A 115,343-nucleotide genomic window follows, 5' to 3' on the forward strand; every position below is an offset into this window, starting at 1 on the left:
AAAAACTGTGTCTCTAGTTACTTTTTCACCTTTAGAGTAAGTAAAATCATCGAACACTTTTCCCTGATTGATCAACACAAAAATACCATTTCCTTTACCCTCTTTTTTTATTGACTTAACCGCCTCAGCCATAAAAGACGCATTATCATTGGCAGGCGCAATTGGGTCTTTAAACCAACCTTGTTTGGTTGATAGCACATTAAGTAAAACCCAAATGCACATTGCGCCTAGGACGAACAATACCCATTTAATAAAACTCATCATTAGCTTTCCTTTCTCTATTATTCGGTTAAAAACACCGATAATCATTTTTACCTGGGAATAACAATAAACTTCAACTGGATACTTTAGTGGAGAAAGTTCATCAACTGCTCGTAAGCATCGTGAACGACATGTTACTTTTGGTTTATTAACGTAGAATAGAATGAAGTAATAAAGATAAAAACAAGGTCGAGGCATGAGGCAATATAAGCTATTAATTTATTTTTTATATGCAGGGCTATTTTTTTGTTTAGCATCTTCTGTCTGGTCAAAAGACGATAAGTCGGTTTTATTAAATCCCGAAGATTCTGAACAGACTCTTGCGGAACCTAATAATGTATTTACTAAAATTCAAATAAGATCTATTAAAAATAATGAGTCTGCTACAAGTATTCAATGCCACGCTACTGAAGTAGATAATCGCGACTGGCAAGATATTACATTCAATGAATTGCCTCAAAATCAGTTTTTTTGTCTTCGAGCTAAAATCAGTATTCATCGGGAAACACTAACAAGCTCACCCTCGCTTTTAGTAGGCATGTTGGGGTCGGCAAGGTTTCATTGGGATGGGCAATCACTGTACGAAAACGGTTCTGTTGCCAGAGCATTTAAAGATGAAGTGCCAGGAACCGTTAAAACGTTAGTTCGATTGCCCGATGCGTTGTTAACCGATGGTCAACATTTGTTAAGTGCAACCATATCGACTTTTAATGTCGGTAAGCAGCTCGATTCTATCGGCTATGTACTGGCCATAGTGAATGAACAAAAGTTACATACTACTGTGTTGTTTGTGAGCATGTTAAGTGCCTTTTTCATTGGTAGCTTAGTCATTTTATTTATCATCTTTCAACTAGTAAATTGGTTGTATCAAGCAGACAAGTCCTATCAAATGTTCAGTACTCTATGTTTATCAGCAGCGCTGCTGTTAAGCATAGAGCAAGCAAAGTTCTGGTTAGACTATTCCTACGATTGGCACACCTTGAGATTATCCGCAATCCTAATACTTACATTTATAACAAGCTTGCTGCTCCCTCTATTTTATGTGACCTACTTTCGACTTGAACATATTAAAATATGGGTACTTGTCATTTTAACCAGCTTAATCATGATTTCTTTATTAGATCTTAGTTATGATTTCACCAGTGTTTCTCTTTTTTTTGTCGCTTTATGTTGGTCTCTTATCGTAAACATCTTGCAAATACGAAAGAGTGGACAAGGTAACGTTGTATCATTACTTATTCTGGTTGGTATCGGCTTCATTATTTTTTACCCCGAATATTTTGTAGAGTTTGGTTTTGCCGTGTTTTTTATCGCTATTGTACTCACAATGTTGGTGGCACTAATCAAAGAGATGAGAAAGCATAAAGAACACTCACTAAAAGCAGAGCGCATCAAAATTGAGCTGCTTAGGCGTAATATGCAGCCACATTTCTTGATGAATTGTTTAACACAATTAATGGAGCTCATCGAAACTAAACCTCAAGAAGCTCTTATTTTGATCTCCGCTTTAAGTCAGGAGTTTCGCCAGCTTACTCAGCATAGTAAACAAGATTATGTGTCACTATCTGAAGAGATAGCTTTGTGTAAAAATCATATTCAGATAATGTCGCTCCGCTATCAGAAAAATTACCAATTAGCTTTGGTTGGCGATATAGATGGGATCTGGGTACCATCGGCTATATTGCATAGCTTGGTAGAAAATTGTTTTACTCACAACAAAATATCCAGCGATAGAACCTTTGAACTTAAGGTATCTCAAGTGGGTAAACGAGTCGATTTGACCTTAACAACACCAATTGAAAACAAAACTCACCATCAAGGAACCGGCAATGGAAGAGATTTCATTCACGCTAAATTAGCTGAGCTGAACCAAATGGATGCAGAGTTTGTTAGCTTTGAATTGGACAGTAATTGGATATCACAAATCAGCTACTTAAATTGTAACCCAATAGAAAATTGATAACGGGAAACGTATGGTAATTGTCATTGTTGAAGATGAACCATTGATACAGCAACGGATTCTGCGTCTAACATCTGAGATTTTAGTGGAACAAAACCCTAAGATTATTTGCTTTGATGATATTGACGATGCAGAGTCGTTTCTTAGTGAAAACTCAATTGATGTATTGCTGCTTGATTTGAACTTGATGGGCCGTGATGGCTTTGCTCTATTAAAGAACAAACTTGCAGCGGCATTTCATACCATTATTATTTCGGCTTATGCTGATAAAGCTATTGAAGCTTTTGAGTATGGCGTATTGGATTTTATCGCCAAACCCTTCTCCAAGGAGCGACTTATTCAAGCCTTTGAACGGTTATTACAAAACCGAAGAAGCGAATACCAAAGTTGTAAATATTTAAGTGTCAAAAAAGCCGGAGAGATACAGCTAATATCATTGGAAAACATAGATTATATCCAAGCTGATGGTCACTACACATGGCTTAACCTCAACTCACCAATTGATGGCTCGAAAAAAATTCTCCATAGCAAAAATATTGAGAAAATTAATCAACTACTTCCCGAAAGCTTCATTCGAGTTCACCGCTCATACCTCGTAAATATGCGAAAGGTAAAGAGTCTTAAATTACAAGAGGGGAGTAAATACACATTACTATTAAATTGCGGAGATGAAGTCCCCGTAGGTAGAACTAAGTATGAGCAAGTAAAGAAACTTATCGCTACATAGCTCATATTCACTAGTTATCCTAACTATGCAGTACGCGATAAATCTTTTGCTCCCGCCTCAGAACCTGTCAGCCTGTGCAAGGAGTGTTCAACAACATAATAAAATTATTCATATAACTAGTATAAAATCATCCACATAACCAGAAAATTTGTAACCACGCAACCAGTCTTTTAAAATCAAAGCAAGAAAAGGGGCGCGCTACCGCATCCCTAACCACGTTCAAAATTACCAATAGGACTGACAATTAACTGCTCTGAGGCCAGATATATTGAACAAATGCTTTATCAACAGGCATTTCAGATAAATGATTGATATAGTTGCTCATCACTTTCTGTGAAAGCCCTAAGATTCTCTCAAGTAATTGTGCCTTTTTATAACCTTGTTCAAAGAATGCATCGAGTTTTTCTTTATTAGGCATACCTCTAGTTCGAAGTATATCAAGTGTTAGCTCATGCAATACTTGAAGCCTTGCGCTTGGTAACGCTGACGAGTTTCTTAAGGCCTCTGTTATTTCAGGGGCTACCTTCATCATGTGAGCAATACCAGTATGCGCAGGAACACAGTAGTGACAAGCATGTTCAACGTTAATTGTTTGCCAAACAACCGTTAACTCCTCTGTGTTTAAACTACTAGTCTTAAATTTTTCATGCAGATATTTATATGACGCTAAGACATTTGGCGATTCAGCCATTACAGCATGCAAATTAGGGATCAACCCGAATTTTTTCAAAGAGTCGCTCAGCATGGCTTTACTTGCTTGCGGTGCACTGCTTGTGTTGTGTAATTTAAACACCATTTTTGCTCTCCTAAAACTAATATAATTTGATTGCAAAAAGCGATTAACCAATTAGTTGAAATTGTGAGTCCATCCCTTGATCTCTAACTTTACCGAGTGCTTGATAATCTTCAGAATGATACCAAGAGGACGCGTCGTCACGATTTTGAAAGCCTATTACTACTTGTGTTTCGTATTTGAAGTCTCCGTGAAGTTTTTCAACAAGACCTTTGCCGATGATTTCACCACCAAATTTTGTCAGTGTAGCCGGCACTAAGGCCGCATATTGCTTTAAACTTTCTGTGTTTTTTGTTGTAAAACCTACGATGATTAGTGCAGACATAATATTTGATCCTGTTTAGTTAACGTTTTTAAAAACTTGAAACAATTCTAAATTGGAAACAATCTCTATACAATATCAACATTATTTACTTACAGTTAAGATAAAGTGAACAATCTAAAACAAATATCAAAGTTAATGGCCTTCACCCTTGTTGCTGAAAAGGGCTCATTCACTAAAGCTGGAGAATATCTAGGTATTTCTAAATCCGCTGTGAGTCAGCAAGTAAAAAGTTTGGAAGATGAACTGGGAGTGAGGGTTTTAAATCGCAATACAAGGGGGGTTTCACCAACTGCGTTGGGGATAAAATTGATTAATCGATGCAACTTGCTTCAGGATCAAGTCGATCTGATTTTTTCAGAGATCAGTAACGCAGAAGATAATCCAAGTGGGCGTTTTTCGGTTACTTTTCCACATTCGCTTGAGTCGATGGTTGTACTGCCAGCTATCGAGCAATTATGTGCTGAATTTCCTTTATTGGAGCCAGAACTTATTGCAACGGATGAAAGTTTAGATTTAATTGAAGATAAATTAGATATTGCTATACATGCAGGTGAGTTATCCGATAGTACTTACAGAGCATTACCCGTGGGTACAATAAAAGAAATATTCTGTGCCACTCCGTTTTTTCTGAACCGAGAGTATGCGTTAAATAAAGCCAATGAAATAACAAAATATAGATGGATCGCCACAAGCTGGCAAAAGCCAAAAATGCAAGTTCTAGACCTTACAAGTAATGAAATAAAAACGATTAAATTAAATCAATATGCAAGAGTAAACACCTTACCTAACGCAATAAATATGGCATTGAGGCATATGGGCATCATTTTAATACCTGACGTCACCGCTTTTTCTTTTATAAAATCAGGAGAGCTTATCCATATAAATAATACGTTAACTGGACCACTTTGGCCGCTATATACTATTCATGCGTATCGAAAAGATAAACCCATTCACTTTACTCGCTTTCACCAGCTTATTTGTAGACAATTTGAACAATCAAAGTTGACCATCAAATCATGAACCAATACAGCCTGCAATTAGCCGAGCTATCATTAACCCATGCGTGCTGGGGCTCCAAATTATGAGAGGATTCCTCGGAGCAGCCGGCGGCGGGCAGAAGCAAATACCTCCAACTACCCGATTCTGGACAATTTATCACTATTTAATAGCATGATTTATCCATGGACCAACAAAACTGGCAGCATTCAAGATTATTGAAAAATGATTTTCTTTATCAACTATTTCAATTTCCTTGCTAGCTTCTTTGCCACTGTATTTTTGTGCGAACATAGTGACTTTTAATGGATCAAACGCCTCATCTTGCATTCCTATCCATAAGCCAAATTGTTGTATATCAGATAATTGTGTATCAGGTGAATGAGGGGTCACAGCGTTCGACATATTAACAGTGTTAAACGGTACAATTTCAGGATTATCTCTTAACACAGAATCTGGAAAATTGAATTTTACTGCCTTTGAGTGACCTGAAAATAAACCACCGCTCATAGAGTTAATTACAAAATCAGACGTTTTTACTATAGAAAACTCAAAGCGTTTATTCTCACCAGTATCGTAATTAGTTTCTGAACGATAACCAAAATATGGAGCGAGAAATACATAGCCATCAATCTCAGCTCTTTGATCCCAACTAGAATAATTAAGTGCTAAACCAGCACCACTTGAGTGACCACCAACAAATAGAGGAAGATTCGGGTATTTATCACGAGCAACGTTAACCATTGTATTAATGTCTAACCACACTTTTTCAACCTGTGGAGTATCACCTCTATTTCCTCCGGAACCTCCATGACCTCGTATGTCTGGCATATATACAGCAATATTAAAATTATCACGTAAATCTGCACCTATGTGATTGTAGCTAAGCCCGCTATGAGCACCTGCGCCATGATAAAAGATTAGAATTGCTTGGGCCTGTTTTGGCAGATAAGCGCGATAAGCCAAGGAAACATCATCACTTGCCTGTACATGATCAATAGGCTGCAATGATTTTTTAGGGGCATTTTTAATCTCAGCAAGTGAGAAAAATTCATTAGTACTTTGCTCATCAGAGCTAGCGTGCAAATGAGCTGAAAGGAAAGCAACTAGCAGCATTATCAAAGCTTTCATCGTTATGAGTTTAATGTTCATTAAATATTAGTTCCTTAAATAAAATATTTTCAAAGTTGGAATGTTTCTCCTCAGCTTGCTTTCGGAGCTAGCCCATCGAACGAGGAAACTATCTTTTCAATGAAACTTTCAGCTTGCATGGTACTCCCTTGTGATTGCTAACAACGAATCACTTGACAACTTAGCATTTCCTGGCGATTTTCACTCCATTAAATGTTTTAGCCTAATGATTTACGTCCTTGTAAATACGTTTATTCGTAGAGTTGATCTGTTGACTTTTTAAGACCTGCTTTTGGCAAAAACTGATCTGAAATAGTTAAAATTGAATGTAGATTATTTTTTAATTTTTCAAGTTCAATATCACCTGGCTTTATTGCCGTTTGTAATAAGTGAATCGCCATATCAGCTAATAGAATGCGCTGTTTCTCTAGCCAACCATTATCACCTTGGGTTGCGGGATTATTAAGATAACTACTTTCGATAGCACTATGTAAATCCCAACTAGTTTCTATTAATTTTTTTCGTTCTTCATTCTTCATAACTGACTGTCATAAAAAGCATAAAGCCTTGTAATATAAGTAATAAATAATTAATCATTGGTTTGCTGATTTAATAATAAACATATAACCACGTTAATAAATACCACGACAACTCTAGTGAATGAGCGTACAACTGTTTTCCGTATCGTTTATGAACTTAACTTATTGGCGAGTATTTTCACGCCAGCAACACCAAAAAACACCGCGAATGTCGATTCAAAAACTCTCCGCGATTTTATATAAACATGGCGTATTTTAGGAATTGAAAATAGCAATGCATAGCCGATAAAAATACCCGAGCTAGTTAAACCAATAGTGGCAATAACCTTTATGAGGTCAATGGTATTAACTTCTTTAGGTAGCCCCAAGGTATAGAGAGAACCAAAAAACAGCAGGGCTTTCGGATTTGACAAATGTATTAGGAGCCCTCGAATGTAGACTAATTTACATCCCGAAATAGCGTTAATATCTACTACAGCTTTTCTAACACTTAAAGCTGAACGCACTGACTTGTATGATAGATAGAGAAGATAGCATGCACCTAAATTTCGAAATGTTTCCATCAGCCAAGCATTCGCATACATCAGAGCTGCTAAACCAAAAGCAGCTGAAAATGACCAAAATAATGAGCCTGTTAACACCCCAGTCGCTAATGCTAGTCCATGTCCTCGGCCCTGATTCATCGACATACCTGAAATAGCCAGTGTTGCAGGACCAGGGCTAGCTGTGCCAATAAAAGTCGCAAGGCTTATTAACAAATAGTTTATTTCTTCCATAGAGCATCCACGTTTAGATAAAGGCATAGCCTTATTTAATTAATCGATTGTTAGGCCTATTAAGTCGCCCCCGCAAGTAATATGAATCTTGTTTCCATCAGGATCGCGAATATATGCTCCATACTCCATAGTAGCCAACGCCATAATGAGCTCTTTCATCGGGATCACCGTCATCGACACCACCATTTTGTAGTCCAGCAGCATACGATTTTTTAATTGAAACAATATCAGGAGCCAAAAAGGAAACCATCGCACCATTTCCCGGCGTTGCAACTTGTTTATTAAAGGGTTCGTAAACATAAAATCTGGGCAATGCGGCTTCTTTACTTAACCAACAACATGCTTTGGGACCGCCATCAGGTGTTACTTCACGCCGGATATATCCTAGCGGTAACAAAATACTACTGTAGAAGCATTCCGATTTAAGTAAATCATTTGTTCCAACAGTAATATGACTGAACATAATAAATTATCCCTATTCCAGAGTGTTTTGTTGTCTGATTTCGCAAGCAGCAAGCAAATAACAGAATAATAAAAGTATACAGGTCTGTCTACTTTTATTATTCTGTTATTTCCTATATTGATAACTATGTTAAATGAACAGAATGAAATTCGAATTATTGGCAGGTTTTGGTGCCACAATCGTTATAACTTGCTTGGCATATCTGCAAGCTTTTACCAGTGAAAATATGTGGTTAATGGCACCGTTTGGTGCTACAGCCGTTTTAGTGTTTGGTGTCCCAGACAGCCCCTTAGCCCGTGCAAAAAACGTTATTTTTGGTCACTTGATCACTACAGCTGTAGGACTTGTTTTCTTATATTTTTTTGGTGTAACTCCTATCACTTTAGGTGTAGCAACAGGCCTTGGGATATTTAGCATGCTAATAACAAAAACGACCCATCCACCGGCAGGCGCTAATCCAATGCTGGTAATGATGACTCACCAAACTTGGTTTTTCCTGATTAATCCCGTATTGGTCGGGGCTGTTTCAATCGTAGTTGTTGCGCATCTTTATAACCGCTTGAGAAAAATAAGCCTACTTAATACAAAATAAATTAGAAACTTGGTAAGTTAAGGCAAATTTTTTGTAAGCATTGCGCTTGGAGAACAATGAGTGAACTAAAGGTTCGAATCATTTCTGCAAGTAACTATCTGTTATAAAAATGAAAAGTGGGATTTTTATGTCGTATGAAATTTTAGTTGGCTTAGATATTTTAGATGAAGTGAAATACGAGGCTTATCGCGCAGCAATGAAGCCTATTTTAACATCCTATCTCGGGCATTTTGGCTATGATTTTAAGGTTTCAGAGGTTCTCATTGCCAAGGATGATAAAAGCATCAATCGGGTGTTTACCCTTAATTTCAAGAATAAAAATCGTATGGACGACTTTTTTACCGATGCACAATATCTAGAGGTTAAGCATAAATACTTTGAACATTCTGTAGGTGATGTAACAATTATTTCGAGCTACGAACAACTTGACGCGCAAGGGTAAGTACACCCACTGTTAACACTGATCAATGCATTTATAAGTTATTTTTAAGGACGAATTTTGAGTAAAAAAAGAGCTCACCTGGTCGAGATTGCCCTCGAAGTTTTTTATCAAAATGGTATCAATGCCACTGGCATTAATGCGGTGTTGGAAAAAGCAAAAATTTCCAAAAGGACCTTATATTCCCACTTTACCAGTAAAGATGAACTGATTTTAGCGACCATAAATTTAAGACATGAGCATTTTATGCAATGGCTAGTGTCGTTGATTCAAAATGCTGAAAGTCCAAAACAGGCAATAACTCAGATTTTTGTTGGGTTAGACGACTGGTTTAATGATAGAGCAACGGCTATTGGCCCCTTTCGAGGTTGTTACTTTATCAATACCAGTGTTGAGAGTGAGCTATTAAGCGAACCAATTGCAATTGCCTGTAAGAGCCATAAGGATGATGTTTACCAATTGCTGTTGAATATTGTGAAACCAATATGCACAGCGGATCAACAGGCAGAAAACCTTGCAGAGCAACTCTTGTTATTGAAAGAGGGAGCAATTGTTTCAGCTTTGGTCCAACATAAAAAAGATGCTATCAAACACGTTTTACCACTAATAAAACAACTGTTAGTGACGGATTAATCTCACAATAAATAACATCAAGGTTAATGCCCTAACCCTGTTTCGTTCAGCTTGCTTAAGTTACTCATTTAATTGTTTTTGTATTTTACCGTACAACAGCATTAAGTAAAAAAACTTCTGATAGTCAAATCGCTGTAATTTTGAAATAAGCCGCAACTCGTACTCCCGCTTCAGCACCTTGGAGAATGCCTAATATGGGATAATATGGGGGATTCTAAGATGTACTGGTCGCTAATGATATTATTAAATTGTATTTATTGAGGATTTATGAACGCAAAAGATATTAGTTTAGCAATATGCATAACCATGATTTGGGGGCTTAACTTTTCAATAATAAAAATAGGCTTGGACTCTCTTGACCCATTTATTTTGACCGGCATTAGATTTCTGTTATGTGCCATTCCACTGGTATTTTTTATAAAAAAACCTGATGTTTCCATGGTCTACGTGGCTTTATACGGAGTGTTGTTCGGCGTCGGCTTGTGGGGCATGGTCACTTTAGGGATCTATTTTGGGGTTTCTGCAGGGGTGGCTTCACTTGTGTTACAGATGAGTGCATTCTTAACCGTGATCATGGGAGTGTTTTTTTTGCAAGAAGAAGTCGATGCGATTAAAATCGTCGGATTCTTACTCGCCCTTGTGGGTATATTTTTTATCAGTAACCTAGACGATGGTTCGATTTCCTACCTAGGTTTAATATTGGTTAGTGTAGGTGCGTTTTCGTGGAGTATCACCAATGTTATTGTTAAAAAATCAGGTGTCACAAGAGTTTTTTCTTTTGTTATTTATTCGAGTCTTTTTTCTCCATTGCCACTGTTCTTAATTGCATATTTAACACAAGGTGAAAGTGTTTTTACAAATTTCATGCAAGATATTAATTATCAAGCGCTGTTTTCAGTCGCATTTCAAGTGTATCCAACAACGCTATTTGGTTATTGGGCTTGGAATTTATTAATTAAAAAACATAATATTTCCAACGTTGCGCCATTATCACTTTTGGTACCCATTTTTGGCTTGCTGGGGTCATTTATTATACTCGATGAATCTATCGGAACTGATAAAGTTATTGCCTGTGCATTGATAATCAGTGGTTTGTTGGTTAGCTCATTTAGCAACAGAGTAAAGCAATATTTCAACAAGGTTGTGGTTTAGACAGATTATGGAGTATTTATGAAAAAGATAGCATTAGTTACTGGCGGCAGTCGAGGGATCGGTGCGGCGACAGCAAAACTCCTCGCCAAGCAAGGTTTTAGCGTTTGTATCAATTTCATTAAAAGTAAAATTGAGGCGAATCGGGTGGTAGCCGAAATTCAAAGCCATGCTGAAAAATAGCCGTTTACAAAGACCACCAAGTAAATTCAACATAAATCCATTTGGACATCTGGAGAGATCAAATTGAATATAAAATTTTCATTTTTAGTATTAATGTGCATGTTTTTTTTAAACGCGTGTATGTCGACCGATGATAATGTGATTATTGATACTGGTATTAAAGCTACTTTACCAGAAACAATAGACGCCTACCTAAATACAAACCTGAGTTCTGATGAACCTGGAATTAGCATTTTGGTTAGAAAAAATGGGGAGTTGATATACAAGAACGCTAAAGGACTTGCTAATAAATCAAATCGTACCCCAATCAGTCATGAAACAGGATTTAGATTAGCATCTATTAGCAAACCTTTTGTTGCCCTAGTAATAATGCAATTTTATGAACAAAAATCATTATTACTGGATGATTCTATTTTATCTTTCTTACCCGAATTACCGCAGGCATGGCAAGAAATTACAATTCATCAGTTATTGACACACCGTTCAGGAATCCCCGACTTTTTAAATGATTTGCATCTTGAAAAAACAATCAATGATATTAACAATAAAGATGTACTCGATTACTTTGTTGGGAATAGTGAACTAGAATTTACTCCTGATAGTCAATCAAAGTACAGCAATAGTGGATATTTGTTATTAGCTGAAATTATAGAAAGAATCAGTGGTCAACGTTTTGAAGACTATATGATAAACAATTTTTTTATACAAAATGGTATGTTAAATAGTTACATCGCTGATGAATTTTCATTCCCAAATTCAACTGACGCCCTTAATTATGCAGAGAACTTTCAGCTATGGGGGATGAATATTTATACTAACGGAAGTGATGGTCAAATATCGTCTATTGACGATATGGATATCTTTGTTCAATCCCTATTAAGCAATTCAATCGTGTCAGCTGAAACATTAAATTTAATGAGAACGGTATATTCTAATCTTGAACAAGGTGATTATGGCTACGGTTTTTTTCGAGGGGCAAGGTTTGAAGACTCTTTTACAGCGGGCGGATCGATGGATAGTTTTAATTCAATACTTATTATAGAACCGGCAATAAAACTTGAATATATAGGCCTTAGTAATGGAGGAGAACTTACAGGTAATCATCTTAATAATATTTATGCGTTGATAAATCGTTTCTATCGGAACAACTAAATGAGTGTTCCGACAAAAATATCATAAGTGGATTAAGGAAATTATTACAACATACATTGAAGAGTTATTTCTGAAATGCTAAAAGAATCAAAATTACACATAAGCAGTAGTATTTCTTTTAACGACTTTAAAATAGAGTACATTTTTCTGGACCACTACAGACAGGCCTAATTGAACAACAGGTAGAGCAAATCTTTGTTTAGATAAATGAATATTTAAGCTACCAATCCATAAATATTTTTACCTAAAACAATAATCTTGCTCTTTTGTATCGACATTGATTACATATCCAAACTTATCTTTACCACATCTTGACCTTCCACTGCTGCTGGCACTGCACAGCATAACAACACTTCATTGCCTTCAAGAAGAAACGAATGTTCGCTTTGATAACAAACGATACCTTCACTCAATGTCACTTTACAAGCGCCACATTGACCACTTCGACAGCCAAACTCTGGCGTAAGACCATGATTTTCAGCAAAATATAATAACGAACCATCTTCTGGTGACCAAGCTTGTTCAACCTTTGACTGAGTAAATTCGATTATCGCCGCGGCAGCTTGAGGTGTTTGCATAAAGCCAGTACTGGCGATGTTAATTTCTCTAACTAATGACGCAGGTCCAAACTCTTCCGCATAGATCCGCTTATCAACAACACCTAGCTTGCGCAGCATGTCATACATATTTTGCATAAACCCTGCAGGACCACAGAGATAATAATCATAGTCATCCAAAGGCAACACTGACTGTAATAAAGAAGCCGAAATACGCCCACTGTGGTGAAAATCATGCCCTGGAATGGCAATATTGTCAGCTTGAGTTAATGCCCAGAAGGTATTGATATGGCCACCACTTAACTGGGAAATCTCGTTCAATTCATCAAAGAATGCCCGCTGTGCCATATTTTTCGCTGAAACAAAAATACTCATCGGCCGTATTGAGCGCGTTCTAATCCCGGTATTAAGCGCATCGCGTGCCATGGAGATCATCGGAGTTATGCCCACACCGCCAGCTAACAATACAGCTGGGCGCTGTTCATTGCTATCGAAGACAAAACCACCTCTTGGAGCTTTGGCAAAAAGTGTATCCCCTACTTTAAGCGTATTGTGAATGTAATTGGAAAAAACGCCATCAGGGTTACTCGATGTTGTTTGTTCGAGTTTGACACTAAGACGATATTCGGGGTCGGCAGGCGCACTAGATAATGTATAGGTACGAATATGCTCTTTGCCGCTGATATTCGCTTGAATGGTAAGAAACTGACCAGGTTGAAATTTAGGCAGCACGCCACTATCACTGGTCAAATAAACCGATTTAATTGACGAGCTTTCACTGACAATTTTGCTGATACGGTAGCTTAACCAACTGTCGCGTTGATTTACTGCATTTTGCTGTTGTTCAGCCTCACACCAAGTCCCTGTCAGCAGAATATTCTGTTAGTTTCCAGCGCAGTGGTAAGCCATTATTAATGCGTCGCCCTTGATGAATATGAAATTTCCATAAACGCTGTGCACCTTCAAAAAATTCGGTCTCTTCAGATTCCCATATCAATTCGACATGGCCCGTAAGAGTTAATAAGTCGCCACGTTCAAAATCGACAAACAATAGCCCAGCTTTGGGGTTTTCAATAAAGTTCCCAAAGGTATTAAAATGAAAATTCCCGACATAATCAGGGATGGTTAATGTGGTTTCATTATCTACCCTGATAAACCCTGGCTTGCCACCACGATGAGATACATCAGCGCCATTGCTCGGTGCATCACCGCCATCATCATGATGGCTAGCTACAAAAAAGGTATCGGCGTTTTCGATTAGCTGGCGTGCCCTATCATCAATGTTGCTCAGCATTTCAACACTTGACTTGGGCATCATTTCAGCTGGAATCTTTTCTAATTCGCGAATTTGAATATATTGTGGGCAATTGCCAAATGACTGGTTAACTGCAATTTTTATACTGTTTTCACCAACCGATGTGATTTTTGCAGCCAATCGATTTCTTCGGCGTGTAGTAAGTTCAATCCCCAACAAACCTAGTTTCACATTGGGTTTTAGTGAATCTGCTAGTGGGTCACCTTTGACTGGGGTGCTACGTATGTCCAGTGTCTTGGCATCTTGGCTCACCATAAAGCCGGGTTCACCAAATAACATAGATGCCCAAGGCCAGCCTTTATCATCTGCGTGGCCAACTAAAATAAACGGCAATTGTTGATAAAATGCTCGATGTTGATCGGGCATATGATCACGAACAACCCGTTTGCCAAATTGCTCCATCTTATCGCGCACGCCTAAACGTGATTGAATAGTTTGCTCGCCAGAATGAAAAGGTGACTGTGATGAGTTTTCTGATGTCATATTCAACCGACCTATTGTGCGCCCAACTTGGACGATATGCGTTATTAACTGTGAAGATACTGAGTGAACGGCCCTCTTCACAAACCATGTAATGTACAAAAAAACTATAATTGAGTGCTAAAAAAATGAACCCCGCCATAAATTACCATCGGCGAGTCATTGACAATAAGTTCAGCACTGGCGGCCATCACTGACATTAATCATGTTCTGCATAGTGGCATAGTCGATTTGTGCTAACACCTCTAACGGAAAAAAACCATAGTCCACCTCTGAAACAACAATGCGCTGACAAGCATTAACTCCTGAAAATTTACCGACATACCAATCTGTTACACGATTGATTAAGCCACCTAACAACACACTCTCTTTTAAAAATGATTTCATGATTTTTCTCAACAGTTTAGCATTCCGAGAAGTTTTACAAGTAACTTCTCGGAACACATTGGCTTAACTCATATCGCTTTAAGCTCTAAGGCCAACAGCACTGGTTACCATTGGCACAAAACCAGCTAGCGCTTCGATGCGAGCAAGCCAAGCATTAATATGTGGATAATTATCCAAAGACACATTGCCCTCAGGTGCATGGGCGATATAGGTATAATTAGCAATATCCGCAATCGTTGGCTTATCACCAACTAACCATGACTTTCCATTTAAATGTGCATCGATAAGTGTCAATATGCTATGAGAAGCGCTAATTGTGCTTACAGGATCCATTTTTGCACTGAACAAGGTTATTAGGCGTGCTGCTGCGGGTCCGGAAGCCACTCTGCCGGCGGCAACAGATAAAAAGCGTTGTACTTCAGCTGCGGCAACAAGGTTTTCAGGCAACCAGGTGCTGGTAGTGTCATATTTTTTAGCTAGATAAAATATGATTGCGTTTGAATCACTTAGTGTGACATCACCATCAACTAAAACCGGCACTTGGCCAAAAGTATTTTTGGCTAAAAAGTCAGCTTTTTTTTGCGCACCACTCATCAGATCTACATCGACAATATTAGCCTTTAACCCAAGAATGGATAAAAAAAACTCAACGCGATGCGCATGGCCTGAAAGTGGGTGACGGTATAAAGTAATGTTAGACATAATTTTTGCTCCTAGTTAGGTATTTTATTACAGTATGATAACGTTCAAATTGGCAATCTTTGTTGCCGATCCAGTGTTAAAACTTCTTCGAATCCTCCCATCGATATCTCATCAATGAATACCTGTGGAAAGTTTCTTGCTTTTGTACGGCAGCGCAGCTCTTGCATCCGATGAGGTTCGGCATACACATCGTAATAGCGATACGCTACTTGCTTTGAGTCAAATAACCGTTTGACCATCGAACAGTAGGCGCAACCTGGTCGTCCATAAATTTCTACTTTTGCCATTGTGTGTGCCATCAATTCTCTGCGCCTGCAGTAGCTTATGTTTCGCTGGTGACCATTATCATTTAAGTTGAATTGTTGATAAATAGTGATACCATTGAATAATTATCAATATGATGTTGACAGTAATGGATTCTTTAGATGGTTTAAAAACGGTAATTGCCGTGGTTGAAACGGGCTCATTTACTACAGCAAGTGAACGGTTGATGATCTCAAAAGCATTAGTCAGTAAATATGTGGGAGAGGTCGAAGACAAACTTGGCGTGCGATTATTCAATAGAACTACTCGCCGTTTAGCCTTAACAGATGCTGGCAAAACTTATTACGAACGAGCACTGCCTTTAGTCGAAGAATATGAGGAATTACTCGACTCAGTAACAGGTGAGCAATCTGCACCTAAAGGAAAACTAAAGATAAGTGTTCCGGTGACGTTTGGCGAAATGCAACTGTCACCTGTGATTAATAAATTTCTCACAACTTATCCTGATATTCAGGTGAACATACAATTAACCGATAGGCGCATTGATATGCTTGAAGAAGGTGTTGATGTGGTTATTCGTATTGGTGGGGTTGATGATTCAAATATGGTCGCGCGCCAAATAAACACCTACCCATTAATACTCTGTGCTTCTCCAGCTTACCTTGACCAACATGGATACCCTAAAACACCGAACGACATCACTAGCCACTCTTGTATTGTCGATAGTAATTTCCGCATTGGGAAACAATGGCCACTAGTCTCACCAAACGGCACAGTCGAAAGTATTGAAGTAACCACAAGAGTTTCGGCTAATAGCCCTAGAGCGGTAATGGAAATTGCGAAATCTGGTGGTGGAATAGCATTAATACCTGAGTTCATCGTGCAAGATACAATAGCACAGGGCTTGTTGGTTGAAGTATTGCCTGGCTATACCACTCTTGAGTTTGGTTTATTCGCGATATTCCCTCATAGGCGCTATTTGTCCAAAAAAATTCGTTGTTTTATTGATTTTATGATTGATGAGTTTTCAAGCTGATCCAAGTAATTCATTCACCTTCACACTATGGCAATGATCTGTTGCTTAGCAATTGCTTTATTGGCTCATACTTCGGTTTTGCATGGGGCAGCTCACTCAAGGTAACCGCAAGAGCTTCACCTATGATCCTACAGAACAGTTCATGAGCCTCTCGATTTCTAGCGCCGTTAAGACGACGAAAGATCTAATAGTGAAGATAATATACCCGAGCCGTCTTGTATGATCCGATTTTATGAAAAATAGGTTCGCTGCTATCAAAATTTTTTTAATCATTTACCAAAGTGTTGGCATTTCGCAAAATTAACTGATGTACAACATTATACTCCAAATGTGACACCTTTTTTACTTGACTACCACACGTAGTTCTTTCTGCGAGCAATGGGGTTATTTTAATCCAAGAGATCGAGAATGGCCTTTCTCTAAATGTTGTGGATCAAACAACAAAAGAGCTCAATATATGTCGACCTTTGCTACTCAAACGAATCGGCATTATGCGTACTTATTTTTCTCGGCGCAAAATCAGTGGCAAACTGACCAGTGTAGAAAGCGAACGTCTTGTACATTTTATACCTGTGGTCGATTCTGCAATCAAGCTAATGGGCGGTGATAGCAAAGGGCTATCAAAATGGCTTGTAGAGCCAACTTTAAATATGAATGATAAATTACCAGCTGGCTTAATATATACTGAAACTGGGGCTCTAGAGGTGATGCAATTGATAGAACTAACTCGTCATGGAGTATTCAGCTAATATTTGTGAGGCTTTGAGGCTTTGAGGCTTTGAGGCTTTGAGGCTTTTTAGCAAGTTGCTAGCCAACTTCTCTTCATTACTGAAATACAATAAAGCGGTACTATTCATCAATTCAGATCATTAACTTAGTCTAATTTCAAAACCTAAATTAAGCAGAAATGACAGTAATTATGATGAGACTCTAAATCTAGATAAGGTTCAATTTTGTATTATGGGCACCATTGGGTCAACGTTTGGTCACCGAGCACAAATACGCGAAGTTTAGATTTATCTATTTAAATGATAATAGAGAGAAATAAAAGCTAGAGAAGCTTGAAAAGACAAAGGCCTAGCATAAATGCTAGGCCTTCTAAATTTGGCAGGGGTGGCAAGACTCGAACTCGCAACCATCGGTTTTGGAGACCGCTGTTCTACCAATTGGAACTACACCCCTGTTGACGAGTGGCATTATGCAAAAACCACTGTGAAAGGTAAAGCACTTTTTCAACAAAAACGCCTAACTGGAGCATTTTCAGACAAGTTAGCTTGTATTAGCTAAATTATTTGAAAATTTATCCACACTCGGTTAAATCACAGCGATGTACTTCAAGAGTGATATGTTTTAATTGGCTAAAACGCTCACTTAGCTGTGACTTTAAGCTTAAGCTTTCAATATCCTCGTGAACAACAATTGATGCAATTAGCGCAAAGTCAGCAGAGTTAATACGCATTAAACGTAAATCTATAATATGTTTGTTATCTTGTTGTAGAAAAGCCTTTATATCCGCTTGTAAAGGGTTTGCTTGATTATCATCTAACAGCAATGGACTGGTATGCTTTATCAATCCCCACGCCCACTTAGAAATAATCAGAGCACCTACTATTCCCATAATAGGGTCTAACCAACTCCAGCCCATATATTTACCAAATAGCAATGCTACGATAGCCAATACGGAGGTCAGCGCATCGGCAAGCACATGCATGTACGCTGCAGTCAGATTGTGATCTTTGTGTTCATGATGGTCATGATGGTCATGATGGTCGTGATGGTCGTGATGGTCGTGATGGTCGTGATGGTCGTGATGGTCGTGATGGTCGTGATGGTCGTGATGGTCGTGATGGTCGTGATGGTCGTGATGGTCGTGAGTATGATGATCTTTTAATAAGAAAACACTAATTACATTGACTGTTAATCCAATTATAGCCACAAGAATAGCTTGTTCAAACTGAATAGCATGGGGATTAAATAGTCTCGAGACTGACTCGATTAACATCACAATTGCTACAAGACCTAACGCTATTGCACTGGTAAATCCTCCTAACACTCCAACTTTGCCAGTACCAAAGGTGAACTGTGGTGAATTAGCGTGCTTTCGAGCATAACGATAAGCAAACAATGTAATCATAAAAGCCGCGGCATGAGTTCCCATGTGCCAGCCATCAGCAAGTAAGGCCATTGAACCGTATACGGTACCAGCAACAATCTCCACAAGCATTGTGACGAGAGTTAAATACAACACATAGCGAGTGTTTTTCTCGCCATCGAAATTATGTTGCTGAAAGTTATTGGCTTGAGACCATTTGGTAGTTGAATGTGATGACATAAATAAAATGCTATAACAATAATTGGAATGTAACTCTGTTATAACCAGCTTTCCCTTATTCAACAAGTAGTAAGCTTCAAATATATGAGTTTTACTATAAATAATCTAAGCAGATCTATTAAAAGATACAGTATTGATAATCTCATAAGCAAAAATTAAAATTTGTAGGTAGATATGTGAAGATATTAATTTATGGTTGGCCTGACACAAGATTACTATTCAATCCTTACCAGTATTATTTAACTTAGCAAATTACAGGCATAAATAAGCCAGTTACATTAGTAACGGGCTTATTACTACTCTTTCGAGTAAATTAGGCGCCTGGAAATGACCTACTCTCACATGGGCATATCGGCCACACGACTTTCATGCTTAAATCTTAGACGTAAAAAAGCCCGTTGCATTAGCAACGGGCTTACCACTACTCTTTCGAGTAAATTAGGCGCCTGGAAATGACCTACTCTCACATGGGTATATCGGCCACACGACTTTCATGCTTAAATCTTAGACGTAAAAAAGCCCGTTACGTTAGTCACGAGCTTATCACTACTCTTGCGAGTAAATTTGGCGCCTGGAAATGACCTACTCTCACATGGGTATATCGGCCACACTAATACTATACTCAAATGACATGCTCAAATCTCAAACGTAAAAAAGCCCGCTACGTTAGTAACGGGCTTATCACTACTCTTTCGAGTAAATTAGGCGCCTGGAAATGACCTACTCTCGCATGGGGAGACCCCACACTACCATCGGCGATACTGTGTTTCACTTCTGAGTTCGGAATGGGATCAGGTGGTGCCACAGCTCTATGGTTTCCAGACAAATTTGGTTATCTAACGCCATTTAACTAGCATTAAATAATAATTCGAAAAGCTGATTGCTCATTAGAGCTTCTTGAGTTCGCACTGTCTAAGTGTCCCATCCTAACAACTAAGGTTAGTAAAACCCATCTGGGTTGTATGGTTAAGCCTCACGGGTCATTAGTACAAGTTAGCTCAACGCCTCACAACGCTTACACACCTTGCCTATCAACGTAGTAGTCTCCTACGGCCCTTTAGAGAGCTTAAAGCTCTAGGGATGACTCATCTTGGGGCTCGCTTCCCGCTTAGATGCTTTCAGCGGTTATCGATTCCGAACGTAGCTACCGGGCAATGCCATTGGCATGACAACCCGAACACCAGCGGTTCGTCCACTCCGGTCCTCTCGTACTAGGAGCAGCTCCCCTCAATCATCCAACGCCCACGGCAGATAGGGACCGAACTGTCTCACGACGTTCTGAACCCAGCTCGCGTACCACTTTAAATGGCGAACAGCCATACCCTTGGGACCGACTTCAGCCCCAGGATGTGATGAGCCGACATCGAGGTGCCAAACACCGCCGTCGATATGAACTCTTGGGCGGTATCAGCCTGTTATCCCCGGAGTACCTTTTATCCGTTGAGCGATGGCCCTTCCATTCAGAACCACCGGATCACTATGACCTACTTTCGTACCTGCTCGACGTGTATGTCTCGCAGTTAAGCTGGCTTATGCCATTGCACTAACCGTACGATGTCCGACCGTACTTAGCCAACCTTCGTGCTCCTCCGTTACTCTTTGGGAGGAGACCGCCCCAGTCAAACTACCCACCAGGCACTGTCCTCAACCCCGATAAGGGGCCAGAGTTAGAACATCAAAACTACAAGGGTGGTATTTCAAGATTGACTCCACTCCATCTAGCGACGAAGCTTCAAAGTCTCCCACCTATCCTACACATGTAGGTTCAATGTTCAGTGCCAAGCTATAGTAAAGGTTCACGGGGTCTTTCCGTCTAGCCGCGGGTATACGGCATCTTCACCGCAATTTCAACTTCACTGAGTCTCGGCTGGAGACAGCGTGGCCATCATTACGCCATTCGTGCAGGTCGGAACTTACCCGACAAGGAATTTCGCTACCTTAGGACCGTTATAGTTACGGCCGCCGTTTACCGGGGCTTCGATCATGAGCTTCTCTTGCGATAACCCAATCAATTAACCTTCCGGCACCGGGCAGGCGTCACACCGTATACGTCATCTTGCGATTTTGCACAGTGCTGTGTTTTTGATAAACAGTTGCAGCCACCTGGTATCTGCGACTGCCGTCAGCTTAGGGAGCAAGTCCCATCACCAACAGCAGCGTACCTTCTCCCGAAGTTACGGTACCATTTTGCCTAGTTCCTTCAGCCGAGTTCTCTCAAGCGCCTTGGTATTCTCTACCCGACCACCTGTGTCGGTTTGGGGTACGATCCCTACTAACCTGAAGCTTAGAAGATTTTCCTGGAAGCATGGCATCAACTACTTCATCACCTTAGTGACTCGTCATCAGCTCTCAACGTGTACATTTAAGTACGTGTTCCCGGATTTGCCTAAGAACACCGCCTACTACCTTAAACGCGGACTACCAACGCCGCGCTAGCCTAGCCTTCTCCGTCTCTCCATCGCAGTTAGCAGAGGTACAGAAATATTAATCTGTTTTCCATCGATTACGCCTTTCGGCCTCACCTTAGGGGTCGACTCACCCTGCCCCGATTAACGTTGGACAGGAACCCTTGGTCTTTCGGCGAGGGAGTTTTTCACTCCCTTTATCGTTACTCATGTCAGCATTCGCACTTCTGATACGTCCAGTGTGGGTTACCCCTTCACCTTCAACCGCTTACAGAACGCTCCTCTACCGCTTGCAGTAAACTGCAAACCCGTAGCTTCGGTGGTATGTTTAGCCCCGTTAAATCTTCCGCGCAGGCCGACTCGACTAGTGAGCTATTACGCTTTCTTTAAATGATGGCTGCTTCTAAGCCAACATCCTAGCTGTCTAAGCCTTCCCACATCGTTTCCCACTTAACATACACTTTGGGACCTTAGCTGACGGTCTGGGTTGTTTCCCTTTTGACAACGGACGTTAGCACCCGCTGTCTGTCTCCCGAGTAGTACTCATTGGTATTCGGAGTTTGCAAAGGGTTGGTAAGTCGGGATGACCCCCTAGCCTTAACAGTGCTCTACCCCCAATGGTATTCGCTCGAGGCGCTACCTAAATAGCTTTCGAGGAGAACCAGATATCTCCGAGTTTGATTGGCCTTTCACCCCCAGCCACAAGTCATCCGCTCATTTTTCAACATAAGTCGGTTCGGTCCTCCAGTTGATGTTACTCAACCTTCAACCTGCCCATGGCTAGATCACTCGGTTTCGGGTCTACGCCTTGCAACTAAACGCGCAGTTAACACTCGGTTTCCCTACGGCTCCGCTATTCGCTTAACCTCGCTACAAAACGTAAGTCGCTGACCCATTATACAAAAGGTACGCAGTCACGGTCTCAAGAACCGCTCCCACTGCTTGTACGTATACGGTTTCAGGTTCTATTTCACTCCCCTCACAGGGGTTCTTTTCGCCTTTCCCTCACGGTACTGGTTCACTATCGGTCAGTCAGGAGTATTTAGCCTTGGAGGATGGTCCCCCCATATTCAAACAGGATGTCACGTGTCCCGCCTTACTCGTTTTCATCTATGGTTAGTTTTCATGTACGGGGCTATCACCCTGTGCCGCTGAGCTTTCCAACTCATTCCATTAACACCCCATAGACTTAAGGGCTAATCCCCGTTCGCTCGCCGCTACTAGGGGAATCTCGGTTGATTTCTTTTCCTCTGGGTACTTAGATGTTTCAGTTCCCCAGGTTCGCCTCATACAGCTATGTATTCACTGTATGATGACCACTTATGTGGCCGGGTTTCCCCATTCGGATATCGTTAGCTCAAATGCTTATTACTAGCTCGCCAACGCTTTTCGCAAGTTATTACGTCCTTCATCGCCTCTGACTGCCAAGGCATCCACCGTATACGCTTAGTCACTTAACCATACAACCCAAATGAGTTTCACTGCCCTTGTAAACAAGAGAATGAACTAATCAGACTGTATCGCAACTAGCTGGTTTTTACTTGTCTCACTCCCGACCAGGAAGTGTGACTCGCCTTAGTTTTTAGAATATTCAAGACACTTAAACAGTGTTTTGAGAACTCAAGATACTGATGCTTTCGCATCAATATTATTTTCGCACTAACGTAATCACATAAACGACAACGAATCATCATCCATGCGCCTTTAGTTAGTACTATCAGCTTTCCAAATTGTTAAAGAACAACACTTAACCGGCAAGCGGTGTGTTTCACTCTACTTCCGAAGAAGTTAACAAGTAATCTGTGTGAACACTCACATGCATTTCTGCACTTTTAGGTATTGAGTTAGTCGTATAGGTAAGGAGGTGATCCAGCCCCAGGTTCCCCTAGGGCTACCTTGTTACGACTTCACCCCAGTCATGAACCACAAAGTGGTGAGCGTTCTCCCGAAGGTTAAACTACCCACTTCTTTTGCAGCCCACTCCCATGGTGTGACGGGCGGTGTGTACAAGGCCCGGGAACGTATTCACCGTGACATTCTGATTCACGATTACTAGCGATTCCGACTTCATGGAGTCGAGTTGCAGACTCCAATCCGGACTACGACGTACTTTGTGAGATTAGCTCCACCTCGCGGCTTTGCAACCCTCTGTATACGCCATTGTAGCACGTGTGTAGCCCTACTCGTAAGGGCCATGATGACTTGACGTCGTCCCCACCTTCCTCCGGTTTATCACCGGCAGTCTCCCTAAAGTTCCCGACATAACTCGCTGGCAAATAAGGATAGGGGTTGCGCTCGTTGCGGGACTTAACCCAACATTTCACAACACGAGCTGACGACAGCCATGCAGCACCTGTCTCAGAGTTCCCGAAGGCACTAAGCTATCTCTAGCGAATTCTCTGGATGTCAAGAGTAGGTAAGGTTCTTCGCGTTGCATCGAATTAAACCACATGCTCCACCGCTTGTGCGGGCCCCCGTCAATTCATTTGAGTTTTAACCTTGCGGCCGTACTCCCCAGGCGGTCTACTTAATGCGTTAGCTTGGGAGCCCAGTGACTAAGTCACCAAACTCCGAGTAGACATCGTTTACGGCGTGGACTACCAGGGTATCTAATCCTGTTTGCTCCCCACGCTTTCGTGCATGAGCGTCAGTCTTTGTCCAGGAGGCCGCCTTCGCCACCGGTATTCCTTCAGATATCTACGCATTTCACCGCTACACCTGAAATTCTACCTCCCTCTACAAGACTCTAGTTCCCCAGTTCCAAATGCAATTCCTAGGTTGAGCCCAGGGCTTTCACATCTGGCTTAAAAAACCGCCTGCGCACGCTTTACGCCCAGTAATTCCGATTAACGCTCGGACCCTCCGTATTACCGCGGCTGCTGGCACGGAGTTAGCCGGTCCTTCTTCTGTAGGTAACGTCACAGCAATAGTTTATTAAACTACTGCCTTTCCTCCCTACTGAAAGTGCTTTACAACCCGAAGGCCTTCTTCACACACGCGGCATGGCTGCATCAGGCTTTCGCCCATTGTGCAATATTCCCCACTGCTGCCTCCCGTAGGAGTCTGGGCCGTGTCTCAGTCCCAGTGTGGCTGATCATCCTCTCAGAACAGCTAGGGATCGTCGCCTTGGTGAGCCATTACCTCACCAACTAGCTAATCCCACCTAGGTTCATCCAATCGCGAAAGGCCCGAAGGTCCCCTCCTTTCCCCCGTAGGGCGTATGCGGTATTAGCAGTCGTTTCCAACTGTTATCCCCCTCGACTGGGCAGATCCCTAGGCATTACTCACCCGTCCGCCGCTCGCCGGCAAAGATAGCAAGCTACCTTCCCGCTGCCGCTCGACTTGCATGTGTTAGGCCTGCCGCCAGCGTTCAATCTGAGCCATGATCAAACTCTTCAATTAAAGTTTTTTTGAAACCCGAAGGTTTCGGCTCAATGAATTCTGATTGCTTTATCAACCGAAGTTAACAAAGTCTTTTTGTACATATTGCTATGAACATTCATCGTTGCATTGAGTTTAAATTTTTTGATTGCTCTTCCTAAGAAGAAGCAATTTCGAATAACTCAATACCTGTGAATGTCCACACAGATTTCTTGTTTAAGTTGTTAAAGAGCGTTGATGTTAATTTTTCAAACATCGCCGTTGGACGCTAGGTCGTTGGCTTGGGCTGCGTATTCTACAGACCCTGTTGTCAGCGTCAAGTGTTTTTTCAAACTTTCTTTTCGCTGTTGATTTGATGATGAAACCGAAGTTTTTATCCTTTCAAATCAACTTAACTTGCTACTTTGCTTTCGCGCCGTGCCGTGTCAGTGGATGCGCATTATAGGGAGATTCTGAGGCAGTGCAAGGGCTTTTAAGAAGTTTTTTATCAAAACAGCATTGATGGGGTGTTTTTTGGACGAAACGCACAAAAAAGGGACTATTACATCTCATTTTGCATCAACAAAGTTCGATAAAGCAATGTTAGCAGCAAGCAAATACGCCTCTAAAAATCAAAACACCTTCTCATATAAGATTAAGAAGGTATAGTTTACTCTGTGTAATGTGATTTTTTAGTTTGTACTATGTGATTTTGTCACTAGTTGGTTTATTTGCAGTAGATACTTTAGTTACGGGTTATTAACCCTGCTGGAATAAAAGGATTAGCTGTGAGTAAATCCCCTTATCTTTTGCGTCTTAATCTAATGCACTCTTATACACTCATTATAAATAGTAAATATAAGTTGGTTTTTACTTTTAGATAACATATTTTTGTTCTATCAAAGATACTTTTATATTTCAGCTTTAACTTTTGGATGTTTACATGAAACAATTATTTTTATTAGTTACCTGCCTACTAATGTTCTCATCAAGTATTGCTGCCACTATTTATACTTGGACAGATAGTAGCGGTGTAGTCCATTACAGTCAGCAAGCACCAAAGGGAGTTGAGGCTCAGCGCATTACTAGTGATGTTCTAGAACCTCAGAAAATTGGTACGGCAACTCCAACACGAAAAACATCGGAAAAAGAACCTGAGTCTGATTTAGCTCAATCGGCAAAATTAATTAAAGAGAAAGACGCTAAGCAAGCCGAATCAATCTGTGAAAGTGCTAAACACAGCATGGATTTACTTGGCTCATATAATCGACTCACTAAAAAAGATCCTAAAACTGGTGAAGTTGTTGCTATGACAGAAGAGGATAAGCAAGCGGCTAGAACTGAGAATGAACAAAGGGTGAAGCTTTTTTGCAATTAACGACTCACAGTAGCCAAACTTAATCTTGATTTAAAAAGGGAGCTAAATGCTCCCTTTGCTTTATATGTCTGTTCAAAGATGATGTTACTGCACAAACACCAACTTGCCCTGCTCAACATTTGCTTGAATCACTTTACCCGGAATTAAATCCCCACGAAGCAGCTTTTGCGCTAGAGGGTTTTCCACTTCTTGCTGTAAAGCTCGCTTTAATGGCCTTGCACCATAGACGGGATCAAAACCCACTTCAGCAATTAACGATAGCGCTTCATCAGATACTTGCAGATCAAACTCTTTTTCCGCTAAACGTTTGCGTAAAAGTTCTAGCTGAATGCTGGCAATGTGTTTAATATTGCTAGCATCAAGTGGATGAAACACTACCGATTCATCTACCCGATTTAAAAACTCAGGTCTGAAATTCTGTATCACTACATCCATAACGCTTTGTTTCATTTCCTCATAAGTCACACGACCGAAACTTTCTTGAATACGATCGGATCCTAGATTCGAGGTCATAATAATCACAGTATTTTTAAAATCAACTGTACGACCTTGCCCATCGGTTAAGCGACCGTCATCTAACACTTGCAGTAAAATGTTAAATACGTCTGGATGGGCTTTCTCAACTTCATCTAATAAAATGACCGAATAAGGTTTGCGACGCACAGCTTCAGTTAAGTAGCCTCCTTCTTCATAACCAACATAACCAGGAGGGGCACCGACTAAGCGAGAAACCGTGTGCTTTTCCATAAACTCTGACATATCTATCCGCACTAAAGCCGACTCGGTATCAAATAAAAACTTAGCTAACGATTTACACAACTCTGTTTTACCAACACCTGTCGGGCCTAGAAACAAGAATGAACCTATGGGACGTTGGGGATCGGCAAGTCCCGCTCGGCTTCGACGAATAGCATTGGACACAGCATCAACGGCTTCATTCTGCCCAATCACTCGCTCATGCAGTGCATCTTCCATATGCAATAATTTCTCGCGCTCACCTTCAAGCATTTTTGACACAGGAATTCCGGTTGATTTTGATAACACTTCAGCAATTTCAACATCGGTGACTTTATTCCTAAGCAATGTCATGTCTTGCATCTCTGCTTGAGAGGCTAAATCTAATTGCTTCTCTAGCTCTGGAATACGACCATATTGTAACTCAGACATACGGGTTAAATCCCCAGCCCTTCGAGCAACATCCATATCCATTCTGGCCTGTTCTAAATCGGCTTTGATATGCTGAGTACCTGCCAATGCGGCTTTTTCGGTATGCCAAATCTCATTAAGCTCTGATGCTTTCAATTCAACATCTTTTAGTTCGACCTGCAAATGATCTAAGCGTTTTCGACTTGCATCATCGGTTTCTTTGGCTAACGCTTGCTCTTCTAGCTTTAACTGAATAGCTCGGCGCTCTAATCTATCTAAAGATTCGGGTTTAGAATCAATCTGCATGCGAATACTTGAAGCAGCTTCATCAATTAAATCGATGGCTTTATCAGGTAATTTACGATCCGAAATATATCGATGAGACATAGTTGCTGCGGCAACAATGGCGGGATCGGTAATTTCTACATGGTGGTGAAGTTCATAGCGCTCTTTCAAACCACGTAAAATGGCAATCGTGTCTTCTACGCTAGGCTCGTCCACCAGCACTTTTTGAAAACGACGCTCAAGTGCGGCATCTTTCTCTATGTATTGACGATACTCATCTAAGGTTGTGGCACCCACACAATGTAAATCACCACGGGCTAATGCGGGCTTTAACATGTTGCCAGCATCCATTGCGCCTTCACCTTTACCCGCGCCGACCATAGTATGTAATTCATCTATAAACAGAATTACTTGGCCTTCTTCTTGGGATAATTCATTAAGTACCGCTTTTAAGCGCTCTTCAAATTCGCCACGATATTTAGCGCCTGCAATTAACGACCCCATATCAAGTGATAGCACCCGTTTATTTTTGATGCCTTCAGGGACTTCACCATTAACAATACGCTGAGCAAGCCCTTCAACAATAGCCGTTTTACCGACACCGGGCTCACCAATTAATACTGGATTGTTTTTCGTGCGGCGTTGTAATACTTGAATCGTGCGGCGAATTTCTTCATCACGACCAATCACAGGGTCTAACTTTCCTTGCTCTGCTCGCTCAGTTAAGTCGACGGTGTACTTTTTCAACGCTTGGCGTTGATCTTCAGCATTAGGATCATCTACTTTTTGACCGCCACGGATTTGTTGAATGGTATTTTCCATTAACTCTTTGGTAGCGCCAGCATCTTTAAGCGCTTTAGCTAACGCGTCATTACCTTCAAGTGCAGCAAGAATGAATAATTCTGATGAAATATATTTGTCTTTGCGTTTCTGAGCCAGCTTGTCACATAAATTCAATAGACGAATAAGGCCCTGTGACAACTGTACATCACCGCCTGTTCCATCAACTTGTGGTAAGCGCTCTAATTCTTGGCTTAAGGTTGAACGTAGAGCGCTGACACGCATGCCAGCTTGAGTCAGTAATGGATGAATTGAGCCAGAATCTTGATTAAGTAGAGCCATCATTAAATGGATAGGTTCAATAAATTGATGATCCCGTCCTAATGCTAATGATTGCGCATCAGAAATAGCAATTTGAAACTTATTCGTCATACGGTCGAGTCTCATATAACCTCCTACATCTAATACAAAAAGTAGATATCCGTTGGGATATGCTGTTAACTAAAATATGGGGACATAGTAGTGAGATTTCAAGCTAACAAAGTATGATGAGGTGCAAAAAGTGGATTATTTTTATACGAAATAACAAAAAGCAGGGAGATTAAGATTTTAGCCAAATTAATGAAGCCATGCGGCCAGTGTGCTTATCTCGACGATAAGAAAAGTAGTCGTTATTTAATACGGTACATTCATCAACACTATAGACGGTTTCGATACCTAGCTGAAGTAAACGCACTTTTGCTAAACCAACCATATCTGCCAAATATTTATCAGTTGTATTCACTCTAGGGATGAAACAGTCTGCTATGGCATTTTCAAGTTCAACATCAGTAGTATCAATAGCTGCGCTAGCCATAAATGCGCTGCGCACTTCTGCTCCTACTTCAAACTGACGGGGCCCAATACAGGGGCCTAGACAGGCAATTAACTCACATGCAGGTACTGAAAAATGCTTTACAGCCTGTTCAATAACCCCAGCACATAAACCGCGCCAGCCGGCATGTACAGCCGCAACCTGTCGACCTTGTTTATCACACAATAATACGGGTAAACAATCTGCCGTCATTACCGCACAAACTTGGCCATACCGGTCACTATAACTACCATCAGCTAACGGAACACTCATGCTATTAGCTAATTGAGATATAGACACCACCTCAACACCATGCACTTGCTCTAACCACAAAGGTTCGCAAGGTAACGCAAGTGAAGATAAAAGTAGACGCCGATTAGCCAATACCGTTTGAGGATTATCTCCTACATGTAATCCTAGGTTTAAACTGTCATAGGGGCCACAACTACTCCCACCATGACGGTCAGTAAACGCTATGGCTACATTTTCAGGCAAAGGCCAATTGGGTCTTAGCATTTATAAATACACAATTATAAATACACTATCGGGTTTAATTCGGTGTCAATGCGCATTGCTTGAGTCAAAAGCAACATATCTTCAGGTATTGGCGCTTTCCAACTCATGATTTCACAGGTGATAGGGTGCGCAAGCTCTAAACGAATGGCATGTAATGCTTGGCGTTTAAAGTTTTTCAATATATCAAAAAACTCTGGGCTAGCGGCTTTAGGCGGACGAGGACGACCACCATAAACAGGATCGCCAACCAACACATGACCAATATAATCCATGTGAACTCGAATTTGATGAGTACGGCCTGATTCAAGACGTAAACGTAACCGAGTGTGGGCACGGAATTTTTCCGCAACACGATAGTGCGTTACAGAAGGACGACCACCATTAACTACCGCCATTTGTACGCGTTTAGTAGGATGACGATCGATAGGCTCATCTACAGTGCCACCCGCTGTCATAGTACCAATTACAATGGCTTCGTATTCACGCACAATTTCACGGGCTTGTAGTGCGGCAACTAAATGCGTTTGCGCTTCAACTGTTTTAGCAACAACCATCAAGCCAGTCGTATCTTTATCGAGGCGATGAATAATACCTGCTCGTGGTACATGCTCAATATCAGGACAATGATGCAATAATGCATTCATCAAAGTACCATCGGCATTACCAGCACCTGGGTGCACGACAAGACCAGCAGGTTTATTGACCACTATGATGTGATCATCTTCATAAACAATGTTTAAAGCGATGTTCTGCGCTTGAGCGCGAACTTCTTCTTCAAGCTTGGCGTTGATTTCGATCAGTTGTGATTCAAAAATCTTTTCCCGCGGCTTGTCGACTATGATACCGTCTACGGTAACTGCACCGGATAAAATCCATTCTTTGATGCGTGTGCGCGAGTAATCAGGAAAAATAATCGCCAATGCTTGGTCAATTCTTTGCCCTGTTTGAGTTGCTGTTATCTCGCTTTTTAGATTAATCTCTTGTGTCATAGGAACCGTAACCCTTTTCTGGGGTCCAAAGTGAATGTAGTATCTGTTACAATCGGATGTTTTCTATTTTACCGTGAAATGGAAAAATTCTTAACCACAACTTATAAAAGAATTAAATTAAAGTATGTATAAATTAGCCAAAGGCGCCGCCCTAGTATTACTTTCAGTCGCTATTACCGCTTGTAGTAGCAGTCCCGAAGATGACGAGTTTGCCAATAAAGCCTCTCCTGACATACTTTATTCTCAAGCTAGAACCTCAATGGAATTAGGAAACTATTCCAAAGCAGTTCGAACGCTAGAAGCTTTAGACTCGCGTTATCCTTTTGGCCCGCATAAAACTCAAGTTCAATTAGATCTGATCTTTGCTTATTACAAAATGGATGATGTTGCTTCAGGTGTCGCCAATATCGACCGTTTTTTACGCCTGAATCCGACTCATCCTAATATTGATTACGTGTATTATATGCGTGGTTTAACAAATATGCAGGCAGATAGTTATTTATTTCACGATATGATGAATATTGACCGTACTGATCGTGATCCTCAAAACGCTCAAGATGCCTTTAAAGACTTCGATCGCTTGATAAAAAGTTACCCTGAAAGCAAGTATGCAGCTGACGCTCAAAAGCGTATGCAATACTTGAAAAACCGTTTAGCGCGCTATTCTATCAACGTTGCAAGATATTACATAAAAATGAATGCTTGGAGTGCTGCTGCAGTTCGCGCTCAAACCGTGTTAGAAAAATTCCCTGGTACACCAGAGGCTGAGTCTGCGCTTGAAATTATGGCTACCGCCTATGACGAACTTGGTCAAGACAAGTTAAAACAAAACACGTTAACAGTGATGAAAGCCAATTTTCCTAATAACGAATTAGTTAATTAATTATTACTCAATTAAGTCAAATCATTTAAAACGGCCTCTTTATGAGGCTGTTTTTTTAACCATGTTGATAAGTTGATAAATAAATACGCCATAAAGATATCAGTAAAATGACTCATGATTAATGAATATTTTTACAGCACTGACCGCTGATTGATTAGTCTAAACGCTGTTTAATTCAGCATTGAAGTTGAAAAATAACTTTTTTTATAAAAAACGGTTGACTCAAACACTAGAAAACCTTAAATTGCACCCCGTCGCCCGAATAGCTCAGTCGGTAGAGCAGAGGATTGAAAATCCTCGTGTCCCTGGTTCGATTCCGGGTTCGGGCACCATATTTAAATTGGTGGCATAAAGCGACTAATAAAGTGATTAACAAAAAAGCCTCGCAATGCGAGGCTTTTTTGTATGTGAAATTTATAACTTACTGAATCAAATTGCTTTGATTGGCTATTGCCAACAAAGCATATGATCTAAAATACTTACATAGGTTCAATATACTCAACCATAAGCTGAACCGTTTGATTACCTCTAAACTCATTCACATCTAACTTATAAACCACTCGAGCCTGTTTAATCGTCGCGTCGGGCCAGGTTTGCATATCAACATTAAACGCAATGCCATCTAGCATTAATTGACCGCACTCTGTTTCAAGTAATAACTTAAGATGTTTTTCACCCACGATACGTTGCTGCACAACATTGAAGCAACCATCAAATAGCGGCTCTTCAAATGATTGGCCCCAAGGGCCAGCATTACGCAGCATAAAGGCTGTATCTAAGGTCATGTTAGCGGCAGCTAATTCGCCATCTGACATTAACTCTCCAGTTAGCTGCTCATAATCTAAAATATCTCTAACGACATCATCAAAAGCTTGTTTGAATATCTCTAGCGCGTCAGCTCTTAAAGACAAGCCTGCTGCCATTGCATGGCCACCAAACTTGATAATAATACCTGGATGTAATGAATTAATCCGCTCTAGTAAGTCCCGCATGTGCAGGCCTTTTATTGAGCGAGCAGAACCTTTAATTTCACCGTTACCCGCCTGCGCAAAAGCGATCACTGGCCTGTGGTATCTATCTTTTATACGTGAAGCTAAAATGCCAATAACACCCTGATGCCAATCAGATTGAAACAAAGCTAACCCCCAAGGCAGGGTCGCTTCATCCAGTGCTATAACTTGTAAGCTTTTTAAGGCTTCTTGCTGCATACCGGCTTCAATATCACGCCTATCTTGATTTAAGCCATCTAGCTCAGCCGCCATTCGTCTTGCAAGCATGATATCGTCACACAATAAGGTTTCGACACCTAACGCCATTTCATCAAGGCGACCGGCAGCATTTAGCCTTGGGCCAACCGCAAAACCAAAATCGGCAGCAACAATTTTACTTGGATCACGCTTAGCAACTTCTAGCAATGCGGTAATACCTGGGCGGCAACGCCCTGCGCGTACACGTTGTAAGCCGGCTTGAACTAAAATACGATTGTTGGGGTCTAGCGATACCACGTCAGCGACAGTGCCTAGTGCGACTATATCAAGTAGTTCAGCTAAATTAGGTTCTATAATACCTTGCACCGCATACCAGTTGCGGCTGCGAAGCTCTGCACGAATTGCTGTCATTAAATAAAAAGCGACCCCAACTCCTGCAATGGATTTACTGGCGAATTGGCAATCAGGTTGATTCGGATTAACAATGGCATCAGCTGCGGGTAAGATTTTGCCCGCAAGATGATGATCGGTCACGACCACTTGCATGCCGTAAGCTTTGGCAGCTTTTACGCCGTCTATAGACGAGATACCATTATCAACCGTGATAAGTAGTTGCGCCTTTTTACTGTGGGCAACAGCGACAATTTCAGGACTCAAACCATAACCGTAGTCAAAACGATTAGGGATTAAATAATCCACTTGAGTCGCGCCCATCATTCTTAAAGCGAGTAAGCAAACACAAGTAGACGTGGCGCCATCGGCATCAAAGTCACCCACGATTAATATTTGCTGCTGAGCATGCATCGCATCGGCTACTAATTTAGCGGCAACATCTAACCCTTTCATAGTATTAGGACGCAGTAATCTAGCTAACACTAGCTCACAATCATCTTGCCCCACACCGCGTCGAGCATATAACTGTCTCAATAAGGGAGGTAAAGTAATAGGAAGATGTGAATCATCAACTTGAAGACGACGAGTGATTTTATGAGACAAAACAAACCCTAATGCAGTGATATGTGAAAAAGGCGATAAATAAAAAGGTGAGCTATTGCTCACCTTAGTCAGTTGACTATCGAGATTCTAAGGTTTTCAATAAGTCATTTGGAGGCTGATAACCTGGCACCATACTACCGTCTGCAAGTATCATCGCTGGCGTACCGTTAACGCCAAATGAACGTCCAAGATCAAATTGTTTGCTAATATCAATATCACACGATGCCGCTTTAATATTCTTACCTTCTTTAGCATCTGTCATTGCTTGCAATGGATCTTTAGCACACCATACAGCTTGCATTTCATCGGCGTTAGCTGAAGGGATCCCTGCGCGAGGATAAGCTAGGTAACGGATCGTAATGCCTAAGTCATTATATTCACTCATTTGATTATGCAGTTTACGGCAATAGCCGCAGTCTACATCAGTGAATACCGTGACCACATGCTTTTCATTTTTAGCTTTATAAACCAACATGTCTTTCTCAAGTGGTTTAAGCATATCTATGCGAGGCCCGGCTAAAGCAGCCTCAGTTAAGTTGTTCATGCGGTTATTTAGGTCATACATATTGCCATGGATCAATTTAGATCCATCTTCAGTAATATAGAGCACACCACGATCTGTTAACGCTTGCACAATACCCTTTATCGGCGATGCTTGAAGACTCATCACCTCAACACCTAACATGTCTGATATTTTTTGTTTTAACTCACTATTTTCAGTATCAGTTGTGGCTGCTGCATAGCTCATTACAGGAACAACTAAACTGGCGACAAGAATTAAGGCTTTAGATAACTTCATAATTATTCCTAATTTACACGGGATTAAATGACTAGACCCGACTTTGATTGCAAAACTTACAGATTTAGTACGATTAACGCAACTATGCTAAAAGCTTTTTAATGTAACGAAAGGCTACCCAATAGATTAACCTCGCGGATGATGCTGTTGATGAAGCTGCTGCAGACGGGCTTTAGCAACATGAGTGTAAATTTGAGTCGTGGATAAATCACTGTGGCCTAAGAGTAATTGTACAACTCGTAAATCAGCGCCGTGATTCAGTAAATGAGTCGCAAAGGCATGGCGTAAAGTATGTGGCGATAAGTGTACCCTTATCCCTGCTCGTGCACTGTATAACTTAATGCGATGCCAGAAAGTTTGTCGAGTCATCATCTGAGCACGCCTCGACGGAAATAACACATCAGATTGCTTCATATGTAAAAGTGTTGGCCTAGCAGTTTTTAAATATAATTCGACTTCACTAATGGCTAATTCACCTAGCGGAACTAAACGTTCTTTACCGCCCTTACCCATCACCCTAACGACTCCTTGGCGCAAACTTATTTGCTCCATGGTTAAACTCACTAATTCGGTCACCCTCAGCCCTGTTGCATATAATAATTCAAGCATCGCTTTGTCACGGCATTCAATTGGATCATCGATATCGGGCTCGGATAGTAAAGCATCTACTTGCGCTTCAGATAATGCATCAGGCAGTTTGCGTGGCAGTTTAGGTGACTCAATTAACGCGGTAGGATCGACATAAATCAACTTATTCACAATTAAATAACCATAAAAGCGTCGTAAGCTACTCATCAATCTTGCGGTACTGGTTTTAGCATATTGTTGCTCAAATCGATACGCGAGATACGCTTTTAATAGCAATGCATCGGCATCAATAAGGCAAGACTTTTGACTTAATACAAAGCGTTCAAAATGCGCTACATCAGTTCGATACGATGCTAACGTATTATCACTTAAGCCTTTTGTTGACCATATATCGTCAATGAATTGTTCGATTAGGGGGTGCGGAGAGTATTGATTTGATTTCACGTAAGACTCTATTTAACACGCTAGATATGCTAGCAATAGATTAGCATATCTAGCGGTCAAATATTAGCAATCCTTACTGATAAGCAATTAGCTGATAAGCATTTATGCCGCAGAGGTTGTTTGATCACTTTTAGGTAAAAACAAACATACCGCAGAAACGATGGCGGTTGGCAGTACCCAAGCCATGCCTTCTGCATGTAACGGTAAGAAATTAAACATCGACATATCAAAGCCACCGGTTTTTAATCCATCTAATACGCCAAAAGCTAGCGCAACGCTTAAAATTAATCGTTGTGACAATTCAGGACGAGCAAATTGTGGCGTAATAAAAGTAACTAATACCAATGCAATGGCCACTGGATAAATCGTCATCAATACAGGAATACTAATTATAATTAATTGTGATAAACCCACGTTAGCAACAGTGGCACACACCACACTGAAAATAATCACAAAACGTTGGTATGACACTGACGGTAGAAGCTCATTGAAAAACTCAGAACACGCAGTTACCAGACCGATCGCGGTAGTCAAACACGCCAAACCAACGACAGTAGACAGCATAACAATACCTAACATGCCAAAGTTATGATCAACATAGTTAGTTAAAATGACACCACCGTTTGATGCTCCCTTAGCTAAATCACCTGCTGAAGCACCTAGAAAGAATAGTGATATATACACAAATGCCAATCCAGATGCGGCAATAATGGCGGCGCGGATCAGATACTTGGTTTGATCTGCAACATTATTAACGCCTTTTTTACGCAGTAAATCGATAATAAGCATACCAAACATCAGTGATGCCAAGGTATCCATAGTGTTATAACCTTCAATAATCCCCTTTGATAACGGACTTGCCAGATATTCCGCTGAAGGAGAGCCTACCGTTGAGCCTGAGATAAACATCACGCTCATTGCTAAAGCAACCAGCAAGGTCAGTAAAATAGGCGTAAGTACTTTGCCGACGTTATCCAAAAGTTTGCCAGGATAAAGTGACATAAACATCACAATCGTGAAAAACACTAAGGTAAATATCAGCTGGGCTATATTGATTGCTTGACCCGCTATCATCACCACCGCATCAGGGTCTGCTATAAACGGACGAGCGCCTATTTCAAAGGCGACCAAACTGGTTCGAGGCGCCGCAAATGCAGGCCCTATAATAATATAAATAGCAATGGCCAGAGCTGTAGCAGCAAACGGTGGCAAATAGGCCATAATTTTACCATTGGATTTAGCTACAGCAATCAATCCAATCAGTGGCATTCCCACCGCGGTTAATAAAAAGCCAACCATAGCCAGTGACATGTTCTCACCCGCTAAAAAACCCGCAAAAGGCGGGAATATAAGATTACCTGCACCCAAGAAGAATGCGAAAGCCATAAACCCTAGGCCAAAGGTATCGATGATCGATAATTTAGTTGTTTGCACGTTAACATCTCTTTTTGTTGTATTTGTTCTTTAACCAACTTAAGTGATCAAATTCATTTTAGCTACTGCTAATAATGAACACGTCACAGATCGTAAAATTATATTTACACCCTAACCTATCTAAATACATTAAATTTAGTGCGAAAAATAATCATTGTTGATCTGTTTATATAACCCTTAGTTAGTGTTTGAATGAATCAAGCCATTACAAGCGGTTTTACCTTGAAAGAGCAGCCTGAACTAATAGCAAAGATGCTAATAATACGCAATAGAGACTGAGTATATTCAGTTATTTAGATTTCAAGCCTGAAACAATTACCAAAAGCACTAAACATAACTAGCACAGCCTTTAATAAGCGATAACATAAATTAACAAACCGATAATTAAGACCTTATATTTATATTATGGCCGCTACCACATTGACTGAGGGTTAAACACCAGTAGAAGTAATACTGCATGTTTTAAAATAAGCCATCATCAATCAATTAACACGCTGGTGTAATTTGTTATAATCAACCTTTAATTCGCTCGCACTGTAGCCCTTAATGCCATTCACATTTAAACAATTTTATATCGATGATAGCCATTGCGGCATGAGTGTAAGTACTGACGGGGTGCTGTTAGGTGCTTGGGCGGGCTTAACTAACGCAACACGTATTATTGATATTGGCGCAGGAAGTGGCTTATTGAGCTTAATGGCTGCACAGAGAACATCGACAAAAACTCACATTACGGCAATAGAGTTAGATACGTCTGCTGCTCAAGATTGCCTCAATAATATCGCCCAAAGCCAATGGGCTAAAAAAATTGAATTGATACAATCCAGCATTCAAGATTTTTGCTTATATCAGCAAAAAATAGCCGTAAGCAGTCGCCAATACTTTGATCATATTATTTGCAACCCTCCTTACTTTACCAATGGCCCGCAAACTCAGGATCGTGCCCGCGCAACGGCAAGACACACTAATCAACTGGATTTTACGGACTTAGTACAATCCATTTACGCTTTATTAGCCAAAGATGGCGTGGCCAGTATCATTATTCCGGTTCAGAGTGAAGCGATGTTCAAACCAGCACTATCTGGCACTGGCTTAGAAATAACTCAACGTATTGAAGTCAGCAGCGTTACAGGAAAACCACCTAATCGGCTATTGCTGGCGATTAAACATCCTGCTTCCGAACAACAATATGTTACCGGCTCGATCGATATACGTGATAAACAAGGTCAGTATTCGGTAGCAATGACAGATTTATGCAAGGATTTTTACTTAAAACTTTAGCCTGTGTGATTCGTCAGCTATAATAGACGGCTACTTTTAAGCGAGACCCACGTGCATGTTATTTGAAGATTTCGATTTAGACCCAAGGTTATTAGATTCACTGAAAGCCATGGGCCACAAAAGCCCCACGACAGTTCAACAACAAGCTATTCCTATGGCGATGGAGCAACGGGATATTCTTGCGCGTGCGCCAACAGGGACAGGTAAAACAGCAAGTTTCTTATTGCCAGCCTTACAGCACCTGATCGATTTCCCTCGTCGTTTCGAAGGACAAGCCCGCATCATGGTGTTAACTCCTACCCGTGAGCTTGCTAGCCAAATTCATCGTTATGCATGTCATCTCGCAACTGACTTAGATTTAGATATTGCCATTATTACTGGTGGCGTTCCTTATGGGCCGCAAGAAGAAGCCCTTGCAGGTAATATCGATATATTAATCGCCACTCCGGGCCGATTGATGGAATACCTAGACAAAAGAAAATTCGATGCTACTGAGGTCGATATTCTAGTAATTGATGAAGCCGACCGTATGTTGGACATGGGATTCTCTTCAGTAGTGCAAGCCATTGCGATTGAAGCACAAGGTCGTAAACAAAACATGTTGTTCTCTGCCACTTTAGAAGGCAGCGGGGTTGAGCGTTTCGCACGTGATCTATTGAAAGATCCTGTCACCATAGATGTAGAAGCACCTCGCAGCGAAAAAGCTAAAATTCATCAGTGGGCACATTTAGCTGACGATAAAGATCATAAATTTGCCCTACTGTGTAACATCTTAAGACAAGAGCAAGTTAAGCGAACAATCGTATTTGTTAAAACCCGTGAAGCGGTGGCTAGCCTTGAAGGATTATTATTAAAGGCCAATATACCTTGTGCGTTTATGCGTGGCGACATGGAACAAAAGAAACGTTTTCAAGCCCTAGGACGTTTTACAAAAGGTGAAGTCAATGTGCTATTGGCTACCGATGTGGCTGCCCGAGGTATTGACGTTGATGATATAACTCATGTAATTAACTTTGACATGCCACGTTCAGCTGATACTTATGTGCACCGTATTGGCCGCACAGGACGCGCTGGCGCTAAAGGTACTGCCATTTCACTAATGGAAGCACATGATGTACGAATTGTCGGTAAAATTGAGCGCTATATTGAGCAAACATTAAAACGCCGCGTCATTGAAGAGCTTCGTCCTAAACATAAAGAAGCTAAAGTGCCGGGTAAGAAAAAAGCTAATGCCAAGGACCCTAAAAAATTCTCTAAGAAGTCAAAAAAGAAAAAATAATTAATATTGGTAGGTAATCTGCTTACTGGAATATTTCAATATAAATAAAAAACGAACCTAAACAGGTTCGTTTTTTTATCGCCTCTATCTATATTTGAGATGATATTTAAAATGATTCATCGCCCGCACATGCTAATTTATTTTTCAAATATCCCTCTAAAATGTTAACAGTCGCAACATCCTGCTACAGCTAATTTACATAAACCAGTTTAGCTGAATCATAAAGTCTGTTAATTTAGACAGATTACTGATAAGAATAACAAAATGTGCAAACATTGGTGGTAAATACCGCAAATTGTACAAAATACATTCATCAGCATCAATTCAGCATGGATAAGCGAAAAGAATGAAAACTATTTTAAGAAGAATGACCCCCCTTTTTATCTTGATCGTGGCAATTGGATTTGCACAGCTACTAATGCAAACCCAGGAAGCTCCTGAACAAAAAGACGAAGCAGAAATTCTCACTATTATTGATGTGATGACAGTAAAGCAACAAACGGTTTCATTAAACCTACCTTCCTATGGTGTGGTTAATCCCAAATATAAAACTCAGCTCGTAACAGAAGTACAAGGGCGACTACAAAATATATCTGCCGAGTTTGTTGCGGGCGGCATAGTTAAAAAAGGCGATCAATTAGCGTTAATTGAACCTTCTGATTATGAAGCTGACTTAATGCAAGCAGAAGCCAATGTGGCACAGGCTACTGCAATGCTAAACGAAGAAATGGCCCGTGGCCAAGTGGCTAAAATAGAATTTAAAGATTTCGATAACGGCGTTGCCCCAGAATTAGGCTTACGTATCCCACAGCTTAAAAAAGAACAAGCAAATGTAAAGTCGTCTAAAGCTGCACTGGCCCGTGCGCAACGTAATCTTGAACGCACCATTATTCGCGCACCGTTTGACGGCATCATTAAAGCGCGTCATGTCGACCTAGGCCAATACGTCACGTTAGGCACTAATTTAGGCGAGTTATACGATACCAGTACCGCAGAGATTCGTTTACCACTGACCAATAATGACTTGGCTTATTTAGAGTCAATTGACAATCCAGACACAGAAGTCACATTAAGCGCTTCTCTAGCGGGTCAAAACATGACCTGGAATGGCAATATTATCCGCAGCGAAAATGTCATCGATGAACAAAACCGTATGGTTTACCTCGTTGCTGAAGTCATTGACCCTTATCTTATAAAGTCAAAAAATAATAAACAGTTACCATTGAAATACGGCAGCTTTGTCACCGCAGTCATTAAAGGCCGCACCGTAAGCGGTATTGTGCAGCTTCCACGTCATGTATTACGTAATGACCAAGTCGCCATTGTCAGTGATGATAATATCATTGAGATGCGCAGTGTTAACCTAGTCAGAACCGACATTGACAGTGTCTACATTAAAGACAGCTTTACCGATGGAGAGCGCATCTCAATGACCAATGTCGCCAACCTATCTAATGGTCAAAAAGTAAAAATATTAGGTGAGGACGATAAGTTAACCCCCACAGATGATGTATCTGATGATGAGCTAACCCCTGCAGGAGAGCTGTGATGCAGAGCCATTCAGGAATCATATCTTGGTTTGCTCGCAATAACGTTGCAGCAAACTTACTCATGCTAGTACTGATTATCGGTGGATTATTCAGTGCCGTAATAATTAATAAAGAAATTTTCCCCAGCTTTTCACTTAATCTTATCAATATCACTGTGGCCTACCCAGGTGCTGCCCCGCAAGAAATTGAAGAAGGGATCAACATCAAAATTGAGGAAGCCATTCAAGATATTTCTGGGATTAAAAAAACCACCTCTGTGGCTAGCGATAGTATAGGGTCTGTCACCATTGAAGTTGAGGATGGTTTCGATGTTCAGCAAGTGCTTGATGAGGCTAAACTGCGTATTGATGCTATAGCTACCTTTCCTGATAACATTGAAAAGCCAAATATTTTTCAAATAAAGCCTGAAAACAATGTGATTTGGGTGTCGGTTTATGGCGATATGTCAGCCCATGACATGAAAGAGATGGCTAAATCAATTCGTGAAGACCTCACCGATTTACCCGGCGTAACACGGGCTAAGCTAACAGGTGTAAGAGATTACGAAATTGGCATTGAAGTATCTGAAGATAAGCTACGCGAATATGGTTTAAGTTTTAGCCAAGTGGCGCAAGCGGTCCAAAATGCCTCTATTGATCTACCCGGCGGCTCTATTCGTGCTCAAGATGGTGACATATTATTGCGCACCAAAGGCCAAGCCTATACTGGCGAAGACTTTGCTAAAATTGTGGTATTAACCCGCACCGACGGCAGCCGTATTATGCTGCCTCAAGTGGCGAATATTAAAGATGGCTTTGAAGAAAGATTAGAATACACCCGTTTTAATGGCAAGCCAGCAGCAATTATTGAAGTCACCAGTATTGATGATCAAGACGCGTTAGCGATATCTACACAGGTAAAAGCCTACATAGCCGAACGTCAAAGCACTCTGCCCGCTAATATACAAGTAGATACTTGGGGGGACTTAACTCACTATCTTCAAGGCCGCTTAAACATGATGTTATCTAACATGTTTTACGGTGCACTGTTGGTATTTATTATTCTTGCCCTGTTTCTTGACCTTAAATTAGCTTTTTGGGTGATGATGGGGTTACCTGTGTGCTTCTTAGGGGCAATGTTGTTAATGCCCGCGGTTGGCATGTCGATTAACATGTTGACCTTATTTGCTTTTATCTTGGTACTGGGGATTGTCGTCGATGATGCCATTGTAATAGGTGAAAGTGCCTACAGTGAAGTTGAAGAAAACGGTCATTCTTTACACAACGTGATAACAGGTGTGCACAAAGTTGCTATGCCTGCCACCTTTGGGGTACTGACCACCATTGCCGCTTTCACGCCAATGATTTTGGTATCAGGTCCAATGGGGATTATTTGGAAGTCTATCGGCATGATTGTTATTTTGTGTTTAGCCTTCTCACTCATTGAATCAAAATTCATCTTGCCAGCACATTTGGCACACATGAAAGTCAAAAAGAAAACCGCGCCGACTAATGTATTTTCGCGTTTTAAAGTTGGCTTAAATGACAAGCTACAATTCTTTATTCACCATAAATATCGACACTTTTTAGAAGCCTGCATTAGGCAACGCTATAATGTTGTTGCAGTCTTTGTTGGGGTATTAATTCTCTCTATCGCTTTGGTTGCTAGCGGGAAAGTGCGTTGGGTATTTTTTCCTGATATTCCATCTGACTTTATTCAAGTTCAACTAGAAATGGATGAAGGTAGCTCTGAACTCAATACCTTAGCCACTGTCCAGCAGGTAGAAGATGCTTTATATCGAATGAATGATGTTATGGAGCAGGAATATGGCACAGGTGTAGTTAAACACAGTTTTGTGTCATTAAGCTCACGTACTTCAGCGTTTATTTTTACTGAGTTAACTAAAGGTGAAGACAGGGACGTTGATGGCGTATCTATTGCCGAAGAGTGGCGCAAACAGTTACCTGAATTACTGTCGGTTAAAAAACTCAATATTAATGCCAGCACTAATGAGACCGGCGGAGATTTATCCTTTAGATTAACCTCAACCGATTTAGATCAACTGGCCCTCGCCTCTAAAGAAATTAAAGATAAACTGGCAACCTATGAAGGTGTATATGATATTTCAGACAACTTTTCGTCGGGCAGCCAGGAAATTCGTCTTAATATTCTGCCAGAAGCACAGGCACAGGGGTTAACTCTGTCTGACTTAGCGCGCCAAGTGCGTTACGGCTTTTATGGTTACGAAGCACAACGTATTTTGCGTAATAAAGAAGAAGTTAAAGTGATGATCCGCTACCCACTGGAGCAGCGACGCACCGTGGGGCATCTTGAAAATATGATGATCCGCACCAGTAACGGCCAAACGGTACCATTTTCAAGTGTAGCCGCAATAGAGTTAGGCGACTCTTATGCATCTATTACCCGTGTAGATGGTCGCCGTGCAATTACCATTAGCGCTAATGCAAATACCAACAAAGTAGAGCCTAGTAAAGTTGTTGATGAGGTACAGTCTGAATTTATCCCCTACTTATCAGCAAAATACCCCCATGTATCGGCCTCATTAGATGGCAGCAGTCTGGATGAGCAAAATGCCATGTTAGGCTTAATACAGGGCTTTTTCTTCGCCATGTTCACTATTTATGCCTTAATGGCTATTCCACTTAAATCATATACTCAACCTTTAATTATCATGTCAGTCATTCCCTTTGGGATGATTGGCGCGTTAGTCGGCCATTACATGCTGGGATTATCAATGAGTGTATTGAGTTTATGTGGCATCGTGGCGTTGGCTGGTGTGGTAGTCAATGATTCGTTAATCCTAGTGGATTTTGTTAATAAATCCCGCGAAGAAGGTAAGTCGATTATGCAATCAGCAATCGACTCAGGCTGTTATCGATTCAGAGCAATTATTCTTACCTCGTTAACCACCTTTGTTGGCCTTGTTCCAATTATTATGGAAAAAAGCTTACAAGCTAAAATTGTTATTCCTATGGCAACCTCATTGGCTTTTGGTATTTTGTTTTCCACCGTGGTGACGCTAATTTTAGTGCCCGTTCTGTATATTATTTTGGATGACATTAAACGTGTGCTGAAACGCTTCTATTTATGGTGGTGGCGACCTAAAACTACAGATGCGGATTATTATTAATCTGTAGCCAGTATCGATTATGAATCGTTATAGTTTTCAAACAAAACAGCGCTTATTTAGCGCTGTTTTTGTTTGTCTAATCTGAGATCTGTCCAGCATTCATTTATTAATGCATGGGTTAATATAAAGCAACATCCACAACTTCAGCATGCAATGTCGCAAACTCAACCTACAGACCATACGACTCACAACACCTTGGTTTATGATATTCGCCACAGTCGCTATATCAATTTAACCAGTCGTTGCACCTTACGTTGCAAATTTTGCCCGAAACATAATGGTAGCAAGCAAGTTGCTCAATATGATTTAACCTTAAGCAAAACCATTACTGCTGACGATATATTGCCATTATTGGGACAGGTAGATAAGTTTGAAGAGTATGTGTTCTGCGGATATGGAGAACCTACACTGAATTTAGACGCCCTGCTGACAATAGCTAAAGAATTGCAAAGTCGTGGCGCCCAAGTCAGACTTAATACCGACGGATTAGGTAACCTATTTCATCGTCGCAATATTTTACCTGAACTGGCCACGTGTATTGATGCGATGTCGATATCACTCAATGCAGACACAGAGCAGGCCTATATTGAACATTGCCAACCCAAATTAACACACGCTTATAGTGCTGTGCGTGAATTCATCACCTTAGCCCCACAATATATCCAATCAGTATCGGTCAGCGCAATAAACGGGCTAGCTGGTGTTGATATTGATAAGTGCCGAACAATTGCGTTTGATGCTAATTGTCACTTTACCGAACGCCAACTTGATATCGTGGGTTAGCATGATTTAATTAACTAATTCATGCTAATATTAGCGTCCACTTCACTTTAGTGTAGTTTGGCTACTTATACAGACAAAGTTGGCGCAATGTTTAAAAGAAAAACAACAATTTCAGGTATTACATCCCTCATTGCTTCAGTCCAAGATATTCATTGGTCTCGCACCCAAATTTTATCACTTTTTAGTCAGGTTATTTTATTGCTGATTGGGCTGATTATTATCAGTAGTACCATCATTGATATGGGTGAGCGCAGACTACAGGAAGACTGGGCTGGCCAACGATATAGCGAATTACAAACAGTAGCCTCACTCGCCACTGACAAAATGGGATTTTTACAATTTAGAACTCAAACATTTGCTAATGGGGAGTTGCTTCGTCAATATCTTTCTAGCCCCAATGAAGAACAAAAACAAAAACTTTTTCAAAGCTGGAACTCTCTAACACAAAACATCCCTGAATTACTTGGCTTGGCATTGTATGATCCACAAGGAAAGCTTAAATTTTCCACATCAAATAATTTAGAAAACTTAACCCTACCCCCAAAATTATTGAAAGGAAAAAGTACCATGGGAGGAGCTGAAATATACTCCTCTGACATGGCATTTACCCCGATTGATGGCAAACTCGAACCCTATATATATCAACTTGCATGGTTAGAAAACCTTGATCAATCTATCAATGGTTATCTAGTCACATTCAACTCTGTTACCCGGTTATTAGATACCATAAAACCGGCTTTTTTTAATCCTAACTCGCCGTTATTGTTATTAGATAGCCAGAGTTTTTTATATGCTGGCGCAAATCAGCCTAGTCCATTAAATAATATGCCTGATACCTTAGGAGCAAGTTTAAAACAAACCAATCCTGAGCTGTGGCAATCTATGGCGATGAACAATTTCGGCCAATTTCACAGTAAAGACTCAACATTTGTTTATTTGAAGGTGGAGCTTACCGGGCAAAGTGAATCGAAAAAAGAATATTTCTTTTTATCTTATATTCGTCACCAGGATATCGCTGCACGTTTTGAACCCTGGAAAATGGTACTTATCGTTGCCAGTATTGTGATCGGGTTATTGGGCATAGGGTTAATTGTTTTTCGTCAGCGTTATTTAATGGAAAATAAGGCCAGAAATAATAGTATTCGCTTGTCGAATGGATTATTTAATACCGAGTTAAGTTACGCTATTGTCAATGATAGTGGCCGAATTCTGGGAATTAATAATAGTGCTGCCAACTCATTAAATTATCAATTAAATACCTTAACCGATCGCAGTTTGCAGCGAGTGATCAATCTTTCTGACGACAAATTTGAAGCACTGAAAAAGATTTTACGTACCGACCAGTATTGGTCTGGCTGTGTCAGTTTAGAAGATGATAACCATCAGGTTAATATCCACATACACCGTCAAGCGCTATCGCAAAAGGAACATTACTGGATTGTGGTATTTAATGACATCAGTGAATTAGTTGCTAGTCGTCAACAGGCTTTTCTCAATCAATTGCTCAGCGAAAACGCAATAGCAACCACATTAACTAACGCTGAGGGAAAAGTAATTAACTGCAATCATAGCTTTGATAATTTGATGCAGCTGCGCGGCGAACACCTAGTTGATATTAAGACACTGCTGGGTACTGAAATTAGCGATATTTGGAGTAATATTCTTACCCAGGTGACCCTGCAAGGTGAGTGGCAAGGCCATGTTGCGCCATTTGATCAAAGCCGTTTTGTTGAAAACTTAAAAATTACCGTTATGGGCCATATGTCTCTTGAAGGGGATATTGAATACCTTATCTTTACTGTCGAAACCAATGCAGCGGGTCCTGTCATCAATCAACATATGATCACCCCAAAAAGCAGTATGGTGATGCGTTTAGTTGATTTAGAAAACTACTTCAACAATACCAGTGAAAACATTAAAGCCAGCTCAAGCTTATTAGTCATGGATATTAATCCAGAAGGCATTTTTAGTAACATGGGCGATATAAGCCAGCTTGAAAAGCGCCAGCAAGATATTGAAATTCAAATGTTAGTCGACCTACCAATAAACTATCAATTAGCTCACTGGCAACTGGGTAAGTTAGTGCTATTTTTACCACACACTGATGCAACCCGGACCCATTTATTTGCTATTGAGATGCTTAAAAAACTCGCAACAAAACACTTAGATGAAGGTATAAATATTGGTATCGCAGGCTATTGTGCACCACAAAGCCTTGAGCAATACCTCATCAATGCAGATGTGGCATTAAAGCGCGCTAAGCAATCAGGTGATCAAAATATCTGCCAAGCCTTTACACGAACTTTTGATTATGAAAGTAAGTCACCTCTGGATTAAACACACTATTCCTGTTCAATACTAAACGGGTTTATATTGTCAGGTAATTTGCTTTCAGTTATTTCAATAATACTTGAACGGTTCATGGTCACTTTAAAGCGAGCGTACTCAGGCGCTTCTTTGCCATCTTTGAGCACCGCAACTAAATTGAGTTGATAGCGGCGTTCTACAGATGCATGGCTAACCTTCCCCTCTGATTCATGGTAAATTTTTGCGTTACCGCGCTCAAGGTATCTAGCAAAGGGAATTAAGCTGAAATTCACTTGCTCTTGAATTTGCGAATATCCTGCCTCAAAGGGTTTATTGGTGACTTTAGTCGCAATACGGTAGTGCAATGTTGTAGTGTCGACCTTGTTTTGGCTATGACGTTGTTTCATAATTTCGGCGACATGTTTTGGAATATCTTGCGAGCGAATAAACTCCAACCAAACTAGCTGCTTAGCAACAATTGCTTGCGTGGTGGTATCGCGTAATATTCGACTCCAACGCGGTCGTCCGCGCTGAATAAGGCGCCACATAGCATTGCGAATATCTTCTTTAAATATCTCACGAAAACCATATATCACTGCCAAAGTCAGTAATAAGGTCATCGTTAGACCATTGAAGAATCCTTGAGCCTTAAAAATAAGCGCTGAGACGACAAGCATGACTAGCCCTGTGGCTAATCCAGTCACAAACTTCTTTAACCCGATACCTAAAGGCTTTAATTCCTCTTTTAATACTACCCCTTGCTGGATAAGTCGGCGAAGCAGTAACATTTTATTAGAGATTCGATTTGCATCTTGCTTAGTTTGCGTCGAGTTGTAACGCTTTTCTACTTCACGATATTGATTTTCGCTGCGACACAGTAAAATAACTTTCTCTGTAATGTCATTATATTCAGCACTACGAGGTCGAGACGCTAAGGTTTTAAGTAATTGTTGCTCGCAAAACCAGGACAAATAATTGTCGGCGTGCTCAAAGTATGACTTCCATTTTTCTTCACTGGGTTCATTACGGCGGAATTTTTTTAATAACTGCGCGACGAGTTCGCACAAATCATTTAAGACGGGATAAAATTCGCTTGCCTCTGACTTTTGACGTAACTCTTTAGCATCGGTTTCAATCGCAACAGCAAATTGATAAGCAAATAGATTAAGATATAAACGAAACTCTTCCAAAGTACGCTTATTCAAACTGGCAAAACGAGATTGAACTAGCGGTAAATGCAGCCCTTTGGAGTAATATGAGCGTCGACCAACTATACCGCTATGATAATATTCTTCCTCATTTAAGGTATTACTACCGATCGACATTTCATTAGGCAAGAAAAAGTACAAATCAAAAGTTCGTTGAACGCCTGTGCCCATTTGATGGCTAAATTTAACCGAAAGCGCTTCTTCTTGTTTAACTTTTACCTTTGCCACTGATCCACTCTACTCGCATATTCGATGCTAATAATCTTACTATAGATTAGTTAAATCTCTTACAATCTTAATTTAATTTAATCAGTTACAACCAAGATTAAAGTGTAAGAGTCTGAAAATTAAGCCACTAATTTGTTAGATACAATAATTTAAATTCCATCGTTTAAGTTGCATAGTTTACATACAATAAACCATCTTTTAAAAGATATTTGGGGGTAAATTAGCTATAAAGCTCAAATCTTCGTCAGGATACTGACGGAAGATGAAAAACTGAAATATAGATAAACACACACAATGATGATCAATATTAGCATCAAAAAATATAACCTATAGGGCATGGTTTTATAGGGCAAACCTAATAAACTAGATGCACGAACCAAATTCCTTTTATACAGTACGGCTCCTTGTCCTGGAATGTATTCGAGTAAGCAAGCTTGGTCTTTACCTAAAAAATGGACTAATGATTCAATCGTTTTTGAGACACTTACGTGGGTCATAGACGATGATGCGAGCTGACTTATTGGAACGACCTGGCCTCGATGCAGAACTAGCTGTTCAAGCACCCAAAATTCTTGATCATTTAAAGGCCAGCTGAGGTCTCTTGAGGGATCAACGAATAATTTATTGGGCCGATCAAACCAACAACTCCCGATTTGCATGCCTTACTCTCGCTAGGTTCTAAAAGGTGATCTAGCCTCACATGTTAAGTGCTTACCGACCATGTAAATGCCTTTACAACGTCGAAGTCATTCAACATTATTTGCCATATTGTGCACCTAACTAGCGATTAAAATCGTGAACCTGAGCGCGAATCGAACATATTAAAGTAATAATATCGATTTTATAAAACGGGGATAGCAGTGAAATCAAGAGAAATACTTTAAATTCAAGCTAGAGTGCAAAAATATAGCTGGTAAATACCAGCTATATTGATGTAAAAACACTCAAACAGAAAGATTAAAAGGCATATAACAAGGTCATATTAGTTTCTGTATCAGTGCTTTCTTTACCTTCAAGCGGATCGCTATTATAACGCACAATAACGGCGAACTTCATTGCTAGTGCGCCAACAATGTTTGCGGTTAATGATGTTTCTGAGCGTGCATCTAATTTTTCACCCCAGTCGGCAACAAAACGTTGTTGGAATTTAGATGAATCACTGATTTTAGTTTGATAATTTAACACGGCGTGAGCAACAACGCTGTCTTCAGAATCATAGCCTTCAGCCAGTGCCGTTTCTTCATCTAAACCTTGATAAATATAACCGGGACCAATTTCAGCTTGTAGAGATGTATCTGCAGTATCAATAAGGCGATGACCATAACCTGAAGAGGTTGTTGAGGTAAAATCATAACCAGTAAAAGGATCGACTTCATAATTGGTGTTAGCGAAAATATAGCTACGCTCATTAATTTGATAGTTACCTTGAGCACCGACAAAATAACGTTTTGCAGTGACATCACCGGTATCTTCTTTATAAAGCCCCTCGAATAAGTATTGGTTCTCCCAATTATCTAGCTCATGCTTCAAATCTAAACGTGCTTTAAAAGAAGATGTATCTGTGTTGCCTGTCGTTAAGGTTGCCCCTAATTCAGCTTCCCCACCAAATGTGTCATCACCTTCAACAAAATCAGCACCAGCTTGAGCTGTGAATGGTATTGCAAATGTTATTGCAGCAGCTAAAAGCAATTTTCTCATATTATTAGATCCTTTTCCGTACGTTAATCCTCTCAAAATCGGACGTATATTAACACTTTGATAAAAAATTGAAAAACTGACTGAACGGTATGCCTTACTAAATATTGATTAATCATGCTCTAGTACTAGACTTTTTGATTGCCAGCGTCCACTGCGCCAGCGCCATAACATGGCTAATCCACGCACCCACTCATCAACCGCCAAAGCGGCCCATATGCCAACTAAGCCATACTCTAAATGAATACCGAGCCAATATGCCCCAGGAACCGCAATACACCACATAGAGAAAACACCAACAAAAAACGGAAATTTGGCATCACCACTGGCGCGTAATGCATTAATCACCACTAAATTAAATGTGCGTCCAGGCTCCATAAACAGGGTGAGAATAAATAACGGTGCCACTAATTGCAGCACATCGGTTTCATCGGTAAACAATGCCACAAGATCTTGGCCCCAAATAGCGGCTAATGCGGCCACTGAAGTGGTGACTATTAACCCCAACTTCAAAGCACGATACATTTGTTTTTCAGCAGCCTTAATAGCTTTAGCTCCCACTAAGTGACCGATAATGATTTCATTACCAATACCTATGGATAATCCAAACAACAAAATAAACATACAGATTTGAAAGTATAGCGACTGTGCGGCTAATGCTTTATCGCCCATCAAACCAACAAATGAGGTCACCACTAAAAACTGCAACATCCAGGACAAATTCTCTCCCGCAGCGGGCAAACCAATGTGAAACACTTTTTTAAGCATTGTCCATTTTGGTTTAATAATTGAGGGGACATGCAGGCAAATTCCGGTATAACGTACAAAAAGAACCAACATGATGCATACACCGATAATACGCCCCGTGACAGTGCTAATTGCCACACCGGCTACGCCCATTTTAGGTAAGCCAAACCAACCATAGAGTAAGAGTAAATTACCGATAAATGTGATGATATTCATCGCTAATGTTACCCACATAGCTTGCAAAGTATGACCATGGGCGCGCATCGCTCCTGCAATACACATCGCCATAGCTTCAGGAATTAAACATAAGCCGACAATTTGTAAATATAACTTACCGTCTGCAAGTAAGTGCTCGGGTAAATTCATTAAATAAAGAATAGAGCTGGCACCTGCAACAACGCCAAACGCCGCAACTACTCCCACACCTAGGTTAAAACCAATAGCCGAGTAAACAACATCACGGGCAGCGGCTTTATTTTTAGCACCAAGATATTGGGTGATCACCACACTTGCACCAATACTGACAAAGCTAAATAAGGTAATGGCTAGTTCAAACACCATATTGCCAACAAACAAGGCTGCAACACCTTGATACGAAACATGACTTATCATAAATGTGTTTAACGCTGCGGTTAAAAAGTGCAGTGCAAAATCAATAAATAATGGCCAGGTTAAGCTAAATAATGATAACGGTTTATCTGTCGCGGTTTGCATAATTGCGGTTTCACTAATGTTTGTGATTAATAATGAATCAAGAGAGTAGGTCGATATTTAAATTCGACTCGGATTAACAGATTACAATTACAATTACAATTACAGTATGACAAAAATGCATTAACTAACAAAAAACTATAAATGCTATCAAACAAAAAGCCCGCCGAAACCTTAGTCTGACGGGCTTTAACGCGGCTATAAATTAGACTATTTTTGGGTCTAACTCGCCAGACTGGTAGGCTTTATACATAGCCTGTAACGACTTAGGCTTAATTTTAGATGCCATACCAGCACAACCAAACGCTTCATAGCGCGTAGTACAAATGTCTGCCATAGCTTCCATTGATGCTTTTAAGAATTTACGTGGATCAAATTCTGCTGGATTTTCAGCTAAGAATTTACGTACTGCACCAGTAGATGCTAAACGCAAATCGGTATCAATATTCACTTTACGAACGCCATGCTTAATCCCTTCAACGATTTCCTCTAAAGGTACGCCGTAAGTTTCAGGGATCTGACCGCCATACTGATTGATAATCTTTAACCACTCTTGTGGTACTGAAGATGAACCATGCATTACTAGGTGAGTATTAGGAATACGGGCATGGATTTCTTTAATGCGATCTATTCGTAAAACATCGCCAGTAGGCTTACGGCTAAACTTGTAAGCACCATGGCTAGTACCAATAGCGATAGCCAATGCATCAACGTGAGTATCTGCAACAAAACGTGCCGCTTCCTCTGGGGTTGTTAGCATTTGGTCCATAGTCAGAATACCTGCAGCGCCGATACCATCTTCTTCGCCAGCTTCGCCTGTTTCTAAACTGCCTAAACAACCAATTTCGCCTTCAACAGACACACCACATGCGTGTGCGAAAGCAACAGTGCGACGAGTCACATCTACGTTATATTCATATGAAGCTGGTGTTTTACCATCGGCCATTAACGAGCCGTCCATCATAACTGACGACATACCTAATTGAATAGAACGCTGACAAATATCAGGATCAGTACCGTGGTCTTGGTGAATACACACTGGAATATCTGGATATTGCTCAAGCGCTGCGGCCATTAAATATTTTAAAAACTGTGGGCGCGCATATTTACGTGCACCCGCAGAGGCTTGCACAATAACAGGGCTGTCTGTTGCTTCAGCCGCTTGCATAATTGCACGCATTTGCTCAAGATTGTTGACGTTAAAAGCAGGCACACCATAACCATGTTCAGCAGCATGATCTAGCATTTGTCGTAGAGAGATAAGAGCCATTTTTGTTCTCCAATTATAGGGTGATTACTCACCTAGGTCGCTATTTTTTGGATGGATTTTTATATTCCTTAAGCTAACAATTGTTAGGTCTGTTAACTTAAGGAACGGTTTTTTTATAATAATTATTATTTTTATCGCTTAACGCTTATTCTGCGCCGCGTTGCTCAAGCATTTCTACAGCAGGAAGCTTTTTGCCTTCTAAAAACTCTAAAAAAGCACCGCCGCCGGTCGAAATGTATGAAACTTTATCTGCAATATTGTATTTATCCACTGCCGCTAAGGTGTCACCACCGCCAGCAATAGAGAAGGCTTTTGAATTTGCAATGGCCTGGGCGATACGTTCAGTGCCTTTACCAAATTGATCAAACTCAAATACGCCAACAGGACCGTTCCACACTATCGTGCCAGCTTGTTCAATAATTTTTGCCAAAGCTTCGGCACTTTCTGGGCCGATATCAAAAATCATGTCAGTATCACTCACATCGTTCACAGACTTTAGTGTCGCTTCAGCCGTTGGGCTGAATTGGCTAGCAACCACAACATCTGTAGGGACAGGAATGTCAGCACCGCGACTTTTTGCATTCGCCACTAAACGCTTAGCTTCATCAAGTAAGTCAGCTTCATATAATGATTTACCGACATTGTGACCTGCTGCAGCAATAAAGGTATTGGCAATGCCGCCGCCCACTACCAGTTGATCAACAATACCAGACAAGCTTTCTAGCACAGTTAACTTAGTAGAGACTTTAGAGCCACCTACAATGGCCACTAACGGACGTGCTGGGTTATCCATTGCTTTAGCTAAAGCATCTAACTCTTGGGCCAATAATGGGCCAGCACAGGCAATAGGAGCAAACAGACCAACACCATGGGTTGATGCCTGGGCGCGATGTGCGGTGCCAAAAGCATCCATAACGTACACATCACATAATGCTGCCATTTGCTTCGCGAGTGCTTGATCGTTTTTGCCTTCGCCAACGTTAAAACGCACGTTTTCAAATACAACCACTTCACCCGCTTTAGCGTCAACACCGTTAAGGTAGTCATCAGCTAAATGAACTGGGCAATCCAGTGCGTTAACTAAATAATCGACAACAGGTTGCATCGAAAACTCAGCATTGAATTCGCCTTCAGTTGGACGACCAAGGTGAGACATCACCATCACAGCAGCGCCTTTTTCAAGTGCCAGTTTGATTGTTGGTAATGCAGCACGCAAGCGTGCGTCACTTGTTACAACACCGTCTTTAACGGGTACGTTTAAATCTTCACGAATAAGCACGCGCTTATTTTGCAGATCTAAATCCACCATATTGATAATAGCCATAATTAGCCTTTCCTTATAAATGTAAAAATTAAAAAACAAATCTGTTGTTCACCGCCGATGCATCATCCACGGTTAAAAATCATTCATGCCCTTTGATTTAGTTATTTAGTTATTTTTAGCATAAATCATCAGGAGTATTATTTTGACTGCTTAGCTTGGATCATCGCCAAGCTGGTGTCGAGCATGCGATTAGCAAAACCCCACTCGTTGTCACACCATAAGAGTAATTTTACCAAATGCCCGGCGCTGACACGGGTTTGGGTGCCATCAACAATACTCGATCGCGGGTCATGGTTAAAATCACATGACACTAATGGCTCTTCTGTATATCCCAAAATACCATTAAAACTGCCATTTGAGGCCAAGGCTAATACCTGATTAATTTGGGCGATATCAACTTTTTTCTCTAAAGTAACGGACAAATCAATCGCGGTAACATTGATCGTTGGCACGCGCACTGAAATGGCCTCAAACATATCTTTCATGTGGGGCAATATACGCTCAATACCGCGTGCCAGCTTGGTATCCACTGGAATAATTGACTGACTGGCGGCGCGGGTGCGGCGTAAATCATCATGATATGCATCAATCACTTGCTGATCATTCATCGCAGAGTGAATGGTGGTAATTGCGCCACTTTTAACAGTGAAATGCCTATCTAACACATCGATAACTGGCACAATACAATTGGTTGTACAAGATGCGTTAGATACTACTGTATGCTCTGGCCGTAATAAATCATGATTAACCCCATACACTATGGTGCCATCAACATCGGGAGAAGAAGGATGAGAAATAAGGACTTGTTTAGCACCTGCTTGAATATGCACTTCACATTCTTGACGATCATTTAAGCTCCCCGTCGCTTCATAAACAATATCGATATCCAGTTCAGCCCAAGGTAGTTGACTTGGGTCAGACTGATTAAGCAATAGAATGGCATCATCACCAATAATAAGATGATTGTCTTTTAAGCTGACCTGATGTTTAAAACGACCATGGGTTGTATCGTATTGGGTAAGATGACGAATAGCGTCGGGTTTTGCGAGTTCGTTAATCGCAACTATTTGAATTTGGTCACGCTTCCCTGATTCATATAACGCCCTCAGAATGGAGCGACCAATACGACCATAACCATTTATTGCAACTCGAATCATTCCATTCCCAGCATAAAAAGAGAGATTATTAAGGCAGAAAAATAAAAACGGCCAACACATAAAGTGTCGGCCGTCATATTATACACAATTAAGCACTTAACATATAAGCGCTAATTTGAGTCAATCGTGGATCATGTTTTAAGCCAGTGCTTTGACTTTGCTAACCACATTATCAACGGTAAAGCCAAAGTGCTTCAATAAGTCGCCACCAGGTGCTGACTCGCCGAAGGTTGTCATGCCGACAACATCGCCATCAAAGCCAACATACTTATGCCAGAAATCAACGTGAGCCGCTTCAATGGCGACGCGTTTAGTCACAGTTCGAGGTAATACAGACTCTTTGTAAGCTGCATCTTGCTTGTCAAACACATTTGTCGACGGCATAGACACCACGCGTACTTTGATACCATCGACAGTTAATGCTGCAGCAGAATCAACCGCTAACTGCACTTCTGAACCGGTAGCAATTAAGATAACGTCCGCAACACCTTCACAATCAACCAGCACATAACCACCTTTAGCTACGTTAGCTAATTGCTCAGCGCTACGCGCTTGAGCCTTAAGACCTTGACGGCTAAAGATTAATGATGTTGGAGATTTGCGAGTTTCAATTGCAGACTTCCAAGATACTGCTGTTTCAGCAGCATCACATGGACGCCATACAGTCATGTTAGGTGTCATACGTAAGTTAGCTAATTGCTCAACAGGTTGGTGAGTTGGACCATCTTCACCTTGACCGATTGAGTCATGGGTATAAACGAAAATGTTCTGAATACCCATTAATGCAGACATACGTACCGCATTACGTGCGTATTCCATAAACATCATGAAAGTTGCGCCGTAATTGATGAAGCCACCGTGTAATGAGGCGCCATTCATAATGCCGCTCATACCAAACTCACGCACACCGTAATAGATATAGTTACCAGCTGCATCGTCTTGAATGCCTTTTGAACCTGACCATAGCGTAAGGTTTGAGCCCGCTAAGTCAGCACTGCCACCTAATAATTCAGGTAACATAGCACCAAAGAAACCAATTGAATTTTGTGATGCTTTACGACTTGCAATGCCTTCAGCTTTATCTTGGCATTCTTGAATGAATGCTTGTGCTTTTGCTTCAAAGTCTGCCGGTAAATCACCGTTTAATACACGACGTTCAAACTCAGCCGCTAACGCTGGGTGAGCTGCTTTATATCCAGCAAATTTACTGTCCCATGCTTTTTCATTGGCGACGCCAGTTTCTTTAGCATCCCAACCTTTATATACATCTGTAGGAATTTCAAATGGTGCGTGTGGCCAGCCTAAGAATTCACGAGCGGCTGCAATTTCAGCATCGCCTAATGGCGCGCCGTGACAATCATGGCTACCCGATTTATTCGGTGAACCAAAACCAATAATTGTTTTACAACAGATCATTGTTGGCTTATCAGTTACAGATTTAGCAAGTTCAATTGCTGCGCGAATGGCATCACTGTCGTGACCATCAACATCTGCAATAACATGCCAACCGTATGCTTCAAATCGCTTAGGCGTATCGTCAGTAAACCAACCTTCAACGTGACCATCGATAGAAATACCGTTGTCATCCCAGAACGTAATCAACTTACCTAAACCTAATGTGCCCGCTAATGAACAGGCTTCATGTGAAATACCTTCCATTAAACAGCCATCACCCAAGAAACAGTAAGTGAAGTGATCAACGATATCGTGGCCATCACGGTTAAACTGTGCCGCTAAGGTTTTTTCAGCAATCGCCATACCAACGGCATTACTGATACCAGCACCTAGTGGACCTGTGGTGGTTTCAACACCTGGGGTATAACCATATTCAGGGTGACCAGGCGTTTTAGAGTGCAACTGACGGAAATTTTTAAGCTCTTCAATTGGAAGCTCATAACCCGAAAGATGTAATAGAGAGTAAATAAGCATTGAGCCATGGCCATTAGATAAAATAAAGCGGTCACGGTCAGCCCAGTTAGGGTTGGTTGGATTATGCTTTAGGAAATCATTCCATAATACTTCAGCAATATCTGCCATACCCATTGGCGCGCCTGGGTGTCCAGAATTGGCTTTTTGAACGGCATCCATACTTAACGCACGAATTGCGTTTGCGAGTTCTTTACGAGATGACATGCTCTCTCCTGCTTGTTTAATGAGGTCTAGCGGGCAATTGTGGAGACATATTTTCCCCTACTAGGCGGCGCGACGCAAATTAATATTTTTCGTGTGTATCAATTCAAACTTCAGATTGGCTATTAAAGCTTAATAATTACCATAAACCGGCCTAATTTAGCGCGTAAAATAATGGCATTAAGCTTCCATCAAAGCGGACATTATTGGTTCAGGCAATTTATTTAGTGGGTTTATATTGTCCAAATATATATACAGTCGCGTTAAAATATCACGAATCAAATACTACTTAAGCTTTAAATTTCATCACGTTAATTACACAGAATAGCAAACAGCTTATCTTGCTGGTTAACATTTTCATGAAACATTGCACAATTCTACGCTTTAATTCGTATAGTGGGGTGTTATCAAAATCAATTTCGACTAGAATAGACGTCTAGACGTATATAAATTTATATTTTTTATCAGCAAACGATGAGATTTCCGACTATGGCAAAGCACTTGTTCACTTCTGAATCAGTTTCAGAAGGTCATCCAGATAAAATCGCCGATCAGATTTCTGATGCGGTATTAGACGCAATACTTGAGCAAGACCCGAAAGCTCGTGTTGCGTGTGAAACCTATGTTAAAACAGGCATGGTATTAGTGGGTGGCGAAGTGACCACTTCTGCTTGGGTTGATATCGAAGAAATTGCTCGTAAAACCGTGCGTGACATTGGTTATACTCATTCTGATATGGGTTTTGACGCTGATTCCTGTGCAGTTTTGAATGCAATTGGTAAGCAATCTCCTGATATCAACCAAGGTGTTGACCGAAGCGATCCTGCTGAGCAAGGTGCTGGCGACCAAGGATTAATGTTTGGTTATGCGAGTAACGAAACTGATGTGTTAATGCCTGCACCTATTACTTATGCACACAAATTAGTTAAGCGTCAATCAGAAGTACGTAAAGACGGCACGTTACCCTGGTTACGTCCTGATGCAAAAAGTCAAATCACCTTTGCTTATAACGATGGCAAAATTGTCGGTATTGATGCAGTTGTGTTATCAACCCAACATAAAGAAGAAGTTAAGCAAGCTGATTTAATTGAAGCTGTGATGGAAACCATCATCAAACCAGTATTGCCTTCACACTGGTTAACTAAAGATACTAAATACTTTATCAACCCTACTGGCCGTTTTGTTATTGGTGGTCCTGTTGGTGATTGTGGTTTAACCGGTCGTAAAATCATCGTAGATACCTATGGCGGCATGGCTCGTCATGGTGGCGGCGCTTTTTCGGGTAAAGATCCATCAAAAGTCGATCGTAGTGCGGCTTATGCTGCGCGTTATGTGGCTAAAAACATTGTTGCGGCTGGTTTAGCTGATCGCTGTGAGTTGCAAGTGTCTTATGCAATTGGTGTAGCAGAGCCTACTTCAATTAGCATTGAAACATTTGGCACAGGTAAAGTGTCTGAAGAAGTGCTAATCAAGTTAGTTCGTCAACATTTCGAACTACGCCCATATGGCTTAACTGCAATGTTAGATTTGGCTCGCCCTATCTATCAAAAGACTGCTGCTTATGGTCACTTTGGCCGCAGCGAGTTCCCGTGGGAAGCAACTGATAAAGCTGAGATCTTACGTGCTGATGCAGGCTTCTAACTAAAGACTGATTAGCGTGAATTAAAAAACCGCCATTTAGGCGGTTTTTTATTGTCTGTAATTTTAAACTGACGAACCGTTAAAATTAGACGCAAAAAAAGCTGGGTTCAACAGTGATCAAAATGGGCACTTTCTACACACATAAAACCGATTTGCTGCATAGTCATTACCGGTAACGTGATTGCATTCACGACCACAATATTATTGCCTTGTGCATCAGTGGGATCAATTAAGATCAATCCCACTTCATATTGATTTATCTTGCCACAATCAATCCAGCAATAATCCATATCACGGCAGTTATCTGCACAGCCATTAACAATATCAACTTGATTATTGGTTAACCCTAACCACTTTACAGCATAACGCGGTGTTGATTGAACTGCGCCCTTGGTGATTAACATTATCTCAGCGGCTTGGTATTTATATTGATGTTGCGCTAACACAGCGACAACTAATTTGGCGTTATCAAACGCACTCAAGCGCAGCCCAAGATAAGGCGCAAACAAATCATCAAATTTTGACGGTATATTCAGCATTTTATCTCAATAAATAACTCTAACTAACAAGTAAAAATCGCGCTGTTGAAAACTAAAGAAATCGACAACTTGCATATCAGCATATTGAGTATGGGCTCTAAATGAACGGTTATTATCTTCAGCAATATAGGCAACTAAATACCTAACCTTACTGCTAACCGCATCAGCAATATGATTAACTAGATGAGTAAAAATACCCTGACCACGATATTTCTCAGCTATCCATATTGGTCCATATTGACAACTATTGGTTTGAGTAAGCGCTAATTTAACACCATCACGTTCAATATCTAATTGCGGCAGCTTTTGAATTATTTTTTGGTACAGTGCTTGCTTAGCAAAGAAGTCCCATTTAGCAGCAATAACGTAACCGACAATCTGCAGGTTATCTAGCGCCAACATAATCCAATGTTGATTGATTAATAAAGTCACTTGCGCAGCCGTTAAGGCGTGCCCTTGAAGACTGGGATCAAACTGGCCTAGCTCAGCATTAACATGGGTGCGTTCTAGCTCGACTAACTGCGAGACATCCGCGAGATTGGCTTTGCGATATAGAATCACTCTTTTTCCTGCGGCTTGTCAGATGGGGAATTTTCAGATTTAGGTGCTTCAACTTTAGTGCTTTCAACTGACGGGAGCTTAGCTGAAGCAGTATCTTGTTTTTTAGCCCATTCGATGACTAATGCCACAGGATAGGGCGTCATCATTGTTAAACCTAAGCCAATAAGGCTCGCCACCATCAACATTCCCTGAGCACGCTGGCTAGATTCAGTAAACACCAGTAAATAGCTGCCCGCAAATAACAGTAATGACCCTAAGTAATGAAGCCCTTTTAACCATTTAATCATATCGATTTCTCACTAATAGGCCGCTGACGTGTTATCACTTTGACACAGTATCAAGTAGAATAGCTTCAATTGAAGCAATCTAGGCAAATACAGTAAACATGATAAAGCATTTTTTAGGCGCCGCAGCAGTTATTTTTTCATTGAGCGCATGCCAAAGTTATTCCGATATTGATAACACCACAACACTTGTTGGCCAGTGGCATATTGAATCCGTGCTGTCAGAACCGACTATTGATTACAGTCCCGCAAAATTAGTTTTTTCTGATAATGGTCAGTTAACAGGCAACACTAGTTGCAATCCATTTATGGGCCAATACTCACTTAAAAACGATTTGCTGACGCTTTCACCCGCGGGTTCAACCCGCAAAGCTTGTATCGAAGCACTTATGGTACAAGAACAAAGAGTGATGCAAGCACTGCCTTTAGTTTATAGCGCCCAGCTTAATCAAAATAAGTTACTTTTAATCAATAAAAGCGGCCAAACCATTATGGTGCTAAGTAAATTAAGCAAATAATTTAACCTTCCCGGCTTGTGGCTAAGTAAACAATTTACTACACTTCGCACAATGCTTTAAATTGAATTTATATTCACACAAAATGGATTTTTCTTGACTCAAGATTCATTTTTATTCAAAATGTAGCGTTTTTTTGAATAACAACTATAAGAAGAAAATACAATATGCCAACCAATAAAAATCAGGATGATCTGGTCAGAACATTTAAAGCTATCTTAAAAGAAGAGCGCTTCGGCAGCCAAAGTGAAATAGTTAATGCGCTTCAAGCTGAAGGATTCGGCAACATTAACCAATCTAAAGTATCGCGGATGCTGAGCAAATTTGGCGCAGTGAGAACCCGTAACGCCAAACAAGAAATGGTTTATTGTTTACCTGCAGAATTAGGTGTGCCGACAGCTGGTAGTCCATTAAAAAACTTAGTACTTGATGTCGACCATAACCAAGCCATGATAGTGGTACGCACAAGCCCTGGTGCTGCGCAATTAATTGCACGACTATTGGACTCAATAGGAAAGCCGGAAGGTATTTTAGGCACCATTGCCGGTGACGATACTATCTTTATTAGCCCTTCAAGCATTAAAACAATTGATGATACGCTTGAAACGGTTAAGTCTCTGTTTAACTTCACTGAGTAACGGCTTAGTTATATCAAGAAGTAGCTGTTGGCTATCACTGAACCCCGAAATATCAGTGCTTACTATTAAATACCCAATAAAAAAGCAATGCTTTGGCATTGCTTTTTTATTGGGTATTTTTGTTAACAGCGACGGTTAATAATCATTATTAATGACAGCTGCTATTCATCTATCACAGACTTTAATCTTCTTCCCACTGGGTGAGAAAATCCAGTGAAGGTGCAAAAAAAGATGACCCGGTTAATGCTTTAGTAAACAGCATTAAATGGTCATGGTTACCATGCCCATCACCATAAATCATGCTACGTAGCATTTGCTCAAAATTATCAGGTGTCTTACAGCTAGAGATAAACATAAGTCCCTGCTCTTTAATTGAGCCGTATGGCATACTTTGACGTAAAATTTCCATAGTATTGCCATCAGCATCTTTTAAATTAACACGTTTGGTATGGCTGGTTAACGGCTTATCGGCAGATTCATATTCAATATCATCTTGTTTAGTCCGGCCGAAAATATCTTCTTGCTTCTTAACAGGCAAACGTTGCCACTTACTTAAATTGTGAGCAAATTTCTGTACATGGATATAGCTACCTGATTTAAATTCAGGATCTTCCTCTGCTACCAAAGCCACCTGTTGACGATGACGACCTTTAGGGTTTTCTGTACCATCAACAAAACCAGTTAAATCACGGTTATCCATAAAACGGAAACCGCGCTCCTCATCAATCAGCTCAACCAAGTCTTCAAACATTTGGTTAATTTCATTGGCTACCAGATGCAAAATATCGAAACGGTCACAACGAATATGAATAAATAAGTCATATTCGATAGCCGGCGCATCACGGTTACCCTCATTCATTGCAGGGAAAGGTTTTAACAGTGCGGGGCGGGCCTGTGGATAATATGTGTCCCAAAAATTAGCCCCAATGCCAACAAAGCCATTGAAGGCGCTATCAGCATATTGATCTGTTAGCTCATAGATATATTGCGCTACACTAGCAATTGAAGGACGCAATTTATCCTCAACGCCGTCGTTGGCATTAAACATCAAATAAATACTATGTAAATTACCTTCAGCACATATCCCTAATTGCTCGCGCGGCATAACCTGATTATCCATATTGAAACAAACCACCTAGATTGTTATTGGAAAGAGAGACTTAAACTGAACGACTTAATTCAGTGTTCAATCAATTGAAAATCTTATAATCATCATAAAATAATTTTTCAATAACACAAATCAAAAAATAACCAAGGGGTGCGTTGGTGCAAATAAATTAACTTTTTGCCCTGGCGATAACTGTAATATTTGGCTTTTGACTTCCAAACAATGCTCTTCAACTTTGACCCAATAATGACAAACCGTTCCTAAAAACCTTCTATCCACGATAGTGGCGACGCCATTATCATCAGCAACCAGTTCAACTTGTTGCGGTCTAAGTAATAAGTGTCCTTGGTAGTCAACAGGATAATTTATAGCCGCACTACTTTGCAATAAACCAATTGGTGATGATACTTGCTGACTATTTGTTACCTTTATTGGTAAATAATTTCCAGCACCTAAAAACTCAGCAACATAACGGTCTGTAGGGTAAGCATAAAGGTCTTCAGCCAAACCGTGTTGAATAATAGCGCCCTGCTTAAATAAAGCTAATTTGTCAGCAAATACAAATGCTTCATCTTTACTATGGGTGACAAATACAGCACTGACATTACGTTGCTTCAAAATGCTTCTTATTTCAAGCATCATCTCATTACGTACTTGAGCATCTATGTTAGAAAAAGGTTCATCAAGCAAGAGTAACTGGGGTTCATAGGCCAGCGCGCGTGCAATGGATACACGTTGTTGCTGCCCGCCTGACAACTCGTGGGGATAGCGTTGACCTAAGCCGGTTAACTTAACGAGTTCAAGCATTTCATCTAGCCTGGCTTGTCGCGCTGCTTTGTTAAGGCCTTTCACCCCAAATAGAATGTTATCGGCCACATTGAGGTGAGGAAATAAGGCATAATCTTGAAAAATCATCCCTACCCCGCGCTGTTCACTAGGAATAAATATTCCATCACCGGTAAGGGTATTGCCATTGATTTGAATTGTGCCCTGACTAATGGGCTGTAAGCCAGCAATAGCGCGAAGCAAGGTGGTTTTACCACAGCCACTAGGGCCAAGCAAAGCGACAATTTCGCCTTGTTGCAGGGTAAGATTGAGCCCGTTTAAAATCACCTGTCCTTGGTAATCACTGGAGACATTTTCGATGGTAAGAGTCGACATATTAGCGAGTATGCTCCAATGAACGGTTAAGATAAATCAACGGAATAAGTCCAACAAATACAATTACAATAGCTGCCAGAGCGCCATGCTCGAGCTTTTCATCAGACACAAATTGGAAAACATAGGTCGCTAGATTTTCAAAGCCAATTGGCCTTAATAATAGCGCTGCGGGCAACTCTTTCATACTTTCAATGAATACCAGTAGCGCACCAGCCAATAAGCCCTTGCGCAATAGTGGCAAATGAACACGCATTAGTAGCTGTTTAGGCTTTTGGCCCATAGTAATACTGGCCATATCTAACGATGGTGATATGCGCTTATAACTACTCTCAAGGCTACCAATTGCTATCGCTAAAAAACGCACCGTGAATGCAAATACAAGCGCAAAAACACTACCAGTAAAAAACAAACCAGGGCCGCGAGCGCCAAACCAGTCATAAATATCATTAACCGCAAAATCTAAATAGGTCAAAGGTACTAGCACACCAATCGCTAAAACTGTGCCAGGTAAGGCGTAACCAGTGCTACTTAAGCGTGAAGGTAGGGAGTCCGATTGCCTAGGACTCACTCGACGTACAAACATCAATATTAAAGCTAATAATAAACATATTAAGCTAACGAGTACCGCAATGTACAAACTATTCCAGCTATATTGCCAAAAACGATCATCCCAACTTTGGTCAAAATAATCGATGGCATAAGCGCTCAAAATTATAAACGGTAGTAAAAATGCAAATAATAATAGTGCACTACAGTATGCCCAAGCTGCAAAAGATTTAATCCCTGTCAGTCGATATCTATCATTGTCACTCAGCGCTGATTGCTTTTGAAATAACTCTTGCTTGCGCCGGGCAAATCGCTCAACGCCAACCATAGTAAAAATCACTAATAACATAATCGCTGACAATTTGGCTGCCGCGGTTAAACTGCCATAGCCCAGCCAAGTGTCATATACCGCCGTGGTTAATGTTGGTACAGCAAAATAGCTTACGGTGGCATAGTCGGCAGCGGTTTCCATTGCAACCAGTGCCACACCAACCGCCAACGCTGGACGTGACATAGGTAAAGCTACTCGCCAAAAGCTGCGCCAAGGGCTAGACCCCATAATGCGCGATGCATGTAATAAACTAGAAGACTGCTCCATAAAAGCGGTACGAGCCAATAAATAGATATAAGGGAACAGCACTAACGATAACATGATCGCTGCACCACCTAGGCTACGAATAGCAGGAAAATAATAATCGTGTGGAGAACTCCACTGAAACAAATCTCTTAGGACACGTTGTACAGGACCTGCATAGTCCAGCATATCAGTATAAACATAGGCGACTATATAGGCTGGCATAGCCAAAGGTAATAGCAATAACCATTGAAAATATCGACGCCCAGGAAACTCACAACGGGCAACAAACCATGCTGCAGGGACGGCAATGACTAACGAGCCAATACCCACCAGCAGCATAAGCAATAAGCTATTAGCAATATAGGTTGGAAGTACGGTATCAAACAGGTGCTTAAAAACGGCTTCATCGGGAAATGTGGCTTGCACTATTAATGCAATAAGCGGCAGTGTGATCACCGCCGCTATTAAGTAACCAGTAAGCGACCAGCTTCTGGATAAACCTAAAATCATAACAACTATCCAGTTAAATCAATACGGTGCAATCCTCGACACCGTATTGAGTGACAATGCAAAAACTGGCGTAATATCAATATTGATATTAAAGGTCGAATTTTACTTCATCAAGTAGCTTCACTGCCGCTTGATGATTTTCAGCCAATTTATAAATAGGAAGTGAATCTGCTTTGAAGTCGCCCCATGATGCCACAAGTTTTGACGGCTTCACATCAGCTTTAACCGGATATTCCATGTTAACGTCCGCATAGGCTTGCTGAGCAACATTAGAGGTTAAAAACTCCATTAATTTTATTGCATTATCTTTGCTTGGCGCAAACTTAGCTAGCGCCATACCAGAGACGTTAATGTGTGCACCTCTGTTAGCCTGATTAGGGAAGTTTATCTCAACGGCTTCAGCCCAGCTTTTTTGATTCTCATCCATCATCATATTGCCATAGTAATAACTATTACCAATAGCAACATCACACATTCCCTCTTTAACCGCTAACACTTGGTCGCGATCATTACCCTGGGGTTTGCGCGCTAGGTTAGCTTTGACGCCTGAAAGCCAGGTTTTAGTTTCTGCTTCGCCATGATGCGCGATCATAGAGGCCACTAAAGCTACATTGTATGGGTGCTTACCACTACGAGTACAAATTTTACCTTTGTATTCCGGTTTAGCTAGGTCTTCATAATCGATATCAATCTTGCCGGTGCGCTCTTTTGAAGAATACACATTACGTACGCGCATAGTTAGTGCATACCAATCATTCGTAGGTGAACGATAAACCTCAGGAATATTGCTATTAATCACATCATTGTTAACTGGAGAGACAAGATCTTTTTCAACTAATTCCATTAAACGAGAAAAGTCAGAGGTTAATACAACATCAACTGGAGACAAACGGCCTTCACGTTCAATTCGTTCTGCAATTCCATCTTTAGCGAATACAACATTGACCTTAATACCAGTATTTTGAGTAAACTGCTCTAGGATAGGTTCAACCAAAAATGCTTGTCGATATGAATATACAGTTAACGCCTCATCCGCCATTGCAGAACTGGCTAAACATGCTAAACCTAAAATCGCAGTGCCTTGTACCATTTTCATTTTCACATTCTCCTTGGTTGATTTAAACTGCCAAAAGCAACTAACAATGATAATAGTTATCAATCGCGACAAGGGTAAATGATCAGCGCAAAAGGAGCAAGCGCATTTTATTAAATTTGTATTGATGTTGACTTAGATCTCGCTCAGTACTGCAAGCATATAACACTGTGGCTGATTACCAGTACTTCTCTACTGTTATTTGCCCAGGAGCCCTTCTTAGGTTTTTAGTTAACCCTAATTCTAATAGTGCGGTTTGTGCATCAGAAATCATCCCAGGATTACCACAAATCATCACTTGAGAGTCTTCTGCATTAATCGTTAATGACGCTTTTTGTTGTAACAGACCATTATTAATCGCATCGGGAATGCGACACATTAACGCATCTTCGTAGGATTCACGGGTAACAATAGGAATAAAGTGAAATTGTTGAGAATATTTTGCTTGCAGCTGCTTAATAGATTCTAAATACGCTAAGTCCGACGCTAAGCGTACACCATAGACCAAAACAACTTTTTCAAATCGCTGCCAAGGTTCGTCAGTTAACAACATTGAAATAAAGGGACCAACAGCGGTGCCAGTAGAAATCAACCACAAATGCTTACCTTGCAGTGCGCCATGGGGAATTTCATCTAGAGTCATGAATCCGGTCGCCTTAGGCGTCACTTCAATTGTGTCACCGGGGTTAAGTGATTGCAGATCGGGTGACAATTGACCATTTTCAACAGCTACAGCTAATATTTCGACATAATCGCTGCCTGGTGGGTTAACCACTGAATAAGCCCGAGCAATACGTTTTTCATCTCGGATTTGGCTTAACTTAATAAACTGCCCTGCGATATAAGGTTCAACAGGCGCTTTAATCTTTAAGGAAAAAAGCTTTTCATTCCAATCAATTCGCTCAATTACTTCACCAGTTACCCACATAACACACCCTTATTCTTTCGCGTCTTTAGTAGAAGGTAACATGTCTAACTTAAACTTAGCTAATCCACTTTGAATATGCTCATAGGTACTATCCACACCAGCGACAATATCGCCTTGAAGCACTTTCAAACCTGACAATATTGCTTTGGCTTGTCCAAAGCCGTCATCTATCGCCTTAGATATCTTATCCATAAAGCTATTAAGTTGAGTCTCGAAATCACCGTCGGGGTTTTGTTGCTGATATAAACCAAAAAAACCTGTGGCAAATTGTACTATTCGATCTGCTGTGGCTGTTGGCGAGTAATCAACTTCAACCTCCATTGATTTGGAGGGTTTATTTTCACCCAAGACTAAATCAAGCTCAGCATCTATGGCATCAATGGCACTGCGATATAACAATGCCAGTGATTGATCTCCGGAAGATAACGTCACTTTCTCCTGTGCCGCCAGAATTTGCCCATTCATTAATCGCTTAGTAATTTGACTAACAGACATATTGGCTTGCTTATCCGCTGACTGCACACCCTGATTACTGACGTTATCAACAGCCTGTTTATCTTTCTCTGTATTTTTTGACAATGATGTAAACTGGGTCATATTTCTATTGGGTTTAATTTCCATGAAGCCTGCTCCATTTTTGAAATCTATATCTCTTTATCGACGAGTAAAAATTAACCTAAAGTGATATTTGTAAAAATACCCCTTAGACTCAACATTAGCATCAGATACTTTGATTAACGGCATCGATTACTGCATCAAATGAATATTGTTAAGCTTTAGACTATTCATTTAGTTGCATTGATTAGTCATAAATCCGTTACTTCAGCTAGATTGATCTTATTCTTGATACTCAGTATAAGTTTCAATGGTAGTAGGTAATCTTCAACTATATTGACTAATCAATCTTTTGAGATACATTTAACTCGCTTCATTTAAGGATAATACATGCAATTGCAACCATGGATTTTATGGGGGATAGATCTGTTCGCAGGCCTGTTTTTAATTTTATTTTGGGCCGCGATCATTGGTGTGATGTATATGTACATCGCTGATAAGTTACAAACAAAACAAGCAATTAGACACAACTACCCTGTTCTTGGTCGATTTCGTTATTTATTTGAAAAGCAAGGTGAGTTTTTTAGACAATACTTTTTTGCTAACGACCGCGAAGAGTTACCTTTTAATCGCGCTGAACGCAGTTGGGTATATCGAGCAGCAAAAAACGTAGAGCGCACCATTGCTTTTGGCTCATCTCAGCCCTTAGACAAGCAGGGCAGTATTTTATTTCTCAACTCTGCATTTCCTATCAGTGATCACATTCATGTTGCACCTGCCACAGTAACGGTTGGCGAGCAATGTGATACTCCCTACACCACAGACAAAATTTGCCATATTTCAGCCATGAGCTTTGGTGCATTATCAAGACCTGCGATAACGGCATTGTCCCACGGTGCAGCAAAAGCAGGCTGCTGGTTAAATACTGGCGAAGGGGGATTAAGCCCACATCATCTTAAAGGTAATTGCGACTTAGTATTTCAAATTGGCACTGCAAAATATGGTGTACGTAATGCAGAAGGCCATCTTGATGATGAAAAACTGAAACAAATCGCAGCTCGCCCACAAGTTAAAATGTTTGAAATTAAACTCAGTCAAGGTGCTAAACCAGGTAAAGGCGGCATACTTCCAGGCCTAAAAGTCACTGAAGAAATAGCTAATATTAGGGGGATTCCCATTGGAGAGGACTCTATCAGCCCTAATGGCCATATTGAAATTACCTGTGTAGCAGATATTTTAGACATGGTTGACCAAGTGAGAATAGCAACGGGTAAACCAACTGGTATTAAAGCGGTTATCGGTGATATCACCTGGATTGAAGATATGTGCGATGAAATAGCCCTAAGGGGGTTTGAGCATGCACCAGACTTTTTCACCTTAGACAGCGCAGATGGTGGAACAGGTGCCGCCCCTCAGGCACTTATGGACAATGTTGGCTTACCACTGCGAGAAAGCCTACCAAGACTAGTCGACTTGCTTATTCAAAAAGGGTTACGTCAACGGATAAAAATTATTGCTACCGGGAAATTAGTCATGCCATCCTATGTTGCGTGGGCACTCGCTACAGGTGCAGATTTTATCGCATCAGCCAGAGGTAACATGTTTGCGTTGGGTTGTATTCAATCACTGCAATGCAATAAAGATACTTGTCCAACAGGTATCACTACCCACGATAAGCGATTACAGCGAGGACTCGATCCCAAAGATAAATCGACTCGTGTGGCCAACTACAATCATTTCTTACATTATGATTTAACAATGATAGCTCACTCCTGCGGTGTTAACGATGCGAGACAATTGACGCGAAAACATGCACACATTGTAATTTCTAGTGGCGTTTCCGTTTCTCTAGATAAACATTATAAGCATCTGATTAATTAAGCTATTCGAATACAGTCCCAAAGTATTACTTTAAAGCTTTTTGATTATCAGTTAGACTATAAGGTGATGCATAGATCACATTACAGAGGTAAAGTGTAAGATGCATCACCTATAGTGACTAGCTGATAGCGACTACCAGATAGTGACTAAAAGTCGATAAAAATGCTTTAAAGGATACAATCTTGAATTTAAAGAACGTTCAAACTGCAATAAAAGGAAAAACAGCAAGTTACAGCTGTAAAAATTGCGATCGTCTGACTGAAATTGAAGGCGAGATGGTGTGTTTTGAACAAGGAAAAATTATTAGGCTTGTTCCATTAACAGAACCCGATACCTTAATAAAACTGGTTTGTATTGGTTGGAAAAAAAAATAGCTCTATTGATAACTCCTAAGCACTATTGGTAACTACTAAGCACTATTGGTAACTACTAAGCACTATTGGTAACTACTAAGCACTATTGGTAACTACTAAATATTTCAGCACTCATTCTCCAACTAAAGCCTTAAGTCGAGCTTCTCTAAATACAAACCTATATCAGTAAATCCTTATTTTCAGATTGCTTAATAATTTTCTTGTCCATTTCATTAATAGACTGCTTCGCTAATGTCACCCCACGTGTTGTCACTCTTAATCCTGCACACAATTCATTATAAACACGGTTAATTTCATCATCTGATAATTCACGCGCTTTTAACATAGCAACAATAGCAAACCAATCTGTACTCACTTGGTGTTGAGTACCTTCTAAGGCTGCGATTAAAAGAATATTCTGCATCAGCCACCTCCATATGTTATAAGCATTTTAACACTAGCATTTAAAAAATAGCACTTGAGACATGCTGTCAAACCATCCAAATCTAGTGTGCGGCTTTTTAATAAACAACCCATAATCCTGTTAAATAGTTGAGTTAATTATACTCAAACACTATTAATAAACACTAGTTATACCTTGTTTCTTGCAACAGGTTAACAATTCAACTTAACCTCACTAGGGTTATGAAATACGTTCAATTTGCTAAATCTAACACGTTTAACCTATTTCATAGCAAACTTGTTAATTGTTTTGAACACAAAGCACATTATCACCTAAATAGCTGGTTTTCCGTAAGTTAATACAACGAAAAAACAAATGTAAGCCAATGTTTAATACGGTTTACATCATGAAAAGAGGTTGTTTAAGTTTGTTCATTCTGAATAGTCCATAAGTGTGCATACAAGCCTTTGTTATTGATCAATTCCGCGTGGGTGCCTGTTTCAACTATTTGCCCTTTGCTTAGTACGACTATCATATCAGCATCGATAATTGTTGATAAACGATGTGCTACCACTAGACTTGTATGACCTTTAGCTGCATCACGTAGAGCGTTTAAAATGGCTTTTTCAGAGCGGCTATCCAAGGATGATGTTGCTTCATCGAATACTAAAAAGGGCGCAGATTTTAATACTGCGCGTGCGATAGAGACCCGTTGTTTTTCCCCACCAGATAACTTTAATCCACGCTCACCAACTTTGGTTTGCCATTGCTTAGGGAGCACATTAATAAACTCACTCAAATGAGCGAGTTCAGCGGCTTGCTCTATCTCAACTTGGGTTGCATTGGGTCTACCGTAGCGAATATTTTCAAATAAAGAATCATTAAATAACACTGTATCTTGGGGAACAATCGCAATGGCTCGCCTTAATGCTTGTTGAGTCATATCGCGAATATCGACGTCATTTATGGTAATACGGCCATTATTAACATCGTAAAAGCGGAACAGTAATTTAATCAAGGTCGATTTACCGGCCCCACTGTCACCAACCACAGCCACTTTTTTACCTAGAGGAACTTCAAAACTAACATTATTTAATATTTGCCTTTCATCATATTGAAAACTAACATTCTCAAACTTAATCGTGCCGAGCTCAGGAGGTTGATCACTGGCGTGTTCCCTATCAACTACAGTAGGTTGTTTATCCAAAATATCAAACATACGCTCAATATTAGCCAGTGCACCTCGGATCTCTCTGTAAACAAAGCCTAAAAAATTAAGTGGAATAAATAGCTGCATCATAAAGGCGTTAATCAGTACAAAGTCGCCAATTGTCATGGTTTTTTCAGTCACCTCGACAGCAGCAAGCCACATCATTGCTGTCATCGCAATGGCTATAATCGACGCCTGTCCAGCATTTAGCGCAAATAATGATAAACGGTTGTTTCGCTTTGCGACTTCCCATTCACAAAGAGCAGAGTCATAACGCGCGGCCTCATGGGCTTCATTATTGAAATATTTAACTGTTTCATAATTCAATAAACTATCAATAGCACGGGTGTTAGATAAAGAATCTGCCCTAGCGGCTTCTCGTACAAATTCAGTACGCCACTCAGTCGCCATAACCGAATAGCCAATATAAGCAACTACAGAAACAAGTGTGATTAACGCAAAGCTAATGCCATATTGATAGAAAAAAATACCAATCACTAAGGTGATTTCCAGCAAGGTCGGTACAATATTAAATACCATAAAACGCATTAAAAAGCTTACACCGCTTGTACCACGTTCAATATCCCTGGATAAACCACCGGTTCTACGATCTAAATGAAAATCTAAATCTAATCGATGCAAATGTTCAAATACAGCCAAACCTAATCGCCGCATGGCTCTTTCTGTTACTCGGCCAAAAAGCGTGTCACGAATTTCACCGATCACCACATTAAGGAACCTGATCGCACCATATGCGAGCACTAATGCTATAGGTGTGGCGACAATGACATTTGCTGCTGAAGTATTACTATCAAGCGTATCGACTAACTCTTTTAAAATAAACGGTAAACCCACGCTAGCCAACTTCGCCACAACCAAGCAGGTCATAGCTAAAAAAATACGCCCCTTGAACTCTAATAGGTAAGGCCAAAGCATACCTAATACTGTCCAATTAAGTTTACCTACAGGTCCTTCAAAATAAGCGGATGGCCGCATAAATAGCTCCAGTTAATCAAGGGCGATAAATATTGTGATAGAGACGATTTCCTCTGTGGATATGATAACACCGCACTCACAGCAATGATGTTAACAAATGCAAAATTAGTCCTATAAGAATAATCTGCATAATTTAAAATAATCAGAAACAATCTCAAACGAAAGCAGCATGGCACTATTAAATCGATTAAAGCAGTACTTTTAACCTACTAAATTAAATTAAAGCACTCCAAAAATACTAGTTAATTGAAAATAAATTGCCTTTTAGCGGTTTTTAACTCGAATAAGAGTTATTTCTAAGATCAGAATTTGCTACTCTTTAACCGTACTAGGTTACCCAAAAGAATTAGCACAATAAGCTAATGAGTAAGTGGAGTAATCGTTAATTGAATATGATTGGTAGGAAGCTTTATGCTAGACAGTGAGAATATAAAATACCCTCCACTACAGTTAATTCAAACATGGGTTTGGATGATGATAGAGTCAGATAACCCTGAATTACAAGACAAAGGGCGTAACAATCTCATTTTAGCATTTGGAACACTTGCCAAAGCTAATGAGTATTTGACACAAAGCGTTAAAAAATAAGGCGCGTAAGGCGCCATATTTATTAAACTCTATATTAAATATTTTTTTAGCCTCTTCGTTTTATTACGCTGTTGCTAAGCGTGGCTAAAAGCGATTCGGTATCTTGCCACCCTATACATGCGTCGGTGACACTTTGGCCGTAACATGCAACTTTTCCATCAACGATATCCTGGCGTCCTTCAACTAGATGGCTTTCAACCATCACACCAAAAATACCCTGATTACCTGCCGCAATCTGAGCTGCTACATCTTCAGCAACTAGCATCTGACGTTTATAATCCTTAGCACTATTGGCATGGCTAAAGTCGATCATAATATTGTCAGCTAATTGAGACGAGATAAGTTGTGATTGGATTTTACTGACATCTTCTGCGCTGTAGTTAGGCTTTTTACCTCCGCGTAAAATGATATGACAGTCAGGATTTCCTTTGGTAGATACAATCGCCGAATGACCAAACTTGGTAACAGATAAAAAATGATGCGGTGCATTAGCTGCTCCAATCGCATCTATGGCCACTTTTATGGTGCCATCAGTACCATTTTTAAAGCCGACTGGGCATGACAATCCTGATGCCAGCTCACGGTGGACTTGAGATTCTGTCGTACGTGCGCCAATAGCGCCCCAACACATCATATCAGCCACATATTGCGGTGTGATCATATCTAAATATTCACCGGCAGTGGGAATACCAAGATCATTTAAATCAACAAGCAGTTTTCGTGCAGTGCGTAGTCCATCATTCAATTTAAAGCTGTTATCCATAAAAGGATCATTAATGAGCCCCTTCCAACCAACGGTTGTCCGTGGTTTTTCAAAATACACTCGCATAACCACTTCAAGCTCATCAGCATATTTTTCACGCATAGTAGCTAAACGTTGGCCGTATTCAAGTGCAGCTTTAGTGTCATGAATTGAACAGGGCCCTATCACCACGAGTAAGCGGTCATCTTTTCTAGCCAAGATATTATGAATACTATTGCGCGCAGTAAATACCGTTTCAGATGCATTTTCAGATGCCGGAAATCGCTCTAAAATGGCTATAGGGGGAAGTAACTCTTTGACTTCATTGATGCGCACATCATCATTTTGATAATACATATAATACAACTCCGGCTTGCAGGCTAAATTTCAATCGTTTTGCAAAAAATTGTCCCAAATGAATGGTATTTACATAAACATGACATTAAAATTTACCCACTATCCATCAACAAATCAATAAACTATTCAAATATAAAAATATTGTTTTTATACCATTGTTTATATTAAAGATATAATTTACTTCATCTCATTTTTAGATTTGTTAATCTCATCAAAAAATAACACCATAAAATATCTTCTGCAGGATCATAATGAGCTTGTTATACTCCAGTCACATCTGAATAATAGTTACTCAATGAACTTTACAGGTAACGATGCAGTTTTATAAGGTGAAATAATTTGAGATTACCAAGTCGCGCCCTTAAACCGCACAGTAAACTAAACCATTATTGGTCTTTAATCTGTTTGTTTAGTCTCATGCTAATATCTCCCGCACTTTGCTCAACAGAATTGGCCTATACTGGCGAAGAGCTTACTGATGTTAGCTTGGCTGGTGTCGATGCAGCAGAACCTAGATCAAACAATATACCAATTACTTTTACAACCAGTAGCAGTATTGAGCCTTACTTTTTTGTCGATAAAAAAGGCGGGCTACAATATAACTTGTTAGCTTCAGCATTTCAGATTAGTCACCTAGAATTGGGTAGTATTACTTATGCGACGAACTTACGGGCATTGAGATTAGTTAAAACCAAACAGGTGGATTGCATTATTAACGCCCCTGCCACTGATGATGGCTTATTTCTGACTCAAAGTTTAATCGAATATCAAAATAGCCTGTTTTATTTAACCAAGAACAAACTCAAAATCGACACCATTAGCGATCTCAAAAAATACTCTTTGATCAGTTTCCAAAATGCCAGTCAATATTTGGGGGATGAATTTATCGAAGTATCAAAACAGCACCAAGATTATACTGAAATTGCTAGCCAACAAAGTCAGGTGCTAATGTAATTTGGCGAGCATACACAAATGGTTATTTTAGAGCAGCGTATTTTTGATTATTACCGTCATAAAATCCGACACAAAATCAAACACCCTTACGAAGTCACTCAGGTAATCCTGTTCGACTCTGCACCTCGCTATATTGCTTGTCATGATCAACAAACTGCCATTTTAGTTGATGAGGCAATATCCCAACTAAAACAAAGTAACCTGTACCAACAAATATTGCTTGATGCGGAGCAAGGTAAATATAACACTCAGTATGTTGAGCACTAACATCCGGGTCTAAAGCGACTCAATACAACTTGAGCACAACTTTTTTATGCTCAAATTATATTATTACCAACTTTTCATTGCCTGCAGCTTATTTTGATATCGACGTTTATCATCGACATCCCCCGTTAATGCCAATGCTTTTTGCATATTCTTTTGCGCTAAACCTCGTTCACCCGTGGCCCAATAAGTCTTTGATAGGCCGAAGTAGAACTCATGCCGATAATCTGCCTTTTCGAGTGCTCTTTTATACCACACCACCGCCTCTTGGTAATGCTGTTCAAAATAGGCTTGCTGCGCCATATCATAATAATAAAACGGGTTGTTGATTCTCTGTAACTCCAGAATTTTATGTACAGCCGCCCATTCATCTAACCTATCTTGCTCACCCAGAATCAAGGCTAAATTAAATAAAGTCGTCATGTCTTGATTATCGACCGACAACGCAGCTTGATATGCTTGTTCAGCCTTTTCATCGTCGCCCTTATGTCGATATATCACTGCGAGTGTATTGATACTGGCTACAAACTTAGGATCCATTCTAATCGCTTGTTTAATCAAGGCATAAGCTAAGTCATACTTTTGCTCCACCAATGCTTCGGCGGCAATATTGTTGTAATACATTGCGGTTAAGGTTTGTTTATTGACCCGTTTTTGACCAAAACCACGTACAGACCTTTCAGGTAGAAAATCAACTAATATCTTGCTGTCACGAAATGAAACAGTATTAGCATCAGTAGTGGCGACTAAGAATAAATTCACATGGCCATTTACAAGATAAAATCCGCCTCGCCTATCCCAAACAGGCTCAACATCAATATCTTGAAATTCTACAGGTATATTAAACACATCCGCTAATGCGGCTGATAATACCACCAGCGACATACAGTTGCCTTGCCGATTAATGGCCGTTTCACTGGCAGGGCGTGTGTAATGGTCTCGGTATTCAAAGCCACCATTTTGCGCTCCAATATATTGGGCCAGCCACTGGTGAATAGGCATTTTCCGATGTTTAGTGGCATTATCTCTTGAATAAATTTGCTTTATTTGGGCGACATAAGACAAAGGTAAGCTATAAATTTGCTCAGGTGAGATGATATCAGTTGTGGTAAATAGCTCGTCATAGAATAGTGATTCCACATCAATAGGCTCTACTGAAGCAGGCGTAGACTGACAGCCAGACAGTGGCCACAAGAGTGCAAACATTACCAATATAGGTAACACTCTTTGCTTAAGTTGATGTAAACCAGTAATAGGATTGACGTACTGTTGAAAGGTAATAGACCACATAACCCAACCCTCTTAATCGAAATAAGAATAAGATAAGTTTAGTCAAGTAAACCCTTTTCAGCCAAAAAGACGTGAATTTAACAACGGGCATCAATCAGTTCAACTCAGATTCACAGAGTACTATTTAGGTTGTGCTGGATGCTTAGGCGGATCTATTTTAATAAATAACTCTTTATTTTGATAGTCATACGGACGATAAGCAAAGCCATTACAGCTAAAATATCGATACGGCAAAGCAAATGGAATACAGCCCACTGGCAGGGCCTGTAAAATTTCAATTTGCTGCTGCATTCTGAGTGCCTCTTGCCATTCGAACTCTTTAGCAATTTGATCGCGAACGGCAAAAGCATCAAATTGTTCAGATGACTTTCTTACCACAACTTGCCCAGCACTAAGCGAATAACTGACCATTAAACTTATCGCGATTAGCGTAAAAGTCATAAAGTGATTGAAGGTATTCATAGGCCGTCTCAAATGATGTCATAAACAATAAATCTAGCACATAAAAAAACAGAGCCCTAAAGGACTCTGCTTAAATATTACGACACTTGTAAAATTAGCTACCGTTTTTTACGCTAACAAACTCAGGATAAGCGTCAATACCACAGTCAGATGCATCCATACCGACATACTCTTCCTCTTCACTAACACGAATACCCATAGTCACTTTGAGAACAAACCAGACTAGAAGTGACGCTGTGAATACCCAGCCAAAGATAACTGCTGCACCGAATAACTGCGATCCAAAACTTGCATCAGCATTTGATAATGGCACTAGCATCAGCCCTAATAGACCTGCTACACCATGAACTGAGATTGCGCCCACTGGATCGTCAATTTTGATACGGTCAAAACCAATAATCGAGAAAATAACCACACCACCTGCAACCAAACCAATGACACCTGCCATAACAAGTGAAGGCGATAATGGATCTGCCGTAATTGCCACAAGACCTGCTAAAGCACCGTTTAATATCATGGTTAAGTCAGCTTTACCCCACACCACTTTACACACAATCAAGGCTGCTATAGCACCGAATGCGGCGGCAGAGTTAGTGTTGACGAAAACCTTAGCCACGGCTGACGCATTTTCAGCATCAGACACCAATAACTGTGAGCCACCGTTAAAGCCAAACCAGCCCATCCACAGAATAAACATACCTAAAGTTGCCATTGGTAAGTTAGATCCTGGAATTGGATTAACCTGGCCGTTAGCACCATATTTACCTTTACGAGCACCCAGTAATAATACACCTGCAACAGCCGCTGCCGCACCAGCCATGTGCACTATGCCACTGCCCGCAAAATCAACAAAACCAGCTTCTGATAAAAATCCACCGCCCCAAGTCCAATAACCTTCTACAGGATAAATAATTGCAGTCATAAACACCGAAAATGCCAGGAAGGCCCATAACTTCATGCGCTCTGCAACTGCACCCGATACAATCGACATCGCGGTAGCAACAAACACAACTTGGAAGAAAAAGTCAGATTCTAGCGCATGGTCAGCATCAGCAGCTTGCGAACCAATTAATGCTCCAAATGAAGGAATAATACCGCCTTCAGCGTTGTCGACATACATGATGTTATATCCAACAAGCAGGTAGGTTACACAAGCGATAGCATATAGACATACGTTTTTAGTTAAAATTTCAGTGGTATTTTTTGAACGTACTAAGCCAGCTTCCAACATGGCAAACCCTGCTGCCATCCACATCACTAATGCACCAGAGATCAAAAAATAGAAAGTATCTAATGCAAAGCGTAACTCGCTAACAGTTAGTCCTAATTTTGCTAATTCTTCCATTATCATTGCCCCTTATAATGCTTCGTTATCAACTTCACCGGTACGAATACGCACGGCTTGTTCTAAATTAGTTACAAAAATCTTACCGTCACCAATTTTGCCGGTATGCGCTGCAGTGGTAATAGCCTCAATTAACATATCTAGGTTTTCTTCTTTAGTGGCTATTTCTAATTTTACTTTAGGTAAAAAATCCACTTGATATTCAGCACCACGATAAAGCTCAGTGTGACCTTTTTGACGACCAAAACCTTTTACCTCAGTAACTGTCATACCCTCAATGCCCATACCAGCTATTGCTTCACGGACATCATCCAATTTAAATGGTTTGATGATTGCGCTGACGAGTTTCATCCCGACCTCCAAAAATTAATAAAATATGAATTTGTTATATATTTGTTGATAAAACAGATTCAATCATCAGGCCAGTTTTTTAAGTTAATGTTTTAAAAAGAAATAGAGTAAGTTTTCAATAAAAATAGCGACAATTTAGCACCATAATGGTGCACTACAAAACCATGCCGCTTAATATTGGTGCAGCTCTACGATGAAATGAGCGAAGAAAAGATTAGCGTTAGCCAAGTTATAAACCGCATAAAAAAAGCCCTCTTTCGAGGGCTTTACTAAAGCATTTAGCTAATTCAAGTTAACTATTCAAAGTTGCCTTGAGTAAGCTTAACAACTTACTTATAAGTCGCTTCGCGTTTTTTTGCTTCTTCTTGCCATTTAGGCACTAGATTTTTCTTGAATGCTTCTTTTTCTGCATTCATTGTTTTCATGTCCATGCCTAATGCTGCTTGTGCTTTTGCTTTAGTCGACGTGTCAGGATAAGCAATGGGTTGCTTAACACCTTTAGCCGCCAATAGATGAGCAAGCTTGATACGAGCATTAGCCGCTTTATCAACCGCGGTGCCTAAAATACGTAATGCTTCATCAGCTGCGTGAGCTGCAACGCCGTGCGATGCAGTTGCAAAGTCCCAGCGCCACTGTGAATGACGGATATCCATAAGGATGGGCTTCATTTCAGCTTCAGTTGCACCCGCATCCCAAGCCGCTTTTGCTTCAAAGTGAGCTTTAACTAATTGCGCTTCAGCACTGGCTTTAAGTTCACCTACTTTTTGCTTGCGTTCATTAGTTAAATCAACCATGAACTCTTTGCTTTGGTTATGGCAGGTAGCACAGGTTTCATCAAAACGGTCGAACGGATTACCCACTTTGTGATCGGTAAACTTACCTTTACCATTTGCTTTAGCCACTTTAGGCATATGACAATCTATACAGGTTACGTTGTTTTTACCGTGCACACCTGCTTTCCAAGTTTCATAACCTGGGTGCTGTGCTTTAAGCATAGGAGTTCGAGATACAGCATGGGTCCAATCAGAGAACTCCATATTGTCGTAGTAAACCTCCATTTGCTCAACTGTGGTTCCCATATCCCATGGGAACTTCACAAAACCAGGTTTATCTGCTGTTTTCTCGAAGTAGTACTCTACATGGCACTGCGCACAAACCATAGATTGCTTATCTTTACGTGACGCTTTATCAAAAGGTGTGCCAATTGCATCTAATGCACGATCGACATATGGACGAGAGATGCGTAATTTAGGTGAACCTTTTTCATGACAGTCACTACAACCGATTGTGTTAACAATTTCAGGTCCACCTTTAGCCCATTTGCCCGCGAAATAGCCATCTTCGCCTTGCTCTTCAATTACACGGGGAACATCAGGACTTTTACAGCTCCAACATGCCATCGGCATTGGGCCGTCTTCAGCATTTTTGGGGGCGCCGGTACGTAATGTGTTAGTGACATCAGTGACCGCATAATGGTGACCGCGTGGCGCATTATAATCTTTTGCGAAACCGTAACCTGCCCATAAAACCACTAAGCTAGGTACTTCTTCCAACATATCAACAATTTCTTTACTTTCACTGGTATCATGCCAAGACTCATACTGAGCAGAATACTTATCTTTATATACTTCACTGCGGGGTTCAGTCTTATCACTTGCTATTGCACCAGCAGCTAAAAAGCTGGTCACAATCACTGCACTTAATACAGTATGTGTAACGTTCATCTTCATCACCTTCACTCCGTGTTACTTTATAATTAATTTATAACCACGATATTTCAAGGTCAAAATTAGCTATTTAAGCCTTAATTAAGAATACCCCTTTAGGGATATAAGGATAGAAGTATGCGCCAGATCAATATGTGAACATGTTGTATCTCACACTTTTTCAATTCTGTTAATGTATTAAAGCGCGAGCTAATGTAGAACTCACTGTTTACATATGTTTGAGGGGTGTTTCAAGTGGATAAACATGTCACACTAAATCAGCTGAAAAACGTCATAAAATGGATCGAAAATGTTAACACGCGGTAGTTTAACCTCTACGATACTGGGGGTCATGTTGGTGCTTATTTTGCTTTCTTCAAGTTTAGCTGTGTACTCAATTATCAATTTATCATTCAGTATTGGTGATGCACGTGCAATTAACGCCTCAGGTTCATTACGTATGCAAAGTTATCGACTATTACTGTCTGCCAACACAGAAAATGACCAAGTGAACGCCAAAATTGAAGAGTTTGAAAACACCCTCAACTCAAACGAACTGCAAAATTCCCTCGCGTGGTACAGCCCAAAAATCTTATCAAAACAGTACTTATTAGTGATAGATAAATGGCAGTTAATGAGAAGCTATGCAGAAACCGGTGAAACCAAGCTTTATAGTGAAGCGTTAACCGATTTTGTTGATACCGTCGACACTCTGGTATTAGAAATAGAACGTTTTTCCGCCGATAAATTGAGATTATTGGTACTTAGTCAAGTTATTGGATTAACATTAATGTTAATCGTTGCCGCTATTGCCGTTGTGTTTACCCGCAGGCGAGTGGTAAAACCGCTGCAATTATTAATGGATAGTGCAATTACTATTTCACAAGGTAATTTCGATGTCGATATGCCTAAAACGGATTACATAGAGCTAACGGCATTAAGTAATGCACTGAAAAAAACGGCCTCAGAATTATCAAATTTATATCAAGATCTTGAACAACAGGTATCTGATAAAACCTTAGCGCTAACACGTGCCAACAATGAACTCTATTTCTTATATGATAACTTGATTATGTTGCATTCAGACAGGCTTGACTACAAAGCACTAAAGTCAGCGTTAGATCAACTGCAAATATTTGAAAAATTAGACTTTTTAAGATTAGTCATTGAACATGAAGACCAATCTCAAGACGTTATTGAGGCCAGTAAAGGTTGGCCTTCGACACCTCAAAATAGCGTGTGTTTTCCGCTGCAATTAGAGCAAACCCGCCAGGGCTATTTAGAAGTCATTTCCACACATAAGCTCAATAATCCCTTATTTATTAATTTTGCGGTGATGCTAGCACGTTCAATTACGATACATAATGCGACTGAACAAAGGCAACAACTCGCGCTAATGGAAGAGCGCGCTGTGATTGCCCGTGAGTTACATGATTCTTTAGGGCAGTTATTGTCATTTTTAAAAATTCAGGTCAGTTTACTGCGTAAAAAATTACCTGACAGTTGCCGTAATGAAGCAGTAGAACAGCAAATCAGTGAAATTAATGATGGCGTCAGCTTTGCCTATGCCCAACTGCGGGAATTATTATCGACTTTTCGCTTAACCATTAAAGAGCCTAATTTAAACCACGCCTTAGAAGTCATGCTTGACCAATTAAGGCCCCAAACAGATATTCAGCTGAGTTTACAATACACACTATCAGCGCATTTACTTGAAGCCAAACAACATATTCATATTTTACATTTAACCCGTGAGGCCACGTTAAATGCAATTAAACACGCCAATGCAAAATATATCGTGATAGATTGTTACTTAACATCATCAGCAATAATTAACATCACTATTTCAGATGACGGCATGGGTGTGTCACATTTAAAAGAGCGTGATCAACACTTTGGCATTGGTATAATGCATGAGCGTGCCAGCAAATTAAATGGCCAACTGTCCTTTAGTGCTAACACTACTGGCGGCACCACGGTAACACTTAGTTTTCCACCACAGCAGGAGCCTTTAAATGGGTAAGCCATATTCAGTACTCGTTGTCGACGATCACCCCTTACTTCGTCGTGGTATTTGCCAACTCATTACCTCTGATGGAGATTTTACTCTATTCGGTGAAGTCGGTACCGGTTTAGATGCGTTAACTGCATTAAGCGCTAATGAACCTGACATTATTTTATTAGACTTAAACATGAAGGGTATGTCGGGGTTAGATACCTTAAATGCCATGCGTCAGGAAGGGGTGACAGCTCGCATCGTTATTTTGACAGTATCAGATGCGAAACAAGATGTTATTCGTCTACTTCGTGCTGGTGCTGATGGATATTTATTAAAAGACACTGAGCCAGAGTTACTGTTGGAACAGCTTAAAAAGGCCATGTCCGGCCACCGCGTGATCAGCGCAGAAGTTGAGGCCTATCTATACGAATTGAAGACCGCACCGGATGATAATGGATGGATTGAAAGCCTCACCCCACGAGAGCTGCAAATCTTACAGGAATTGGCCGAAGGCAAAAGTAATAGAGTGATTTCAGAAGACTTGCATATCAGCGAAGGCACAGTAAAAGTGCATGTTAAAAACTTGCTCCGTAAAGCGAATGCTAAATCACGTACTGAGATGGCGGTAAGGTACTTAAACCAATAAATTATTGTAATATTTGGATTTATAACTCATTCGCGATAACTAATATGAATACAAATGCGATGACTGGTGCTTTTGTACAATATGATGTTTTATCTGGTGAAAGGGCGCGCTTAAAAAGCGCGCTTAAATAACATTTTCATCTTGTAACCTATCTGCAGCAAACATCAATTAAATCTGAAAAATTTATTCTTGAATAAATACCAACCAGCTTTTAAGCGCTTTTTCAAAGTCTTCCAGGCCACAATACCCCTCTGATTCAGCATCATATAAGGACATACCGTCTTCAAGATTATGCTCTTCGTCAAAATCAATCGCGTTAACAAAAATACGTACCTGCTCAATGTCGGCATCAAGGGTTAAATCATTACCAATATCCCGCCATTGGGTGTTAACCCCAGCGATTAATTGGGTAATGTGAGTCAGCACTTGCTGAGCACGGGTCACATCAGCGCCTAACTCTTCGGCAAACCAGCGACCAAACACTTCATGATCCATGCTGAAACTGGCAAATACAGTGTCATCTAGACGATTACGTCGAAATTCGAATTCCATTTTATACTCTTAATTATGCTCAGGCTTTTAATAATTCTTGGCTATGACTCAATCTGCCATAACCTATTTTAAACTATAAATGATATTTTGCTGTAAATGACAGTACGATAACTATTGGGCACTGCCAGTATATATCGTAAAGTAGCCCTAATTCATCAGAATTGATTTTCAAATACAATTCGTTAAGGAAACGCCTTATGCACAAAGGATTTATTTATTGCTTACTGCTAACTGGCCCAAATGCAGGTCAAACACTATCAGAAGAGCAGTTAGCCAATTGGAAGACCGAAGACGGTTTACTTTGGGTGCATTTAAAATATAAATCAACCGATGCCCGCCACTGGTTGAATAATCAAAAACTAGAAAAAGCCGAACGAGATATTCTACTGGCTTCAGACACACGCCCTAGGGTGGTGCATTCCACCAATGGAATTCTATTAACATTACGTGGCGTTAACCTTAACCCAGACTCAGCGCCGGAGGACATGGTTTCAATACGTATCTATAGCGAAGAACATCGGATAATTTCGACTTGTGAGCGCCAATTACAATCAATTACAGAAATAGCCGATAGCATTAAAGCAGTCAAAGGCCCTATTGATAGTGCTGGGTTTATTTTATCGGTTGTCGATCACCTTACACAACGTCAAGTGGGATACATTAATAAACTTGAAGAACTGATGGATGAATTAGAAGAGCGGGTTGTGACCGACACCAATAAATCATTGCGAATGGATATTGCTGAATTACGCCGTCAAACCGTTGTATTACGAAGATACCTTGCACCACAACGCGAGGCTCTAGGTAAAATTTTGCATGAAAGCAGTCTGCTACTTGATCAGCAGGATAAAATTCGTTTACGGGAAACTCAGGATAACCTGATAAGAGTGATAGAAGACTTAGATGCTATTCGCGATCGCGCTAGTGTTACCCAGGAAGAGCTTCAATCCCGACAAGCTGAGCAGCTCAATCAACGCTTGTATTTCCTATCACTTATTTCAGCGATTTTTTTACCACTGGGATTTTTAACCGGTTTACTCGGGGTCAACATCGGCGGTATTCCTGGAGCGGAAACAAATTGGGCATTTGCTGCATTTTGTGGCGGATTAATTACCTTAATCGCAATGCAAATGTACTTATTTTATCGCTTAAAATGGATTTAACCTTAGATAGCGATAATGATCCACTGTAAAAGTAATCCATAAAAAATGGGCGCTAATTAGCGCCCATTTTTTATATTAATTATTAACGATTAGCTAATAAGTTATTTTGCAGCCGCTTCAGCAGGAGCTTTTTCAATTGAAATTAATTCAACTTCAAACACTAATGTCGAGTTAGCTGGAATAGTACCAGTATCACGATCGCCATAAGCTAATTCAGCTGGAATAACAAACTTGTATTTTGCACCAACAGACATTAACTGAACGCCTTCGGTCCAACCTGGAATTACGCGGTTAAGCGGGAATTTTGCAGGCTCGCCACGAGTGTATGAGCTATCAAACTCAGTACCGTCGGTTAATGTGCCACGATAATGCACTTCTACTGTATCTTCAGCAGCAGGCTTATCGCCTTCACCTGCAGTTAATACTTCATACTGTAAGCCAGATTCAGTCGTTACAACGCCTTCTTTAGCTTTGTTATCACTTAGAAACTTCTGACCTTCTTCAATCGCTTTAGCTGCTAAAGTTTCAGCTTGCTCTAAACGCTTGTCATTTAATTTTTGGTCTAGACCTTGTAAAACCGTTTGCATTTCTTCTTCGGTCAAGTCAGTAGTATCGACTAAACCATCACTAAAGCCTTGGATGATCAAAGTACGATCAACAGCAAAACCAAGCTCTTCTTGTTCTTTGATATGGCCAGACATGTACTTACCGATAGATGCACCCACACTGTAAGCTTCTTTTTGAGCTTCAGTTGTAAGCTCAACTTTTTTCGCTACAGCTTCTTCCTGGTTACATGCAGTTAGACCAACAACGGCTAATGCAACTAACGATAATTTATAAATTGATTTCATTAAAGCTTCCTCAGCATCCTTAAGTGGTTACAATAAGCACATCACTGTCTGTAATGAGACAATTAGGCTAATGTTAGTAAGCCACTTTATACTAACTATTTCTGATATACCATTGGGTTGAGTCCTTATGGACAAATTTTTAAGGAGCAAGTTCATGTTACGTGTTTTACTGCTTGTTTTTTGCTCTATTTTATTGATTGCTTGCCAACCTAAAGCTGACAACACAGTGGTATTAACTAAAGATGCAAGTTACCACGCCACCTTATCCCAAGATAGTCAATATGCATTAATCAGTACCGCCAATAATGGCGTACAGTTTTGGTCACTTGCTGACAAGGTGCTCAAGTATCAATGGGTACACGGTGCAAGTAATAGCAGTAATGTATTTGATACTGCCATTTCCACTAACAATGCCTACGCCGCCACTTTATCCAGCGATTCTGTGGTTATATGGAATATAGATACTGGTCGCTCTATCGGCTGGTGGACATTACCTGCTTACTCTCAAAGTGTCGCTATTGCTAACAATGGTCATGCATTAATCGGTTTAGCTGATGGCTCTGTCATGTCGCTTCAACCGGATAACCAAGGATTAATCCAGTTTTTGGGACATCAGGAAAAAGTGAATAGCGTGTCTATTTCTGATGATGGATTAGTTGCCTTAAGTGGTGGCAATGATGGACAAATCCGTTTATGGCAAACACAAACAGGCCAGCCTTTACAGCAATGGCAATTAGATTCAAGAATTACTAAAGTATTATTAAGTGGTGATGGCACCTTAAGCTTTGCGGGTGATATCACTGGTAATGCAGCAATTTGGCAATCAAGCTCAGGCAAAAAAATCAGTGCACTGTTAATCGAACGTCGCCAAATGAATGTGTCTAGCGCACGCTTTGTTAGCCAAAATACTCAGCTGCTCACCGGCACACCGTCTAAAGAAATATTTTTATGGCAAGTCGACTCTGGTGAACGCCTGCAAAGATGGCAAGTTGAGGTGACTAAAAACAGCCAAAATAGAGGCGCTGTAGTATACTCTGTCGCCCAGCCCAGCACTGGCAAAGTAATGAGTGTTAGCAGCCAAGGTTTATTAGAAGCCTGGGATTTATAAATGTTATTGACGAGGTTTGAATGGAACAGTTGTTAACGAAAATTGATGATTTAGAAACTAAGATGGCGTTTCAAGAAATTACGTTGGAAGAATTGAATCAAGAAGTGATTAAGCTAAATGATATTGTATCGCGCCAGCAACATCAAATTATGCTAATGGTTAATAAATTACATGCGATTGAACCCAGTAATATGGCCAGTCACGCAGATGAAACACCGCCGCCACATTACTAATGCGGTTAATTAGCTAGATCGTTAAATCTAATACTGACTCACATTAACGAGTATTATCTGCAAAGGATGTTTATGCCTGATGCTATTTTATTGCCAATAGCTGTTACGGGGGAAAATATTTTAACCATAACAGCTGAAAAAGTGACCCTATTTGATCAGTCTATTCAATTATTAGCCGCCAATATGCTGGCAACCATGACGGCTGCAAACGGGGTAGGTATTGCCGCACCACAGGTTTTTAGCACTATAGCGATGTTTATTATGGCCTCAAGACCTAATGAACGTTATCCCACCGCACCAACTATGACCCCTATTGTGGTAATTAACCCGACTATATTGGCCGCCTCTGAGTTGATGGAATCTGCCGATGAAGGTTGTCTATCTATACCAGGGCAGCGAATTAATATTTGGCGTCATGCGGATATTAAAGTGCAATATCAACAACTAAATGGTAATTTGGTGACTCAAAATTTAACTGGGTTTATTGCGCGTATTTTTCAACATGAATTTGACCATCTTCAGGGCATTACCTTGCTTGAGCGAAGCCTAATGAGCGAACAAACTAAGCAAAATGCGTATATTTAAATCTACGTTAGCGTTTAAAATTTTCAATGGGTCACTTAACAGCAAGGATAATGAATGAAACTGAATGCTTTCTTGATACCACGTTCAACCATTATCAGTATCTTGATGTGTTTGACTCTATCAGGCTGTGCGTTCAACAGTATATTCATTAATTATCCATCACAAATAACCCCTTACAAACAACAAATCAACAGCCCTAGCCCATCACTTGACCTTGATGATATTGCTAATGAAATCGACTCTAATGACGGCTTACTATATGCACAGGAATCTGGACGTTTAGCGCAAATCAATGGCAGTTTTGAACAAAGTAAACACTATTACCAACAAGCGATAGAAGCTTATAAAGCCTTTGATGATAAAGCTAAAATCAGCGTCACTGACATGGGCTCCAAAGCCAGTAGTTTATTATTAAACGATAATGCTATTCCCTATCGCGGCCCAGGCTATGAACGGATTATGCTGCACCAGTACCAAGCCTTAAACTACCTGTTTTCAGGTGATTCACAGGGCGCAATGGTAGAATTAAGACGCAGTAATGAATTGCAAAGCAGTGAGCAAGCTCGCTACCAAAAGTCACAAAAATCAGTCCAGGCGATGGCAAACGGCACAATAGACGCTGAAGTAAACAAGTTAGGCCAATCAGCCGGAACAGTAACCAGCTCATTTTTAAATGCATACAGTTATTACACCACAGGTTTGCTTTACGAATTACTCGGTGAGCCCAACGACGCCTATATTGATTACCGTAAAGCAGCTCAAATATCACCTAATAATAAATACTTACAACAGGATTTAGTTAGACTGGCTAAGCAACTTTCGATGCAACAATATGACGACTTTTCACGCCGTTGGGGCGATGCAGTTTTAGCCACCCCAAAACAAGGCCAAGTGGTGTTTTTGATTGAGCGTGGTTTTGTGCCTGAAAAGCAAAGTCTGACCGTACCCTTTACCATCGATGGTAACTGGCAAACCGTGTCACTGGCGACATATCAACCTGCAATGAATAATAGCGCGCCGGTCTCTATTCAGGGACTTGGCAGCGCCCTTAAAGCTGAAACGATAGCCAATATTGACGCGCTGGCAATTAATGCGTTAAAAGAAGACTTACCCGCAGCATTGTTGAGGCAGGCGCTAAGGGTTTATGCTAAAGCTGAAATGGCACAAAGCGTACGCAGTGAAAGTAAGCGCCGTAACGACCAAATTGATGCTGGCGTGATTGCAATGCAAATTTTTAATGTCATTACAGAACAAGCTGATCGCAGAAGCTGGTTAACCCTGCCTAATCAGGCACAAATTGCTCGACAATATGTTGACCCAGGCGAGTATGAAATTAGCCTAGGTCATACACAAAATACTAAAATTGAGATTAAATCAGATAAAACTACATTAATTTGGGTTATAGATACTGGTAATCGTACCCGTTTTTATTCGATAATCCTGTAATTGCACCACCAACTTATGGAATTGATTATGAAACCAATGAAACTAATATTTGTTCTTGCCGCAGTGTTGGGGTTAGCCGCTTGTCAATCCAAAGTGGAATATGGCGACGCTACAGAAGTCGAAACCGTTAACGAAAACTTCGGCTCTACTGATTTACAAGCTATTGCGGCTAAAATGGTTGATAGCATGATGACCTTTCCACCGGTTGTGGTGATGACTCAAAATAACCGTCCAATTATTTTTGTCGACAAAATTAAAAACAAAACCTCTGAACATATCGATACTGAGTCAGTCACCGATACCATTAGCAACAAGTTACTTCGCTCTGGTAAGTTTCGTTTTATTGACATGACCAAGGTAGATGCCGTTCGCAAACAGCTCGATTATCAAAACAATGCGGGTATGGTTGACCCAACTACAGCGATTAAGTTTGGTCGCCAAATTGGTGCGCAGTTTATGCTTTATGGCAACTTATCTAGCATAGTTAAGCAAGATGGCAGCACCAAAGATGTGTACTACAAAATGACCATGCGTTTAATGGACTTGGAAACAGGTTTAATTGAATGGTCTGATGAAAAAGAAATTCGTAAAACTAAGTCTAAGTCTTTCTTAGGTATGTAAAATTTAATTTATATATTATTAAAGCCGACATTCGTGTCGGCTTTCTTATATTTGCAACAACTTTTGCTGTGCAACGTTAGGAAAACCATTAAGTGAAATTGCGACACGCCTTTATAGTAAAACTACTCGGTATTTGTGTATCAGCCACGGCAATAACCGGCTGTATGAATACATCGTCAACAACCGCCAGTCTTCGAGACGGCTCGCCTTTTATTAGTGAGTATCAAGCCAGTGAACGCGCTCGGGTGATCAGCAATGTTGACTATCAACTAACCTTTTTTCTAAGTGAACAAAGTCAATTTCGCGCCATATCCACTGTTAATTTCGAATTAAATGGCACAGCAAAAAATCTAACCTTAGATTTAAACCAAGCTAATATCATCTCTATGATAGTTAATGGTTCAAAAATCTACCCTAAATACAATGGCAGCTATATCACTTTAAGCCCGTCGCTGCTGCAATCAGGGCAAAACACTATTGCCATTGAGTTCACTCGCGAGCACAGTACTAATGGTGAAGGGTTACATCGCTTTGTTGACCCGGTAGATGGCAAAGTCTATTTGTACTCGCATTTTGAACCGGCTGCAGCGCAGCAGATGTTCGCCTTATTTGACCAACCCGATTTAAAAGCCAGTTTCCAGCTTAACGTTCATGCCCCCAAAGATTGGCAAGTGATAAGTGCAATGCGCGAAAGCAGCATTAGCGCACAAGGTAATGATAATGTATGGGTATTTCCCGCATCACCTAAGTTAAGCCCATATAACTTTTCATTACATGCTGGCCCATATCATGTATGGCAAGATGATACTGGCCCATACCCGATGCGGTTATTCTCTCGTCAGTCGGTCACTGAGCAAGTCACACCTGAAGACTGGTTTACCTATACCAAACAAGGGTTATACTTTTTTGATCGTTATTTTGGCATCCCTTACCCATTCAAAAAGTACGATCAAGTCCTAGTACCTGACTTTTTATATGGTGCAATGGAAAATGCTGCAGCGATAACCTTTTCTGAAGATAGATTCTTATTTAACGCTAAAATGACCGCCTCGCAAAAAGAGCGCCTCGCAGGCGTTATCATGCATGAAATGGCACACCAATGGTTTGGTGATTTGGTCACCATGAAATGGTGGAATGGATTATGGTTAAATGAAAGTTTTGCAGCCTTTATGGGCACACTTGCCACAGCTGAAGCGACTGAATTCACCCATGCCTGGCGTACCTTTTATGCATCAGGCAAGCAACGCGCTTATGAGTTAGATTCACTGGTAACCACCCACCCGATTGAAGTGCCTGTAGCCACAACTCAAAATGCTTTTGATAATATCGATGCGATTACGTACCAAAAAGGCGCATCAACGTTAAATCAATTAAGTCATTTACTCGGTAAAGAAATCTTCCGCCAAGGGGTTAAGCAGTACCTTACCGAATTCAGTTATCAAAATGCCCAACTAGATGACTTTATCGGTAGCTTAGCTAAAGCCAGTAACCGTGATCTAAGTCAGTGGACTCAAGAATGGTTATACAAAGCAGGCGTTAACAGTATTAAAGCTGAATACACCTGTGCCAACGGCATGATTAGCGACTTCCAACTGGTTCAGCGCGCGGTAAGCGATGAGTTTCCAACATTACGCGAACAAAAAGTTAAAATTGGCTTATTTTATCAACGCCAACATGGCGTTGAAGAACATCAAACCGCTGTGGTCACCTACAAAGGTGCACGCACTGACGTCAGCGAATTGGTAGGCGCATATTGTCCTGATTTAGTCTATCCAAACCTAGATGACTGGGGCTTTGTAAAAGTTGATTTAGACCAACGCTCGATGAATACTGCCAAACAAGCACTCAATAAAGTGCACGATCCTCTATTGCGTTCAATGTTATGGCAAAGCATGTGGGACAGTGTTTTAGATGGTCAGGCCCCGTTAAATGATTTCATTAATGTAGCATTAATTAATGCGCCACTTGAGCAAGATTATACCATTTTAGGTCAAGTGATTAGTAACTTACTGCGCGCCAAAGAAATGCTCGATTTAATGGCTCCCGCCAATAAACAGTATGCAGATAAAGTCAGTCGAGCACTAAGTCAGATGAGCTTACGCATGACAATGGAGCATCATAAAAATAGTGACTTCCAACGTCGTTGGTTCTCCGCATACGTTAGCTTATCAACCCAGTCAGATCCGTTAAAGCACTTACAGCAACTGTTAACCGGTACCACTAAAGTAAAAGGCTTAGTGTTAGATCAAGATTTACGTTGGGATATCATTAGGCAACTTAATCGCTTTGATTACGGCAACGCCTATGCATTACTCCAACGTGAAAAAATGACCGACACATCTGATTCAGGTGAAAAAGCCGCCCTTGCTGCTGAGGTTATTCGCCCTCAAGCACACCTTAAACGCCAATGGTTAAATACCATTGAACATAGCCAAGCCGTGCCGTTTTCTAAACTGCGGGTAGCCATGTTTAGCCTTTATCCTGCCGAGCAAAATTTACTCAGTGCCGCTACAGCAGAGCAGCGATTAGCCAACTTAATTGAGTTAGATAAAAAAGGCCCGGTATTTATGCGCAGTTATACTCAGGCGTTAATTCCACGAGCCTGCTCAATTGATAACATTACTATGATAGATCAAGTGCTTAATACTGAAACAGGCTTATCAAAACTCACTCGTCGCGCCTTATTAGAGACCCGTCAAAATGAGTATCGTTGCATTAATATTAAGCAATTAGTCAAACCTCTGTAACCCAAGCTTGTTAATAACAAAGCTTATCAATAAAAATGGCCAGCAATTTTGCTGGCCATTTTCATTTTATAATAAGCCACTAACGTAAGCTAAAGGTCATCATTACTGGTGCATGGTCAGTACTGTCGCTGTCGCGTTCATAATCCGGTCGCACTAAATGACGATCAAATGTTTGGTATTGCTCAATGTGGGCTAAATTTTTCAATTGTTTAGGATCAAACTCACTCGACACCAAAATATAATCTAAAACTGAGCCTTCACTGCCGTAATAATGAGTTGCTGGGCGTGATATCGGCAGCTGAATATCAGTATCTTTTACTGATTCAAATTCATCTAACGCTAAGCTAGCATTTGATTTAGTCGTCGCTTTAAATAATTCATAACTGTCGTAAATTCGAAATTGATTCAGCTCAGCGAGTAATTGTTGCTCGCTCAAACCGGCAAGTTTTTTATCGTCAATATCATTACGATACACGCGTAAACTTTGATGAAATGCGGCAAGTAAATCACTGTGTAATTTATCGTTAAAATCCCCCATCAACACAAAAGGAGTGTGTTTTTGATGTTTGCGGATCAACATCTGATGGCACAGAAATGTCGCTTCATTGCCACGCTGAATACTTGACGCCCAACGCCCTAACACTTGTCTTGATATAAAATCGGCGGCGCCCGAAGCACCGCTATCAGCTAGGTCATCCTTATCAAAGCCACTTCGCTTGGATTTTAAATGGATCACATAACAATCACAGGGGCCAAACTGCGGCAACTCTACCGTGGCACGCAGTGGCAAGCGGCTAAAATTAAATTGTGACAGACCTAATGCCTGACAAGCTGCCTGATCAGCCTCAACATTGGCCATCTCAGTAATTGGATAACGTGATGCTAATGCCACTACCGGATGGCGATAAACATAGTCACTTTGCACTTCTGGCTCATCTAATACTGCAAAGTAGTCATAGCCTAATTGATGACATAATGCTTTTAAAGCATCAGGGCTAAAAACCTCTTGAAAACCAATAATGTCTGGTTGGTTTTGTTGAATAAAATCACTGATCCAGGCGCATTTTTTACGCCATTGTTCAGTGGAGTAAATATTTTCAAAATCATAGTAGGCATTAGGTGGCGCAATAAAGTTAAATAGATTTATCGATGCGACACTATATTGAATTAAGGCAGCAGGGGAAGATAACAAATTAGTTGAGTTCTTTAGTTCCATAATGACAAACATCATAGGCGTAAACCCTGAATGTCTCAATAACTTAAAAAAACATATATAATATTAAATTAAAAATCATACACTTAAATAAATAAAGCAAATTAAATCGCCTTAATTGTTATTTTTTTGTGAACCAATAAAAAAATCACCCCGTATAGAAAATTCGTCATCTAACCCTATGAGGAATTACAAAATGAAACGGATTTATCCCTTTGCGTTGTGCGTGTCACTTGTTGGACTAACAGCTTGTTCTGATGATGATAACGACGTCGTCGAAGTCACACCACCAGAGCCAGTTGCCACATCACATGTGCGTGTAATCCATGCCGGTAGCGACGCACCTAAGGTTAATGTCACTGCAAATGGTGCTGAGTTACTTGCCGGTGTCGACTACGCTATGTCCAGTGGTTTACTTGAAGTGACCTCTGCTACCTATAACATTGATGTTGACGCAATTCTTGCTGACGGCACGACAACAACAGTATTAGAAGCAGAATTAGTTGCAGCAGATATGATCGAATACACAGCAGTTGCATTAGGCAAAGTTGCTGATGGCAGCCTTGCAGTAAAACTTATTCAAAACCCAATGGCCGATATTGCCACTGGTTATGCTCGGGTACAGGTGCTTCATGCTACACCTTCTGTAGGTTTAGTTGATGTTTATGTAACAGCTCCTGATGCAGATATTAGCAATGTATCGCCAACGCTATCAGCTAATTACATGGACGCCAGCCCACAGCTTGAAGTAGCAGCAGGTGACTATCAAATTAGAATCACAGCGGCTGGCATGAAAGATGTCGCATATGACTCAGGCACAGTTGCCTTAGGCGATATGCAAGATTACTTTATCAGCGCGATCCCAAATACCTGGTCAGGTTCATCTCCTGTTGCATTGCATGTTGCGTTAACTGAAGGCCAAGCAATACTTAATGATGTTAACAGTGGTGCAGACCTGCGTGTCGTACATGCTGTAGCGGATGCTCCTGCCGTTGATGTATTTTTAGATGGCGCAACAACACCCGCTGTTGATATGTTAGCGTTTGGTGAGATAACGGGTTACTTGAATGTACCCGAAGGCGCGCATACAGTAACAGTTGCCGCTGATGCTGATAACGCTGTAGTGGTAATAGATAATGCAGCTGTAGATTTAGCCTTAGGCATGAGCTATAGCACTTTAGCGATTGGCTCGTTAACCAACAACGCTATTGAACCATTGGTATTAATGGACTCAACACGTCGAGTGGCAACTGAAGCTAAACTCACAGTAACCCACGCAGCCTATTCTGCACCTGAGGTCGATATTTACCTGACCGCATCGGCAGACATTAGTGAAGCGACTCCAGCCCTAGAAGATGTTCCATTTAAAGCATCATCAGGCAGCATCAGTGTTGTTCCAGGTACTTACACTATTAGTGTCACTGTAGCTAATACTAAAGATGTTGCTATTGGTCCATTAGAAGTAACATTAGATGCCTCTGGTGTTTATGGCGTTGCCGCAGTTGATAATATTGGTGGCGGTGCACCATTTGGAGTGATCCTTTTAGATGACTTCACCGTAATGTAATTTGTTATACCCATTTAATCTCCGTAAACCCTTTACGGCTTATCTTTAACCCGGATAAGCCGTTTTTTTATAATGGGGCATATTCAATGTTCAAGTTATTAACTATATTGATATTCGTACTAGGATGTTTTGCAAGTCAATTAGCCATAGGGAAAACTAAGGTGGAATTACAATTTGCCGATAGCCATCATATTAAGTCTATTAACATTAACAATGACACAGTAATGGGTGGGTTATCATCTAGCCATGTGAGTAAGTCGAAACAGTCCGTTGATTTTTCCGGCTTAGTCTCATTAGACAATAACGGCGGATTTGCTTCAGTTGAGTTCGTCTTATTAACGGAACTTGAACAGGCAAGCGTGTGTAAGTTAATTGTTAAAGGTGACGGTAAGCGTTATCAACTGCGCTTTAAAACGGCCGACTTACAATATGGTGAAGCGTATATTGCCGAATTTACTACCCAGAAAGATCAAACAAGTGAGCATGTTTTTAAGGTCGATGACTTTAGAATTGGCTTTAGAGGACGAACAGTTCACAATGGTCCCGCATTAAACTTGGCAAAGGTTGAAAAAGTCGGCATTTTAATTGCGGACAAACAGCAAGGCCAATTTGATATCTCTTTACACTCAATTTCATTTCAGTAAATTAGGAGCATGCAGCAAATGATCCAAGGCATTATCTTTGATCTCGACGGTACCCTTGTAGAATCTAGCTTAGATTTCAGCCTTATTCGACAACAAATCGGCTGCCCTGATGATATCGATGTATTAAAACATGTGGAGTCACTGGGCTGTAAAGATCTGCAAGACAAGGCTAACCAGATCATTATTGAACATGAAAACCAGGATGCCCAGAGCGCTAAAGCTTTGGCTGGCATGGCTGTACTGCTTAGTTTTATCGAACGGCAACAGATCCCCTGTGCCATTGTCACCCGCAATAGCAAGGCGGCGAGTGAACTAAAGCTCACCCAAAACAAGATTAATATTGGCACAGTACTGACTCGCGAATGCTATCCCGCAAAACCCGCACCTGATGCACTTATCGCTATAGCGACACAATGGCAAATTGAGCCCAAACATATTATGTATGTCGGTGATTATTTATATGATATCCAGGCCGCCAATAATGCCGGTATGATTGCCTGCTTTATTAATCATGGTATTGAGACACATTATCAACATTTATCCGATATTATCGTTCAAAGTCTCGATGAGCTATTAACCATCATCAAACAATATAGCTTAAAGAAAGCGCCTTAACAGGCGCGCAATTTATCCATAATTAATTAACCTGAACTCGGGATAAAAAATTGAACTAATCGCCCTCTTTGTGATCAGATCTTTCGACCAAGAAGGAACCAATCACGCAGAGGGCTTATGAATAATTTAGTGGATATATTTTGTGATGTCGATGATTTTTGTACTGTATTTATCCCACAATGGAGAAAGCAGTGCTTAACAGATGGTACGCGTAAACGCCAACGCCAGAGCAGGATGGATATGAGTGAAATAATGACTATTATCATACTCTTCCATACGTCTCACCATCATGATTTCAAAAATTATTACACTGGATATCTTGCTCGATTCTTTAAATCAGACTTTCCCAACTTACTCAGCTATACCCGTTTTCTTGAATTAATGCCGACAACAGTCGTACCACTATGCAGTTATTTTTCCAGCATCAGAAGTCTACCGACGGGGATAGAGTTCGTTGATTCAACCAGCGTAAAGGTCTGCCATAATTTGCGAATTCCTCGATATAAAACCTTATCAGGCCTTGCTCGTCGCGGAAAAGGGACCATGGGGTGGTTCTACGGGTTCAAGCTTCACCTCATCGTTAACCATAAAGGCGGTATTGTTGCTGCCAAAATAACAGCTGCCAATATGCATGATACTCAGCCTGTTTCAGGGATGGTGGTGAACGCAATGGATAAACTGTATGCGGATAAAGGCTATATCAGCAAAGCGTTGGCAAGCGACTTACTTGAGAAAGGCGTGAGCTTGGTAAACAATGTTCGCAAGAACATGAAAAATAAGGTTTTATCACTGTGGGATAGAGCCATGCTTTCAAGACGATTTATTATAGAAACCATCAATGACCAGCTTAAAAACATCTCACAAATCGAGCATTCGAGACACAGAAGTGTGCATGGTTTCATGCTGAATATGATTGGTGGTTTAATCGCTTATCAACTCAAAGAGAGTAAGCCACAACTCAATATCACAGATGTCGATTTCAATGCGATTTCTGTTATGGCTTAAACCGATCTCAGGTTAATTAGATAAAATCACATATTTCAGCTAACGATTTTTTATCTAAAGCATGGGTCGGCACTGTCGCATCTTCTGCAGGATAACCAGCAACAATTAACATGTAAGGTCGTTCATTATCATTATCGCGACCGCATATTTTAGAGAGAAAACTCATCGGCTTAGGCGTGTGGGTTAATGTACCAAGCCCTGCATGATGTAACGCTTGAATTAAAAAACCTATCGCAATACCTACAGATTCATGCACATAGTAATTACTCTTTTGCTCATTTTCTTCTTGCTTACGTTTTTGGCTAAAAATAGCAATTAACCAAGGCGCATGTTCTAAGTAAGGCTTATTGGCATTGGTCCCCAAAGGCTTTAATGCATCTAACCATTCCTCACCTGCGCGACCAGCATAAAAGGCTTGCTCTAGTGCTTCTGCCTGCTGGCGAATTTGCGCTTTTATATCGGGGCTTTGAATTGCTACAAAATGCCAAGGCTGATGATTAGCGCCGTTAGGCGCTGTGCCTGCGGCTAAAATACATTGTTCAATGATTGCTTGGGGCACCGCACGGTTTGAAAACTTTCGAATAGAATGTCTACGCTTAACCTCACCATAATTTTTTTCAGCCCGATGAAGCATCTCATCCTGCGGATATTCTATAAAGTCGCTCAGTGGCAAATGCTCGTCTGACATTGTCGTTCCTTGAGTAATGATAAAAATCGCGTTATTAAAAAATACTATGCCACATCAATACTCACCTAAAAAGAAAATTGTTATTGTCATAGCAATCCATGTATTGCAACTCTTCCATTAGCTGGATACAGTGCTGTAATGATTTTTATATGGATATAACATAATGATAGCAGCCATCATAGGTGCAACCGGACTGGTCGGAAAGTCTTTACTAGAGTTGTTATTAGATAGCGATAAATATCAAAAAATATATGTTTTAGGGCGATCACAACCGCACATTACTGCGCATCACTTTGGTGAAGAAAAACTGCATTATTTGGCATGTGAACTGGACGAGCTACATGAAATGAGCTTACCTGAACCTATCGATCATGGTTTTTGCTGTTTGGGCACCACGATTAAACAGGCGGGAAGCCAACAGGCGTTTATTGAAGTGGATAAATTAGGTGTATTGGCTTTTGCTAAACTGCTTAAGCGCCAATCACACTCAAGGTTAGTACTTCAGGTCATCAGCGCCTTAGGGGCAAATCTTCACTCTAGTGTGTTCTATAATCGTGTCAAAGGTGAAATGGAACAGGAGTTATGTCAATTACAGTTGCCACATGTACAAATTTTTCAACCTAGTTTACTCATTGGCGAACGAGCAGACAGTCGTACATTGGAACAACTTGGTCAGTGGTTGTTCAGATTAACCGGTTTTTTGTTTATCGGATCACTTAAAAAGTACAAACCTATCGATGGACTGCAGGTTGCACTGGCCATGTTCGATTCAGCACAACAGGCCTCTAAATCGGTTAGCATTATTGATAACTATGCTATGCATAATCACCATTGAGGCTGTTTATAATAAATTGAAGCTGTACATAATAAACAGTGAAAACTAATAATTTACTCAAGATTGTCTATACTGTTACGAAAGCAAAAAATATAAAGTAAAACATGAACACTCAATAACTTTGGAGATAGCAATGAGCGATAAATTACTCACCCTTGAAGAAGTCTGTAAAATTTTAGATAAAAGCCCAGCCACTATTAAGCGCTATGCCAGAGAGAATTTGTTATCGAGTCATCAAGATGGCGATGAACTGACGTTTCCAGAGGGAGAAGTGATGCGTTATTTAGACTTCTCAAAACGCCTAGGCTAGTTTTTACCCTGACGGTTAGACTCACTATCATGCTAAATGTCAGGCTAAATATCAGGCGAAGAGATAACCAGTTGCTAAAAAAGGGAAAGCTATGTTTTCCCTTTTTACCATATTAACTAGCCTAAAACAGTTTAATCACCAAAGTCATCCAGTAAAATATTTTCAGCTTCAACCCCTAAACTTTCAAGCATACCAATGACAGAAGAGTTCATAATTGGCGGGCCGCACATATAGAACTCACAATCTTCCGGTGCTTTGTGATTTTTAAGATAATTTTCAAATAACACATTATGAATAAAGCCAGTGTAACCGGTCCAATTATCCGCAGGTAGTGGATCAGATAACGCCACATGCCATTCAAAATTATCATTTTCAGCCGCTAACATATCAAAATCTTCCTGGTAGAAAATTTCACGTTTAGAGCGAGCGCCGTACCAAAAAGTCATTTTACGATCGGTTTTAACCCGTTTTAATTGATTAAAAATATGCGATCGCATTGGCGCCATACCCGCACCGCCACCGACAAATACCATTTCAGCATCGGTTTCTTTAACGAAAAACTCACCAAATGGGCCAGAAATAATCACCTTGTCACCGGCTTTTAAATTAAAAATATACGATGACATTTTACCCGGTGGTAAACCTTCCGACGGTGGCGTAGCAATACGCACATTGAGCATTATACGGCCTTTCTCATCTGGGTAATTCGCCATTGAATAAGCGCGTAATACCTCTTCATCAACCTTTGACACTAGCTTGAATAAATCGTATTTTTCCCAATCATCACGGTATTCAGCAGGAATATCAAAATCGGCATAGCGAACTTCATGCGCTGGCGCTTCAATTTGAATATAACCGCCCGCTTTAAATAGGACTTCTTCACCGTCAGGTATTTTAAGTAATAGCTCTTTAATAAAGGTCGCTTGGTTATTGTTAGAGATAACCTCACATTGCCATTTTTTAACACCAAAGATTTCTTCATCGACCTCAAGTTCCATATCACTGCGCACAGCAACTTGGCAGGCTAAACGACAGCCTTCTTTGGCTTCTTTTTTTGTAATATGGTCAAGTTCAGTGGCCAGAATATCACCGCCACCCGACTTCACTTTTACCCGACATTGACCACATGTTCCACCACCGCCACACGCTGATGGAATAAAAATCTGATTACCTGCTAATGCGGCAAGTAATTTATCACCCGCAGGAGTGCGCACGGTTTTAGACGCATCATCATTAATACTGATGGTTACTGCGCCTGTGTTCACTAACTTACTTTTGGCGACTAAAATCACCATGACTAACAGGCTTACTACTATGGTAAACATGCCAATACCAATTGCCATTTCCATTAAATGCACCTTCTTATTAATCTGTCATTCTGCTGTGAGGAATTCATACTCTGCTTCCCAATGCCTTACAGCGTAATGCCAGCGAAAGACATAAAACCTAATGCCATCAAACCCGTGGTAATAAAGGTAATCCCAATACCTTGCAAACCTTCAGGAATAGCGTTGAACTTCATCCGCTCACGCAGCCCAGCTAATAGCACAATTGCCACCGCCCAACCCACCGAGCTGCCCGCGGCAAACACGATTGATTCAGTTAAGTTGTAATCACGGTTAGCCATAAAGATAACCCCGGCAAAAATGGCACAGTTGACCGTTAGCAAAGGCAAGAAAATCCCTAGGCTTTGATACAGGGTTGGAATGTATCTTTCTAAGAACATTTCTAAAATTTGCACTAATGCGGCTATCACACCAATAAAGGTAATGAGCTGTAAATAGCTGATATCTAAGTCAGCCATTCCAGCCCAGGCTAACGCGCCAGGGGCCAGTACATTGACATAAATCAGTTGATTAATCGGCACTGCTAACATCATTACCACAATGACTGCGATACCTAGGCCAAATGATGTGGACACTTTCTTCGATACCGCTAAAAACGTACACATACCCAAGAAGAATGACAGCGCCATATTGTCGATAAAGGCTGCTTGGATAAATAAATTAATATAATGTTCCATGATTATCCTCGCTTACTTTGAACAACGTTAATCGCCCAAATCATCACGCCAATTAAGAAAAATGCACTGGGCGGTAAAGTGAACATTTCGTTAGGTAAATACCAACCACCGTTCGCTACTGTGGTCAATATTTCATGACCAAACAATGAACCACGTCCTAACAGTTCACGCACAAAGGCAACACCAAGCAGAATAACGCCGTAGCCAATGGCATTGCCTACCGCATCGACAAACGCAAGATGCGGTGGGTACTTCATCGCAAATGCTTCAGCGCGGCCCATAATGATACAGTTGGTAATGATTAAGCTGACAAATACCGATAACTGTTTCGACAGTTCATAGGCGACATCTTGCAGCACCATATCAACGATGATCACTAATGACGCGATAACGGTCATTTGAGCGATAATTCGCACACTGTTGGGAATAAAGTTGCGAATGGTTGAAATAATCACATTGGAAAAAACCAACACAAACGTTACCGCTAAAGTCATCACCAATGCGGTTTGCATTGAGTTACTGACCGCCAACGCTGAACATACCCCTAACACCTGCATAGCTACTGGGTTATTGGCAAAAATCGGCGAAGTTAATATGTCTTTTGTTGAAGTTGACCGACTCATTTACTTCTCCTCCGCTTTAGCAAAACGGTGAAGAAATGTTTGGTATCCTTCAACGCCAAACCAAAACTCAACCGCTTTTTGTATGCCAACACCAGTACGTGTTGCACCAGAAACACCATCAACACCATGTACATCACCAGCTTTGGCGCCGCCTTTGACAACCTTAATCGCTATCTTACCTTTGGCGTCAAACAGCTTCTTACCTTGCCATAGCGATGTCCAATCTGGATCAGTTACAAAATCGGCAATACCGGGTGTTTCACCGTGTTCATAAAACACAATATTCTTAATGGTATTAAGATCAGGTTCGACCGCCAAATAGCCATACATCATCGACCACAAACCTTTACCGTAAATAGGCATCACAATGCTGGTTAACTCGCCTTGGGCATCGAACACCTCAAAAATACGTATTTGATCGGCACGGCTTTTAATTTTGGCGGTATCTTTTTTCGGCTTACTAGAGGTTTCTGGATTAATCGCCGCCATACGGCTATCAAAATCTAACAGATTCTCCTGTTCGATATACTCACCGCTTTCTAAGTCGACCAATTTAGGCTGTACACGCGTTGTAAACAACTCTCTAAAGTCGGCAGAACTATTGGCAATACCAGCCGCGTTTAATACAAACTGCTTCACTTCATCACGTTTTTTAACTAACTTTCTTTCTTTTAAAATTTCGGCAGTGCCGGTGATCATAAAAGAACACACTAAACTCAAACTAATAATGAAAACCATGGTTCCCATCACCGAATCTTTTTTAAAGGCCATGGCGTTTTAGTCTCCGTTTGATGTTGGCTCTCGCCACCAGATAATCGAATAACGGTGCCCATAAGTTGGCAAATAAAATGGCTAACATAATGCCCTCTGGTAACTTGACGTTGAGCACTCGGATCAATACCGTCATAAAGCCAATCAGAGCGCCATAAGCATATTTGCCATTGCGAGTATAAGAGGCAGTTACTGGGTCGGTAGCCATAAACATCATCCCCATAGCAAAACCGCCAGTGACCAGATGCCATGTCCACGGCATAGTAGCCATGGCATTTTTAGCCGGGCCAAAGAGGTTAAATATAATTGCGGTGGCAATCATACCCAACATCACCCCAGCAACCACTCGCCAGTCAGCCACTCGGGTCATCAGCAAAATGCCGCCACCCAGTAATATCGCTAAGGCACTGGTTTCACCAATCGATCCCACAGTGAAGCCAAAGAAAGCATCCCACCATAGCGGATCACTTAATGCCCCAATCCAACTTACATCAGCAAAGCTGAGTTTATTGGCCGCTGCAAGCCCTAAGGTTGTCGCCCCTGAATAGCCATCTACCGCAACAAACTGGCTTATTGCAGCTACTTCTGTTGGATAGGCGAAATAAATAAACGCATAACCTGCTAAGGCAGGGTTTAAGAAGTTATATCCCATGCCGCCAAACATCTCTTTGGCAACAATAACCCCAAAACTGATGCCTATCGCCATAATCCACAGCGGGGTAGAAACAGGCAGGATAAGTGAAAATAGTAACGCGGTAATAAAGAAGCCTTCATGTAGCTCTTGACCACGCATTCTGGAAAAAATCACTTCCCAAAATAGGTTAACGGTCAATGCAGTAAGATAAAAAGGCACATAAAAACTGGCGCCATAGGCAAATAAACTTAATATGCCAGACTCAGCAGTTAGGCCTGAAAATAGCATATTGAAAATGGCTAAATGCCAAGTATCAGGTGCACTGGCGCCTTCAATAATAGCCAGTTGGGCTTGTAGGCCAATGTTGTACATACCAAAAAATAATGCTGGCAATAAACACATGCCTACAATATGCATGGTACGTTTTACATCAATGGCGTCACGCACATGAACCTGCCCTTTTGTGCTACGACCGTGGGCAATCCATAAAGACCGTAAGTACTTGCGCATCGAATCGCCGTGCTCATAATACTTGTCTTGGGTCGACGGTTTCTTAATAGGCTTACTCATTAACCTTCCCTCTCGATAATATCTAGGCAAGCACGTAATTCTTTACCAAAGTCATACTTTCCAGGACAAACAAAGGTACATAACGCGAGATCTTCTTCATCTAATTCCAACGCCCCTAAAAGCTGCGCTTCATCGGTATCACGTACCACTAAATCACGAATAAGTAAGGTGGGGAGAATATCTAAAGGCATCACACGGGCAAGCTGGCCAAACGCCATCATCGCGCGGGCTGAACCACCTGCATGGGTGGTAAAGTCGAATAATTTTTTGGTACGGCTAAAGCCCGACATCATGATGCCAGTGAGACTAAATTTGTCTTGATCGTTTCGCACCCAAGGCAGTAATTCATGTTTGTCATCTTCAGACAGCACACAAATCTGGTTATGAAAACGACCTAGGTAATCGTAGCTAACCTCTGCAGTGTGGCCATTTAGCACGCTGCCAGACACTATGCGTGAACGAACATCCTTAATTTTACCCGCCACAATCGGACTTAATTGAGCACCTAATTGGGTGCGAACCAAACGCGGTTCAAGCACATTAGGGCCCGAAAAAGCCACCACTCGGTCGGTATACAGTTCACCATTTAAAAATAACTTACCGAAGGCAATAACGTCTTGATAGCCCAAATGCCACACAGGGCGCTCTATGCTTGCTGGCAGAATAAAATGAATGTGAGTACCCACTAACCCAGTAGGGTGAACACCATTAAATTGATGAATAGACACCTTAGACAATTTAGTGGTGATATCGTGCTTCAATAAGGGCGCGTTATCATCCTGGCACAGGTACACTTTGCCTTCGGTTAAATAGGTAAGCACTTGCAAACCTGCAATAAAAGCCTCTGTTTGCTCAGCAATAATAATGCGAGGGTCAGCGGCAAGCGGATTACTGTCCATTGCCGTAACAAAAATACCCGCTGGTTGACTGTCCAATTGCGGTACCCGCGAAAATGGCCGGGTACGTAATGCGGTCCACAGGCCACTATCGACAAGGTTATCAACCACAAGTTGGCGATTTAGCTGATTAAAGTCATCATAACGCGCAAAGCTTTTAGCTTGTTGCTGATCATCACACTCAATCACAACCGCCTGTAAAACGCGTTTTTCGCCACGATGAATTGCGCTAACCTTGCCGCTAGCAGGAGCTGTAAATTTTAGCCCAGGGGTTTTCTTGTCTTCAAACAGCGCTTGCCCTTTAATAACAATGTCACCCACCTCAACTAACATGGTCGGTTTTAATCCGACATATTCTTCACCTAATAAAGCCACTGTTGTGACTTTTTCACCGTCAAACACTTGTTGAATAGGCAGACCCATAATAGGTACATCCAAGCCGCGTTTAATGGTTATTATCTGGTTTGAAACCCCTGCCATTATCATCACCATCAATAAAAATTCGATGAGCAATTTTAAATCTTTGTAAACGCTAATGTATGAAGCAAGATCACACTAATGAGGTATTCGGTAATTTTAAAACATGATATCCGGCAGCTATTGTGAAGCAGATCACTACAAGGAAGGCTAAGCACAAACAAATGTTATTTTTACTACAAAAATAATATTTGATGTTAGCGCTTAAGTAAGAGCTTAAGTAAGCGCTTGAAACTAGACATGACTAAAATGGCATAAAAAGTCTATATATAAGTTAGCTAGCATGCTTAAAAAATACTAAACACACATACTCCAATAAAACATATATAAATTTATATATATCAAATTCTGTATATAAGATAATATTCCATAAGACACTTTAGAGCCAAATCAGATATTCAATGACTTACCAATATTTGGGTCGAGCAACTGAAAATATCAATCTCTTTATATGAATAAAACCTAAGGCTAACAATGATTAACCCAACTCAATTTTTTAAATGTTTAGCCGACGAGACGCGACTGCGTTGCTTAATGCTTATTCAACATGAAGGGGAATTATGTGTTTGCGAGTTGACCGAAGCATTACAAGAAATTCAACCCAAAATTTCACGAAATCTAGCTCAACTACGTAAATGTGGTCTCCTAATCGATCGCCGTCAAGGTCAATGGGTGTTTTACCGTATTAATGCTGATTTACCCACATGGAGCCAGTTAGTATTAAGCGAAACAACTCACCACAATGCACTGTTTCTAGAAGAAAACCTCAGTAATCTATGCCGAATGGGCGGACGTCCTGAACGTCTAAAAGCTTGCTGTTAATCGCTAAATAAAATGAATTGACCCAAACAAACGTTCACCATACAAAGATCAACTAACCCTAATACAAAACGCCAATACCTCATTAAAATAGTAAGTTTAAAGGATACTCACATGACAATTAAAATCGGAATTAATGGCTTTGGCCGCATGGGACGTTTAGCGCTTAGAGTAGCTTGGCAGTGGGATGATGTTGAATTTGTCCAAATCAATGACCCCGCCGGAGACACTGCCACCTTAGCCCATTTACTCACATTTGACTCAGTTCACGGTCGTTGGCAACACGAGGCCAATGCCGAAGCAGATGATATGGTGATAAACGGTAAACGCATTGCCTGTACCCGCAACAAAACCATCAGCGAAACCGATTGGTCAAAATGTGATGTAGTGATTGAAGCCTCAGGAAAAATGAAAACCAAAGAAGTACTGCAAGCTTATTTAGATCAAGGTGTAAAGCGCGTAGTAGTCACCGCCCCAGTTAAAGAAGACGGTGTATTAAACATCGTAATGGGCGTAAATCATCAGCTTTATGACAAGGCAATTCATTCAATTGTCACTGCCGCTTCTTGCACCACTAACTGCTTAGCGCCCATTGTCAAAGTCATTCATGAAAACATAGGTATAGTGCATGGGTCTATGACAACGATTCACGACATTACCAACACCCAAACCATTCTCGATGCACCACATAAAGATCTTCGCCGTGCACGAGCCTGTGGCTTAAGTCTTATTCCTACCACTACAGGTTCAGCAACTGCGATTACCCATATTTTCCCTGAACTAAAGGGCAAGCTTAACGGTCATGCTGTGCGTATTCCGCTAGCCAATGCCTCATTAACCGATTGTGTGTTTGAGGTCAGTCGCCCAACCACAGAAGCAGAAGTGAATAGCTTATTTAAAGCCGCAGCCGAAGGGCCTTTAAAAGATATTCTAGGCTATGAAGAACGCCCTTTAGTGTCGGTCGATTATAAAACCGATCCACGTTCGAGCATCATTGACGCGCTATCAACCATGATCATTAATGGCACTCAGGTTAAACTTTATGCTTGGTATGATAACGAATGGGGTTATGCAAATCGCGCCGCTGAACTCGCTCGTATGGTCGGCCAAATGGATAAAGCATCAGCTTAAATAGAGAGAACTCAATGGGACTTTTGACTCAATCGTGCCGCTGAAATCGCCCGTATGGTTGGCCAAATGGATAAAGCTTAAGCTTATATAAAGAGAACATAATGGGACTTTTGACTCAATCGTGCCGCTGAACTCGCCCGTATGGTTGGCCAAATGGATAAAACTTAAGCTTATATAAAGAGAACATAATGGGATTTTTGACAGGACTGTCGCCAGAAATTCGCCAATACCTGGTCGTTACGGGCAACTATTGGGCATTCACGTTGACCGATGGCGCCCTACGTATGTTAGTGGTGCTGTATTTTCATGGTTTGGGTTATAGCCCGCTAAATATTGCCATGCTGTTCCTTTTTTATGAGATTTTTGGGGTAGTCACTAACTTAATTGGCGGCTGGTTAGGCGCACGCTTAGGCCTTAATAAGACCATGAATATTGGTCTTTTTATGCAAATAGTTGCCCTTGGCATGCTATTAGTTCCCGCTGCAACGCTAACCATACCCTGGGTAATGGCGGCACAAGCTTTGTCTGGCATAGCCAAAGATCTCAATAAAATGAGCGCGAAAAGTAGCATCAAATTATTGGTGCCTACCGACGCACAAGGGCAACTGTATAAATGGGTTGCCATATTGACCGGATCAAAAAATGCCCTAAAGGGAGCGGGCTTCTTTTTAGGCGGCGCCTTACTGACACTATTGGGTTTTCAGTATGCGATTCTTTGCATGGCTGTTGGGTTATTGCTGGTGTGGATTTTCAGTCTATTCAACTTGAAGCGTGACTTAGGTAAAGCCAAAAACAAGCCTAAGTTCACTGAAATATTCTCAAAAAGTCAGGCGGTAAACACCCTTTCAGCGGCGCGACTGTTTTTATTTGGTGCACGCGATGTGTGGTTTGTGGTCGCCTTACCCGTTTACCTAGCGTCAACCTTCGGCTGGGATCACTGGTATGTCGGCGGCTTTCTGGCTCTTTGGGTCATAGCTTATGGTGTAGTACAAGCTTTTGCGCCCCGATTAACCGGTAAAAACCAAGGCAAAGTCCCCGATGGACGCAGCGCCTTAGGTTGGGCGGTTTTGCTCAGTGTGGTGCCAGCGTGTATTGCACTAGCAATAAGTTATGACTTTCATGCTGCCAATATACTTGTGGGCGGATTAATGCTTTTTGGCGCATTATTTGCCATCAACTCCTCGCTGCACAGTTATTTGATTGTCAGCTATGCCAGCGAAGATGGCGTGTCTTTAGATGTCGGCTTTTATTATATGGCCAATGCGATGGGACGTTTAATCGGCACAGTGCTGTCAGGTTGGGTTTATCAGCTATATGGTATGGCCGCTTGCTTGTGGATATCCGCTGTTTTTATTGCACTAGCCGCGCTTATTTCAGTCAAACTGCCAAGGCATCAGCAAGCGTAAATCATTTGCGAGGTAAGGTGAGATGAGATAATGCGTTATTTCATCTAACCTTAATAAACGTCTAATGCAGCTATTGCCATACTGACGCATAGAGTTCAAAACACAACAATATCGACAACAATATCGATTAGCCCACACGGATAGGTTCAGTAATACCGTTTCAGCTCGTATCTTTAAATGAATTTATTTGATATATATTGGTGTAAGCAGAGTGGCACTATAATTTATTTCAGGAGGGAGTGTGGGGAGATCATTTGTATTATTTGTTGCCTTTAGTCTAATACCCATATTTTCTGTCTATGGAAAAGAATTGAAACTTGCCGTGGTGCCTAAATTTCATAGTGTTTTTTTTGATCAAAGCAAAGCTGGCTGTATAGATGCTGCGGCTCAAATAAAAGGTGTGAAATGTATATATCGGGGACCAGATATAAGTAATGTTAGGATGCAAGATCAGGTAATAAATCAACTGATTGATGAAGGTATAGACGGTATTGCTGTCGCCGTTACACAATCTAAATATCTCGTTAAAAATAGCCTTAAGAGAGCTAAAGAAGCAGGTATTCCGGTTATTACCTATGACTCTGATATTGATGTTTCAGTCAACGAGGACACTAATAGTTTACGCCTAGCGTATATAGGCACTGACAATTTTGAATTGGGTAAGTCATTAGGTGAAGAGTTAAAAAAACTTCGCCCCAATGGGGGAACGCTAATAATGCAATCTGGGCGACCCGATTCTCCCAATCTGAATTTAAGACTGATGGGTGTCCGTTCCGCATTATCGGGAAAAAAATACGACGCACCTCCTGGAGAATTGCTTAATAACGATTCGGGATGGACAGAAGTTAGAGAGCCTTTCTTTAATTTTGATCAATTGGATCAATCTGTTAATCAAATGGAGTCTGTAATGAAAGGTAAGCCTGTAAAAGCAGACTCTTTTATTGCTGTTGGTGGTTGGCCGCAAAATGACCAAGCACTTTATCGTAAAATGATTGCCCCGTACCAGGAAAAAATTAATAACAACAAGGTCATCATTGTTATTACTGATACATCCTCTGAACAATTAACTATGTTGGAAGATCATCTTGTTCATATCAATATTGGTCAAAAACCCTATGAAATGGGAAGACAAGCCATTTTGACACTCTATAAGATTGTAACAGAACAAAAATATCAGAAAACCATTTACACACCTATCACTGTTTGCACACCAGAGAACGTTGATACATGTACCAAGATTACGGGATTGTAATCATTGCAGATAATCTAGCCCCACTAAATTTCTAAGCTGCTATCACTCTGGTGAGTGTAGCTAGACCAATACTTCATGGGGACTTATTGCCTGCCGCAGGAATGTTCAGGATGAAAGGAATGTCGTGATCACATGGATGTGAAAGAACGACCTTATGTGCAGATAATCCAGCGAGACGCCAGCTCTTGATTTTAAAATCAGCATCCATGTGGGCTTAACCAAAACATCCATGTTTTGGATACTCGCTGGCTCATCTGCACCCGAATTTTTGTTTCTTCGATTTAGCTTCATTGATGGCTGTAGCAAAAGCTAAATCAGAACAAGAGTTAACTTGTTTCCGAACTGAAGCGAGTTAGAGCTTATTTTTACAAAATTTAACTCTGACCAAACTAAATTTTAAAACTCAGTTAAATTTTCATTGGCGTCAAAAGTTGACTACAAGTGCAGATGATCCAGCGAGACGCCGCAAGCACATCCATGTGGGCTTAACCAAAACATCCTTGTTTTGGATACTCGCTGGCTCATCTGCACCCGCATTTTTATCTCTTCGATTTAGCTTCATTTGTGATTGTAGTAAAAGCTAAATCAGAACAAGAGTTAACTCGTTTTTGGACATAAACCATTTAGAATTGAAACTCTACTGCCTCCGTTTCGCATTACCATTAGTAATGAATATCTGAAGAAAGCAGGATTATATTCACTGAGAGATGGATGGGTCGCAGTTCAATATCCTAATCAGAAAGTTTAGTTAGGCGTTCTAAATGAACCGCCCTGTACAGAGCCGCATGCAGGGTGGTGTGGGGGCTGGAGGTTAGATACCTCCGGCTACCCGATTAGGTGACGGATAAACCCTATATACGGCACCATTGATTGCACTCTACCGCATTTTCGTAGCTGGGTAAGTATTACTTCCCTTTATTAAGTCAAACCCTGTCACATTTGCTTGTGTATCAAGCTCAAAGTTAATCGTCATATCGGGTGCAGTGATAAAGAAACGTGAACCAGATTCGCGATAGAGCTCTACACGTTTCGCGCTAATCAAATTACTTTGAAAATACAGGTGCTCACCTCCAGCGATTATATGGGCAGGTTGTTCGAGTAATTCATATTTTCCTGCAAATTTCTGGTTCAGCACTGGGTCGGCTGCAATCATCGTTTTTTGCGTGACCTTAAAATCTGGCCAGTCGTATTCGGCAGCTATGCTAGCAAAAATTTCTTCGATCAGCGCGGCACCGTTATCGCTATTGGTCATGATGACCGCACCTTGCCCGGTCTTTGTATATCCATATAAATGCACGCGAAACCCTTCACTACCACCACTGTGGCTGAAGCTGGTTCTATCTGCGAATTGCTCTACATAAAAGCCAAGGCCAGTTTCCCCCAAAACACGTGTCAACATGTTGTTGGTTATTTGTCTCGACAGTATTTTGTTTGATTTTCCAGCCTCTGCCTGCTGTACTTCAATAATGATTTTTGCCAAATCGGATGGCGTAGTCCACAAACCAGCGGCGGCCAATTCAGGATAATGATGCCAACGACCTTGAATTTCCTTACCGTTACCTCGGTGCGCACTAACGGCATGGTTACTCATGGCCGGAGATAGCGTATCGGTAAAAAGGCTATGTGTCATTTTTAAAGGTGTAAAGATCGTTTCTTGCATCAATTGAGGAAAGCTTTGGTGGCTCGCTTCTGTCATCAATAATTGGATAATACTGTAGCCGCCACCAGAGTAATGCCATTCAGTACCTGGAACGTTTACTACTCGAATGGGCTCAGAATTCGCTGGTGCTTTGCCATCCAATATTGCCAATAAGTTCGGAATTTTTTTAGTGGAGTCATAGCCTATAAAGCCGTGAACGTTGATGCCAGCACTGTGATTAAGCAAATGACGCAAGCTCACTTTTTTGTCTTTGGTGAATTCATTTTCTGGGACTTGCCAAGTCACTAATTGTTGATTCACATCGCCATCTAATTTGAGCTTACCCTGTTCCACCATATGTAAAGCTGCCATCGCACTAACAGCCTTACTAATCGAGGCTGCTTCAAACAAAGTTGTTGGCGTAGTGATCTGTTTGCTACCTGCGGTATTAACACCATAAGCGCGCGCCCATTCTATTTGACCATTATTCACCAAGGCGATGCTGACAGCAGGCACTTGGTAATACTTCATGCGATTCGCAAGCGTCATCTTTCGATCCGACATGCCCTTTATCACCACTAAAGTGCTAAGCCCGCTTTCTACTCGCTTAATTTTATCATTCAACGCCATTGATGTCTCAGAAACAACGGATGTAGGTGATTTTTGTGCTGGAGAATCTGTGTCAACAGCATGCACCTGAGTGCTACATGCAATTAATAACGAAAACATGGTAGTTAGCGTGATTTTTTGAGTTTTCATTTGAAATTTTTATTCCTTGTTGTTTAATATATTCCTGATTTTTTCGAAATTTTCAAAGAATTTGGAGTAGTCACCTAACAGCTTATTGAACAGATCGCCAAATAAAGTCGGCCGCTTAAGTTATTGATTAATATCATCCGACATTTGCTATATCGTTGATGTAAAGCGATAAATTACTCGCAAAAACCAAAAACAAACCGAGATAGCCAAAATAAAGTGTTCATAAAATTACCAATAAAATTTATTTGCGACAATATCAATTTGTTAAGCTTAATCGCATAATTATTACTTACTACCTTAGACTTACTTATTAGGTTGTTTGATTTAAATTAAGCCAAGACTCATTATAACTGTATATAAAACCAGCTCAATAGATTAAGCAATCTAGGCAGTAAAAAATGGTCTCTTTAGAAGAGCAATATCGATTAGCTTTTGTATGGAAAACGAAGGCAAGCATTATTAAATAGAGCTTTGATCCTAACCAACTTTGGGGCAAAACCAAGTCAGTATTTTAAAATAATCTTATGTCACTCACTCTTTAAAACTTGCCAATTAAGTAAATGCTCGAAAGGTTCATCATGGTGGTTTGCGAGCCGACCATCCGACCCAGGGATGGGTCGGTTGAGCTACAAGGACGTACTTGCGCGTGTCGGTGAGTTAATATCATGCTGAACCTACATAGATAAACTTCACGATACATTCTTTACTATGAGCGAAGCTTCATGTTCATAGTGGCAGTAGGCCATATTCCAAACAAACCTTGGGGCAAAACCAAGTCAGTATTTTAAAATAATCTTATGTCACTCACTCTTTAAAACTTGCCGATTAAGTCAATACTCGAAAGGTTCATCATGGTGGTTTGCGAGCCGACCATCCGACCCAGGGATGGGTCGGTTGAGCTACAAGGACGTACTTGCGCGTGTCGGTGAGTTAATATCATGCTGAACCTACATAGATAAACTTCACGATACATGCTTTGCTATAACCAAAGCGCCATGTTCATAGTGGCTGCTGGCCATACACATAAGCTGACATGGGGCAAAACCAAGTCAGTGTTTTAAAATAACCTTATGTCACTCACTCTTTAAAACTTGTTAATTAGGTAAATGCTTGAAAGGTTCATTATGGTAGTTTGCGAGCCGACCATCCGACCCAGGGATGGGTCGGTTGAGCGACAAGGACTTTTTTATTTCGAAAGAATGCTGCGTGTCGGTGAGTGAATACCATGCTGAACCTATAAAGATAAACTTCACGATACATGCTTTGCTATAACCAAAGCGCCATGTTCATAGTGGCTGCTGGTCATACACATAAGCTGACATGGGGGTAAATCAAGTCAGTGTTTTAAAATAACCTTATGTCACTCACTCTTTAAAACTTGTTAATTAGGTAAATGCTTGAAAGGTTCATTATGGTAGTTTGCGAGCCGACCATCCGACCCAGGGATGGGTCGGTTGAGCTACAGAACTTTTTATTTCAAAAGAATGCTGCGTGTCGCTGAGTGAATGCCATGCTGAACCTACATAGATAAACTTCACGATGCATTCTTTACTATGGTATAGCTCCATGGTCATAGAAACCAAAGACCATATGCATAATCTCACTTTAACTCACAAAGCTGTTAAGGCTTCAGCCCTCTTTAGCAATGTTCAGCCGTTAACATCAACACCCGTCAGGCTCGACAATTGCCCATCTATAAGCTGATAACAGGCATTCATTTGAGTTAATGCCGTGGTTCTGTGGCTTATCATCAACACGGTTTTATGCTCAGCAAAGGCAAATAAAGCTGCGAGTATTTCCCGTTCGGTGCGCTTATCTAATCCTTCTGTGGGCTCATCTAACAGCAATAGTGGTGCATCACGCAGTAACGCGCGGGCGACACCGATTCGGCGTTGCTCGCC

The 115,343-nt window shown here is 40.8% G+C and carries 101 protein-coding genes, 2 tRNA genes, 3 rRNA genes and 1 pseudogene (2 of these 107 only partly in view); 47 read left to right on the forward strand and 60 right to left on the reverse strand.

Annotation, left to right across the window (positions count from 1 at the left end; all coding sequences use genetic code 11):
* Positions 1–264, reverse strand: the beginning of a protein-coding gene (locus FJ709_RS15375) for a serine hydrolase domain-containing protein (RefSeq protein ID WP_226410896.1). The gene continues 1,026 nt to the left of window position 1, outside the view; 264 of the gene's 1,290 nt are visible here — the first part of the coding sequence; it begins with the start codon at positions 262–264; its stop codon lies beyond the left edge, outside the window.
* 193 nt (positions 265–457) lie between these two features.
* Here FJ709_RS15375 and FJ709_RS15380 point away from each other — a divergent pair, with 193 nt between their 5' ends.
* Together FJ709_RS15380 and FJ709_RS15385 are read left to right on the forward strand one after the other, a co-directional pair.
* Positions 458–2,221 carry a sensor histidine kinase gene (locus FJ709_RS15380; RefSeq protein ID WP_226410897.1) on the forward strand — a complete coding sequence of 588 codons (1,764 nt, stop codon included), beginning with the start codon at positions 458–460 and terminating at the stop codon, positions 2,219–2,221.
* A 13-nt stretch (positions 2,222–2,234) separates the two neighbouring features.
* The gene (locus FJ709_RS15385; RefSeq protein ID WP_226410898.1) at positions 2,235–2,948 is read left to right on the forward strand and encodes a LytR/AlgR family response regulator transcription factor; all 714 of its coding nucleotides are present in this window, start codon (positions 2,235–2,237) and stop codon (positions 2,946–2,948) included.
* 244 nt (positions 2,949–3,192) lie between these two features.
* Here FJ709_RS15385 and FJ709_RS15390 read toward each other — a convergent pair whose 3' ends face one another.
* Together FJ709_RS15390 and FJ709_RS15395 are read right to left on the reverse strand one after the other, a co-directional pair.
* Positions 3,193–3,744, reverse strand: coding sequence for a carboxymuconolactone decarboxylase family protein (locus tag FJ709_RS15390; RefSeq protein WP_226410899.1), 552 nt, complete (start codon positions 3,742–3,744; stop codon positions 3,193–3,195).
* Between the two features lie 43 nt (positions 3,745–3,787).
* On the reverse strand, positions 3,788–4,066 hold the full coding sequence (locus FJ709_RS15395; protein ID WP_226410900.1) for a DUF1330 domain-containing protein: 279 nt from the start codon (positions 4,064–4,066) through the stop codon (positions 3,788–3,790).
* Between the two features lie 105 nt (positions 4,067–4,171).
* Here FJ709_RS15395 and FJ709_RS15400 point away from each other — a divergent pair, with 105 nt between their 5' ends.
* Complete coding sequence (locus FJ709_RS15400) at positions 4,172–5,086, forward strand: LysR family transcriptional regulator (protein ID WP_226410901.1); 915 nt, start codon at positions 4,172–4,174, stop codon at positions 5,084–5,086.
* A gap of 138 nt (positions 5,087–5,224) precedes the next feature.
* Here the strand turns inward: FJ709_RS15400 and FJ709_RS15405 are convergent, their stop codons facing one another.
* From FJ709_RS15405 to FJ709_RS15420, 4 genes are all read right to left on the reverse strand, one after another.
* Positions 5,225–6,214, reverse strand: coding sequence for an alpha/beta hydrolase (locus FJ709_RS15405; protein ID WP_226410902.1), 990 nt, complete (start codon positions 6,212–6,214; stop codon positions 5,225–5,227).
* Positions 6,215–6,444: 230 nt separating this feature from the next.
* Positions 6,445–6,732 carry a hypothetical protein gene (locus FJ709_RS15410; RefSeq protein WP_226410903.1) on the reverse strand — a complete coding sequence of 96 codons (288 nt, stop codon included), beginning with the start codon at positions 6,730–6,732 and terminating at the stop codon, positions 6,445–6,447.
* Positions 6,733–6,881: 149 nt separating this feature from the next.
* Positions 6,882–7,508, reverse strand: a complete 627-nt coding sequence (locus FJ709_RS15415) for a LysE family translocator (RefSeq protein ID WP_226410904.1) — start codon at positions 7,506–7,508, stop codon at positions 6,882–6,884.
* A gap of 97 nt (positions 7,509–7,605) precedes the next feature.
* On the reverse strand, positions 7,606–7,971 hold the full coding sequence (locus FJ709_RS15420; RefSeq protein ID WP_226410905.1) for a VOC family protein: 366 nt from the start codon (positions 7,969–7,971) through the stop codon (positions 7,606–7,608).
* 133 nt (positions 7,972–8,104) lie between these two features.
* Here FJ709_RS15420 and FJ709_RS15425 point away from each other — a divergent pair, with 133 nt between their 5' ends.
* The 6 genes from FJ709_RS15425 to FJ709_RS15450 all read left to right on the forward strand — a co-directional run bounded on the left by FJ709_RS15425 (position 8,105) and on the right by FJ709_RS15450 (position 12,119).
* Positions 8,105–8,563, forward strand: a complete 459-nt coding sequence (locus FJ709_RS15425) for an HPP family protein (RefSeq protein WP_226410906.1) — start codon at positions 8,105–8,107, stop codon at positions 8,561–8,563.
* 127 nt (positions 8,564–8,690) lie between these two features.
* Positions 8,691–9,005, forward strand: coding sequence for a DUF1330 domain-containing protein (locus FJ709_RS15430; RefSeq protein ID WP_226410907.1), 315 nt, complete (start codon positions 8,691–8,693; stop codon positions 9,003–9,005).
* A gap of 57 nt (positions 9,006–9,062) precedes the next feature.
* A complete protein-coding gene (locus FJ709_RS15435; RefSeq protein ID WP_226410908.1) occupies positions 9,063–9,635 on the forward strand; it encodes a TetR/AcrR family transcriptional regulator in 573 nt (190 codons plus the stop codon).
* A gap of 267 nt (positions 9,636–9,902) precedes the next feature.
* A complete protein-coding gene (locus tag FJ709_RS15440; RefSeq protein ID WP_226410909.1) occupies positions 9,903–10,787 on the forward strand; it encodes an EamA family transporter in 885 nt (294 codons plus the stop codon).
* Positions 10,788–10,805: 18 nt separating this feature from the next.
* Positions 10,806–10,967: an SDR family NAD(P)-dependent oxidoreductase gene (locus FJ709_RS15445; protein WP_226410910.1), complete on the forward strand. Its 162-nt coding sequence runs from the start codon at positions 10,806–10,808 to the stop codon at positions 10,965–10,967.
* 120 nt (positions 10,968–11,087) lie between these two features.
* On the forward strand, positions 11,088–12,119 hold the full coding sequence (locus tag FJ709_RS15450) for a serine hydrolase domain-containing protein (RefSeq protein ID WP_226410911.1): 1,032 nt from the start codon (positions 11,088–11,090) through the stop codon (positions 12,117–12,119).
* Positions 12,120–12,400: 281 nt separating this feature from the next.
* Here FJ709_RS15450 and FJ709_RS15455 read toward each other — a convergent pair whose 3' ends face one another.
* The 5 genes from FJ709_RS15455 to FJ709_RS15475 form a co-directional block, all read right to left on the reverse strand.
* Positions 12,401–13,408 carry a 2Fe-2S iron-sulfur cluster-binding protein gene (locus tag FJ709_RS15455; RefSeq protein WP_264177947.1) on the reverse strand — a complete coding sequence of 336 codons (1,008 nt, stop codon included), beginning with the start codon at positions 13,406–13,408 and terminating at the stop codon, positions 12,401–12,403.
* A gap of 118 nt (positions 13,409–13,526) precedes the next feature.
* On the reverse strand, positions 13,527–14,474 hold the full coding sequence (locus FJ709_RS15460; protein WP_226410912.1) for a pyridoxamine 5'-phosphate oxidase family protein: 948 nt from the start codon (positions 14,472–14,474) through the stop codon (positions 13,527–13,529).
* 171 nt (positions 14,475–14,645) lie between these two features.
* Positions 14,646–14,858 (reverse strand): hypothetical protein, encoded by a 213-nt coding sequence (locus tag FJ709_RS15465; RefSeq protein WP_226410913.1) that lies wholly within the window; start codon positions 14,856–14,858, stop codon positions 14,646–14,648.
* Between the two features lie 78 nt (positions 14,859–14,936).
* Positions 14,937–15,560: a glutathione S-transferase gene (locus FJ709_RS15470; protein ID WP_226410914.1), complete on the reverse strand. Its 624-nt coding sequence runs from the start codon at positions 15,558–15,560 to the stop codon at positions 14,937–14,939.
* Positions 15,561–15,604: 44 nt separating this feature from the next.
* Positions 15,605–15,847, reverse strand: a complete 243-nt coding sequence (locus FJ709_RS15475; RefSeq protein WP_226410915.1) for a glutaredoxin family protein — start codon at positions 15,845–15,847, stop codon at positions 15,605–15,607.
* Positions 15,848–15,972: 125 nt separating this feature from the next.
* Here FJ709_RS15475 and FJ709_RS15480 point away from each other — a divergent pair, with 125 nt between their 5' ends.
* Both FJ709_RS15480 and FJ709_RS15485 read left to right on the forward strand, forming a co-directional pair.
* Positions 15,973–16,860, forward strand: coding sequence for a LysR family transcriptional regulator (locus tag FJ709_RS15480; protein ID WP_226410916.1), 888 nt, complete (start codon positions 15,973–15,975; stop codon positions 16,858–16,860).
* 368 nt (positions 16,861–17,228) lie between these two features.
* Positions 17,229–17,609: pseudogene (locus FJ709_RS15485) on the forward strand (hypothetical protein); the annotation flags it as partial.
* Between the two features lie 356 nt (positions 17,610–17,965).
* On the opposite strand, the gene FJ709_RS15490 reads toward FJ709_RS15485, so the two are convergent.
* The 5 genes from FJ709_RS15490 to FJ709_RS15510 form a co-directional block, all read right to left on the reverse strand.
* Positions 17,966–18,042 (reverse strand) — tRNA-Trp (locus FJ709_RS15490).
* A gap of 118 nt (positions 18,043–18,160) precedes the next feature.
* On the reverse strand, positions 18,161–19,192 hold the full coding sequence (locus FJ709_RS15495; RefSeq protein ID WP_226410917.1) for a cation diffusion facilitator family transporter: 1,032 nt from the start codon (positions 19,190–19,192) through the stop codon (positions 18,161–18,163).
* A gap of 707 nt (positions 19,193–19,899) precedes the next feature.
* Positions 19,900–20,015 (reverse strand): 5S ribosomal RNA (rrf, locus tag FJ709_RS15500).
* Between the two features lie 139 nt (positions 20,016–20,154).
* Positions 20,155–23,057, reverse strand: a 23S ribosomal RNA gene (locus FJ709_RS15505).
* Between the two features lie 397 nt (positions 23,058–23,454).
* Positions 23,455–24,999 (reverse strand): 16S ribosomal RNA (locus FJ709_RS15510).
* The 16S, 23S and 5S rRNA genes sit together here, the layout of an rRNA operon.
* 901 nt (positions 25,000–25,900) lie before the next feature.
* On the opposite strand from FJ709_RS15510, the gene FJ709_RS15515 reads away from it, so the two are divergent.
* Positions 25,901–26,335, forward strand: coding sequence for a DUF4124 domain-containing protein (locus FJ709_RS15515; RefSeq protein ID WP_226410918.1), 435 nt, complete (start codon positions 25,901–25,903; stop codon positions 26,333–26,335).
* An 84-nt stretch (positions 26,336–26,419) separates the two neighbouring features.
* On the opposite strand, the gene clpB is transcribed toward FJ709_RS15515, so the two are convergent.
* From clpB to rluD, 3 genes are all read right to left on the reverse strand, one after another.
* Positions 26,420–28,993 (reverse strand): ATP-dependent chaperone ClpB, encoded by a 2,574-nt coding sequence (gene clpB, locus FJ709_RS15520; RefSeq protein WP_226410919.1) that lies wholly within the window; start codon positions 28,991–28,993, stop codon positions 26,420–26,422.
* Positions 28,994–29,147: 154 nt separating this feature from the next.
* Entirely contained in the window at positions 29,148–29,915 is a 768-nt protein-coding gene (gene pgeF / locus FJ709_RS15525) for a peptidoglycan editing factor PgeF (protein ID WP_226410920.1), read from the reverse strand.
* A 14-nt stretch (positions 29,916–29,929) separates the two neighbouring features.
* Positions 29,930–30,904 carry a 23S rRNA pseudouridine(1911/1915/1917) synthase RluD gene (gene rluD, locus FJ709_RS15530; protein ID WP_226410921.1) on the reverse strand — a complete coding sequence of 325 codons (975 nt, stop codon included), beginning with the start codon at positions 30,902–30,904 and terminating at the stop codon, positions 29,930–29,932.
* A 124-nt stretch (positions 30,905–31,028) separates the two neighbouring features.
* On the opposite strand from rluD, the gene FJ709_RS15535 reads away from it, so the two are divergent.
* Positions 31,029–31,787 carry an outer membrane protein assembly factor BamD gene (locus FJ709_RS15535; RefSeq protein ID WP_226410922.1) on the forward strand — a complete coding sequence of 253 codons (759 nt, stop codon included), beginning with the start codon at positions 31,029–31,031 and terminating at the stop codon, positions 31,785–31,787.
* 256 nt (positions 31,788–32,043) lie between these two features.
* Positions 32,044–32,119: transfer RNA gene (locus FJ709_RS15540), tRNA-Phe, on the forward strand.
* Between the two features lie 147 nt (positions 32,120–32,266).
* On the opposite strand, the gene recJ is transcribed toward FJ709_RS15540, so the two are convergent.
* The 4 genes from recJ to brnQ all read right to left on the reverse strand — a co-directional run bounded on the left by recJ (position 32,267) and on the right by brnQ (position 37,256).
* A complete protein-coding gene (gene recJ / locus FJ709_RS15545) occupies positions 32,267–33,991 on the reverse strand; it encodes a single-stranded-DNA-specific exonuclease RecJ (RefSeq protein WP_226410923.1) in 1,725 nt (574 codons plus the stop codon).
* Positions 33,992–34,067: 76 nt separating this feature from the next.
* Positions 34,068–34,790, reverse strand: a complete 723-nt coding sequence (gene dsbC / locus FJ709_RS15550; protein WP_226410924.1) for a bifunctional protein-disulfide isomerase/oxidoreductase DsbC — start codon at positions 34,788–34,790, stop codon at positions 34,068–34,070.
* A 126-nt stretch (positions 34,791–34,916) separates the two neighbouring features.
* The gene (gene xerD, locus FJ709_RS15555; protein ID WP_226410925.1) at positions 34,917–35,822 is read right to left on the reverse strand and encodes a site-specific tyrosine recombinase XerD; all 906 of its coding nucleotides are present in this window, start codon (positions 35,820–35,822) and stop codon (positions 34,917–34,919) included.
* Between the two features lie 102 nt (positions 35,823–35,924).
* Positions 35,925–37,256, reverse strand: coding sequence for a branched-chain amino acid transport system II carrier protein (brnQ, locus tag FJ709_RS15560; RefSeq protein ID WP_226410926.1), 1,332 nt, complete (start codon positions 37,254–37,256; stop codon positions 35,925–35,927).
* A 546-nt stretch (positions 37,257–37,802) separates the two neighbouring features.
* On the opposite strand from brnQ, the gene FJ709_RS15565 reads away from it, so the two are divergent.
* The 6 genes from FJ709_RS15565 (at position 37,803) to FJ709_RS15590 (ending at position 47,616) form a co-directional block, all read left to right on the forward strand.
* Entirely contained in the window at positions 37,803–38,537 is a 735-nt protein-coding gene (locus tag FJ709_RS15565) for a tRNA1(Val) (adenine(37)-N6)-methyltransferase (RefSeq protein ID WP_226410927.1), read from the forward strand.
* A gap of 55 nt (positions 38,538–38,592) precedes the next feature.
* Positions 38,593–39,816: an ATP-dependent RNA helicase SrmB gene (gene srmB, locus FJ709_RS15570; protein WP_226410928.1), complete on the forward strand. Its 1,224-nt coding sequence runs from the start codon at positions 38,593–38,595 to the stop codon at positions 39,814–39,816.
* A 346-nt stretch (positions 39,817–40,162) separates the two neighbouring features.
* Positions 40,163–41,365: an efflux RND transporter periplasmic adaptor subunit gene (locus FJ709_RS15575; RefSeq protein WP_226410929.1), complete on the forward strand. Its 1,203-nt coding sequence runs from the start codon at positions 40,163–40,165 to the stop codon at positions 41,363–41,365.
* Entirely contained in the window at positions 41,365–44,496 is a 3,132-nt protein-coding gene (locus FJ709_RS15580; RefSeq protein WP_226410930.1) for an efflux RND transporter permease subunit, read from the forward strand. Before FJ709_RS15575 ends, FJ709_RS15580 begins: the two co-directional genes overlap by 1 nt.
* Before the next feature lie 153 nt (positions 44,497–44,649).
* Entirely contained in the window at positions 44,650–45,279 is a 630-nt protein-coding gene (locus FJ709_RS15585) for a TatD family nuclease-associated radical SAM protein (protein WP_226416015.1), read from the forward strand.
* Between the two features lie 87 nt (positions 45,280–45,366).
* A complete protein-coding gene (locus FJ709_RS15590) occupies positions 45,367–47,616 on the forward strand; it encodes a PAS domain-containing protein (RefSeq protein WP_226410931.1) in 2,250 nt (749 codons plus the stop codon).
* A gap of 5 nt (positions 47,617–47,621) precedes the next feature.
* On the opposite strand, the gene FJ709_RS15595 is transcribed toward FJ709_RS15590, so the two are convergent.
* The 7 genes from FJ709_RS15595 to tkt all read right to left on the reverse strand — a co-directional run bounded on the left by FJ709_RS15595 (position 47,622) and on the right by tkt (position 58,059).
* Positions 47,622–49,022: a hypothetical protein gene (locus tag FJ709_RS15595; protein WP_226410932.1), complete on the reverse strand. Its 1,401-nt coding sequence runs from the start codon at positions 49,020–49,022 to the stop codon at positions 47,622–47,624.
* A 957-nt stretch (positions 49,023–49,979) separates the two neighbouring features.
* Positions 49,980–50,720, reverse strand: coding sequence for a DUF481 domain-containing protein (locus tag FJ709_RS15600; protein WP_226410933.1), 741 nt, complete (start codon positions 50,718–50,720; stop codon positions 49,980–49,982).
* A gap of 108 nt (positions 50,721–50,828) precedes the next feature.
* Positions 50,829–52,178: an MATE family efflux transporter gene (locus FJ709_RS15605; protein ID WP_226410934.1), complete on the reverse strand. Its 1,350-nt coding sequence runs from the start codon at positions 52,176–52,178 to the stop codon at positions 50,829–50,831.
* 202 nt (positions 52,179–52,380) lie between these two features.
* Positions 52,381–53,445, reverse strand: coding sequence for a class II fructose-bisphosphate aldolase (gene fba / locus FJ709_RS15610; protein WP_226410935.1), 1,065 nt, complete (start codon positions 53,443–53,445; stop codon positions 52,381–52,383).
* Between the two features lie 145 nt (positions 53,446–53,590).
* The gene (locus tag FJ709_RS15615) at positions 53,591–54,769 is read right to left on the reverse strand and encodes a phosphoglycerate kinase (protein ID WP_226410936.1); all 1,179 of its coding nucleotides are present in this window, start codon (positions 54,767–54,769) and stop codon (positions 53,591–53,593) included.
* A 137-nt stretch (positions 54,770–54,906) separates the two neighbouring features.
* Positions 54,907–55,926 carry an erythrose-4-phosphate dehydrogenase gene (gene epd, locus FJ709_RS15620; RefSeq protein ID WP_226410937.1) on the reverse strand — a complete coding sequence of 340 codons (1,020 nt, stop codon included), beginning with the start codon at positions 55,924–55,926 and terminating at the stop codon, positions 54,907–54,909.
* 138 nt (positions 55,927–56,064) lie between these two features.
* On the reverse strand, positions 56,065–58,059 hold the full coding sequence (gene tkt, locus FJ709_RS15625; RefSeq protein ID WP_226410938.1) for a transketolase: 1,995 nt from the start codon (positions 58,057–58,059) through the stop codon (positions 56,065–56,067).
* Positions 58,060–58,545: 486 nt separating this feature from the next.
* Between tkt and metK the strand changes: the two genes are divergently transcribed.
* Entirely contained in the window at positions 58,546–59,697 is a 1,152-nt protein-coding gene (metK, locus tag FJ709_RS15630; protein WP_226410939.1) for a methionine adenosyltransferase, read from the forward strand.
* Positions 59,698–59,804: 107 nt separating this feature from the next.
* Here the strand turns inward: metK and FJ709_RS15635 are convergent, their stop codons facing one another.
* From FJ709_RS15635 to FJ709_RS15645, 3 genes are read right to left on the reverse strand one after another with little or no spacing between them, the layout of a single operon-like run.
* Complete coding sequence (locus tag FJ709_RS15635; protein ID WP_226410940.1) at positions 59,805–60,236, reverse strand: hypothetical protein; 432 nt, start codon at positions 60,234–60,236, stop codon at positions 59,805–59,807.
* A 6-nt stretch (positions 60,237–60,242) separates the two neighbouring features.
* Positions 60,243–60,797, reverse strand: a complete 555-nt coding sequence (locus FJ709_RS15640; protein ID WP_226410941.1) for a GNAT family N-acetyltransferase — start codon at positions 60,795–60,797, stop codon at positions 60,243–60,245.
* The gene (locus tag FJ709_RS15645; RefSeq protein ID WP_319002887.1) at positions 60,794–61,084 is read right to left on the reverse strand and encodes a hypothetical protein; all 291 of its coding nucleotides are present in this window, start codon (positions 61,082–61,084) and stop codon (positions 60,794–60,796) included. Before FJ709_RS15645 ends, FJ709_RS15640 begins: the two co-directional genes overlap by 4 nt.
* Before the next feature lie 98 nt (positions 61,085–61,182).
* Here FJ709_RS15645 and FJ709_RS15650 point away from each other — a divergent pair, with 98 nt between their 5' ends.
* Positions 61,183–61,599, forward strand: coding sequence for an META domain-containing protein (locus FJ709_RS15650; RefSeq protein WP_226410942.1), 417 nt, complete (start codon positions 61,183–61,185; stop codon positions 61,597–61,599).
* A gap of 164 nt (positions 61,600–61,763) precedes the next feature.
* Positions 61,764–62,234, forward strand: a complete 471-nt coding sequence (gene argR / locus FJ709_RS15655) for a transcriptional regulator ArgR (RefSeq protein WP_226410943.1) — start codon at positions 61,764–61,766, stop codon at positions 62,232–62,234.
* Between the two features lie 181 nt (positions 62,235–62,415).
* On the opposite strand, the gene FJ709_RS15660 is transcribed toward argR, so the two are convergent.
* From FJ709_RS15660 to FJ709_RS15685, 6 genes are all read right to left on the reverse strand, one after another.
* Positions 62,416–63,354: a Dyp-type peroxidase gene (locus tag FJ709_RS15660; protein WP_226410944.1), complete on the reverse strand. Its 939-nt coding sequence runs from the start codon at positions 63,352–63,354 to the stop codon at positions 62,416–62,418.
* 120 nt (positions 63,355–63,474) lie between these two features.
* Positions 63,475–64,503, reverse strand: coding sequence for an ABC transporter ATP-binding protein (locus tag FJ709_RS15665; protein ID WP_226410945.1), 1,029 nt, complete (start codon positions 64,501–64,503; stop codon positions 63,475–63,477).
* A 1-nt stretch (position 64,504) separates the two neighbouring features.
* Positions 64,505–66,136, reverse strand: a complete 1,632-nt coding sequence (locus FJ709_RS15670) for an ABC transporter permease (protein ID WP_226410946.1) — start codon at positions 66,134–66,136, stop codon at positions 64,505–64,507.
* Between the two features lie 88 nt (positions 66,137–66,224).
* On the reverse strand, positions 66,225–67,232 hold the full coding sequence (locus tag FJ709_RS15675; protein WP_226410947.1) for a Fe(3+) ABC transporter substrate-binding protein: 1,008 nt from the start codon (positions 67,230–67,232) through the stop codon (positions 66,225–66,227).
* Positions 67,233–67,407: 175 nt separating this feature from the next.
* Entirely contained in the window at positions 67,408–68,157 is a 750-nt protein-coding gene (locus FJ709_RS15680; protein WP_226410948.1) for a ferredoxin--NADP reductase, read from the reverse strand.
* Positions 68,158–68,166: 9 nt separating this feature from the next.
* The gene (locus FJ709_RS15685; RefSeq protein ID WP_226410949.1) at positions 68,167–68,778 is read right to left on the reverse strand and encodes a DUF5610 domain-containing protein; all 612 of its coding nucleotides are present in this window, start codon (positions 68,776–68,778) and stop codon (positions 68,167–68,169) included.
* 324 nt (positions 68,779–69,102) lie between these two features.
* Between FJ709_RS15685 and FJ709_RS15690 the strand changes: the two genes are divergently transcribed.
* Positions 69,103–70,593 (forward strand): FMN-binding glutamate synthase family protein, encoded by a 1,491-nt coding sequence (locus FJ709_RS15690; protein ID WP_226410950.1) that lies wholly within the window; start codon positions 69,103–69,105, stop codon positions 70,591–70,593.
* A 182-nt stretch (positions 70,594–70,775) separates the two neighbouring features.
* The gene (locus tag FJ709_RS15695; protein ID WP_226410951.1) at positions 70,776–70,967 is read left to right on the forward strand and encodes a hypothetical protein; all 192 of its coding nucleotides are present in this window, start codon (positions 70,776–70,778) and stop codon (positions 70,965–70,967) included.
* Between the two features lie 157 nt (positions 70,968–71,124).
* Here FJ709_RS15695 and FJ709_RS15700 read toward each other — a convergent pair whose 3' ends face one another.
* Positions 71,125–71,370, reverse strand: a complete 246-nt coding sequence (locus FJ709_RS15700; protein ID WP_226410952.1) for a hypothetical protein — start codon at positions 71,368–71,370, stop codon at positions 71,125–71,127.
* A 400-nt stretch (positions 71,371–71,770) separates the two neighbouring features.
* Positions 71,771–73,555, reverse strand: a complete 1,785-nt coding sequence (locus tag FJ709_RS15705; protein WP_226410953.1) for an ABCB family ABC transporter ATP-binding protein/permease — start codon at positions 73,553–73,555, stop codon at positions 71,771–71,773.
* 411 nt (positions 73,556–73,966) lie between these two features.
* Here FJ709_RS15705 and FJ709_RS15710 point away from each other — a divergent pair, with 411 nt between their 5' ends.
* The gene (locus tag FJ709_RS15710; protein WP_226410954.1) at positions 73,967–74,143 is read left to right on the forward strand and encodes a hypothetical protein; all 177 of its coding nucleotides are present in this window, start codon (positions 73,967–73,969) and stop codon (positions 74,141–74,143) included.
* A gap of 46 nt (positions 74,144–74,189) precedes the next feature.
* Here FJ709_RS15710 and aroG read toward each other — a convergent pair whose 3' ends face one another.
* A complete protein-coding gene (gene aroG, locus FJ709_RS15715; protein ID WP_226410955.1) occupies positions 74,190–75,242 on the reverse strand; it encodes a 3-deoxy-7-phosphoheptulonate synthase AroG in 1,053 nt (350 codons plus the stop codon).
* Positions 75,243–75,659: 417 nt separating this feature from the next.
* Here aroG and FJ709_RS15720 point away from each other — a divergent pair, with 417 nt between their 5' ends.
* A complete protein-coding gene (locus tag FJ709_RS15720) occupies positions 75,660–76,196 on the forward strand; it encodes a hypothetical protein (RefSeq protein WP_226410956.1) in 537 nt (178 codons plus the stop codon).
* An 18-nt stretch (positions 76,197–76,214) separates the two neighbouring features.
* Positions 76,215–76,463 (forward strand): hypothetical protein, encoded by a 249-nt coding sequence (locus FJ709_RS15725; RefSeq protein ID WP_226410957.1) that lies wholly within the window; start codon positions 76,215–76,217, stop codon positions 76,461–76,463.
* Between the two features lie 63 nt (positions 76,464–76,526).
* Here the strand turns inward: FJ709_RS15725 and FJ709_RS15730 are convergent, their stop codons facing one another.
* The 5 genes from FJ709_RS15730 to nrfA all read right to left on the reverse strand — a co-directional run bounded on the left by FJ709_RS15730 (position 76,527) and on the right by nrfA (position 81,632).
* A complete protein-coding gene (locus FJ709_RS15730; protein WP_226410958.1) occupies positions 76,527–77,750 on the reverse strand; it encodes a tetratricopeptide repeat protein in 1,224 nt (407 codons plus the stop codon).
* A gap of 120 nt (positions 77,751–77,870) precedes the next feature.
* The gene (locus FJ709_RS15735; RefSeq protein ID WP_404829970.1) at positions 77,871–78,212 is read right to left on the reverse strand and encodes a hypothetical protein; all 342 of its coding nucleotides are present in this window, start codon (positions 78,210–78,212) and stop codon (positions 77,871–77,873) included.
* Between the two features lie 94 nt (positions 78,213–78,306).
* Positions 78,307–79,557 (reverse strand): ammonium transporter, encoded by a 1,251-nt coding sequence (locus tag FJ709_RS15740; RefSeq protein ID WP_226410959.1) that lies wholly within the window; start codon positions 79,555–79,557, stop codon positions 78,307–78,309.
* Positions 79,558–79,569: 12 nt separating this feature from the next.
* Positions 79,570–79,908: a P-II family nitrogen regulator gene (locus FJ709_RS15745; RefSeq protein WP_226410960.1), complete on the reverse strand. Its 339-nt coding sequence runs from the start codon at positions 79,906–79,908 to the stop codon at positions 79,570–79,572.
* A gap of 329 nt (positions 79,909–80,237) precedes the next feature.
* Complete coding sequence (nrfA, locus tag FJ709_RS15750; RefSeq protein WP_226410961.1) at positions 80,238–81,632, reverse strand: ammonia-forming nitrite reductase cytochrome c552 subunit; 1,395 nt, start codon at positions 81,630–81,632, stop codon at positions 80,238–80,240.
* A gap of 292 nt (positions 81,633–81,924) precedes the next feature.
* On the opposite strand from nrfA, the gene narQ reads away from it, so the two are divergent.
* Entirely contained in the window at positions 81,925–83,637 is a 1,713-nt protein-coding gene (narQ, locus tag FJ709_RS15755) for a nitrate/nitrite two-component system sensor histidine kinase NarQ (protein WP_226410962.1), read from the forward strand.
* Positions 83,630–84,259, forward strand: a complete 630-nt coding sequence (locus FJ709_RS15760) for a response regulator (protein ID WP_226410963.1) — start codon at positions 83,630–83,632, stop codon at positions 84,257–84,259. The genes narQ and FJ709_RS15760 overlap by 8 nt, the downstream gene beginning before the upstream one ends.
* A 183-nt stretch (positions 84,260–84,442) precedes the next feature.
* Here the strand turns inward: FJ709_RS15760 and FJ709_RS15765 are convergent, their stop codons facing one another.
* On the reverse strand, positions 84,443–84,811 hold the full coding sequence (locus tag FJ709_RS15765) for a YacL family protein (protein ID WP_226410964.1): 369 nt from the start codon (positions 84,809–84,811) through the stop codon (positions 84,443–84,445).
* 197 nt (positions 84,812–85,008) lie between these two features.
* Here FJ709_RS15765 and FJ709_RS15770 point away from each other — a divergent pair, with 197 nt between their 5' ends.
* A complete protein-coding gene (locus FJ709_RS15770; RefSeq protein ID WP_226410965.1) occupies positions 85,009–85,974 on the forward strand; it encodes a zinc transporter ZntB in 966 nt (321 codons plus the stop codon).
* Positions 85,975–86,075: 101 nt separating this feature from the next.
* On the opposite strand, the gene fkpA is transcribed toward FJ709_RS15770, so the two are convergent.
* A complete protein-coding gene (fkpA, locus tag FJ709_RS15775; RefSeq protein ID WP_226410966.1) occupies positions 86,076–86,825 on the reverse strand; it encodes an FKBP-type peptidyl-prolyl cis-trans isomerase in 750 nt (249 codons plus the stop codon).
* Between the two features lie 154 nt (positions 86,826–86,979).
* On the opposite strand from fkpA, the gene FJ709_RS15780 reads away from it, so the two are divergent.
* From FJ709_RS15780 to pepN, 6 genes are all read left to right on the forward strand, one after another.
* Entirely contained in the window at positions 86,980–87,933 is a 954-nt protein-coding gene (locus FJ709_RS15780; RefSeq protein ID WP_226410967.1) for a WD40 repeat domain-containing protein, read from the forward strand.
* A 20-nt stretch (positions 87,934–87,953) separates the two neighbouring features.
* Complete coding sequence (locus FJ709_RS15785) at positions 87,954–88,166, forward strand: SlyX family protein (protein ID WP_226410968.1); 213 nt, start codon at positions 87,954–87,956, stop codon at positions 88,164–88,166.
* A gap of 72 nt (positions 88,167–88,238) precedes the next feature.
* Positions 88,239–88,751, forward strand: coding sequence for a peptide deformylase (def, locus tag FJ709_RS15790; RefSeq protein WP_226410969.1), 513 nt, complete (start codon positions 88,239–88,241; stop codon positions 88,749–88,751).
* A 54-nt stretch (positions 88,752–88,805) separates the two neighbouring features.
* A complete protein-coding gene (locus FJ709_RS15795; RefSeq protein WP_226410970.1) occupies positions 88,806–90,197 on the forward strand; it encodes a COG3014 family protein in 1,392 nt (463 codons plus the stop codon).
* Positions 90,198–90,224: 27 nt separating this feature from the next.
* A complete protein-coding gene (gene lpoB, locus FJ709_RS15800; protein ID WP_226410971.1) occupies positions 90,225–90,818 on the forward strand; it encodes a penicillin-binding protein activator LpoB in 594 nt (197 codons plus the stop codon).
* Positions 90,819–90,982: 164 nt separating this feature from the next.
* On the forward strand, positions 90,983–93,565 hold the full coding sequence (pepN, locus tag FJ709_RS15805) for an aminopeptidase N (protein WP_226416019.1): 2,583 nt from the start codon (positions 90,983–90,985) through the stop codon (positions 93,563–93,565).
* A 79-nt stretch (positions 93,566–93,644) separates the two neighbouring features.
* On the opposite strand, the gene FJ709_RS15810 is transcribed toward pepN, so the two are convergent.
* Entirely contained in the window at positions 93,645–94,796 is a 1,152-nt protein-coding gene (locus FJ709_RS15810; RefSeq protein WP_226410972.1) for an endonuclease/exonuclease/phosphatase family protein, read from the reverse strand.
* Between the two features lie 178 nt (positions 94,797–94,974).
* Between FJ709_RS15810 and FJ709_RS15815 the strand changes: the two genes are divergently transcribed.
* The 4 genes from FJ709_RS15815 to FJ709_RS15830 all read left to right on the forward strand — a co-directional run bounded on the left by FJ709_RS15815 (position 94,975) and on the right by FJ709_RS15830 (position 98,609).
* Entirely contained in the window at positions 94,975–96,345 is a 1,371-nt protein-coding gene (locus tag FJ709_RS15815; RefSeq protein ID WP_226410973.1) for a DUF4397 domain-containing protein, read from the forward strand.
* Positions 96,346–96,506: 161 nt separating this feature from the next.
* On the forward strand, positions 96,507–96,989 hold the full coding sequence (locus FJ709_RS15820; protein WP_226410974.1) for a CIA30 family protein: 483 nt from the start codon (positions 96,507–96,509) through the stop codon (positions 96,987–96,989).
* An 18-nt stretch (positions 96,990–97,007) separates the two neighbouring features.
* Positions 97,008–97,604: an HAD family hydrolase gene (locus tag FJ709_RS15825; protein WP_226410975.1), complete on the forward strand. Its 597-nt coding sequence runs from the start codon at positions 97,008–97,010 to the stop codon at positions 97,602–97,604.
* 117 nt (positions 97,605–97,721) lie between these two features.
* Positions 97,722–98,609: an IS982 family transposase gene (locus FJ709_RS15830; RefSeq protein ID WP_226410976.1), complete on the forward strand. Its 888-nt coding sequence runs from the start codon at positions 97,722–97,724 to the stop codon at positions 98,607–98,609.
* 16 nt (positions 98,610–98,625) lie between these two features.
* Here the strand turns inward: FJ709_RS15830 and FJ709_RS15835 are convergent, their stop codons facing one another.
* Positions 98,626–99,297: a nitroreductase family protein gene (locus FJ709_RS15835; RefSeq protein WP_226410977.1), complete on the reverse strand. Its 672-nt coding sequence runs from the start codon at positions 99,295–99,297 to the stop codon at positions 98,626–98,628.
* Between the two features lie 163 nt (positions 99,298–99,460).
* Here FJ709_RS15835 and FJ709_RS15840 point away from each other — a divergent pair, with 163 nt between their 5' ends.
* Both FJ709_RS15840 and FJ709_RS15845 read left to right on the forward strand, forming a co-directional pair.
* Positions 99,461–100,132, forward strand: coding sequence for a Rossmann-fold NAD(P)-binding domain-containing protein (locus FJ709_RS15840; RefSeq protein ID WP_226410978.1), 672 nt, complete (start codon positions 99,461–99,463; stop codon positions 100,130–100,132).
* Positions 100,133–100,265: 133 nt separating this feature from the next.
* On the forward strand, positions 100,266–100,442 hold the full coding sequence (locus tag FJ709_RS15845) for a helix-turn-helix domain-containing protein (RefSeq protein ID WP_188840795.1): 177 nt from the start codon (positions 100,266–100,268) through the stop codon (positions 100,440–100,442).
* A 131-nt stretch (positions 100,443–100,573) separates the two neighbouring features.
* Here the strand turns inward: FJ709_RS15845 and nqrF are convergent, their stop codons facing one another.
* The 6 genes from nqrF to FJ709_RS15875 all read right to left on the reverse strand — a co-directional run bounded on the left by nqrF (position 100,574) and on the right by FJ709_RS15875 (position 106,439).
* A complete protein-coding gene (nqrF, locus tag FJ709_RS15850; protein ID WP_226410979.1) occupies positions 100,574–101,791 on the reverse strand; it encodes an NADH:ubiquinone reductase (Na(+)-transporting) subunit F in 1,218 nt (405 codons plus the stop codon).
* A 65-nt stretch (positions 101,792–101,856) separates the two neighbouring features.
* A complete protein-coding gene (gene nqrE, locus FJ709_RS15855) occupies positions 101,857–102,465 on the reverse strand; it encodes an NADH:ubiquinone reductase (Na(+)-transporting) subunit E (RefSeq protein ID WP_226410980.1) in 609 nt (202 codons plus the stop codon).
* 2 nt (positions 102,466–102,467) lie between these two features.
* A complete protein-coding gene (locus FJ709_RS15860; RefSeq protein ID WP_226410981.1) occupies positions 102,468–103,088 on the reverse strand; it encodes an NADH:ubiquinone reductase (Na(+)-transporting) subunit D in 621 nt (206 codons plus the stop codon).
* Positions 103,089–103,859, reverse strand: a complete 771-nt coding sequence (locus FJ709_RS15865; RefSeq protein WP_226410982.1) for a Na(+)-translocating NADH-quinone reductase subunit C — start codon at positions 103,857–103,859, stop codon at positions 103,089–103,091.
* The gene (locus FJ709_RS15870) at positions 103,849–105,063 is read right to left on the reverse strand and encodes an NADH:ubiquinone reductase (Na(+)-transporting) subunit B (protein ID WP_226410983.1); all 1,215 of its coding nucleotides are present in this window, start codon (positions 105,061–105,063) and stop codon (positions 103,849–103,851) included. The genes FJ709_RS15865 and FJ709_RS15870 overlap by 11 nt, the downstream gene beginning before the upstream one ends.
* Entirely contained in the window at positions 105,063–106,439 is a 1,377-nt protein-coding gene (locus FJ709_RS15875; RefSeq protein WP_226416020.1) for a Na(+)-translocating NADH-quinone reductase subunit A, read from the reverse strand. Before FJ709_RS15875 ends, FJ709_RS15870 begins: the two co-directional genes overlap by 1 nt.
* 471 nt (positions 106,440–106,910) lie before the next feature.
* On the opposite strand from FJ709_RS15875, the gene FJ709_RS15880 reads away from it, so the two are divergent.
* The 4 genes from FJ709_RS15880 to FJ709_RS15895 all read left to right on the forward strand — a co-directional run bounded on the left by FJ709_RS15880 (position 106,911) and on the right by FJ709_RS15895 (position 111,044).
* Positions 106,911–107,258, forward strand: coding sequence for a metalloregulator ArsR/SmtB family transcription factor (locus FJ709_RS15880; protein ID WP_226410984.1), 348 nt, complete (start codon positions 106,911–106,913; stop codon positions 107,256–107,258).
* Between the two features lie 111 nt (positions 107,259–107,369).
* Complete coding sequence (locus tag FJ709_RS15885) at positions 107,370–108,386, forward strand: ArsJ-associated glyceraldehyde-3-phosphate dehydrogenase (protein WP_226410985.1); 1,017 nt, start codon at positions 107,370–107,372, stop codon at positions 108,384–108,386.
* 188 nt (positions 108,387–108,574) lie between these two features.
* Entirely contained in the window at positions 108,575–109,792 is a 1,218-nt protein-coding gene (gene arsJ / locus FJ709_RS15890) for an organoarsenical effux MFS transporter ArsJ (RefSeq protein WP_226410986.1), read from the forward strand.
* 241 nt (positions 109,793–110,033) lie between these two features.
* Complete coding sequence (locus FJ709_RS15895) at positions 110,034–111,044, forward strand: substrate-binding domain-containing protein (protein WP_226410987.1); 1,011 nt, start codon at positions 110,034–110,036, stop codon at positions 111,042–111,044.
* 877 nt (positions 111,045–111,921) lie between these two features.
* Here the strand turns inward: FJ709_RS15895 and FJ709_RS15900 are convergent.
* Complete coding sequence (locus FJ709_RS15900; protein WP_226410988.1) at positions 111,922–113,442, reverse strand: serine hydrolase domain-containing protein; 1,521 nt, start codon at positions 113,440–113,442, stop codon at positions 111,922–111,924.
* Positions 113,443–115,091: 1,649 nt separating this feature from the next.
* On the reverse strand, positions 115,092–115,343 hold the 3' end of the coding sequence (gene cydC / locus FJ709_RS15905; protein WP_226410989.1) for a heme ABC transporter ATP-binding protein/permease CydC. 1,470 nt of this gene lie beyond the right edge of the window; the window shows 252 of its 1,722 coding nt (coding positions 1,471–1,722); its start codon lies beyond the right edge, outside the window; the stop codon is at positions 115,092–115,094.

Source organism: Shewanella glacialimarina (assembly GCF_020511155.1).
Classification (GTDB): domain Bacteria; phylum Pseudomonadota; class Gammaproteobacteria; order Enterobacterales; family Shewanellaceae; genus Shewanella; species Shewanella glacialimarina.

Coding starts and splice junctions, on each gene's coding strand:
- FJ709_RS15380 (WP_226410897.1), top strand. CDS start 458: ATGAGGCAATATAAGCTATTAATTTATTTTTTATATGCAGGGCTATTT.
- FJ709_RS15385 (WP_226410898.1), top strand. CDS start 2,235: ATGGTAATTGTCATTGTTGAAGATGAACCATTGATACAGCAACGGATT.
- FJ709_RS15390 (WP_226410899.1), bottom strand. CDS start 3,744: ATGGTGTTTAAATTACACAACACAAGCAGTGCACCGCAAGCAAGTAAA.
- FJ709_RS15395 (WP_226410900.1), bottom strand. CDS start 4,066: ATGTCTGCACTAATCATCGTAGGTTTTACAACAAAAAACACAGAAAGT.
- FJ709_RS15405 (WP_226410902.1), bottom strand. CDS start 6,214: ATGAACATTAAACTCATAACGATGAAAGCTTTGATAATGCTGCTAGTT.
- FJ709_RS15410 (WP_226410903.1), bottom strand. CDS start 6,732: ATGAAGAATGAAGAACGAAAAAAATTAATAGAAACTAGTTGGGATTTA.
- FJ709_RS15415 (WP_226410904.1), bottom strand. CDS start 7,508: ATGGAAGAAATAAACTATTTGTTAATAAGCCTTGCGACTTTTATTGGC.
- FJ709_RS15420 (WP_226410905.1), bottom strand. CDS start 7,971: ATGTTCAGTCATATTACTGTTGGAACAAATGATTTACTTAAATCGGAA.
- FJ709_RS15425 (WP_226410906.1), top strand. CDS start 8,105: ATGAACAGAATGAAATTCGAATTATTGGCAGGTTTTGGTGCCACAATC.
- FJ709_RS15430 (WP_226410907.1), top strand. CDS start 8,691: ATGTCGTATGAAATTTTAGTTGGCTTAGATATTTTAGATGAAGTGAAA.
- FJ709_RS15440 (WP_226410909.1), top strand. CDS start 9,903: ATGAACGCAAAAGATATTAGTTTAGCAATATGCATAACCATGATTTGG.
- FJ709_RS15445 (WP_226410910.1), top strand. CDS start 10,806: ATGAAAAAGATAGCATTAGTTACTGGCGGCAGTCGAGGGATCGGTGCG.
- FJ709_RS15450 (WP_226410911.1), top strand. CDS start 11,088: ATGTCGACCGATGATAATGTGATTATTGATACTGGTATTAAAGCTACT.
- FJ709_RS15460 (WP_226410912.1), bottom strand. CDS start 14,474: ATGACATCAGAAAACTCATCACAGTCACCTTTTCATTCTGGCGAGCAA.
- FJ709_RS15465 (WP_226410913.1), bottom strand. CDS start 14,858: ATGAAATCATTTTTAAAAGAGAGTGTGTTGTTAGGTGGCTTAATCAAT.
- FJ709_RS15470 (WP_226410914.1), bottom strand. CDS start 15,560: ATGTCTAACATTACTTTATACCGTCACCCACTTTCAGGCCATGCGCAT.
- FJ709_RS15475 (WP_226410915.1), bottom strand. CDS start 15,847: ATGGCAAAAGTAGAAATTTATGGACGACCAGGTTGCGCCTACTGTTCG.
- FJ709_RS15480 (WP_226410916.1), top strand. CDS start 15,973: ATGGATTCTTTAGATGGTTTAAAAACGGTAATTGCCGTGGTTGAAACG.
- FJ709_RS15495 (WP_226410917.1), bottom strand. CDS start 19,192: ATGTCATCACATTCAACTACCAAATGGTCTCAAGCCAATAACTTTCAG.
- FJ709_RS15515 (WP_226410918.1), top strand. CDS start 25,901: ATGAAACAATTATTTTTATTAGTTACCTGCCTACTAATGTTCTCATCA.
- clpB (WP_226410919.1), bottom strand. CDS start 28,993: ATGAGACTCGACCGTATGACGAATAAGTTTCAAATTGCTATTTCTGAT.
- pgeF (WP_226410920.1), bottom strand. CDS start 29,915: ATGCTAAGACCCAATTGGCCTTTGCCTGAAAATGTAGCCATAGCGTTT.
- rluD (WP_226410921.1), bottom strand. CDS start 30,904: ATGACACAAGAGATTAATCTAAAAAGCGAGATAACAGCAACTCAAACA.
- FJ709_RS15535 (WP_226410922.1), top strand. CDS start 31,029: ATGTATAAATTAGCCAAAGGCGCCGCCCTAGTATTACTTTCAGTCGCT.
- dsbC (WP_226410924.1), bottom strand. CDS start 34,790: ATGAAGTTATCTAAAGCCTTAATTCTTGTCGCCAGTTTAGTTGTTCCT.
- FJ709_RS15565 (WP_226410927.1), top strand. CDS start 37,803: ATGCCATTCACATTTAAACAATTTTATATCGATGATAGCCATTGCGGC.
- srmB (WP_226410928.1), top strand. CDS start 38,593: ATGTTATTTGAAGATTTCGATTTAGACCCAAGGTTATTAGATTCACTG.
- FJ709_RS15575 (WP_226410929.1), top strand. CDS start 40,163: ATGAAAACTATTTTAAGAAGAATGACCCCCCTTTTTATCTTGATCGTG.
- FJ709_RS15580 (WP_226410930.1), top strand. CDS start 41,365: ATGCAGAGCCATTCAGGAATCATATCTTGGTTTGCTCGCAATAACGTT.
- FJ709_RS15585 (WP_226416015.1), top strand. CDS start 44,650: ATGTCGCAAACTCAACCTACAGACCATACGACTCACAACACCTTGGTT.
- FJ709_RS15590 (WP_226410931.1), top strand. CDS start 45,367: ATGTTTAAAAGAAAAACAACAATTTCAGGTATTACATCCCTCATTGCT.
- FJ709_RS15600 (WP_226410933.1), bottom strand. CDS start 50,720: ATGAGAAAATTGCTTTTAGCTGCTGCAATAACATTTGCAATACCATTC.
- FJ709_RS15605 (WP_226410934.1), bottom strand. CDS start 52,178: ATGCAAACCGCGACAGATAAACCGTTATCATTATTTAGCTTAACCTGG.
- fba (WP_226410935.1), bottom strand. CDS start 53,445: ATGGCTCTTATCTCTCTACGACAAATGCTAGATCATGCTGCTGAACAT.
- FJ709_RS15615 (WP_226410936.1), bottom strand. CDS start 54,769: ATGGCTATTATCAATATGGTGGATTTAGATCTGCAAAATAAGCGCGTG.
- epd (WP_226410937.1), bottom strand. CDS start 55,926: ATGATTCGAGTTGCAATAAATGGTTATGGTCGTATTGGTCGCTCCATT.
- tkt (WP_226410938.1), bottom strand. CDS start 58,059: ATGTCATCTCGTAAAGAACTCGCAAACGCAATTCGTGCGTTAAGTATG.
- metK (WP_226410939.1), top strand. CDS start 58,546: ATGGCAAAGCACTTGTTCACTTCTGAATCAGTTTCAGAAGGTCATCCA.
- FJ709_RS15635 (WP_226410940.1), bottom strand. CDS start 60,236: ATGCTGAATATACCGTCAAAATTTGATGATTTGTTTGCGCCTTATCTT.
- FJ709_RS15645 (WP_319002887.1), bottom strand. CDS start 61,084: ATGATTAAATGGTTAAAAGGGCTTCATTACTTAGGGTCATTACTGTTA.
- FJ709_RS15650 (WP_226410942.1), top strand. CDS start 61,183: ATGATAAAGCATTTTTTAGGCGCCGCAGCAGTTATTTTTTCATTGAGC.
- argR (WP_226410943.1), top strand. CDS start 61,764: ATGCCAACCAATAAAAATCAGGATGATCTGGTCAGAACATTTAAAGCT.
- FJ709_RS15660 (WP_226410944.1), bottom strand. CDS start 63,354: ATGGATAATCAGGTTATGCCGCGCGAGCAATTAGGGATATGTGCTGAA.
- FJ709_RS15665 (WP_226410945.1), bottom strand. CDS start 64,503: ATGTCGACTCTTACCATCGAAAATGTCTCCAGTGATTACCAAGGACAG.
- FJ709_RS15670 (WP_226410946.1), bottom strand. CDS start 66,136: ATGATTTTAGGTTTATCCAGAAGCTGGTCGCTTACTGGTTACTTAATA.
- FJ709_RS15675 (WP_226410947.1), bottom strand. CDS start 67,232: ATGAAAATGGTACAAGGCACTGCGATTTTAGGTTTAGCATGTTTAGCC.
- FJ709_RS15680 (WP_226410948.1), bottom strand. CDS start 68,157: ATGTGGGTAACTGGTGAAGTAATTGAGCGAATTGATTGGAATGAAAAG.
- FJ709_RS15685 (WP_226410949.1), bottom strand. CDS start 68,778: ATGGAAATTAAACCCAATAGAAATATGACCCAGTTTACATCATTGTCA.
- FJ709_RS15690 (WP_226410950.1), top strand. CDS start 69,103: ATGCAATTGCAACCATGGATTTTATGGGGGATAGATCTGTTCGCAGGC.
- FJ709_RS15700 (WP_226410952.1), bottom strand. CDS start 71,370: ATGCAGAATATTCTTTTAATCGCAGCCTTAGAAGGTACTCAACACCAA.
- FJ709_RS15705 (WP_226410953.1), bottom strand. CDS start 73,555: ATGCGGCCATCCGCTTATTTTGAAGGACCTGTAGGTAAACTTAATTGG.
- FJ709_RS15710 (WP_226410954.1), top strand. CDS start 73,967: ATGCTAGACAGTGAGAATATAAAATACCCTCCACTACAGTTAATTCAA.
- aroG (WP_226410955.1), bottom strand. CDS start 75,242: ATGTATTATCAAAATGATGATGTGCGCATCAATGAAGTCAAAGAGTTA.
- FJ709_RS15720 (WP_226410956.1), top strand. CDS start 75,660: ATGCTAATATCTCCCGCACTTTGCTCAACAGAATTGGCCTATACTGGC.
- FJ709_RS15725 (WP_226410957.1), top strand. CDS start 76,215: ATGGTTATTTTAGAGCAGCGTATTTTTGATTATTACCGTCATAAAATC.
- FJ709_RS15730 (WP_226410958.1), bottom strand. CDS start 77,750: ATGTGGTCTATTACCTTTCAACAGTACGTCAATCCTATTACTGGTTTA.
- FJ709_RS15735 (WP_404829970.1), bottom strand. CDS start 78,212: ATGAATACCTTCAATCACTTTATGACTTTTACGCTAATCGCGATAAGT.
- FJ709_RS15740 (WP_226410959.1), bottom strand. CDS start 79,557: ATGGAAGAATTAGCAAAATTAGGACTAACTGTTAGCGAGTTACGCTTT.
- FJ709_RS15745 (WP_226410960.1), bottom strand. CDS start 79,908: ATGAAACTCGTCAGCGCAATCATCAAACCATTTAAATTGGATGATGTC.
- nrfA (WP_226410961.1), bottom strand. CDS start 81,632: ATGAACGTTACACATACTGTATTAAGTGCAGTGATTGTGACCAGCTTT.
- narQ (WP_226410962.1), top strand. CDS start 81,925: ATGTTAACACGCGGTAGTTTAACCTCTACGATACTGGGGGTCATGTTG.
- FJ709_RS15760 (WP_226410963.1), top strand. CDS start 83,630: ATGGGTAAGCCATATTCAGTACTCGTTGTCGACGATCACCCCTTACTT.
- FJ709_RS15765 (WP_226410964.1), bottom strand. CDS start 84,811: ATGGAATTCGAATTTCGACGTAATCGTCTAGATGACACTGTATTTGCC.
- FJ709_RS15770 (WP_226410965.1), top strand. CDS start 85,009: ATGCACAAAGGATTTATTTATTGCTTACTGCTAACTGGCCCAAATGCA.
- fkpA (WP_226410966.1), bottom strand. CDS start 86,825: ATGAAATCAATTTATAAATTATCGTTAGTTGCATTAGCCGTTGTTGGT.
- FJ709_RS15780 (WP_226410967.1), top strand. CDS start 86,980: ATGTTACGTGTTTTACTGCTTGTTTTTTGCTCTATTTTATTGATTGCT.
- FJ709_RS15785 (WP_226410968.1), top strand. CDS start 87,954: ATGGAACAGTTGTTAACGAAAATTGATGATTTAGAAACTAAGATGGCG.
- def (WP_226410969.1), top strand. CDS start 88,239: ATGCCTGATGCTATTTTATTGCCAATAGCTGTTACGGGGGAAAATATT.
- FJ709_RS15795 (WP_226410970.1), top strand. CDS start 88,806: ATGAAACTGAATGCTTTCTTGATACCACGTTCAACCATTATCAGTATC.
- lpoB (WP_226410971.1), top strand. CDS start 90,225: ATGAAACCAATGAAACTAATATTTGTTCTTGCCGCAGTGTTGGGGTTA.
- pepN (WP_226416019.1), top strand. CDS start 90,983: ATGAATACATCGTCAACAACCGCCAGTCTTCGAGACGGCTCGCCTTTT.
- FJ709_RS15810 (WP_226410972.1), bottom strand. CDS start 94,796: ATGATGTTTGTCATTATGGAACTAAAGAACTCAACTAATTTGTTATCT.
- FJ709_RS15815 (WP_226410973.1), top strand. CDS start 94,975: ATGAAACGGATTTATCCCTTTGCGTTGTGCGTGTCACTTGTTGGACTA.
- FJ709_RS15825 (WP_226410975.1), top strand. CDS start 97,008: ATGATCCAAGGCATTATCTTTGATCTCGACGGTACCCTTGTAGAATCT.
- FJ709_RS15830 (WP_226410976.1), top strand. CDS start 97,722: ATGAATAATTTAGTGGATATATTTTGTGATGTCGATGATTTTTGTACT.
- FJ709_RS15835 (WP_226410977.1), bottom strand. CDS start 99,297: ATGTCAGACGAGCATTTGCCACTGAGCGACTTTATAGAATATCCGCAG.
- FJ709_RS15840 (WP_226410978.1), top strand. CDS start 99,461: ATGATAGCAGCCATCATAGGTGCAACCGGACTGGTCGGAAAGTCTTTA.
- FJ709_RS15845 (WP_188840795.1), top strand. CDS start 100,266: ATGAGCGATAAATTACTCACCCTTGAAGAAGTCTGTAAAATTTTAGAT.
- nqrF (WP_226410979.1), bottom strand. CDS start 101,791: ATGGAAATGGCAATTGGTATTGGCATGTTTACCATAGTAGTAAGCCTG.
- nqrE (WP_226410980.1), bottom strand. CDS start 102,465: ATGGAACATTATATTAATTTATTTATCCAAGCAGCCTTTATCGACAAT.
- FJ709_RS15860 (WP_226410981.1), bottom strand. CDS start 103,088: ATGAGTCGGTCAACTTCAACAAAAGACATATTAACTTCGCCGATTTTT.
- FJ709_RS15865 (WP_226410982.1), bottom strand. CDS start 103,859: ATGGCCTTTAAAAAAGATTCGGTGATGGGAACCATGGTTTTCATTATT.
- FJ709_RS15870 (WP_226410983.1), bottom strand. CDS start 105,063: ATGAGTAAGCCTATTAAGAAACCGTCGACCCAAGACAAGTATTATGAG.
- FJ709_RS15875 (WP_226416020.1), bottom strand. CDS start 106,439: ATGGCAGGGGTTTCAAACCAGATAATAACCATTAAACGCGGCTTGGAT.
- FJ709_RS15880 (WP_226410984.1), top strand. CDS start 106,911: ATGATTAACCCAACTCAATTTTTTAAATGTTTAGCCGACGAGACGCGA.
- FJ709_RS15885 (WP_226410985.1), top strand. CDS start 107,370: ATGACAATTAAAATCGGAATTAATGGCTTTGGCCGCATGGGACGTTTA.
- arsJ (WP_226410986.1), top strand. CDS start 108,575: ATGGGATTTTTGACAGGACTGTCGCCAGAAATTCGCCAATACCTGGTC.
- FJ709_RS15900 (WP_226410988.1), bottom strand. CDS start 113,442: ATGAAAACTCAAAAAATCACGCTAACTACCATGTTTTCGTTATTAATT.